This window comes from Thalassobellus sediminis (assembly GCF_044386045.1).
GTDB lineage: Bacteria > Bacteroidota > Bacteroidia > Flavobacteriales > Flavobacteriaceae > Thalassobellus > Thalassobellus sediminis.
This window is the reverse complement of record NZ_JBISCD010000040.1, coordinates 1,787,813-1,903,155: the sequence shown is the minus strand read 5'-3', so window position 1 is coordinate 1,903,155 and position 115,343 is coordinate 1,787,813. Positions and strand designations below refer to the sequence as shown.

Sequence of the window (115,343 nt, the reverse complement as noted above, 5' to 3'; positions counted from 1 at the left end):
GTAGACGTACGTAACTTAGTCATATAATAAAGACCAAGTACCATATCTTGTGAAGGTACGGTTACTGGAGAACCATTTGCAGGATTTAAGATATTGTGAGATGCCAACATTAATAATTGACATTCTAGAATAGCTTCTGGTCCTAATGGTAAGTGTACCGCCATTTGATCTCCATCAAAATCGGCGTTAAATGCTGTACATACTAATGGGTGTAAACGAATTGCTTTCCCCTCGATTAATTGAGGCTGGAATGCTTGTATACCCAAACGGTGTAAAGTAGGCGCACGGTTTAGTAATACTGGATGTCCTTTAAGAACATTTTCCAAGATATCCCAAACCACTGGCTCTCTTTTATCTATAATTTTCTTTGCAGATTTTACAGTTTTTACAATACCTCTTTCAATTAGTTTTCTAATTACGAAAGGTTTGTAAAGTTCTGCTGCCATATTTTTAGGCAATCCACATTCATGTAATCTTAATTCTGGTCCAACAACAATTACCGAACGTGCAGAATAATCAACACGCTTACCAAGTAAGTTTTGACGGAAACGTCCTTGCTTACCTTTAAGTGAATCTGATAATGATTTTAATGGTCTGTTAGAATCTGTTTTTACAGCAGATGATTTACGCGTGTTATCTAATAATGAATCAACAGATTCTTGTAACATACGCTTTTCATTACGTAAAATTACCTCAGGTGCTTTTATCTCAACTAATCTTTTAAGACGGTTGTTACGGATAATTACACGACGATATAAATCATTTAAATCTGAAGTTGCAAAACGTCCACCATCTAAAGGCACTAATGGTCTTAATTCTGGCGGAATAATTGGCACAACTTTCAAGATCATCCATTCAGGACGATTTTCTCTGTTTTCGTTAGATTCACGTAAAGCTTCAACAACTTGTAAACGCTTTAAAGCTTCTGTTTTACGTTGTTTAGATGTTTCTGTATTAGCTTTATGACGTAATTCATACGACAAAGATTCTAAATCTATTCTAGCTAATAAATCAATTAAACACTCAGCCCCCATTTTAGCAAGAAACTTGTTAGGGTCTGTGTCATCTAAGTATTGATTATCTTGAGGAAGCGCTTCAAGAATATTTAAGTATTCTTCTTCCGTAAGGAAATCCATTTTTTGTACTGGCTCGCCTTCTTCATTTTTAGCATTACCTGGTTGAATTACTACATAACGCTCGTAGTAAATAATCATATCTAATTTCTTAGATGGTAATCCTAATAAATAACCAATTTTATTTGGTAAAGAACGGAAGTACCAAATGTGAGCAACAGGAACCACTAAATTAATGTGTCCAACACGATCACGACGTACTTTCTTTTCAGTTACCTCTACACCACAACGGTCACAAACAATACCTTTGTAGCGAATTCTTTTATATTTACCACAAGCACATTCGTAATCCTTTACAGGACCAAAAATACGCTCACAGAACAAACCATCACGTTCTGGTTTGTGAGTTCGATAATTGATAGTTTCTGGTTTTAAAACCTCACCTCTAGACTCTGCTAAAATAGATTCTGGTGATGCTAAACCAATTGAGATTTTATTAAATCTCTTTACTGTATATTTATCTTGTTTTCTTGCCATAATATATGGATGAAATGATTTTTTTAATTAACTACTCCTCTAATCTGATATCCAACGCTAAACCTTTCAATTCGTGCATAAGTACGTTGAAAGATTCTGGTAATCCTGGATCTGGCATTGGTTCACCTTTTACGATTGCTTCGTAAGTTTTAGCTCTACCAATAACATCATCAGATTTTACAGTTAAAATCTCACGTAAGGTACTTGATGCCCCATAAGCCTCAAGTGCCCAAACTTCCATCTCACCAAAACGTTGACCACCAAACTGTGCTTTACCACCTAATGGTTGTTGCGTAATTAATGAGTAAGGTCCTATAGAACGTGCGTGCATTTTATCGTCTACCATGTGTCCTAATTTCAGCATATAAATCACACCAACTGTTGCTGGTTGATCGAAACGCTGTCCTGTTCCACCATCGTATAAATAACTATGTCCGTATCTTGGGACTCCAGCTTCATCTGTAAATCCGTTAATTTGTTCTATTGTAGCTCCATCGAAAATTGGTGTTGCATAAGTACGACCTAATTTTTGACCTGCCCATCCAAGAACAGTTTCATAAATTTGACCAATATTCATACGAGACGGTACACCAAGTGGATTTAATACAATATCAACAGGGGTTCCATCTTCTAAGAATGGCATATCTTCTTGACGAACAATACGAGCAACAATACCTTTGTTACCGTGACGTCCTGCCATTTTATCACCAACTTTAAGTTTACGTTTTTTAGCGATATAAACTTTTGCAAGTTTTATAATACCTGCTGGTAACTCATCACCTACAGAAATTGTAAATTTCTCACGACGTAAAGAACCTTGTAAATCGTTTTCTTTAATCTTGTAGTTGTGAATTAAATCGGCTACTAACTTATTAGTATGGTCATCTGTTGTCCATTTACCTGACACTAAATGCGCATAATCATCAACAGCATTTAACATTTTAAGTGTGAATTTTTTACCTTTTGGTAACACTTCTTCACCTAAATCATTAAAGATACCTTGAGCTGTTTTTCCGTTTACAATATTGAAAAGCTTTTCGATTAAAACATCTTTTAAATCATCAAACTTTCTATCATATTGTGCTTCTAAAGCTAAAATATCATCTTTATCTTGAGCTCTCTTACGTTTATCTTTTACTGCTCTAGCAAATAATTTCTTTTCTATAACAACACCATGTAAAGAAGGAGATGCTTTTAAAGATGCATCTTTTACATCACCTGCTTTATCTCCAAAGATAGCACGTAATAATTTTTCTTCTGGAGTTGGATCTGATTCTCCTTTTGGTGTAATTTTACCAATTAGGATATCGCCAGGTTTTACCTCGGCTCCAATACGAATCATTCCATTTTCATCTAAATCTTTAGTAGCTTCTTCTGAAACGTTAGGAATATCATTAGTTAACTCTTCGTTACCTAATTTAGTATCTCTTACGTCTAAAGAATACTCATCAATATGAATAGATGTGAATATATCTTCACGAACAACTTTTTCAGAAATTACAATCGCATCCTCAAAGTTATACCCTTTCCAAGGCATAAAGGCTACTTTCATATTTCTTCCAAGTGCTAACTCTCCTTTTTGAGTTGCATACCCTTCACATAAAACTTGACCTTTAGAAACTTTATCTCCTTTAACCACAATTGGCTTTAAGTTGATAGAAGTACCTTGATTCGTTTTTCTGAATTTTACTAATTGATATGTTTTAATATCAGAATCAAAACTTACTTTAGCTTCATCTTCAGAGCGTTCGTATTTAATTTTAATTTCATTAGCATCAACATAAAGCACTTCTCCAGTTCCTTCTGCATTAATTAAAACACGAGAATCTGATGCTACTTGACGTTCTAAACCTGTACCTACAATTGGTGCGTCTACTCTTAATAAAGGCACTGCTTGACGCATCATGTTAGATCCCATCAAGGCTCTATTCGCATCATCATGCTCTAAGAAAGGAATTAAAGATGCTGATATAGATGATATTTGATTTGGTGCAACATCTGTATAATGAAGTGAACTTGGTTCAATTACAGGGAAGTCACCTTCCATTCTAGCAATTACCTTATCATGTAAAATTTTACCATCCTCATCAACTTTAACTGTTGCTTGAGCAATTAATTTATCTTCTTCCTCTTCAGCACTTAAATATGTTGGTTTGTTTTCAATATCTACAACACCATCAGTTACTTTTCTATAAGGTGTTTCAATGAATCCCATAGAATTCACTTTCGCATATACAGATAGTGACGATATTAAACCAATATTTGGTCCCTCAGGAGTTTCAATAGGACATAAACGTCCGTAGTGCGTATAGTGAACATCACGAACCTCGAAACCTGCTCTTTCTCTAGAAAGTCCTCCAGGTCCAAGAGCCGATAAACGACGCTTATGAGTAATCTCTGCTAATGGATTGGTTTGATCCATAAATTGAGATAACTGGTTTGTACCAAAGAAAGAATTAATTACAGACGATAAGGTCTTAGCATTAATTAAATCTATTGGTGTAAACACCTCATTATCACGAACGTTCATACGTTCACGAATAGTACGCGCCATACGAGCTAAACCAACACCAAACTGAGAAGATAATTGCTCACCAACTGTACGTACACGACGGTTAGATAAGTGATCAATATCATCAATCTCTGCTTTAGAGTTTATTAACTCAATTAAATATTTTATAATAGTTATGATATCTTCTTTGGTAAGCACTTGCTTATCCATTCCAATATCTAACTGTAATTTTTTATTCATTCTATAACGACCTACCTCTCCTAAAGAGTAACGTTGGTCTGAAAAGAATAATTTATCTATAATACCACGTGCTGTTTCCTCATCTGGCGGCTCAGCATTACGTAATTGTCTATAAATATGTTCAACAGCCTCTTTTTCAGAGTTTGTTGGATCTTTTTGAAGTGTGTTATGAATAATAGCATAATCACCTTGTTCTGCAGTTTCTTTATGTAAAAGAATCGTTTTTACATCTACTTCAAGAATCTCTTCAATGTTTTCTTTATCTAAAATAGTATCACGATCAAGTACAATCTCGTTACGCTCGATTGATACTACTTCACCTGTATCTTCATCAACAAAATCCTCATGCCATGTATTTAAAACACGTGCAGCTAATTTTCTTCCTAAATATTTTTTTAATCCAGATTTTGATACTTTAACCTCTTCAGCTAAATCAAAAATCTCTAATATATCTTTATCACGCTCAAATCCGATTGCACGGAAAAGCGTTGTAACAGGTAGCTTTTTCTTTCTATCAATGTAAGCATACATTACCTGGTTGATATCTGTAGCAAACTCAATCCACGATCCTTTGAATGGTATAACTCTTGCTGAATATAATTTTGTACCATTTGCATGGAAAGATTGACCAAAGAAAACTCCTGGTGAACGATGTAATTGAGATACTACTACACGTTCTGCTCCATTGATACAAAAAGTACCACTTGGCGTCATATAAGGAATAGTTCCTAAATACACATCTTGAACAATGGTCTCGAAATCCTCATGTTCAGGATCTGTACAATATAACTTTAACCTTGCTTTTAGCGGAACGCTGTAAGTAAGACCTCTTTCAATACACTCATCAATAGCATATCTTGGTGGATCTACAAAGTAATCTAAAAATTCTAATACGAATTGATTACGTGAATCTGTAATTGGGAAGTTCTCCATGAAGGTATTATATAAACCTTCATCTCCTCTTTCTTCAGACTTCGTTTCTAATTGGAAAAAATCCTGGAAGGATTTAATCTGAATATCCAAGAAATCTGGATATTCTGTTCTATTTACAATAGAGGAGAAATTTAATCTTTCAGCTTGTGTTGATAACATCAATAGACGGAATTTTGATTAAAAAAATAGTGATAACGCGTATGTAACCATTATATACGCAAAATGGTTTAGGTCTTGAAGAACATTCTTCAGACCTAAACCTTTATGTTTTTTAGATGGTAAGCTTACTTAAGCTCAACCTCAGCTCCAGCTTCTTCTAAAGATGCTTTTAAAGCTTCCGCTTCATCTTTAGACACAGCTTCTTTGATTGCACTTGGTGCATCATCAACTAAACCTTTAGCTTCTTTTAAACCTAAACCAGTTAATTCTTTAACTAATTTTACAACAGCTAATTTAGAACCACCTGCTGCTTTTAAAATAACATCAAATTCAGTTTGAGCTTCTTCAGCTTCTCCACCTCCAGCAGGACCAGCAACAGCAACTGCAGCAGCAGCAGCAGGCTCGATACCATACTCATCTTTTAATATAGTTGCTAACTCATTTACTTCTTTTACAGTAAGGTTAACTAATTGTTCTGCGAAATCTTTTAAATCTGCCATTTTTCTATCGTTTTAATAATTTTGTAATAATAATAATATATTTGTAATAAAGTGCGTACTATTTAATAATACTATTCTGATTTTTCAGAAAGTGTTTTAATAAGTCCAGCAATTGTTCCTCCACCTGATTTAAGTGCAGAAATAACGTTTTTAGCAGGCGATTGTAATAATCCAACAATCTCTCCTATTAACTCTTCTTTAGACTTGATATCTACTAACATGTCTAATTGATCGTCGCCAATATAAACCGACTCCTCAATAAACGCTCCTTTTAATAAAGGCTTGTCTGATTTTTTACGGAAGGTTTTAATTAACTTTGCTGGTACGTTACCTGTTTCAGAATACATCACAGATGTATTTCCTTTTAAAACAGAAGGAAGATCTCCGAACTCTCTGTCTGAAGCTTCCATTGCTTTTTCAAGTAATGTATTTTTTACAACTGCTAACGTTACGTTTGCTTTAAAACAAGCACGACGTAAGTTTGAGGTTGTTACTGCATTTAATCCTGAAATATCAGTTAAATAGATATTTGCATTATTAGCTAATTCTGCAGTTAACTCCTCAATTACTAATGATTTTTCTTCTCTTGTCATAATAAAAGTTTTAACTTAATTAACCAATTTTAGGATCAACAGCAATACTTGGGCTCATTGTAGAAGACATAAATATGCTTTTTACATAAGTACCTTTTGCAGTTGTCGGTTTTAGTTTCATTAATGTTGTTAATAATTCATTTGCATTACCTGCAATTTTATCAGCACTAAATGATGCTTTTCCTATAGCAGCGTGTACAATACCAGTTTTATCAACTTTAAAGTCAATTTTACCAGCTTTTACTTCTGTTACAGCTTTAGCAACATCCATAGTTACTGTACCTGTTTTTGGGTTAGGCATTAAACCACGAGGACCTAATACACGTCCTAAAGGACCTAATTTACCCATTACACTTGGCATAGTAATAATAACATCAACGTCTGTCCATCCGCTCTTGATTTTATCAAGGTATTCGTCTAAACCTACATAATCAGCTCCAGCTTCTTTTGCTTCGGCTTCTTTATCTGGTGTTACTAATGCTAATACTTTCATGTTCTTACCAGTACCGTGTGGTAAAGATACCACGCCTCTTACCATTTGATTTGCCTTACGAGGATCTACTCCTAAACGTACAGCTAAATCAACTGAAGAGTCAAATTTAGTATTGGTAATTTCTTTTATTAATGCTGATGCTTCTTCAACAGAATAAATTCTTCCTTTTTCTATTTTTGCTGCAGCTTCTTTTTGCTTTTTTGTTAATCTTGCCATTTTAAATGTCTATTATAGATTAATTAGGGAATTGCCCTGTTACGGTTATACCCATTGATCTTGCAGTACCAGCTACCATTTTCATTGCAGATTCAATAGTAAATGCATTTAAATCTACCATTTTGTCTTCTGCGATGGTCTTAACCTGATCCCACGAAACTTTAGCTACTTTTTTTCGGTTTGGCTCTCCAGATCCTTTCTTCACCTTTGCTGCTTCTAATAATTGAACTGCTGCTGGTGGAGTCTTGATTACAAAATCAAATGATTTGTCTTTGTAAACAGAGATAACAACTGGTAATACTTTACCTGCTTTATCTTGGGTTCTGGCATTGAATTGCTTACAGAACTCCATGATGTTAACACCTGCAGCTCCTAAAGCGGGTCCAACCGGTGGCGATGGATTCGCAGCACCTCCCCGAACTTGTAACTTAACTACTTTACCTAATTCTTTTGCCATTTTTAATAATTTAATTTTTTGATGTTATCTTTCATTTGGAAGCGAAAGACTCATCTATCTATTGTAACACTATTATACTACTTTTTCTACTTGCATATAACTTAATTCTAATGGTGTTTTTCTTCCGAAAATCTTTACCATTACTTCAAGTTTACGCTTTTCTTCATTTATTTTTTCAATAGTACCATCAAATCCATTGAATGGCCCATCAATAACTTTTACAGTCTCTCCTTTTGTAAAAGGAATTGCAACATTTGCACTTTCTTCAACAGCCAATTCATCAACTTTACCTAACATTCTGTTTACTTCAGATTGTCTTAACGGCACAGGATCTCCTCCTTTTGTTTCTCCTAAAAAACCAATAACATTAGTTACCGATCTTATAATATGAGGCACCTCACCTGTTAAATTAGCTTGTACCATAATGTAACCAGGGAAAAAAGTTTTTTCTTTATGAATTTTTTTCCCGTTACGAATTTGTATTACTCGTTCTGTTGGAACTAGTACTTGATCAACAAAATCTTGAAGACCTAAACGAGCAATTTCATTCTCGATATATGTCTTGATCTTGTTTTCCTGACCACTTACAGCTCTAACAACATACCATTTTTTTTCACTTACTTCAGACATAATTTTTTTTTAACCGATTAGTTAATCCATTCAAAGTAATATGCAATAACCTTGCTAAACACGGTATCTACTCCCCAAATTGCTAAGGAAAAAACAATTGAAAACACAGCAACTAAAACAGTTAAACTTTGTGCTTCTGCCCATGATGGCCAAGTCACATTATTTTTAAGTTCACCAAATGATTCTTTTACGTAATTTACAAATCCAGCCATTTATTATTATTTTGAATGAATTAAAACTTTGTCTTTCAATATTTGAATTAAGCAAAATTTTAATCTTTATATTATTGAAAGTAATTTTAAAATTACTAACTACTTAAGCACGGGTTGAGAGACTCGAACTCCCGACACCTGGTTTTGGAGACCAGTGCTCTACCAACTGAGCTAAACCCGTAAACATAAGTCAAGGTATTCCGAAAAACGAAATACCTCAACTCTATATTAATTAAACTATAATTTAGTCTAAAATTTCAGTTACTTGTCCTGCACCTACTGTTCTACCACCTTCACGGATAGCGAAACGTAAACCTACGTTCATTGCAATAGTGTTAATTAACTCAACAGTAATAGTTAAGTTATCTCCAGGCATTACCATTTCTACTCCATCAGGAAGCGCAATGTTTCCAGTTACGTCAGTTGTACGTACGTAGAACTGTGGACGGTAGTTATTATGGAATGGAGTATGACGTCCACCTTCTTCTTTTTTAAGAATATAAACCTCAGCTTTAAATTTAGCATGTGGAGTTACAGAACCTGGCTTACAGATTACCATCCCTCTTGAGATTTGAGATTTTTCAATACCTCTTAATAAGATACCTGCATTATCTCCAGCTTCACCTCTATCTAATATTTGACGGAACATTTCAATACCTGTAATAGTAGATGTTAATTTCTCAGCACCCATACCAATAATTTCTACAGGATCTCCAGTGTTAGCGATACCAGTTTCTATACGACCAGTTGCAACAGTACCACGACCAGTAATAGAGAATACATCTTCGATAGGCATTAAGAAATCTTTATCAACTTCTCTTAATGGTTCTTCAATCCACTCATCACAAGCAGCCATTAATTCCATTACTGTATCAACCCATTTTTGTTCACCGTTAAGTGCACCTAAAGCAGAACCAGAAATTACAGGACCATTATCACCATCATACTCATAGAACGACAATAAATCTCTAACTTCCATATCTACTAATTCTAAAAGCTCTTCATCATCAACCATATCAACTTTGTTCAAGAAAACAACGATACGAGGAATACCTACTTGACGACCTAATAAGATATGCTCACGAGTTTGTGGCATAGGACCATCAGTAGCAGCTACCACTAAAATAGCACCATCCATTTGCGCAGCACCAGTTACCATGTTCTTTACGTAATCGGCGTGACCTGGACAATCTACGTGTGCATAGTGACGATTTGCTGTTTGATATTCTACGTGTGAAGTATTAATTGTTATACCTCTTTCTTTCTCCTCTGGAGCATTATCGATAGTATCGAAATCTCTAGCTTCTGATAAACCTGCATCAGCTAATACTTTAGTAATAGCAGCAGTTAAAGTTGTTTTACCGTGATCTACGTGTCCAATTGTACCAATATTTAAGTGTGGTTTTGAACGATCGAAAGTTGCCTTTGCCATGTTTTTAAATAATTTTAATCTTAGTTATATAATAATATTAGTGTATTCTATTTTTTACTCTAAATAAATAGAGCCAATGACGAGAATTGAACTCGTGACCTCTTCCTTACCAAGGAAACGCTCTACCCCTGAGCTACACCGGCGTAAAGTTTTTATTTCCTATTCTCTCAAAAACAATTATTTCTAACTGCATTAATATGAAAGAAGAGATTCCTGCCTTCGCAGGAATTTAGAGCGAGAGACCGGGTTCGAACCGGCGACATTCAGCTTGGAAGGCTGACGCTCTACCAACTGAGCTACTCTCGCAATTTTTACAAGCTTATACTTGTAAGGTTTCCAATATTTTAATAAAATTTGAGAAAAGTTTGTGGGGAGAGCAGGATTCGAACCTGCGAAGACGTAGTCAGCAGATTTACAGTCTGCCCTCGTTGGCCGCTTGAGTATCTCCCCAATTAACTTATATCAATATTTTAAAGAACTTGAGCCGATGGAGGGACTCGAACCCACGACCTGCTGATTACAAATCAGCTGCTCTAGCCAGCTGAGCTACATCGGCTTTTTTTCTTATGTTTTTAAAGCATAAAAAAGTCCGCTATTTCTAACGGACTGCAAATGTATAGATTTATTTATTTATTCAAAACATTTTTTGATAAATTTTATCATAAATATGCTCTTAATTTTTCTTTTCGTTTTTTTAATTGTCTTTCCAGCGACGAAACTGCCATATCTGCACCTTCTTCAAAACTTTTACATTGTTTCTTTACAACAAAACTATCTCCAGGCACACTAACTCTTGCTTCAAAAATTTTATTTTCTTTATCACTGGTATTCTCTACTTTCAAAAAAACATCTGATTTAATAACTTTATCGTAAAACAAATCTAACTTATCCATACGTTTTTGGATAAAATCTATCAATTTTTGATCTGCATTAAAATTAACTGATTGCGTGTTTACTTTCATACTAATTCGTTTTGGTTAGACAATAATTTTTACTCCTATTTCTTACTCCTAGGGTGTGTATTTATATGTACCTTTTTTAATTCTGATATACTATTATGAGTATATACTTGCGTTGCTGCTAAACTTGAATGCCCTAGAAGTTCTTTAACAGCATTTAAATCGGCACCTTGGTTTAACAAATGTGTTGCAAAAGAATGCCTTAATATATGTGGGCTCTTTTTAACTTTTGAAGATGCTAAACTAAAATACTCATTTATTATTCTGTAAACAAGTGTTTCATATATTTTAACGCCTTTTTTTGTTAAAAATAAATAATCAGCATCTAATATACATTCTAATTCATTCCTTAATTTTATATATTTAAGCAATGTTTGTGATACTGTTTCTAATAACGGAACAATACGTTCTTTATTTCTTTTACCTAATACCTTTAACGTTTTTTTATCAAAACTAAAACTTGTTAATTTTAATTCTACAAGCTCTATTCTTCTAATACCTGTAGAATAGAATAGCTCTATTATTAATTTGTCGCGTATACCCTCAAAATCTTTTTCGAAATGTAAGTCATCTAAAACTGTAGCTATTTCTTTTTCTGAAAATGGAACTTGAATCTTTTTACTTGTTTTTAATGCTTTATGCTTTGCTAAAGGATTAACATCAATTTCTCCTATTTTTAACAGAAACTTATAATAGGTATTTAAAGCTGACACTTTTCTATTAATACTTCTATTTACTAAACCACTTTCTACTAAAGAAACTATCCAACTTCGTATTTGAGAATAATTAACATTACTAATAGAATTTGTTTCATAATCATTTTTAATAAAATCTAAGAAACTCACTAAATCTTTTTGATACGCTTTTACAGTTAATGCTGAATAGTTTTTTTCTAACAATAAATAGTCTGCAAATGATTTAAAAGTCATATTAATAATTTGGAATAAACGTTATTGATTGATTAAAGCTAAATTTACAACCTTTTATTTAATTATTAAGCAAAAAAAATCCCGCAAAATGCGGGATTTAAATATCTACTTTATAAGAACAGATTAAATATTTTCTGCATCTTTTAAGCCTTGTACATATTGTGCTTTTTGTATTAGCGCTCTACGTTTTACTGAAGGCTTTATAAATTGTTTACGAGTTTGAAGCTGACGTTTAGTTTGAGTTCTATCAAACTTTCTTTTAAAGCGCTTTAATGCTCTATCTATATTTTCTCCTTCTTTAATTGGTATTATTAACATAGTGTCCTAACCTCCTCTCTTTTGAATTTTCAGGATGCAAATATATAAATATTTTTGAATTTCAAATTCTGATTGTAAAAATATTTAAGTTGCTGGTTTATACTCTTTTTTATCTATTATCATTTTTGATAATATTTCACGTAATATTTCTGATGTTCCGCCACCTATAGTCCCTAACCTACTATCTCTTAACAATCTTGCCATAGGGTATTCTTCCATATAACCATAGCCTCCTAAAAACTGCATACATTCATATATAACGTCATCTGCCATTTTAGTAGACTTCAACTTAGATATAGTAGCTTCTTTAACGACGTATTCACCTTTGTTCAATTTATTAGTAACAGAATAATTATACTCTTTACAGATTTCCATATCTGCATACAAATCAACAAACTTATGTCTTAATGCTTGATATTTATTTAATTCTTTACCAAAAGCTGTACGCTCTGACATATAATTTAACGCATACTCTAAAGCATATTCGGCTCTAGCATGTGCATTAACCCCCATAACTAATCTTTCTAAAGAAAAATGCTGCATTATATAAGCAAAACCATGATTTTCCTCTCCTAACAAATTACTAGCAGGAATCTTCACATTATCAAAAGCAATTTCGGCAGTATCTGAAGCTCTCCATCCTAACTTATCTAATTTTGTTGCCGAAATACCTTCTGTATCTCTATCTACAACAAAAATACTCATACCTTTATTACCAAGTTCAGGGCTTGTTTTAGCAGCAACTACTAAATAATCGCTATAAACACCATTTGTTATAAAGGTTTTAGAACCATTTACAACATAATAATCACCTTCTTTAACTGCTCTTGTTCTCATACCAGCTACATCACTTCCTCCAGACGGCTCACTTATACACAAACAGCCTATTTTATCTCCTGCAATACTAGGTACTAAATATTTTTGCTTAATAGCTTCATCACCTTCAGCTTTAAGATGCGTCATTGCTAAATACACATGTGCCCATATTGCAGCTGCAAAACCACCAGAATTTATTTTCTGAAGTTCTTCTTGCAAAATAATAGTATAAAACAAATCTAAGTTTGAACCTCCATAAGTTTCAGGATAGTTGATTCCGAAAAACCCCATATCTCCAAACTTTTTCCAAATAAAACGATCTATAGTTCCTGTTTTTTCCCAAGCATCAATATTTGGAACCACTTCCTTTTTTAAAAAATCTTGAAGACTTTTTCTAAAAAGGTTATGTTCTTCTGTGAAGTACATACTATTCATTTGCATCTTTTTTTTAATCGAGCGACAAATATAATTTAATTATCTCGATTTTATTTAAAGGGAAGTCTTTAACTTTTGTTAATTCATCTAAGGAGTAATATCTTTTCTTTAGTTGACGTTCCTCTATGATTTTATATGCTAAATCATAATCTATATGCTGAATTGTTACCAATTGATTTACAGTTGCCGTATTAAGCTTTATTTTCTGGATTTGCTTTGGCGTTTTTACCGTAAACAATTTTGTTAGTTTTTCTAATACTTCTGGAGTTAATCCGTAAACATCATTTAATTGCACATCATCAATAAAACCTCCAACAAATTTATTTCTAAATTTTACAATACGATTAGAAAGCACTTTTCCAATACCATTTACTTTTTGAAGTTGTTGCGCTGTAGCTATATTTAAATCTTGTTTTTGCTCGAAAGTTTTCTGTTTATTATTAAAACTAGAAATTGAAGCTGTTCTTGACTTAACACTTGTAACCCATTCTGGGAATTTAAAAAATGGAGTTATTGTTTTTAAAAGCGAATCTGATACTTTAGTTACTTCTTGAAATTGTTTAACTGAGTTTATCCACTTATTTTGCTTTCTATAATCTAATAATCTATCAATTTCCTCATTGCTCATACCTAAATTTACGCCTTTATAATCTGTTATATAATTTGGATTGAAAGGATATATTTTAGGCTTCGATTTTTCAATTTGAATTAATTTAAGAGAATCGATTTCTTTGATGTATGTTGATAATTCATCTTTATTTACTTGAACATCTTCTGATGAAAAATCGACATAGAAATAAACACATTGCAATAAAACAATGATGAGTATTAATAAAAAAATCCCATTTCGCTGTTCTTTAGAAAACGTGAAATGGGATTTCATATTAATTTAATTTCTATTATTTATTATTTAGCTGCTTTTATATCCTTGAGATATTTATTCAACTCTTTTCTGACTTTTGGTGCTAGTATTACTAACCCAATCGTGTTTGGTACCATCATAGCAAAAATCATAGCATCAGAAAACCCTATTACAGAACCTAAACTTGCAGCAGAACCAATTACTACAAATACACAAAACAATAACTTATAAGTATATTCCATTTTTTTAGTTCTACCAAATAAATATGCCCAACCTTGAAAACCATAATAAGACCAAGAAATCATCGTACTAAAGGCAAATAATACTACAGCTATTGTTAATACATATGGAAACCATGAAATTGCTGACTCAAAAGCTCCTGATGTTAACAAAATTGCTTGCGCATCATTTAACGAAGCATTTTCTGCTGCTACATTTCCTGTAATAATAAGTACTAAGGCCGTCATTGTACAAACGACTACAGTATCAATAAATGGTTCTAACAAAGCAACCATTCCTTCACTAGCTGGGTATTTTGTCTTTACAGCTGAATGGGCTATTGATGCAGAACCAACACCTGCTTCATTTGAAAAGGCTGCTCTCCTAAATCCTTGCACCAAAACTCCTACGGCTCCACCAGCAATACCTTTAGGATTAAAGGCTCCATCAAATATTTGAACAAATGCATCACCTACCATATCTATATTCACGAAAATAACAAACAAAGAAGCAGCTACATAAATAACTACCATAAAAGGTACAATTTTATCTGTAACCTTAGCAATCTTTTTAATACCTCCAATAATTACAATTCCAACTAAAATAGCCATTACAATACCAAACACCCATCCCTTTCCATTTAAAAAAGAAGTATCTCCACCTGTAATATTTTCTACTAATTGAAACGCTTGGTTTACCTGAAACATATTTCCACCTCCAAAAGAACCACCAATAACAAATATGGCAAATATAGCAGCTAATACTTTTCCTAAACCTCCAAGACCTTTAGATTTCAACCCTTTTGTTAAATAATACATGGGTCCCCCATATACCGTACCATCTTCTCCTATATCTCTATACTTAACACCAAGAGTACATTCTACAAATTTTGATGCCATTCCTAATAAACCAGCAATAATCATCCAAAATGTAGCTCCTGCTCCACCTATTGATACAGCAATTGCAACTCCTGCAATATTTCCTAATCCTACTGTAGCCGATAACGCTGCTGTTAAAGCCTGAAAATGCGACACTTCTCCTTCATGACCTTCTATAGCTATTGTCTCAATGGCATCTCCTCCTGGTGTTGAATCTCCTGCTGCTATTAAAGATTCATGATGATCTAGATCATCATACTTACCTCGTACAATATTTATTGAAGTTAAAAAACCTCTAAAATTTATAAATTTAAAATAAACAGTAAAATATAAAGCTCCTAAAATTAATGGAAATAATACCCAAAAAACTTTTACACCTCCGCCAAAATCTATTTGATAAAAAATCAAATTAACAAACCATCCTGTTGCATCTCCAAATTTCTCATCAATTAGTTGATCAACACCTTTTTCAGAAGTTTCTTGAGCAAATGTTAAAAATGGTAAAATTATAGTAAAAATTGAAAGAAGATGCTTCTTCATAATAATATGATTTTTGTTAGTTTTAATATTAAATTCTTATTAAAAAGCAGCAAGATGCTAAAAAAAATCGGAATTTTAAAGAAATGATTGTTAAAACAGAAACCTACTAATCAATATTGTATTCAGAATTAAGTGCATCTATTTGTTCAGGTCTACCCAAAACAATAATTTTAGAATTGGGAGCTAATTCTAATTCTGCTTCTGGGTTTACAATATATTCACCGTTTTCGTCTTTATAACCTATTACAGTACAACCTGTTTTTCTTCTTAAATCTAAATCTTTGATAGTTTTTATTGATTGTTTGCTATATAATTTTTCTACAGCAACTTCTTCTATATTGATATTAGACTTACCTACAATAGATAAATTATCAATAAATTCCATTAAACCTGGAACCACTACTAAAGACGCCATATGGTCTCCTCCTATTTTGTCTGGTAAAATAACATTATTGGCTCCAGCAAATTTTAGTTTATCATAAGACGACTCATTTGATGCTCGGCTAATAATATTTATATCTTTATTAATTTGTCTTGCAGAAAGTACAACGAACAAATTATCGGCATCATTAGGTAGCGCTGATATAAAATTAGAAGCCCTATCAACTCCTGCTTGAATTAAAACTTCATCTTCATTTGCATTTCCAATAACATAAGGCACATCATCAAACTGTAAACGCTCTTCCATCTCCTTATTCTTTTCTATTATAACAAACGATCGATTGTGAGCCAATAATTTCCGTACTGTTTGTTTTCCATTTCTACCATAACCGCAAACAACAACATGATTTTTAAAACTATCTATCTTTTTTTGCATCTTTTTATGTTTTAATTCTTCAATATGATCTTTACTTAAAATATACTCGGTAATTGTAGAAAGCGCATAACCTACTATAACAACACTTGCAAGTATTAAAAAAATTGTGAAAATTTTTGATTGATCATCAAGCGGAACTACTTCTCCAAAGCCTACAGTAGTTATAGTAATTACCGTCATATAAACAGAATCAACCCAAGAATAATTAGAAATTAATTTATAACCAACAATACCAATTGTTAATATAATAGCCAATAGAAATACAGCCGTATATATTTTTGTTCTAAAAAATCTTATTAAAGGGTTATTCATAAATTATAAATCGAAAACAGATGATCGTTTTGTATAAACTAAATCTTTAATACGCATCCAAAAAGCTAAAAACAGATACAAGGCAAAACCGAAACCTACGGTAACAAAAGTTAGATACATAAAAGTAGTTCTCACTACCTTAGCTCTAATACCAAATCTATCTGCTATACGTTGGCAAACATAATAGCCATGTTTTTGAAAAAACAATAATGGTTTATAAATACTGTTCATGTTGCAATTTAACTATAAAATTTGAAATTCCTTTGTGTTTAAACATTTCTATCAGTTTAATAAATTTTTAAAACTTATTTTAAATATTTGCTTAAATTAAGATGACTCTTAATCTACTTTTTTAAACATTTACTTTTATCTCAATTGAAGAACATATTTTAAATAAGAACAACCTTCCAGAGCTTAAGTCTTAAAAAGGCATAAAAAAAACCTAGAAAATTAAATGTTTCATTAATCTTTCTAGGTTTAAAATATTAAAAAAAGTTTTTTAATTACTTATAAAACATTATTTCTTAATAATCTTTTTAACAAAAACTCCTTCATTATTTACTATTCTAATAAAATATATTCCTGAATTAAATTGAGACAATTTAATTGTATTGTTTTTATTATTTAGTTTTTTATTTAGCATCAATTTACCTGTTGCATTGAAAACTGTTAATAGAGCATCGTTTCTATATTCATTTAACAAATTAATATTAATAATATTATCTGTAAATGTTGGATAAACGCTGTAAATTTCATTTTGAAAAAGAATAGACTCACTAGTCAATGTAGACAAATTAAACTTAAAATGTTGACTGAAATCATTTTCGTCACAGGCACTAAACACAATACTCGCATTATCTAAAATAGAACTATTTTCCACACTCATACAAGAACTTGTATTTCTATTTTTAAGTAAATAATAACCATCACCGACATCTGTTCTTGTAAACATCTCAGACCAATATGTTGGATCATAAGAATATTGAACAACATTATTACTAGAAGCTCTAAAAGACTTTTGGTTTTCTCTGTTTATAATAAAAGAGTAACCACTAGAATTAGTTAAAAACTTAAACTGCTGTAACAAGCTATTAATATTACTTGTTTCCTGAATAATATTTACATTATCTAAACCACTTCCCCCTTCTACTGAAATGCTTTTTCCACTATTTCTATTTTCTATTTGAAAATATGTAGGTTCACATGCATCTCCATAACTCTCATAATTTCCTGGGTTAACTTTTAAACAAATATCTGTTGCACCATCCCAGATATCAATATTCTTATTTGAGTTAGTAACTGTTCCACTGTTTACCCTAACTCCTACAGAAGTTGTAGCACAACTTATTCCTGAATCTGAACAATCATCAATATCAACTTTATCTACTGTAACATCATGACTATCTGTAAGTGTATACAATCCACGCCCGCAATGTCTGGCATTAAGGTATTTACAATGTGTAGTACCATTATTATTTGCTTGTCTAAAACCTGCATAACTACTGCCATAATCGCAATCTGTAGCATAAATTGCATTAATATTACAATTCTCAGAAGTATTTAAAAGAACACCACACCCCTTTTCTGCTGACACATAAACGGTATCTATTTCAACACCTTGAACTAATAAAGTCTCAATAGAATGTCCTATAGTTTTCAAATTAATATTTCCGTTAATTACTAGATTACTAGTTCCAGCATCTGCAACTCGAATTCCATTTCCTCTAGTTGTATTACATGTAATATTAGTTAAAGTCATATTTTTACAACCTTTAGTATACCAAATCACATAACGTGGCGTTCCAGTTACATCAAGATTCTTAACAGTAATATTTGATTTCCCTTGGGCTTTAACAGGAACAACTAAAAGAGGATCTGTACAGTTCATAGTATTACCATGAAAATCAAGTGTTTGGTTACTTTGTATTAAACATGCTTTAATTGAACTATTTCCAGGTCCTGAATCCCCAGAACTTCTAACATTAATTGTACCTGCTCCCATATTTAAACAGCAAGCATTCACCGCATCAAGCATATTTGTTCCAGTATACTTAGTGACACCATTAATTTTTGATGTCCAAGTATCATCTATTTTAGTCACTTCACCTATTGATTGTCCCTCTGCAAAAAAAACACAAAAAAGCATAGTTGTGCTTAATAGTGCTCTATATAATTTAGTCATGAAATTGTAATTTAGTTAATAATTTTTCTTTTTTATTTAATTCCGAAGGTCTATTCTTCATTTTTATTATTAATTTCTTTCAAACAAAGGTTTGTTTTTTAACAAAAATTAATAAATCATAGCGTTTCAAAATTATTAATATTAGTAAGCTTAACTATCCTGTACTTACCTGTTAGAATTAGGTAAATTAATAATTATATATAATTTTTAGACTAATAGAAAATAGTTAATAGTTTTAAACATTTCTAGAAATTAAAGCGTTACCAACAGCACATTTTAAACATTTGTTTTTATTACAATATTCGTTTTTAAGTTGAATAAGTGCTTGTGATTCTAAAGATGATTTTGATATTTTTTTTAAGTTATTATAAGCATCAATAATACTATTCTTTTCTGAAGCTATAGCGGTTGCTATTTTTATAATATCTACATCAACCTCTTCTCCTTTCTGCTTAGCATAACAAAACTTTATAGGAAGTATGGTGTTAATTAATAATAAATCTATAAATGATTTTGAAAGTATCTTTTTTGATGCTTTTGATTCTTTTTGAAAGGTATAATGTGTTTCCCAAAACGCTAAAGTTGTAACTTTAAACAACTCATAAAAATCATCTATTTTATTTGTCTCAATAATTTTAGAAAATAGGTTTTGATGTTTATTATACAAACCTGCTAATTGAGACAATCTAATAGTTGGAAAATTTGATGGTCGCAATCTAAAGAAATGTAAAGGCAATACTTGAGCGTTATCTAAAGTGAATTTCTGTTTCAAAAATTCATACTCCTTAACTAAATTTTGATAATATCCATTTTGAATATCTTTTTCCAACAATCCAGCTTGTCCAAACATTAAAGCCTCCAAACTTTCTTGTTTAGATTGTATTTTTCTAATGATTGAAAAATCTATAGATTGCGACAAACTAAAAAACGATTCTCCGTTTACTTTAAGTCCGAAATTTTTAGTCAGCATTTTAAACAATACTGCTTCCCAATCGTTTTTAGAATCTTTTAAAAGGATATCTATTGTTTTTGCTTTTCGTTCTAAACGCTCAAAATACAAACGTTCCATCCAATTATTTAAAACAAAACTATCTATGGTAGCAAAATCATTTTCACAATTAATCCATTTATCATGCTTACTAAATAGATTTTCATAATTATTTAGAAGATTCAAATCTACTAAATGCTTTAATTCTAAAGTTGATATTACTGTATTATCTTTTCTAAAAACCTCGGTATCATGCTCCCAAACTACATGCAAAATCACATTATCATAAGCTGAGTCTTGCTCATGACTATGCAAAAACCAATCGGATGATTTCACATGAATTTCAACATTTCCTGCCCAAAGTTGATTTCCTATTTTTAATTGAGCATTAAAAAAATCGGGTCCTGCATTAAAATTATGCTGCCCTACCGAAGTTAACAAAATAGGTTCCCCTGCTTCCGTTTTTAAATTGGTAGTTTGAAACTTTTTATGCTTCCATATATAATGTAAGAATTCTTCTTGCATGGTTTAAATATAAGGCATAAAATCATCAAATTCCAAATTGCTATTCTTCAATAATTATCTAACTTAGTGGTTTTGTGTAAAATTCAAATTTAATGGAACAACTTACCCTTACCACACCTGCTCTTTTATTTTCAGCCATCTCATTAATTATGCTAGCTTATACTAATAGATTTTTAGCTTATGCGGCTGTTATTAGAGATTTACACAGTAAATACAAAAAAAACAAAGAGAAAGTATTAATTGCCCAAATACAAAACATAAAACAACGTCTTTACTTAACTAGGTCTATGCAAATTTTTGGGATTTCTAGTTTATTGCTTTGTGTACTAACTATGTTTTTAATTTATATTGAACAGAATACTATAGCTGTTTGGGCATTTGGTTTAGCACTAATTTTATTAATTATTTCGTTAGCTTTATTAATACGTGAAATCCAAATTTCTGTAAAAGCGCTAGAGCATCATATAAGTGATATAGAGAATAGTTAAGGCTTAACAGTATTTTGAATTTGTTACAAAAAAGGTATAACTTCGTTCAGCAACTAACATAAACAATTGATATGTAAATAGTTTATCTATACCACATATCATACCTGCGTTAACTAATATTATGAAATATTTACTCTTTTTTTTAATAACCATTATATCACAAATTGGTTATACTCAAACAGAACTCGTTAATAAAAACGCTACCAAAGAAGCAAAAAACCTATTAAGTTATATCCACGAATTAAAAGATAACATCTTATCGGGGCAACATTGTTATAGTCATGAAACAGATCGATTTTACGATAAAGCATTTGAATTAACTGGGAAATATCCTGCCATTTGGGGTACTGATTTTTATTGGAGTGGCGGAAATACAGATCCTGGATTTAAAATCGTTAACGACGTTATTAAAAAACATAAAGAAGGCGCCATTATTACTTTAATGTGGCATGTTGGAAAACCATCAGACAATGCACCTTTTGGGTGGAAAGAAAGTGTGCAAAGCAAAATATCTGATGCCGATTGGAAAGATTTAATAACTCAAGGAACTGACATACATAACCGCTGGCTAAATCAAGTTGACCAATTAGCTATTCACCTTAAAAAAATTCAACAGGAAAATATCCCAGTACTCTGGAGACCCTATCATGAAATGAATGGTGTTTGGTTTTGGTGGGGCAATAAAAAAGGTGATGAAGGGTTTTCTAAATTATGGCAATTATTATATGATCGATTAACCAATTATCATCAAATAAACAATCTCATTTGGGTATGGAATGCTAATGCTCCAAGAGATATCCCTGAAGACAACGCATTTGACTATAAAGACTTTTACCCTGGACATTCATATGTTGATATATTAGCTACTGATGTGTACCATTTTGATTATGAACAGAAAGATTATAACCAACTTCTAGAATTAGCAGAAGGAAAGCCTATTGCTCTTGGTGAAGTGGGCCAACTTCCTAAACCAAACATACTAAAAGCACAACCCAAATGGTCTTGGTTTATGGTTTGGTCTGGTTGGTTGTTAACTGCAAATACTGAAGAACGTGTTAAATCCATTTACAATTATCCAAATACGATTAGCAAAAAAAACAACGCTACTATTTTTAAATTAGATTTTGAAAAAAATAATATTGGAACATATAATGAAGACAACTTAACAAACGACATAGGAAATGCTAATTGGAGTTCTATTAAAAACAGAGCTTCTATTGAAGAGGATGATGTACATGGTAAAGTATTAAAAGTATTTTACCCAAAAGGTTCCATAGGCCCAGAACAAGGCGGTATACAATTTGACAAACCATTACCTAATGCAGACGAATATTATCTAGACTATTTTTTAAAATTCAAGGACGGATTCGATTTTAAATTAGGAGGTAAATTACCAGGCTTAACAAGTGGAGGCTCTACATTTACAGGCGGCGTTCATCCAACTAAAGGTGAAGGCTGGAGTGCGCGTTACATGTGGAAAAAACAAGGCGAAGCCATTGTTTACTTCTATTATAAGGATATGAAAGGCAAATGGGGAGATGGTATTAAAATGAATACTGTTTTTAATACCGAAAAGTGGTATAGAATCACACAACATATAAAATTAAATAGTGACGATAAAACAAACGGTATTATGGAAGTTTGGGTAGACGGAAACAAAGTAATAACGAATAACAAAGTACGGTATCGCTTAGCGCCTTTAGGACAAATTAATTCATTCTACTTTTCAACTTTTCATGGAGGTAACACACCGGATTGGGCACCAAAAAATGATTCTTATATTTATTTTGATGATTTTAAGGTAACCATAAACAAGCCAGAAGACCTGAATTAACAATAAGACTCTTATCCTATTTTTTTTAGTAAAATCATCAAAAATTATTTTAAAATGAAGCATCTTTTTTTACCTGTTATCACGCTGTTTTTATTTACATATAATAGTGTTTATTCACAACTCGATCCAAAACTTACAGAAGCTTGGTCACCGGTACCTAAAACTGTTACACCAGGAGACAATCAAAAAGCGCCATCAGATGCCATTATTCTTTTTGATGGTTCAAATCTTGATGAATGGAAAAGTGATACAGGAGACAAACCAAGATGGAATATTGAAAACGGTATACTAACCATATTACCAGGAAGCGGCTCTATTAAAACCAAAAGAAAATTTGCCGATTGCCAATTGCATTTGGAATGGCGAACTCCTACCAAAATTAAAGGCGAAGGACAAAACAGAGGAAACAGTGGCGTCTATTTTCAAGAGAGATACGAAGTTCAAATATTAGATAGTTACGATAATACGACTTATTCTAACGGGCAAGCAGGAGCTATTTACAAACAACATATCCCCATGGTTAATGCTTCAAAAAAACCTGGAACATGGCAAACTTACGATATTATATATACAGCGCCTAGATTTAATGTAGACAGTACGTTAAAAACTCCTGCTTACATTACGGTTTTACATAATGGTATTATTATACAAAATCATGTTGAAATAAAAGGAGACGCAGTATATACAGGACAGCCTTTCTATAAAAAACACAACTTTCAATTACCGCTTTTATTACAAGACCATGGATGTCCTGTATCTTTTAGAAATATTTGGATTCGGGAAACGAATGTTATAAAACTTTTTAATCAGGAAAATACAGAAGGTTGGTATACGTATTTAGATTCTATTGGAGTAAACAAAAACCCAAAACATAATTTTACTGTCGAAAATAATTTACTTCGAATAGAAGGCAAACAACTTGGATATATTGGCACAGAAAAATCGTATTCGAATTATTATCTAAAAGCTGTTTTTAAATGGGGAGACAAAAGGTATCCACCACGCGAAAACATGAAACGTGATAATGGTATTCTTTATCATTTTACTGAAGGCGAAAAAGATAAAATATGGCCAAAATCTATTGAGTGCCAGATACAAGAAGGCGATTGTGGTGATTATTGGTGTATTGATGGTACAACGGCAGACTCTCCAAACAAATCTGAAATAGGCTGGAATATGAAACACATTATTAGAACTGAAAATTTTGAAAACCCTAAAGGAGAGTGGAATACTATTGAAGTTATTTGTAACGGTAACGAATCAGAACATTATGTAAACGGACATCTTGTAAATTGGGTTACGAGTCTATCAGTATCAGAAGGAAAAATTCTTTTACAATCTGAATACGCTGAAACTTATTACAAATCAATTGAACTGATTCCTTATTAAAAAACAAGTATTAATTTGATTTTCAGTAATCCAATTAAACCATTTTTATGATAATAAGTCTTATGTTTAAAATTTCATAAATGAAACCTTTTCTTTTAATTACATTAATAATTTCAATATTATCTTGTTCTAAAACAGACAAAATAGAAACAGAACAAGAAACAATAGACTTCTCATCATCTTCGATTGATTATAACTCTCTAAATAATTGGGCATTTCATCCAAATAAAACAACAATTTTATCAAATTATAATTTAGATATTGCTGTTATAGATGAAAATTTACAAATAGAACAAACAATACAAATTCCTAATAATTCTACTACCAATACAGGAATTGATGTGTTTTTTGTTCACCCAACAGTTTTAACACAAAATTCAACACCTGAAAACATTGACATAGAAGACCAATCCTCGCTTTTAATAAATGGCACCATAATAGCTCAGGGAGGTTTGCTTTCTAAATATGGAAGAATGTTTGCTCCAAGATACAGACAGTCTACTGGTAAAACATATAAAGATGATATAAACAAAGAGCTTCAAGCTAATATTATAGCAACATCATATAGCGATGTAAAAGCAGCATTCCTTAATTATCTTAACAACTATAATGAAGGAAATAAAATTATATTAGCAGGACATTCGCAAGGATCCTATTTATTAGCAATGTTATTAAGAGATTTATTTGATAACAATTTAGATTTACGAGAAAAACTGGTGAATGCTGCTTTAGGTGGTATGGCGTATGTTTATGCAAACCAAGAAACATATAAAGGAGGTTGGTGGGAAAACATTCCGTTGTGCACTTCGACAGACGAATGTGGCTGTATAAATAATTGGGCTACCTTTGATGAGCAACAATCAATAATTGATATAAACTATGGCTTACCTGAATTTAATCCTTTCCTAATAAATAGCGGACTTGTTTATAGAATGTTTGATAAAAGTCAAGATTGGTTTGTTCAAGATTTTAGTTATTATGGAGACAGTTTTTCGCCCTTAAAAAATTACATTATGCCAAACGCAAATTATAATCTTGGAAATGGCACTAATTTTATTGCTTTTGATGGTTTGTATAATGTAAGACAGAGAAGAGAGGGTTTACAAAAAGTAGTATTAAGTATAGAACATAATGCGCAAGTAAATGACCAAAGACCTAACGATTTGGAAAATGAAAAAAACAATCCAAATTATCCAAACTGGGGTTATCATGTTAAAGATTATCATATTTATTTATGGGCCTTAATGGAACAAATAGATAAAAAAATAAATACTTGCATAAAATAAAAGTCAATAAAAAAACAATTACTTGTTTTTTTAAACTGTTACCCTACCAAGCTTTATTTTTTTTACAATCTGAATACATTGAACAGATTCCTTATTAAAATTGAAGTTTTATTAGATACAAATGCTATAAAGAAACTAAACACACTTGACTTTGTCAGAAAAAATAGATAACTTCGTTTAACGTATGATATAAATCATTAAAACGATTTCATATCTACGTCATTAAACGAACCTCATCAAAAAAACATTCTACTCCAACCAAGCTTTAAAATCTTTAACACGCTCGCGAGCTACAATAACGTCTTGATTGTTATAGGTTTTTAGTTTTATTTGTAAACGCGAATTGGTATAACTTACCATATCTTTTATAGCATTTATATTTACAAAGAATTTTCGGTTAATACGGAAAAAGGTTTGTGGCTCTAATTCATTTTCTAATAACTCGAGCGTGGTATCTAACAAATAATTCCTGCCTTCTGATGTATACAAATAAGTACCTTTGTTTTCGCTATAAAAACACTCGATATCATCTATATTTATAAGTTTTAGGTGCTGTCCTACTTTTACAGAAAAACGTTTTTTATAAGCACGATCTATTGGGTTTACTAGTAGCTTTTTTATGTCGTTAAAATCTAGAGTAACGGCTTGTTTTTGAGGTGTGCGTGCTTTGTATTTTTCTACAGCGGTTGCTAAATCGTCTTCATCAATTGGTTTTAATAAATAATCGATGCTATTTAATTTAAAGGCTTGAAGCGCATATTCATCGTAAGCTGTGGTGAATATTATGGCGGATTTAATATCTATAGTTTCAAAAATTTCGAACGATAAGCCATCGCTTAATTGAATGTCTAGAAATATTAAATTGGGGTGTTCGTTATTTTGAAACCAATTAATAGATTCTTCAACAGAATGCAGCATAACTTCGGCTTTTAAATCTAAACTTTGAAGCATACGCTGTAACCGGCGTGCTGATGGTTTTTCGTCTTCTATAATTATGACCTTCATTGGTTGCTTTGTTTTTATGATTTACTTTTACTTGGCTGATAGTGCGTTAGGAATTAAACGGTCTGTTTGAGCTCCTCGCAGAGAACGAGTAGTGAAAGCCCGACCAGTTCCTGAACTTAATTCAGGATAAAGGTAACGCCCCAATTATACTATTTATTTTTTCTTTGTTGCTTTTCTATGTGCTCTTTAATTTTTCGTTCTTCCCAACTTTTATTAAAAATTCTTTTTCCTTTAAAAACGTTACGACCATGCAATACTATAAAGATAGTCCATGCTACTAAAAAGAAAATATCTAGCCACACAAAGAAATTTCGATATTCTCCGGCTGCTATATAAATATTATATGAAAGAAGTAGGACCACAATAATATACCCCACCAAGTGAATATAAAAAATTTGAATGCTTTTTACTTTTTCTTTAGCTTTTATATAGCTTTCGTTTTTTTCGTTTAAAGTTTTCATAAGCTATTCAAATTTATGTTTATCGCTTTCTTTTTCGTTTTCCATGAATTCTTGAATCTTTCTGTTTTCCCACGATTTACTAAAAAAAAGGCTTTTACCAAATACCATTATAGCATGAAAACCTAAACCTATTCCCCAAAAAATGGGTGTTGCAAAGACACCAAAATTCCAGATATCCCCTCCAGAATTCTTTACAATCATTACAATAATGAAAATATTTACGACTACATACCAGAAGGCATGCCAATAGAATCCTTTAATATCTTTAAGCCGCTGTTGGGCTCTTAAATAAGCACTTTCTTTATGGTACTGACTTGATTTATTATTATAATCTGAATTTTTCATGATGTGTCAATTTAATTCCAACGCTCTTTTTCTTCTTGATTCATAAACTCTCGCAACTTGCGCTCTTCCCATTTACGGCCTAAAACACCATTGTTTACAAATATGTGGTAGGCATGAATGCTTAATCCTAACCCCCAACCGGCTAACGGAAACCAAAACCATTGAAAGCCCCATGAAGTTTTATAATTAATGAATATTAAAAAAGGGATAACCAAGCAATAGGATGTTAGATTAGAATAAAACCCTTTTAAATCGTCTACCCTTTTACGGGCTCTTATGTATTTTGTATCTGTTTCTGGTAATCTTTCCATAATTTCTAATTCTTTAGTTCCAACGATCTTCTTCCTCGTCCTGCATGAACTCTTTTATCTTTTTTTCTTCCCAGCGTCTTCCAAAAGCTTTATCGTTTACAAAGACTCTAAAACCTTGAATGGTTAAACCAAGTCCCCAACCTGCCATGGGAAACCAAAACCATTGAAAGTCCCATGAGGTTTTATAATTAATGAATATTAAAAACGGAATGACTAAGCAATAAGATATTAAACTATAATAGAAGCCCTTAAGTTCGTCTACATGATTGCGTGCACGCAGATAACTATCATCTATTATTGATTCTGATTCTGGTCTCATAACTGATATTTGTTTGGTTAGCATGGGTATAGCTACAACAAAACTTTTTGCTTCTTTATTTATATCTATTTTTCTATTGGTTAACAAGTTATAACGTTGCATAATATTACTTAAACCTACACCACTACTCTTTTTCACTATTTGTTTGGGTTGCAAATTATTTTCTACAACTAAGCTACCATCATCTTCGTAAATCTTAATATGCAAAGGACTATTTGCTGTTACTATATTATGTTTTACAGCATTTTCTAAAAGTAATTGTAATGATAGTGGCACCACTTTACTTTCTGGGTTTGATGCCCTTTCGGGCATGGTAAACACAATACTATCTTCAAAACGCATTTTAAGCAAAGACATATAAGTTTTTGCAAATTGCAACTCTTCATCTACCGTTACTAATTCCTTACTTTTTTGTTCTAAAACATAACGATACACTTTTGATAATGAGGTTGTAAACCGTTGCGCATTATCTGGGTTTTCTTCTATTAAACTTGTTAGAACGTTTAAACTATTGAATAAGAAATGTGGGTCTAACTGATTTTTTAAAGCATCAAACTTGGCATTTGCTGTTCCAGCTATTACCTTTTGCTCTTTTATTTTATTTTGCTGGTACTTATTATAAAAATAAATAATATGAAAAACAATAACGATAGTTAAGGTTATCCAAACTCCGAATTGATAATTAATAAGTTTTTCTTTAGCGATAAAATCTGTAAATGTGATACCTTCTAACAAGATTGCAGTCAATGATCTTAAAACAAACAACCCCATTAAGGTAACAATGGTGGACCCCAAAACACCTAAAACAATACGTTTAATAGTCTCTTTCTTTTTCCAGCTTATACGTTCCATAAAACCGAAAAAGTACATATTGGAATAACCTAATACAAATGAATATAGTTGATAAAATCCAAAATTGATTAATGCATCGTTGAAACTGTTAAATTGAAACTGATTATAAAAAAAGTTTCCTATTATAAAAACAGCGCAACCTATAAAAAAACTGATTATTATATCTTTAATCCATTTCGTCATAACCTTTTATTTATTTTCCACAAGATTCGAAAACTTGCACAGCACGTTCATTACCCCAATTTGGATAAAATGCTTTTTCTGGTTTAAAGTTAGCAAAAAGTTCTATGGCACGTTCTAAATCTTTACAAAATGGTGTGGTATCTTGTCCAAAATATTTTGCACCTCCCATATCCCACTCTGCTTTACAATACACAACTCTTGGGTTTTCTGGAGCTATCTGTGCTGCTTTAGTGTAAAGCTCAACAACTTTTCCAGATAATGTCATACCATAAGTGGCACCATCATAAGCTACCCATGCAGTATGCAATAAGGCTTGCATCACCATAATCTCTGGGTTATCTTTTGAAATTGCTGTGGCATCGTTAATTAAATCTTGTGCTTTTTTAAGCTTTTCAGATAGTCTTTTTTCATCTTTTTCTCCAAAACTACTCACAATATTAACCTGTGCCGCATAATATGGTGGTAACCAATTATCTGGTTCTGCCTTAGCAATGCGTTCTAATAAATTTGCTGCTTCAATTGGATTGCTTCCCCATAATTCGAAAGCTTTTTGCATTCCTTTTTCATAATTAGTTTGAGCAGTTGTTAATACTGAGACTAATAATGTTGCGATAATAATTACATGTTTCATTTTATTTCTGTTTTAATTATGAAACAAATATCTAACGTAACTACATGTTTATAAAAAGTGAATGACCCAACTGTTATTTTTTTAGGATGAAATGTTACCCTCGTCAAACAAACTTATTTTAAAACACAAAAAAAACCAAGAAAGAGTGGTGCTTCTTGATTTTTTTCGATTTAAAAACTAATTACTAATTACTAAATACTATCCTTCTTGATATTTAAAAAATATGGGCACAGCGTAAGCTACTTTTACTGCTCTACCTCGTTGTTTTCCTGGTTTCATTTTTGGTAATAAACTTATTATACGCTCTGCTTCTTTTTCTAAAATTCTATCTGGTCCTCTAGAACGCACATTAGTAGTAACACCATCTGAACCTATAACAAAAACAACAGACACTCGTCCTTGTATACCTAAATCTAAAGCTGATTGTGGGTAATGAAAATGTTTTACAACATGTTGTTGTATTTTTTTCTGAAAACATTCTTTTGTTGCTACTCTAGACAACCCTTCACAACCAGGATACACTGGTACATTTTCAATAATTGCAAATGCGACTTCTACATCATCATATACTTCTTCAACACTAACATCACTAACTTCAACAACATCTTGAATAGCATCATCTTGATCTGTTTCAGTACTTTCAATTACCGTTTCTACAACCTCTTCTTCATCTTCAACAATTTGTATTGACTCTTGAATTACTGCTGGTGGTGGAGGTGGTGGAGGTGGTGTGTTTATATTAACTATTGGTATATCATCTTCTATTTCTGCTTCTAAATTTAAAACTTCCAATGTTATATCATCCTTCTCATATGTTTTATATTCTAAAGATCTCCAAGATAAAAACAACATTAAATTGAGACCAATAGCGAAATATAAACCACTATTGCGGCCTATTTCCAATTTTGGGTTCTTTTTAACTTCCATGACAATCGAAATTTAATAGGATAAAAATATTTGAATTATCAATATATAAGTATGACAATTATCATATTCTTAAAAAAAATGATTTTCACCTTTTATTCAATAAGTCTTTTTCTGTAAGTCTTTAATTTGCACAAATAAAACATTCGAAGCAATTGCTATAACTATTGTTGCATAAGCAATAAGTTATAACCTTTAGCAAGATTTTTAATTTATATTAGATTTTAAAACCAAAAAGTGTTGTTATCATAGTCATAAACATAAGACTCAAAAAACACTCAAAACAGTTTTAAAAAGAACATAATCACTGGAAAAAATTCCATAAAAACAAAATAGAAGCTCAATATAAAATTTATTTACATTTGAGTTTTTTTTTAGAAAACAACTATAGATGGATATTAATGAAAAGATTTCGTTAAAAGAAAAAATAGGTTACGCACTAGGTGATGGCGCAGCCAATATTGCCTGGAGAGGTGTACAGACTTTTCTATTCATATTTTACACAGATGTATTTGGTTTAAGTCCTGTTACAGTTGGTGTTTTAATGCTTGTTGCTAGATCTAGTGATGGTATTAGCGATATTTTAATGGGAATTATTGGAGACCGTACAAAATCTAAATACGGAAAATTTAGACCTTGGATTTTATGGACAGCCATTCCTCTTGGGGTTATTCTTTCATTATTATTTACAAGTCCAGAACTTGGAGCTAACGGAAAAATAGTTTATGCTTATATAACATATATATTTTTCACATTAATATATACAGCAAACAACATTCCTTATGGCGCCCTAATGGCAGTAATGACTGGCAATGATAAAGAACGAACCAGTATAGGCTCTTTTAGAATGGTTGGTGCTTTTGGCGGTGGTATGCTAGTACAAGGAGCTTTACTTTTTTTAGTAGCATATTTTGGAAATGTAAACCCAACAATTGATGTTACAAAATTAGAAGACGAAAAATTCAAAATCGAAGTGTCATCGGCAAAAGACGTTGAGCATGTTAACATTAAAACCAAAAATGGTATTGCTTTATTTACTTGGGATGCTGCAAATACTAAAATAGATGACAACACATCTACACCTGGCAAAAGTTTTAAAATGATTGAGGATGAGAAATATACTTTCCTTGTTACTGGTGAAAAAAATATAACAGCTAGTAATATTTCAATTATTGATCAAAAACAAGGTTATAGCAAGTCTATGTATATCATGTCGGCTATACTTGCTCTATTAATGCTAGTCACTTTCTCATCAACTAAAGAAAGAGTAAAACCACCTAAAAACCAAAAAACTAATTTAGGTCAAGATTTTAAAGATTTAATTCGCAACAAACCTTGGTTAGTACTACTAGGTATTGGACTTTTATTCAACATATACAACTCCATAAAACAAACTATTGTAATTATATATTTCACCCATTATTTAAATGACCAATTACTCTCAGCATCTTATTTGGTTGGATTAATGATAGCCTCTATTGCAGGTGCTTTTTTTACAGCGCCATTAAGTAGAAAGTTTGGGAAACGTAACTTATTTATTTATGCTTTAATTTTTTCTGGAATAGTAAATGCTTTATTAATGTTTTGCACTGCAAATGATATTGGAGCCATTTTCTCTATTGGTATTATTTCTGAGTTTGCTGCAGCAATTTTCCCAACACTTTTCTTTGTTATGCTAGGCGACGCAGCTGATTTCTCAGAATGGAAAAATAGAAGACGCGCAACAGGGCTTATTTATTCTGCAGGTTCATTTTCCACAAAATTTGGTGGAGGAGTTGCCGGAGCCATAATCGGTTTAACATTAGGTGCTTTTAATTACAACGGGCAAGACCCATCAACAATACAAGGCGCTATTCCAGGTATGATTATGCTAATGAGTTGGATACCTTCAATTATTGCACTTTTTGCTGCAGGTCTTATGTTTCTTTACCCTTTAAACAGAAAAAAAATGAATGAGATTTCTACCGAATTAAGCAGCAGACGCATTCAACTAGAAGACAATTAATATAATTACCAGAAGAAAATAGATTTTTATAAAAATGAATACATTTCCAAAGGACTTTATATGGGGTACAGCCACCTCATCATACCAAATAGAAGGAGCAGCAACAACAAATGGTAAAGGACCATCTATTTGGGATGCTTTTTCAAGCATACCAGGAAAAACACATAACGGAGAAACAGGCGAAATTGCTTGTGACCATTATCATAAATTTAAAGAAGATATTCAATTAATGAAAAACATGGGTGTTAAAGCCTATCGTTTTTCTATTGCTTGGGCAAGAGTTATGCCTACAGGAAAAGGAGACATTAATGAAGCTGGTATTCAATTTTATTCAGATTTAATTGACGAATTAATAAAAGCAGATATTGTACCATGGGTAACTTTATACCACTGGGATTTACCACTTGCTCTACAACTAGAAGATGATGGTTGGTTAGGAAATGCTATCCCAGATTATTTTGCAGCTTATGCCGATTTATGCTTTGAACGTTTTGGAGACCGTGTTAAAAACTGGATTACTTTAAACGAACCTTGGGTCGTTTCAATTTTAGGTTACGGACAAGGTGTTTTTGCTCCTGGTAGACTGTCTGATTCTGAACCTTATTTAGCAGCGCATCAATTAATATTAGCGCATGCTAAGGCATATCATATTTATAAAAACAAATACAGTTATCAAAACGGACAAATAGGTATTACTAATAATTGTGATTGGAGAGAACCGCTTACCAATAGCGATGCTGATAAAGAAGCGGCAGAAAGAGCGCTTCAATTTTTCTTAGCATGGTTTGCAGATCCTGTTTACAAAGGCGACTACCCAGACGTGATGAAAGCTCGCTTAGGAGATAGACTCCCTAAATTTTCTGATGATGAAAAGAAAATGATTATTGGAACCTCTGATTTTTTTGGCTTAAATCATTACACAACCATGTATGCAGCACAAGATGATGGTTCTATTAAAGAACGAAGTGTTTATGGTAACGGCGGTATTTCTGAAGATCAAGCTGTCGATTTATCTCTAGATAAAAACTGGGATCTTACATTCATGAATTGGGCTGTTGTGCCTTGGGGTTGTAAAAAAATGCTAGAATGGATTGATGCCCGTTATAACAGTCCAGAAATTTATATTACTGAAAACGGCTGTGCTTATGACGACCAAATAGTTAACGGAGAAGTAAATGACCAAGAACGTTTAAATTTTTATAAAGGCTACCTACAAGCTTGTCAAGAAGCTATAGAAAACGGTGTTAACCTTAAAGGTTATTTCGCATGGTCTTTCATGGATAATTTTGAATGGGCTTCTGGATACGACAAAAGATTTGGTTTACATTATGTAGATTTTAAAACTCTAAAACGAACTCCAAAAAACTCAGCGCTTTGGTTTAAAGAAGCCATAAAAAACAATAGTGCCGATGTTTAAAAACTATTTATTTCTATGTTCTTGAATACTAGAACATAGAAATAAATAATATTAAACACACATGATGAATTATCTAACTAAACGCCCAGAAGTATTACCATCTAAGATACTGGTTACCTCTCGTACGGTTGCATAATTAACATCGCCCTCATAAGTATGTTTTAAAGCACAAGCAGCACTAGCAAACTCCATAGCTTTATAATCATCAAATTGTTGTAATCCATAAATTAGGCCCGCAGCAAAAGCATCTCCAGTACCAATTCTATCTACCACATGAGTAATATCTAAATCTTGTGTTTCTCTAAACTCTTTACCATTCCACATTCTAGCTCTAATTTTGTGCCAAGAAGAATTTAATGAGGTTCTAATTTTATCAAATACTTTTTCAATAGTTGGAAACGTTTCTATAAGTTGTTTACTCGCTTCAAGGAAATCATCGTTAGAATAATCAAAGTCAGTACCAAGCACTTCATTTATCTCATTAACACCACCAATAAAAATGGTAGAATAATTTAGTAATTCTATTAAAGCTTCTTTAGGATCTTGACCATATTGCCACAAACCACTTCTATAAGTTGGATCTGCAGATATAATCATTCCTTTTTTATGAGCCAATGCCAATCCTTCCTTAAGTGTATCAAAAGCACCTTTAGATAAGGCAGGTGTAATACCAGTCCAATGCATCCAAACGCCTTTTTTAAAGGCTTTTTCCCAATTAACCATAGATGGTTTAATTTCAGAAAATGAAGAATGCGATCTATTATACGAAATTGCACTAGGGCGCATTACAGCTCCAACCTCCAGAAAATATACACCTAACGGACGTTTTGAATAAACGACAGAAGACGTACTTACACCAAATTTATTAATATAAGAAATTGCGGCATCACCAATAAAGTCATCAGAAACACAACTAATGTGCTTTACATTACCTCCAAAATTAGCAATTGAAATACCTACATTTAATTCAGTTCCCCCAAAATAAAATTCAACCATATTAGATTGAATAAACTTTTTATTGCCACGTGGTGAAATACGCATTAAAACCTCTCCGAATGTTATAATCTGGCCCATTATTTTAAAATTTTTAATTTAACAAATTTAACATTTGTATTTGTAATGGCTTATAACAATTAATAAGTTTGTTTTAAGTAATTAACATTTTTACAGAATAATCGATATAATTTAGAAGAAAAGCACCTAATATTAAATAAAAATGATTTCAAAATAAGTAATCTCCTTCAAGCTAAAAAAAAAAAAAAATCGAGCTCAAATTACAACCTAGGCAACCATTTATAAATATTTTTCGTCTTTGTAATTAAAGACATTCAATTTAGAGTTAATAAAATCTTAATAATTATGTTAGAAAACGAAATAAATCAATATCATATAAATTATAATCATGGAATCTTATTGCTCTTCATTCTATTTTATGGTTCAATATTTGCCAACAATTCAACTTCAATTTCAAGTACAATAGATTTAACTAATATTATTGAAGACAAAGTACCTGTCACTATAAATTTAAACAATATTGAAGCAAGATCATTAGTTTATCGATTTCCAAAAGTAATTCAAGGAACATATGCTATTAGTGATTTTGGAAGATTTGTAGAAAACCTACAAGCATTTGATATAAAAGGAAACAAACTACCTATTTTAAGGGTAGACATTAATTCATGGAAAATAAAACATGCTAAAAGATTAAGCAAGATCACATATTTAATTAATGACACGTATGATCTTGACAAAAAAACATACAACAACATTCCTCAATTCCCTGCTGGAACTAATATTGATCCTGAAAATTACGTATTAAACCTCCATGGATTTATTGGTTATTTTGAAGAATTAAATGATAAAAAACATACTCTAAACATAAAAGCTCCAAGTCATTTTTCATATACAACAGGTTTAGAGTTAGAAAATTATAAAACAAATAACGATAATACTAAACACTATACTTTTACTGCACCTAGATACTTTGATTTAATTGACAATCCCGTATTATTTGGAAGATTAGACATTGAAGAATTTACCATTAATGACGTTAAAATTGTGCTAAGTGTATATTCTCCTAACAAGATCTATAATGCCAAAGAAATGAAAGATGTTGTTTTTAAGATGTTAAAGTCTCAACTAACTTATTTAAAAAACTTCAAAACCACTTCTAGATATGATATTCAGATATATTTTGCAGATGGAAAAGAAATAAAACCTAATGATTATGGAGCTCTAGAACATCACTCATCAACAGTAATGGTATTACCAGAATCTATGAAAAAAGACGAACTTTTTTATCACTTTAAGAATTTAGTTGCTCATGAGTTTTTTCATATTGTAACACCATTAAATATCCATTCAGAACACATCCATAATTTTAATTATAATTCACCTAATTTCTCAAAGCATCTATGGTTATACGAAGGCGTTACAGAATATTTTTCTAAGTTATTTCAAATAGATCAAAACTTAATTACAGAAAAGGAATTTTACAATGAAGTATTTAACAAACTAAAAACCTCTAAAAACTATAATGATTCTTTAAGTTTCACTTTAATGAGTGAACACATTCTACAAAAAGAATATCATAAAAATTATGCTAACGTATATCAAAAAGGAGCTTTAATAGCAATGTGTTTAGATATCCTTTTAAGAGAAGAAAGCAATGGTAACAAAGGGTTACTTTCTTTAATGAAGGTACTCTCGCTTAAATATGGCAAAAACACACCTTTTATTGATAACAATCTAATAGATGAAATTTCTTTAATAACATATCCTTCAATTGACAATTTTTTCAAAAAACATGTTATTGGAGAAACACCAATAAATTACCAAGATTTCTTTAGAAAATTAGGGTTAAATTTAACTGACACAAGTTTAACCGCCGTTAAAAACCCATCACCCAAACAAGAAAAACTGAAATCATCTTGGTTAAACTTAAATACTTTTGCTTTTGATAATGTAAATGTTATTCCAATGGATAGAGATACTATCTTAAAGGACCACCGTGTTATTGTTTCTAATGGTAAAATTATTAGTGTTGAACCAAACACTAACAAATCTATCTATAACATTCAAAAAACAATTGATGGTACTGGCAAATATTTAATTCCAGGTCTTTCAGAAATGCATTATCATTGGCGAAATGGGAAAGAAACACCAGAAGATGATTTTAAACTTTTAATTGCTAACGGTGTTACTACAGTTAGAAATATGGCTGAAGAACCAAACCAAAAACAAAAGCAAACAGAAATAAGACATAAAGTTAAAACGGGGGAATATTTAGGCCCTAATTATTACACAACAGGCTCTTATCTTAAATTTGAACACCTTAAAACAAAAGAATTAATATTAAATGAGATAAAAAAACATACCCAAAATGGGTATGACTTTTTAAAATTAGCAGATAATTTACCAAAAGTTTTATATTTATTTTTACTTGAAGAAGCTAATAAAAACAACATTCAAGTAATTGGTCATGCACAACGTAAATTACCTTTAGAATTTTCGTTACGCATGAAATCTATTGAACATCTAGAAGAATTTATATATATATTTAATGGAGAAGAAAATTTTACATACTTAAATGATAATATAAATGAACTGAATTCTATAGCTCAAGAAATTAAAAACAGTGGAATTTACGTAACACCTACCCTCGTTGTGTTTGAAAAAATTCCTCAGTATTTAGATGATAACATGTTTGAAAACATGAAAAAGAGTCATTTAGTTAAATATTTATCACAAAAAGAAAGAGATAAATATTTAACAGATAAAAATAATTCTAGAACCAATTTTAAAGATTTGGTTATTGATGGCATAACAGCTAAAGATTTATTTCAAAGATATATTACCTGGATGCGAAAGTTTACCAAGATATTGAATGATAACGACGTTAAACTATTAACAGGTAGCGATACATTTGGTATGGCGATTGTTGGTTTTTCAATTCATAGAGAAATGGAAATTCTGCAAGAATTAGGAATGAAACCTTTTGATATTTTAAATGCTAGTACTGTTAATGCTTCTCGGTACCTAGATTCATATCCGGTTGATGGAAGTATTACAGAAGGTAAAAACGCAAACTTGGTATTACTAGACAAAAACCCATTTGCTGATATAAAAAACACGCAAAGTATAAATGGAGTTATGCTTCATGGTAAATGGTTTGACAGAAATGAACTCGACAAAATGTTAGTTGAAGTAGAAAACGCTTTTAAATAATACTTTTAAGAACAAAACTCTTCCATAAAGCTTATTAATAAAAACATTCTTTTTTTAAGACATTAAAATCGTTATAAAAAGTTTAAATGAACCTCGTCCTACAAATTATCCAATTGGTTAGTCTTTTTATCGTCGCTAATAGTCCAAAAGAACCCAACAAAAAAGAACTGATCTGCAGCAGGTTGTAATGCACGTCTGTCAAAATGACCATTCATATCTGGAGTATTTGCATATTGATACCCATTAATATTTTTAAAACCTAAAACATTATTAACCGAAGCATATAATATTTTTTGCGGACTTATTAAATACGCCCAATTCAAACTTAAATTGTTATACGGTTTTGTTTTATTATTTAAAAATCCTGGTTGATTAGGATTGGTAAACGTTCTACCAGAAGCCAAAGCATAACTAAATCCAACTTGACTACGCCAATCGTTAATCCAATATTTCCCAACTACCGATAGATTATGAGTATTAGCAAAATTAGGTTGCGCTTTGGTTTCGTAATTTTTATAATCGCGTTCGGTATCTAAAAACGAGTAACTTATCCAATAATCAAAACTCTTGATACTTTTACTATCTCTCCAAAAGAAATCGATGCCTTTTGCAAAACCAGAACCGTTATTATTAAAATTACTTTCGAACGTGGTAAAATCAGAATCATACTTTACTAAATCATCATAGGTTTTATAATAAGCTTCGGCTCTAAAAATTTTTCTATCGGCGTTATACTGATAGTTAAAAATGTAATGCGACGTATTTTGAGCTTTTAAATCCTGATTAAACTTTAAAATATTACTAGATGGATTCTGATAAAAGTTACCATAAGCTAACGACAACTGACTTTTACTGGATGTTTTATAAGCCAAAGACATTCTTGGAGCAACGGTAGCATCTTTAAATAATTCGCTATACTCTCCACGAACACCAGTTTTAAACGCTAACTTTTTAGATATAAAAATATCGGCCTCAGCAAATACGGCTGCTATGTTATTATTGTAACCATACATAGCATCAATAATAGTTTCATCATTATAATTTTCATTAAAATTAGTTGCAAAATATTCAGCACCAAAATAAAGCTTCAAACGATTACTTATTCGGTTTTTAAATTTCCATTTTGTGTGAATAGAGTTTTCTGTACCATCAATAACACTTTCATTAATATTCAAACCATTTATAGCATTAGTATAACTAAATCCACCTTGAATGCTCCAAGTATCGCTTAAAACACCTTGATACGAACCATTAAAATATAAGTTTTTATTATTCAGTTTAAAATACATCCCTTCAGGATCATTTATATCTTCTTGTATTAACTCAAAATTACTAACATCAAAAGCACCGTAAAGTTTAAACAACCCAGAATTAGTTTTCTTTCTATAAACTGCTTCTCCAGAAAGTGTTTCAAAAGGCTTTATCCAATCGTTTCTATTAGAAAAAATAGCATTATACGGTTCTAAATTAATGTAGGATGCATTTACACTTAACGAACTTTTATCCCATTTTTGAGTATTCCCTAAACTTGCAACCACACTCATAATACCAATATCTGTTTTTTCTTGGTCGGGCTCATCAATCGTATTTAATAGCAACACACTCGATAAGGCTTGACCAAACTCTGCAGAATACCCACCCGTTGAAAACGTAATACCATCAAATAGAAATGGAGAGTAACGTCCGCGTGTTGGTGCATTGTTTGTTGTAGGCGTATAAGGTGTAAACACGCGAATACCATCAATAAAAATCTGAGTTTCTTCGGCATCACCTCCACGCACAAACAAACGCCCATCTTCGGCAACCGTTGTTGTACCTGGTAAAGTTTGCAAAGCACCAACAAAATCGCCTAAAGCACTCGCAGTTGTAACCACATCTAATGGTTTTAAAACATTTACTTTACTATTATCGCCTGCTTGAAATGTTCCAGCGGAAAGCACAACAGCATCCAAAGCATTTACATCTTCGCGAAGCTTAACAGTTATATCTTTCATATAAGATATATCGGCATACATCATATATGTTTCATAAGACACATATGAAACCACTAAATTCTGATTTCCGGTTTCTGAAGTTGTAAATAAAAAGGCGCCATTTTCATCCGTTGTACTTCCATCATAAGTACCTTCTAAATAAATATTCGCTCCCATTACAGGTTCTTTTTTCGAATTAAAAACAGTTCCAGAAATAGTTGATTGAGCAGATAACTGCATACTGATTAATGTGATAATAATGATAATTAAGTATCGGTTTTTTAGTAATGGATGTTTCATAATTTAAAATATTCTACAGATCGTTTTCTAATTGATGAAGCAAATTTGCAACAGAAGATTCATTGTAAAAATTCTAAATAACCGAACTGTAAAATATCGATGATGAATTGAATATTTTGTCTCAAAAAGAAAAGAATTGAACCAAAAAATATCAAAAAAAAGAACTTCATTTTTTATAAAAAACAAAACATTTCAAACAGAAAACACGAAACACAAATAGATTGTTTTTACTAATTTTTAATCCTAAATTTCATCTAATTATTTTTTTATATATTAGTAACTCTTAACGCAATAAAAACTCTATTTTCAAAAAAAACCCCCTCATAGATTTTATCTATAATGCACACTTAAATTATTTAAAATCAACTTTCAACAAAAACCACCTAAACCATTAATTTAAACAAAATAAAAACACCTAATAATTCCCAATATTTTCAATTAATGAACAGAAAACCCAATTGTAAAATCATAAAAAACGGCTCACTACCCTACTCTTTTTAAAATTATTTTTCACACATTTGTAACGTTTTAAATATTTAAGCTACTTATAAAGTAACTAACCCATCAACTTGAAAGAAGAACTAAAACATAGTTTTGTAGAATTGCTAGAAAAGCATCAAAATATTGTGCACAAAGTTTGTCGTTTGTACACTAATAATTATGATGCGCATAACGATTTATTTCAAGAAATAACCATTCAACTTTGGAAAGCATATCCTAAATTTAGAGGCGATGCAAAGTTTAGTACTTGGATGTATCGTGTAGGTTTAAATACCGCAATTACACTTTACCGAAAATCTAAAAGAACGATTAACACCCAAGATTTTGAAGGGGTCGCTTTTAAAATAAAAGCAGAAGATTATGACGACACAGAAGAGGAACAATTAAAAGTATTATACAAAGCCGTTCATCAATTAAATGATATAGAAAAGGCCTTGGTGTTTTTATATTTAGAAGACAAAAACTATAAAGAAATAAGTGAAACTTTGGGGATAAGTGAAGTAAATGCCCGCGTGAAAATGAACAGGATTAAAACAAAACTTAAAACCATACTAAATCCGTAACACTATGGATGAATTAGACATATTAAAAAAAAATTGGAATAAATCCAACTCAGACCATAAAAAACTATCGGTAAATGATATTTACCCGATGTTGCTCAAAAAGTCATCTTCTATTGTAAAGATGCTTTTTTACATAAGTATTGCCGAATTTGTTTTTTGGATTTTAGTAAATGCAATCCCCTATTTCACATCAGATAGTTACAGACAAAAATTAGATCAAGTTTACACAAACGATGCTGTTTTTAATGGCCTTACCATATTTAGCTTTGCTGTTATTCTTCTTTTTGTATATCTACTCTACAAGTCGTACAAATCAATATCTATTACAGATAGTGCTAAAAAACTTATGGAGAGTATTCTAAAAACACGTAAAATCATAAAATATTACGTACTCTATAACTTAATAATGATAGTTCTGTCAGTAATCATCGGTTTATATATTAGCGTACACAACGATCCTGAAATGACTCAAAATATAGAAAAACTTGGCGAACATGGCACTATGATTTTCATGGGAATCTCTGTACTTTTCTTAGCTATTGCAACACTAATTATTTGGTTATTTTACAAACTTATTTATGGCATCTTATTAAAACGCCTAAACAAGAATTATAAAGAACTAGAGAAGTTAGATTTATGAAAAAAACATCAAATAAATTTATCTTAATTTTATTTACTCTTTTTTCTCTTTCTTGTCACAAAAAACAAGAAACCCCATTTGAACAGCTCTTTAATAATTCGTTAAAAAACATAAAAACTTATTATATTAAAAATGATGTAATAAATTGGTTTAATATAGAGATTAAAGTTAAAGACTCAATTAAACAATTTAATAGTAATAATGATGTATACAATGCTATCGACTACACTTTGTTTTTGATTAATGATCGGCATAGTTGTTTTTTTAAACCTGAGGATAATATCATTAATAATGATTCTCTCGTTTTACCTGAAGTACAATCAAAAATTATTGGAAACAATATTGGATATATCAAAATCCCTGGATTTGGAGCAAATGAAAGATTATCTAAATTATTCGCATTAAAAATTCGAAAAACGTTAATAGAACTAGACCGATCTTCCTCTCTAAATGGTTGGATTATTGATTTGAAAGATAATAACGGAGGCGCTGGTTTTAGTCAGCCTTTAGGTATTTCTCCACTACTAAAAGACTCAATTATTAGTTATTACAAAGACAATAAAGGGAATTTCAAACCAATAATTTGTTTGAATAACACATTTAAATTTGGTCATGATGATACAGGAGTCTCTTTAAATTATGTAAACACTTTGATTAATAAAGACAAAAAAATAGCTGTCTTGATAAATAACAGAACTGCCAGTTGTGGAGAATTAGTTGCCATGAGTTTAAAGTTTCAAAAACAAACCAAAATCTTTGGATCTAGATCTAATGGATTAACTACTGCTTTAATGCCCATTCATTATTCACCTAGTGGTGCTACTTTACTTTTAAGTTTTTCATATTTATGTGATTTAGATAAAAAAATAGTAAAGGCCATAATTCCAGACGAAAAATGCTCCTCAGAAGAGTCTTTAGAAAAAGCAATTAAATGGATAAAAAACGACATTTAAAAGACAATCCTAAACCAACAACTTATCCACCTCAACCACATCACCAATTTTCATAGGCTTTAAATGAATATCTCCTACCCTAACACGTACTAATCTCAAGGTTGGAAACCCCACTGCCGAAGTCATTTTTCGTACCTGTCTAAACTTCCCTTCGTTTAAAATTATAGAAACCCACGATGTTGGTCCATGCCTATCATCACGTATTTTTCGCGAACGCTCCTCAAAATCTGGATTAGCATCCAACTTAAAAGCGTTGCAAGGTTTTGTTTGATACTTTTTACCATCAAAACCAATTTCTACGCCTGTTTTTAATTGCTCAATAGCTTCTTCCGAAATATTACCATCTACTTGTGCATAGTATTCTTTTTCAACCTTTTTACTATTTACAAAAGCACTCGTTTGTCCATCAGTAGTCAATAACAATAAACCCTCCGATTTCTCATCTAAACGACCAACAGCCATAATACCTTCAGGAAAATCATGAAGTTCGCCCAAAAAATTTTTAGATTGTTGTTTTGAGGCATTACTCATAAACTGACTTAAATACCCGTACGGTTTGTAAATTATAAAATGACGATGTTTTATATCTTCCAAAAGAATTCTAATTAATTACTTCTTTATGTGATTTCTCTCTGCGTTCGAAATGACTCATATCTTGCCGCTCAAGATATCGTGAACCAACTCTTTGGTCGGTGTTTGCCCGTTTATTTTAGTTCTAACGGCATCAAAAGTCATTTTAAAATCACATCCCGATTTATAAGCAGTACACCCATAGGCTGAATTCCCTTTTATAACCGTTCCTTTTTTACATTTCGGACAGATTAACTCATCAGGTTTCGCTTTCGCGGAAGTTTTCTTTGGCTCTAATTTGAGTTTGAAATTTTCATCAAAACGCAATAAACCTTCAACAGTACCTGCATCCGTCTTAAAACCTTTTAAATTAACCGTAGAACCTTTTTGAAGCAATCTAACAAACTGTTTTTCTGATATTTTTTTACCTGAGAAACTAAAAGGCAACACAAAATCGCATCCCGATTTAAAAGCAGAACAGCCATAAGCACTTTTTCCTTTTAGAAGTTGACCTTTTTTACATTTCGGACAAACCTCAGCAGTGATACCCGCTTGTTTTTTTACAGCAGACTTCGCTACTCTAACTCTACTTTTAATAACATTTTCTTGCGAAATATTAGCACGTTTGGTTTCACTTCTCACTTCGTAAACCAAAGCGTCTACCATGCGCTTCATGTTTTTAATAAACGCACCTGCGCTAAACTCACCTTTCTCTATATCTTTTAATTGCTTTTCCCAAGAACCTGTTAATTCTGCTGATTTTAAGATATCGTTTTGAATGGTATCAATTAACTGAATACCCGTAACTGTTGGTAATACTTGTTTTTTATTACGCTTAATATATTTTCGTTTAAAAAGGGTTTCAATTATATTGGCACGTGTAGATGGTCGTCCAATACCATTTTCTTTCATTAAATCACGCAACTCTTCATCATCCACTTGCTTTCCTGCTGTTTCCATAGCACGTAATAAAGTTGCCTCTGTAAACTGATTAGGTGGCTTCGTTTCTTTTTCTAAAAACGATGGTTCGTGAGGGCCTTTTTCACCTTTTTCAAAAGTTGGCAAAATCCCTGATTCTCTTTCTTTAGCATTCGGATTTTCAAATACAACACGCCAACCCTTTTCTAAAATCTCTTTACCAGTTGTTTTAAAAGATACCTCAGCAGCACTACCAATAACCATTGTATTTGCCACAGAACAATCATCATAAAACACCGCAATAAAACGTTTTACAATAATATCGTAAACCTGCTGCTGGTTGTATTGCAGATTAATTTGAATCCCCGTTGGAATAATCGCGTGGTGATCGGTAACTTTTTTATCGTTAAAAACCTTAGTCGATTTTTTTATTTTCTTTCCTAAAAGTGTTTGAGTTAATGTGGAATAATTTGTCAGCTTTTGAAGAATCCCTGCTACTTTAGGGTAGACATCGTTTGGTAAAAACGTAGTATCAACTCTAGGATAGGTTACTACTTTTTGTTCGTATAACTTCTGAACAATCTTTAAAGTTTCATCTGCCGAAAATCCAAACTTCGTATTACAATACACCTGCAAGCCTGTTAAATCGAATAACTTGGGCGCATATTCTTTCCCTTTCTTTTTGGTAATAGATACTATTTCAAAATCACTTTCCTTTACTTTATTTGCTAAAGTTTCTCCATCTTCCTTCTTTAAAAAACGACCTTCTTCGTAACTAAAAAGCGTCTCTCGATACAACGTTTGTAATTCCCAATACGGTTGTGGTTTAAAATTTTCAATTTCTTTAAAACGATTCACAACCATCGCCAAAGTTGGAGTTTGTACACGACCAACTGACAACACTTGCTTATAACCACCATGTTTTACGGTGTATAATCGTGTGGCATTCATACCTAATAACCAATCGCCAATAGCTCTTGAAAACCCTGCGTAATATAAATTATCGTAATCTTCAGCGGGTTTTAATTTTTCAAAACCTTCTTTAATAGCTTCTGTTGTTAATGATGAAATCCATAAACGCTCTACCTTGCCTTTATAATTAGCTTCATTCATCACCCAACGTTGAATGAGTTCTCCTTCTTGCCCCGCATCCCCACAATTTATAACAAGCTCTGCTTTATCAAATAAACTTTTTACAATATTAAATTGCTTTTGTATACCCGAATTCAACACCACTTTGGTTTCAAATTTCTCAGGCAACATGGGAAGATTATTTAAATCCCAACTTTTCCAATGGGGTTTATAATCGTTAGGTTCTTTTAAAGTGCATAAATGCCCAAATGTGTATGTTACCGCATAACCATTACCTTCGTAATAGCCATCGCGCTTAGAATTCGCTCCTAAAACAGATGCAATTTCTCGGGCAACACTTGGTTTTTCGGCTATACAGACTTTCACTCGTTCTTATTTAATTTAGAACTTGCAAAATAGGAATTTTGATATGGTTTATAAAAGAGAATTGTTAGGAGTTATTAACTAATTGGTAAGGTTGAAAAATTGATGTTTTGTGTAACGACGTTGATATGAAATCGTTTTAATACTGAAATAAATTCAGCATAAATATTTTATATCATACGCTAAACGAAGTTAGAAAATTTTCTGACAAACTCAAGTTTACAAACTTAATTAAAAACCTATATTTAACACAAAATTTCTACTGGCATTAATCTAGAGTCACAACACGACCTTCTTCCGCAGATAAATACGCAGAATAGATAACATTCACGCAATCTACAGCGAGATCTATTCCTGAAAATGGATCTCGGTTATCTCGAATAGCATACACGAAATCTTCAATTTCTTGAGCAAAGCCTCGAAACCAATCTTCGTCGCAACTCGGTCTATTCCATCCTGCTTTGGTTTCTAATTTTTCTGTAAAATATTCATCACCAAAAGTCGCAGGATCTACAGCATATGTTTCTATAGCATCGTTAGAAGTCATATTTGCTTTAATAACACCATCCGTCATAAAAGCAGTTACACGTGTATTTAATCCACCAAGCCCAGTATCACTAACAAGTACTGTAGCTCTTGAGCCATCATCAAATCGAATGGTTACATTCGCCCAATCTTCTACATCTACAGGATTTGAACTAATCCAATTATGGGCATTTGCTTTCTTTGCGCGTTCGGAAGCTTCGGTATGAATTAAATCGGCAACATCTGCCATAACAGACACCGGACGAATAGGGCGACCTAGACGTTTTTCGCCTTCCCATTGTTTAATATGCAAACAAGCACCAACGGAATGTGCGCCCATTCGTAATAAGGCACCGCCACCTGTATTTTTCCACTGACGAGAATATAATGAGTTTGACCCCGAATGATTTTCTTCTGCACGTAATTCTAAAATAGAACCTTTAGACGCTGCAATAAGATTACGCATTTTAGCTATGGTTGGCGAATACACCCAGTTTTCGGCATAACAAAACCGAACACCATTTTTTCTAACCGCATCTCTAACAGCCTCTGCATTTTTTCTCGCACCTGCTCTCATTCGAGCACGTGCCACATGAAGACCGATTGGTTCTTGATCTCCTGGCTCACCAAAATAACCAGTAAGCGGTTTTTCCATAATAATATGCTTTCCAGCTTCTGCTGCTCGAATAGCTATTTCATGATGGGTTGCTGGAGGTGTACAAACATCTATAACATCGATATCATCTCGATTAAGAAGTTCGTCAAAATTATTGGTCGCAAAAGAAACACCAATCTCCTTAGCAAAAGCTTCTGCACTTTCTAGAGAACGTGAACAAACCCCTCTAATTTCAATTAAACCTTGAGGTAATTTTTTATAATTTTCATGATGCATGTGCGCACCATATCTTGAACCTACAATACCAATACCAAGTGTTTTCATATCTGTGATTTACGTATTTAATTCCTTTAATAACTTAGTTAATGCATTAAAGGTAGTAAGTTATGAAATTCTTTATTTATAAGAGCAAACTACTCTTTTTCAACAATACTCAATGCCAAACGGATTTTAAAATAATCAATACTTTCGTTAAAATATTCGAAATAAGGTCTCAATGCTTTTGGAGCGCCTAAGGCTTCTTTTGCTTTTCTCACAGCTTCCACATCGCTTTTGGAAACAAAATCGTATAAATTTATTTTTTTTCCGGTGCTATATAATTTAGCAATATGCGAATATATTGTTGTGGTGTTTAATTTGCGTTCAAGCGCTATTTCTTCAATAGACAATCCTGATTTATAAAGCTCGTAAGTAACAGTATAAGTATCTGCTTTTTTAGGTTTATTAACTTTAGAACCCATGAAATTCATGATTTCTGCCATAAACTCATCACCATAAACTTCTAGTTTACGTTGTCCTACACCGCTAATACTTAAAAAATCATCGTCGCTTAATGGACGCTCTCTTTCAATTTCTTTCAAAGTCGCATCACTAAAAATCAAATATGCTGGAATCCCTTCTTCTAAAGCTATTTTATAACGCAACTGGCGGAGACGCTCAAATAAATTATCGGTAACTGATTTCGCTTTAGCTTTCGTTTTTGTTCGTTTTAATCTAGTCTTTCGTTCTTTTACTACAGGCTTAACTTCGGTAACAGCAACAGGTTTTGTTAATGCTACTTTTGCACCTTTAAACAATACATTACTAGAAAATTCTGTAAGTTGTAATGCATTATGTTTATTAAATGCGATTTCACAAAAGCCTTGATTTATAAGCTGAATAACAAAATGTTGCCAATGTTGCCATGAAATATCTTTACCAATCCCGAATGTTGAAACTCCCTGATAGCCTTTTGATACAATAGTAGCGTTTTGCGAACCACGAAGCACATCGATAATAGTCCCCATAGCTTCTTGCTGTTTTAAATGATATACCGTCGACAGGATTTTTTGAGCAATAACAGTACCATCGAAAAACTCTGGCGGATTTTTACAAACATCACAGTTCCCACAATTTGAACCTAACAACTCACCAAAATAGCTCAGCAAAATTTTTCGTCGACAGGTTGTAGACTCTGCAAACTGTTTCATTCTGTCTAATTTCGCTATTTGAACTGCTTCATTAGAAGCGCCACTTGCAAAATTTTGTAGCTGAATAACATCGGCATAACTATGAAACAATAAAGCGTGAGACTTTAAGCCGTCTCGTCCCGCACGACCAATTTCTTGATAATAGCCTTCAATATTTTTAGGCATATTATAATGCACAACCCAGCGTACATTCGATTTATCGATCCCCATACCAAAAGCGACGGTTGCACAAACAATTTGGGTTTTATCATGTATAAACGATTCTTGAACTTTGGAGCGTTTATCAAAATTTAAACCCGCATGATACGCTTCAGCAGGAATACTATTGGCTTTTAATTTACTAGATAATTGCTCTGTAGTTTTTCGGCTTAAACAATAAATAATACCCGATTGATTGGGTCTTGCTTTTATAAACTTAACAACTTGAGAAATCCTGTTATTTGCTGGACGTACTTCTAAACCTATATTTTCTCTATCAAACGATGATATGAATATTTTAGCTTGCTCAATACGTAGTTGCTTTACAATATCTTGTCTTGTAGCCTTATCGGCCGTTGCTGTTAAAGCAATAAAAGGGATATTTGGTAATGTAGTTTTTAAAAAACCTAGTTGCTGATAAGATGGTCTAAAATCGTGCCCCCAAGATGAAATACAATGCGCTTCATCTATGGCTACACAACTTATATATTTTTCGGTTAAAATATTTTGTAATGCTGCTAAACTTTCTGGCGCAACATAAAGTAATTTTATTTCTGCTCGAATTACATTTTCTATAATAGCAAATTGCTCTTCACTACTTTGACTACTATTAAAATAAGATGCAGGAATTCCATTGGCATTTAAACCATCTACCTGATCTTTCATCAAGGCAATTAATGGTGAAATTACAATAGTTACACCTTTAAATGATAATGCTGGAAGCTGAAAGCAAATAGATTTACCTCCACCCGTTGGCATAATAACTAAACAGTCTTTTTTGTTTAGTACAGCCTCGACAATATCTTGTTGATTTGTTCTAAAACTATCGTAACCAAAATAGTTTTTTAAGTTTAAAAACACTTGGTTTTTAACTGCTTTTTCAGGCATTTATGGAAGTCTAAATAGTAAACATTAAAAAACAATCTGTTTTACCATTCACGTTTTTTATTCAATTCTTCAAGTGCAGCAAGTTCTTTTTGAGGAATCACTTTTAAGAATGAAGGATGTTGTTCGATGGCATACTCTATTTTTTTTACGATATCGTCAGTAGATTCGTTATCGTAATCAATTTCTAAAGGTGGTTTTATTTCAAAAGATTGTAAAATATTTTTCTTCTTTATTCGTAAACCTTTTTTATCAAACGATCTTCTAAAACCATCAATAACAATAGGTACTACAATTGGCTTATAGCGTTTTATAATATGAGATGTTCCTTTTCTAATGGGTTTAAATGGTGTCGTGGTTCCTTGAGGAAATGTAATAACCCAACCATCGTCTAAAGCCTTTCCTATACTTGAAATATCACTCATTTTTACTTGCCTTTTCACATCTTGACCTTCCGATCTCCAAGTACGCTCGATACTAACAGAACCCATATAAGCCATGATTTTAGGCAACAAACCTGCTTTCATGGTTTCTTTGGCTGCAACGTAATATATATTCAGTTTCGGATTCCAGATATAACCTATATTTTTTATAGAATCTGTACGACCACTTAAACTTGCATTAAACACATGAAACATAGATACCACATCGGCAAAATAGGTTTGATGATTTGATATAAAAAGCACGTTGGTATCTGGTAAATCTTTAATTATTTCAGAACCCTCTATTTGTAATTCATTAAAGCCTCTAAAACGCCTATGAGTTAGTACTCCAAAAATTCTAATGAGCCATTTTTTTAAAAATAGTATATGCCCGAATGGATTTCGTTTAAATAATCCCATAAATCAAACGTCAAATTGGTTAGTTGCTGCAAATGTAACAAATCTTGCAAACTAGAGTAATTGTTTTAACAAGTCTTTAATTTCACTTAACATCATAGCTGTAGCTCCCCAAACGATGTGTTCGTTCAATTTAAAAGCAGGCACCTCTGTCTCAATACTATATGAGGTTTTTACATTTTTAGTTACCAGATTTTCATCATCTAAAAAATGGCATAAAGACACCTCTATAATAGCCTCAACTTCATCTTCTTGCTTAATAAACAGCGGTTTTACCTTACATGTACCTATAAAAGGATACACATAAAAATTACTTGGCGGAATATAAACTTGAGATAATTGCCGTACTACATCTATAGATTCAATAGGAACACCAACCTCTTCATAAGTCTCCCTAACTGCCGCTGCTTCCATAGAGACATCATCATTTTCCAACTTCCCTCCAGGAAAGGCTACTTGTGCAGAATGCACGCCTTTATATGATTTTCTTAAAATTAAGACAAAATGGGTTTTATTGCTTTCATCTGGATAAAACAAAACCAAAACACCTGCTTTTTTCGCATCTTTTATAGCTTCTTTTTGTTGTTTTAAAAGCGCCTGCCTATACGGAGGCACCATTTTAAAGTGAGAAGCTTCGGCTGGAAGCTGTATATTTTCTATTTTTGATAACGATTTTAAAAATTCATCAAAATTCATTTATATGCGTGTTGTATTGCTTTTATGTTGTTTCTTTTTATTTCTGAATTGTGAAGATAAACATTCTAAGACTAAAAAAACGATTGAAACTACAGTAACAAAATCTGATAAAAAAGAAACAACGAAAGACACTATAAAAACTAAAGAAGAAGTATTTCCAAAGCTAGACACTAAGAATGCTATGTATTTTTTTAAGGAATACGATAAGCATCACAAAGAAAATAAAGTGCGTATTACTACTGATTTTGGTGCTATTGATATTTTACTTTATAATGAAACAAAGTACCATCGTGCTAATTTTATTTATTTAACAAAACAAAAGTATTTTAATGATACCCAGTTTTACAGAGTTATTGATAACTTTATGGTACAAGCAGGAAATAGTGATGATAAAAAAACAGCTAGAAAACGTGGAAAAATTGGAAAATACTTATTACCACCCGATACAAAGCGAGGCTTTAAACATGATAGAGGTGTTATTTCTATGCCTAGTAGCGATATTGATAATCCGCATAAATTAGCATCGCCTTTTGAGTTTTTTATTGTGCAACAAAAAGGAGGCTCACACTTTTTAGATGGCGATTATACTATTTTTGGACGTGTTATTAAAGGTATGGATGTGATTGATAAAATAGCTGCTGTTAAAACCGATGATGCAGATTGGCCTTTACAAAATATTTACATTCGAAATGTTGAGATTATTGAGTAATGAGTGTTAAAAAAAATATTATTACTTCCTTAACTTATAATTAAAATTTTTAGATTTGATACTCTCAGGATAAACGATTCGCACAATTTTTGTAAAAACAAAAACGGGCTCTCTGCTTACATGTCTTGGGTGTAAAAATTATAATCTTTTAAAATAACATCTATAAATTCCATATCGGTTTTTTGTTTTACTTCTTTAATTTGAACAACTTCAATGAGCTTTTTTCTTAATTTTATTAATGTTTGAAAATCTCGTGATGCTCTGGCGACTGTAAATGTATCTTTTATAATTCGGGCATCATTATCAGATAATTTAATAACATTAGGATAGGTTGGTTTATAATCGCTTTTTAAATTTTCTAAAATAGTATGATTAATAGTTACTTTGTCTTTTAATGCAATAACGGCTGTTCCTGCTGCCATATCGCCCAATCTCTGTTGTTTTTTATTGAATAGAATTATGAAAAAACCCAATCCGAAAATATAAATGTCTGCAATTCTAAAAAACCAACGTACCACATAATCTGAAAACGACGCTTGATATCCATCAATTTTAACGACTCTTATATTTAGTGCTTTTTTTCCAATAGTTTGTCCTTCTAATAACGACTCTAAAACCAACGTATAAAACATAACAGGAAAACTTAGCACGGTATTAATACCTATTTGCGACCATTCATCCATATTATCGAACACACCAAACGTCCAACTCAACAGCAGCATATAGCCTATTTTTATAGCCATATCAATGATAAATGCCAATAATCTTTCGCCAGCTCCAACAGCCGAGAATTTTATTTTTACATTTTGGGTCGTGTTAATTTGTAACTCTGACATTTTATATTTTAATTTATCAAATATATGAGAGAAGTTTCATTCATCAAACAAAATAAGGAAAAATGGTTGAGTTTTGAAAAGGCTGTCTTTAATAATGACTTTAAAGATCCTGACGAACTAGCCTCACAATACATCCATTTAATAAACGATTTGGCTTATGCACAAACCTATTACCCTAAAAGTAAGGTTATTGTATATTTAAATCAGTTAGCGGCTAAAGCATTTCAAAAAATTTACAAAACAAAACGGGAAGACACCAATAGAATTATTGGTTTTTGGAAAACCGAAGTGCCTTTAATTTGTTATGAATACCGAAAATTTATTTACATAGCTTTTATCATCTTTTTTGCTTTCACTTTTATTGGTGCAATTTCTGCTGCTAACGATGGTGAGTTTGTGCGTTCTATTTTAGGAGACAATTACGTAAACATGTCTTTAGAAAACATTGAAGCTGGCGACCCTGTGGCTGTTTATAAAAGTGGCAGTAATTGGGGAAGTTTTATTGGCATTACTATAAACAACTTAAAAGTTGGTATTATTGCTTTTGTTCTGGGTGTTTTTCTAGGTATAGGTACACTTTACATTATGTTTAAGAACTGTATTATGCTTGGCTCTTTTCAATATTTCTTTTATGATAAAGGTGTGTTTTGGGAAAGTGTTCGTGGTATTTGGATTCACGGTTCTATGGAAATATTTGCCATTGTTATTGAAGCTGCAGCAGGTTTAATTCTAGGTGCTAGTATTTTATTTCCTGCCACACATTCTAGATACACCTCCTTTAAACAAGGTGCTAAAACAGGAATTAAAGTTTTAATAAGCACCTTTCCGTTTACATTTTCGGCAGGTTTTTTAGAAGGTTTTATTACTAGGTATTCTAACATTATGCCACATTGGCTATCTATAAGTATTATTTTAATTACACTAGGCATTATAAGCTATTACTACCTAATATATCCTTTTAAAATTCAGAAAGAAATTACCCAAAATACTACTTTTAACCTAGAATCTATTTGAAGCTAAAACAATTACATATTATACTCTTTTTGTTTTTGGTAATCGTAAATTACCAAACAGTTTCTTGCTCTACTAGTTTTCAAGAACCTAAACAAATAAGGCATTTTGATGAAGATTTTAAAGACCACTACTCTAGTAATAAATACAATTATGAAGGCAAAAAAGTAGTTAACGAAACACCTAGTGGTTCTGGTAAGTATGAAGATTATAAAAACAAAAAGCCTCGTATAAAAGATGATAATGATTCTGATAGTTTTAGTATAAATCTAGGCCCCTTAAGTTGGCTATTTTATGCTGCTTTGGCTATTGCTGTTGTTTACTTGGTTTATTTTCTATTTAATGAAGGCGGCTCTGGATTATTTTCATCAAAACAACATCAAAAAATTAATAATTACGAAGACATAACGGCAGAAAACATTGAAAACGCCGATATAAATTCATTAATTAAAAATGCTGAAAACAGTGATGATTACAGGTTGGCTATCAGGTATTATTACCTACTTGTATTAAAAAATTTAAGCTTAAAAAATTATATAAAATTTGAAGATGACAAAACCAATGCCGAGTATTTAAACGAAATTAGCAACAAACCTTTTAGTGATAAATTTTCATACACTTCGTATTTGTACAACTATATTTGGTATGGCGAATTTCCGTTAGATATTGATCAGTACAATAATGCTAAAAGTAATTTCGCAACCCTTTTAAAGCAAATTAAATAATGAAAAAAGCTCTTCCTATTGTTTTCGTTATTGCCGCTTTAATTGTTACAGCTGCCATTGCTATTGGTATTAAAAACACAAAAACCGTAGATTGGGAAGAATCTTTTAACGAAAAAAGCAACAAACCATATGGCGTAAGTGTTTTTTACAAAGAATTGCCAAAGCTTTTTAAAGACCATAAAATTAGAACTGTTTATCATCAACCTTCAAGTTATTTAAGAGCAAATTCTGAAGATGGTTATGGCGAACATGTTGCAAAAGGTAGCTTTATTATTATTGGAAATTCTGATTATTTAACTGATGAATCTGTTGATGAGCTTCTCAACTTTGTTGATGCGGGAAACACGCTATTTATTTCAGATTATTATTTCCCACAAAAATTTCATGACACTCTAGATGTTAGTGTTGATTATATTGAAAATGAAAAAGATAGTATTTCTTATGAATCTTTAAAACAGATAAATATTGATGCTATAAAAATTGATAAAAATGCTAGCGATCAATATTTTTCAGATTATGATTCTATACATCATATTGTATTAGGACATTCAAAAATTGACTATAAACACGTTAATTTTTTACAAGTTCCTTTTGGTAAGGGCACCGTTTTTTTACACCTAGAACCTAAAGCCTTTACTAACTATAACCTTTTAAAAGAGGATAGATATAAATATATAGAAGGCGTTATATCATATTTACCTGAAAATAATGTCTATTTTGATTCGTACACAAAAATACAATCAGGCTATGATGGCGATGTTGAAAAAGAATCAAACCTAAGTTGGTTTTTAGAACAACTGTCTTTTAAATGGGCTTGGTACACAGCGCTTATTTTTGGTATTCTATTCATGATTTTTAATGCAAAACGCAGACAACGTATTATTAAAATTATAAAACCATTACAAAACACAACGCTTGCTTTTGTTAAAACTATATCTAATTTATATTTTGAAACTCAAGATCATAAGAACTTAATAGATAAAAAAATAACGTACTTTTTAGAAAAAATAAGAAGCGATTTTAATTTAGATACCACAACTTTAAATGAAGATTTCATTCAGAAGTTAGCATCAAAAACAGGAAAGAAAAAAGAAGAGGTAAAAAAACTTATCGATTTTATAAATTGGTTACGAACCAAAAATGAGTTTTTTGAAGACAACTTAATAAAATTGAACCGACACATAGAAGCATTTTATTCAAAATAATTATGGACGAAAATAAAGAACCACAAAACCAACCTGATGCAACACCAAAAGCCGATGTTGTAGACTCTATTGATAGTAGCGCATTAGAAGACACTAATAATTTACAATTTGAAAACCGATTGGATTTATCTGAACTTCAACAAAGTGTTCAAAAAATAAAAGACGAAGTTGGTAAAGTTATTGTTGGACAAAAAGACATGGTAGACATGCTAATTGCATCGCTTTTAGCAAAAGGACATGCCTTAATTGAAGGTGTTCCTGGAGTTGCAAAAACGGTGACGGCAAAATTATTGGCCAAGTCTTTAAGTGTAGGGTTTAGTCGTATTCAATTTACACCAGATTTAATGCCGAGTGATATTTTAGGAACTTCTGTTTTTAACTTAAAAGATTCTGAATTCGAATTTAAAAAAGGACCTATTTTCTCTAACATGATTCTTATTGATGAAATTAACCGAGCGCCTGCCAAAACACAAGCAGCCTTGTTTGAAGTTATGGAAGAACAGCAAATAACTATTGACGGACACCAATATAAACTTAATGCCCCTTTTATAGTATTAGCAACCCAAAACCCCATAGAACAAGAAGGTACTTACCGTTTACCAGAAGCTCAATTAGACAGGTTCCTGTTTAAAATAGATGTAGATTATCCTAATTTAGAAGAAGAAATTGAAATCATTTCTAGAGAACATGCTCTAAAAGAAAAAGTAAAAACAGACGAAATCACTTCCTTTTTAACAGGAGAACAAGTTGTTAATTATCAAAATTTAGTAAATCAGATTTTAGTAGAACAGCATTTACTTAAATACATTGCAGAACTTATTGTAGCAACTCGTAATAATCAGTTTTTATATTTAGGAGCATCGCCAAGAGCCTCTATTGCCATACTAAAATCTAGTAAAGCTTTTGCAGCCATGAGCGGACGCGATTTTGTAACACCAGAAGATATAAAACGTGCTGCCATTCCTGTTTTACACCATAGAGTTATTGTAACGCCAGAACGTGAAATGGAAGGAGTAACGAGTAAACAAATTATCAAACAAATTATTGAAACGGTAGAGATACCTAGGTAAGTTTCAGTTGGCTGTATGCAATCGTAATTCACAATAAATCATTATATATATTATTTTAACAAATAAAAAAAACATGTTTAAAAACCCATTTTCATTTAAAGGAAGAATTAGAAGAACCGAATACGGACTAAGTTATTTAATATACGCAATATTTACTTCAATAATTAATGGCATAGCAGAATCAATAGAAAACGGCTTTGAAATTGTTATTATATTAATCCTTTTAATACCAATGTTATGGTTTTTATGGGCTCAAGGAGCAAAACGCTGCCATGACAGAGGAAATAGTGGTTGGTATCAAATCATTCCTTTTTATGCGCTTTGGATGCTTTTAGCTAATAGTGAAGTAGGACCTAATGAATATGGAGACAATCCTAAAGGTATTGGTAATGGTAGTGAAATTGATGACATAGGAAAAGCTATTGAAGGTTAAACAATTAAGAACAAATCAACACATAAAAAGCAGCAATGAAATTCTTTAAACCATTCTACATACAACCTCGTTTTTTCTATGCTGGTATTGGCATTGTGGTTTTGTTTGCTTTAAGTTATTTCATTCCTATATTATTTAATGTTGCACAACTTTCTATTTTAGTTTTAATTCTACTTTTTGTTTTAGATTTTCTAATGATATTCATAGGAAAAAATAAAATTGAGGCCTCTAGAATTTTACCTGATAAATTTTCTAATGGCGATAAAAATCAAATAAAATTAAACATTAGAAACAACTTCCCTATTTTAATTCATCTAGAAGTTATTGATGAGGTACCCGAGCAATTTCAAATTCGTGACTTTAAAATTAAAGAATCTATTGCACCTCGTAAAACACGGTCTATTAAATACGATTTAAAACCTAGCGAACGTGGTGAATATCACTTTGGAAACTTAAATATTTACGCCTGTTCTATTTTAAATTTAGTTGCTAAACGCTTTACGTTTAACCATGGCGCTATGGTGCCAACATATCCAAGTTTTAAACAGTTAAAAAAGTTTGAACTTTTAAATATTAATCAGAACTCCTTAGAGTACGGACTTAAAAAAGTACGCCGTTTAGGGCACTCTATGGAATTTGAGCAAATAAAAGATTATGTTTTAGGCGACGACTTACGTACCATAAACTGGAAAGCTACGGCAAAGCGCAACCAATTAATGGTCAACCAGTTTCAAGATGAAAAATCGCAACCTGTTTATTCTATTATAGATAAAGGGCGTATTATGAAAATGCCTTTTGATGGATTAAGCCTTTTAGATTACGCTATAAATGCCGCATTAGTAATAAGTAATATTGTACTTAAAAAGCACGATAAAGCAGGCATGTTTTCTTTTTCTAAACGTATTGATAATATTGTTGTAGCCGAAAGAAGAAGCTCGCAAATGCAATTGATTCTAGAATCACTATATAATGTGAAAACCGATTTTTTTGAAAGTGATTTTAGCCGATTATATGCCAGTATAAAAAGGCATATCACACACAGAAGTCTTATTTTAATGTACACTAATTTTGAAACATTAGACGGGTTAAACAGGCAACTCCCCTATTTAAAAGCCATTTCAAAAAGTCATTTATTAGTTGTTATATTCTTTAAAAACACAGAATTAGATATACTAATTAAAAATAAAGCTGAAACTGTACAACAAGTTTACGACAAAGTGATTGCCGAAAAATTTGATTTTGAAAAACGCCTAATAGTTAACGAACTTAAAAAATATGGCATCTATTCTATTCTAACTACTCCTGAAAACCTTACGATAGATACCATTAATAAATATCTAGAAATTAAGGCTAGAGGTTTATTGTAAAAAAAGACCTTAAAAATTAATTCAAGGTCTTAACTGCTATTAATAAACTCTAAAACTACACAGTTTCACTTAACCATGCTTTCATCATCCAAACCGTTTTTTCTTGCTCAACAATAAAATCGCCCATCATAGAATTGGTTCCTTCATCATTAGCATCTCCCGATTTTTCTAAAATAATACGCTCAATTTTTAATAATGCTGTTAAAGAATCAACAATTAAACTAATTGCTTTTTCATCTTGTGAAATATTTTTTCCAATAGGCACTTGCGCATTTGCTGTATAATCTTCAAACGTATGTAAAGGTGTTTCTCCCAAAGTTAAAATACGCTCTGCTATTAAATCTACTTTCATATTCGCATCGGTATATAACTCTTCAAATTTTACATGTAGATCAAAAAAACGCTTGCCTTTAATGTTCCAATGTATCCCTCTTAAGTTTTGATAATATATTTGAAAATTAGCCAGTAAATTATTCAAATCTCCAGCTATTTCTTTGGTTTTTAAGGTATCTAACCCTATACTATTTAATGTCATAATGATCTCTTTTTTTATCTAAAACAAAATTAATTTATAATTAACAGTTTAAACTATAAATTTTATTGATAGTTTTTATATTTTTATAGTCTAAATTGATAACTCATGACAATTACACAACTATATTATGTTTTAGCTGTTGCTGAAAATCAAAATTTCACTAAAGCTGCCGAAAAATGTTTTGTTACACAACCAACATTAAGTATGCAAATTCAAAAATTAGAAGACGAATTAAGCATTCTTATTTTTGACAGAAGTAAGAAACCTATAGAATTGACTGATGTTGGTAAAAAAATTGTAACTCAGGCAAGAAACATTGTAAATGAATCTTATAGAATACAAGACATTGTAGATCAGCAAAAAGGATTTATTGGAGGTGAATTTAAACTAGGCATTATCCCTACAATTATGCCTACGTTACTTCCTATGTTTTTAAAGGCTTTTATAAAAAAACATCCTAAGGTAAAACTTAAAATTGAAGAGTTAACAACCGAAGAAATAATTACCAGAATTAAAGATGGGCATTTAGATGCTGCTATAGCTGCAACACCTTTAGAAGATGAAAACATTAAAGAACGTGTGCTTTTCTTTGAACCTTTTGTTAGTTATATTCCTAAAGGACATAGACTTCACACCAACCAAAAAATTGATGTATCAGACTTAGATATTAGTGATATGCTTCTTCTTGAAGATGGACACTGCTTTAGAGATGGTGTTATTAACTTATGTAAGGCATTCAAAAATCATGAAGACGACAAATTTCAACTAGAAAGTGGTAGTATTGAAACACTTATAAAACTTTCAAATGAAGGCTTGGGTATGACACTGCTTCCTTATTTACATACATTAGAAATAAACGATAAAGAAAAAGAGAACTTACATTATTTTAATGAACCTTCTCCTGCAAGAGAAGTTAGTATTCTTTATCATAAAAGTGAATTAAAAATGCAAATTGTAGAAGCGTTACAAGATGTTATTGCAGGTATTGTAAGAGGAGCCATTGCTTTTCAGAATGTAAAAATTATTAGTCCGCTACCCAAAAAATAGATTAAAAATAAAAAGCGACCTCTTGGTCGCTTTTTTTATGATTTCAAATAAATTAAACATTGGTTTAATTCTGGGTTTTGCTGTACAATAGAATGAATAAAAATTTTAAGCTCTTCAATCTCATAAGGTAGTAAACGTTCTACTGCCTTTTGTACTTCTTTGCAAAACAACGTAGCATCAAAACTAACTTTATTAAGTACAGTTTTTGTATACTCAAGCATTGCTCTTGCCATATTACTTACTAGGTTTTGGTTTAAATTAAAAGTAGATTTTTTGTATAGGCGTTATCTTTAATTAACATCTAAATTTAGTGAAAAATTAGATTAATTATAGATTTTAAATAAACTTTAACAGTTAAAATCGATTATCGCCATCTAACAAATCGCCTAAACCGCCTAAAACACTTCCCTCTCCTTTACTGCTTCCGCCGCTTCTTGGAGCAGAAGCTAATACTCTACCAGCTAATCTGCTAAATTGTAACGATTGTATATAAACAGTACCTGGACCTTGAAGTTTGGCGAAAAATAGACCTTCACCTCCAAATACGGTGTTTTTTATACCGCCTATAAATTCAATATCATAATCTACGGTTTGGTCGAAACCAACAATACAACCCGTATCAACTCTTAAGGTTTCTCCTGCCTGTAATTCTTTTTTTGCCATGGTACCGCCTGCATGAACAAATGCCATACCATCTCCTTCTAGTTTTTGCATAATAAAGCCTTCGCCTCCAAAAAGTCCGCGTCCTAGTTTTTTAGAAAACTCGATACCAACACTTACCCCCTTTGCTGCACAAAGAAAAGCATCTTTTTGGCAGATAAACTTTCCTCTAAATTGCGCTAAATTAATAGGAATAATTTTTCCAGGATATGGTGAAGCAAAAGATACATTTCGTTTACCAACTAAATCATTATAAAAAGCAGTCATAAACAAGCTCTCACCTGTTAGAATTCGTTTTCCTGCTCCTAATATCTTTCCTAAAAAACCAGAATCTTTTTGAGAACCATCACCAAAAATGGTTTCCATTTTAATGCCATCGTCCATCATCATAAAACTTCCTGCCTCGGCTACAACGCCTTCTTGCAGGTCGAGTTCTATTTCTACATACTGCATTTCTTCGCCGTAAATTCTATAGTCTATTTCGTGTGATGTCATTTTCTAATGTTTTTCTTGTGCTGAATTTATTTCAGCATCTTTATTCGTTTATTAGTTGACTTACTTATAGTTTTGTTACAAAGTTTTAAAAACTTTAATGAATTAATAAAATGATTTTTGAGCAAAGACGCAAAGTATAAATGTATCTCATTTTTCTAATTACTGAATACTGCCTACTGTTTACTTCTAAGTTTAACACTCCACTCGAAACTAAAAGTAGAAACAACAACACCTTCTTCATTAACGCCTACAGATTCCATACAGATGGTTTCCCCCTCGCCTGTCTCAATTGTTTTTTTTAATGCGTCATTTATTAAGTTCCCGTCTTTGCAGGTAAATGTTATTCTTCCGGTTGCCTTTTTAGTGAACACCGATTTATTTGAAGTAACTAACATAGAAATTGGTTTCCCAGATTCTTGAATTTTAGCTATCATTAAAGCGCCTGTTGTAAGTTCGGCAGCCATTCCTTGTACAGCCCAAAACATAGATTTGAATGGATTTTGATTTATCCATCTGTGCTTAACGGTTACTACACAAGTCTCATTATCTATAGATTTTACTCGAACACCTGTAAAATATGCGGCAGGTAACTTAATGATATTGAATGTATTGATTTTACTGGGTGTCATCTTCATGTTAGATATATTTTTATAAAAATATTGAAAATAGTTCAGACTAAATAATGTTAAAATTTTGTTAATTTTTAGTACTATGCGAAACAAAGTACCTGTTTTTAGACATATATTTGCATAGGATATTATTATATACTTTAAAATCATGTTAGATAATCATCAAAAAAACATCGCCACATTTATTCATTTATCGACCTTTAGTAGGTTTATTATTCCGTTTGGAAATTTTATTGGTCCTATAATTTTATGGACTGCCAATAAAGAAAAATCGGAGTTTATAGATAACCATGGTAAGCAAGCCATCAATTTTCAAATGAGTGTTTTATTGTACGCTATTATTATAGGAACACTTACTATTCCGTTTTTTATTTTTAAAATATTTAGTGGTTTGGATTTTATAGATTTTAATGGCTTTCATGATTTTCATATTAATGTTGGCAAACCGTCTCCATTACTTTATATAGGTGGTGGTTTAGGAGCTTTAGCTGTTATAGGCTTTATATTAGAACTTGTTTTTATTGTACTAGCAAGTTTAAAAGCTAGAGATGGTGCGTATTATAAGTATCCGTTTACCATTAACTTTTTAAAGTAAGCTATGACTTTTAAAGAAAACATAAATAGCAAATGGGAGCGCGTTAGGGATTGCAGAGAAAAGCCCACAGCGAGGTACGAGCGAGGACTTGTAACGTAAAGCCCGACCCGATAGGGTAACGCCCAAAAAGGCATAAAAAACAAAAATTTCATCAATAATTAAATCAATCAAAAAATGAACAGTTTCACAATATTAAATCGCTTACGAACATGAAGATAGAAAACACAAAAGCGCAAATGCGAAAAGGGGTTTTAGAATTCTGCATACTCTCGGTCTTGAAAGACGATGATGCTTATGTTGCAGAAATTTTAAACACCTTAAAAGATGCCAAGTTACTTGTAGTAGAAGGTACTATTTACCCGCTACTTACAAGACTTAAAAACGCAGGACTTCTTAATTATAGATGGGAAGAATCGACCTCTGGACCACCAAGAAAATATTACGGTTTAACCGAAACGGGCAAACTATTTTTAGCAGAATTAAACACCACTTGGAGCGAATTACACAACGCAGTAACCATAGTAACAAGCCAAAAAACAACAAAGAAATGAATAAAACAGTCAACATAAATTTAGCAGGTATATTTTTTCATATAGATGAAGATGCGTACTTAAAACTACAACGCTATCTTGAGGCTATAAAACGTTCATTTACAGACTCTCAAGGGAGATCTGAAATTATAGCAGATATTGAAGCGCGTATTTCTGAACTTTTTAATGAGCGTGTAAAAAACGACAAACAAGTTATTGGAATTAAAGAAGTAGACGAAGTAATTTCTATTATGGGACAACCAGAAGATTATTTGGTTGATGATGAGATTTTTGAAGATGAGCCACAGGAAACTTACAAAAGAAAAACATCGACGTCGCCTTCAAGAAAGCTATATAGAGATACCGACAACTCTTATATTGGAGGTGTATCGGCTGGTTTAGCACATTACTTTGGCATTGACTCTATATGGATTCGCTTAGCATGGATACTTTTAATTTTTGGTGCTGGTACTGGTGTATTGCTTTATATTTTACTTTGGATTTTAGTTCCTGAAGCTAAAACAACTGCCGAAAAAATAATGATGACGGGAGATCCTGTTAACATTAGTAACATTGAAAAAAAAATTAAAGACGGATTTGAAACCGTTACTGAAACGGTAAGCGATGTTGCAAAAAATGTATCTGAATCTGTATCGGGTGCTGCAAAAAACGTTTCAGATTCGGCTAAGAATATTGATTTCTCTAAACAAGGAAAGAATATAAAATCATCTTCAAGAACATTTTTTGATACCATTGCAGATATTATTATGTTTTTCTTTAAAGTGTTCGCAAAGTTTATTGGTGTCATTTTAATAATTGTAGGTGCTGCTGCACTTATTGGATTAATCATTGGTCTATTTTCGTTAGGCGTGGCTGATATTGTTCACATTCCAGGATTAGACCTCGTAAATATTGTGAATGCTGGCAACACACCAGTATGGCTAGTATCCTTATTAACATTTTTCACTATTGGTATTCCTTTCTTTTTCTTATTCTACTTAGGTTTAAAGATTCTTATAAATAATTTAAAATCTATTGGAAACATTGCTAAATTCACCTTACTAGGTTTATGGCTTATGTCTATTATTGGACTAACTATTATTGGTATTAGAGAAGCTAGTGAGCATGCTTTTAACGAAAAAGTAGTAGAAAAAACGGAGTTACAAATAACCTCAAATGATACATTGAATATTAAAATGCAGAGTAATGATAAATATAACTCTAATTTCTACAGACGCGGTAACAGCTTTAAATTAGCAAATGATGAGAATGGAGAAAAAACGCTTTATTCATCTGATATAGATATTATTGTTAGGTCTACTACAGATTCAGTCGTAACTATTTCTATAATAAAAAGTGCTGATGGCAGAAATTATGATAAAGCTATTGAGCGTGGGAAAAATATAGATTATAACTTTGAATTACAAAACGGCACACTGCTTTTAAATTCTTATTTAACAACAAGTCCTGAAAATAAATTTAGCGATCAAGAAGTAGATATTATTTTATATCTGCCAGAAAATATGATTGTAAAATTTAACGATAATACTAAATCGTTCTTAAACCATAGAACTCGTAATGGTAATATTGTTTCAAAAAAATATGCAAACCATAACTTAAGAATTCTTGATAATACTATTGAATGCTTAGACTGCCCTGTTGAAGAAGAAGAAGATTTTGTAATTGAAGTAAATACCCCTGAAGTAAAAATTAATGAAAATGGTATAGAAATTAATACAGACGAGAATATTTTAAAAATAAATGAAGATGGTGTTAAAGCCTCTACCGAAGAAGTTGAAGTAAATATAGATTCTAACGGCATAAAAATAAAATCAGAGAATTAACAACTCATCACTAAAAAACAACAATTCAGATATTTAAGTTATTAATCAACACTTATTTAAAAGATATTTGAACCAACAAAAACCATCAATCAAAAAACGAACAATCATGACAACACTAATTAAAATTATAGTAGCCACTATATTAAGTTTAACACTTTTCTCTTGTAATTTCGATATTCATACGAACTCTGGAGTACGAGGAAATGGTAATGTACAAACTGAAGAACGCGCTATAGATGGTGCTTTTTCTACCATAAAAGCAACTGAAGGTTTAGATGTTTACTTAACTCAAAGTAATAATGAAAGTATTAAAGTTGAAGCCGATGAAAATTTACACGAGCTTATTATTACTGAGGTTAAAGATGGTGTTTTAAAAATTCACACTAAAGAAAATATTGGTAGAGCCACTGCAAAAAAAATTATTGTAAACTTTAAAGATATTTCTAGTATTATTTCTACCAGTGGTAGCGATGTGTATTCAACAAACACCATAGATGTAGAAGAATTAGAACTTAAAACTACCAGCGGAAGTGATATGACTTTAGAGGTAAACACCTCGATTTTAAACTGTAAATCTACCAGTGGAAGTGATTTAAGATTATCTGGAAAAACAGAAAGATTAATTGCTGAAGCTACCAGTGGTAGCGATATTAAAGCAGAAAACTTAGTTGCCAAATCTAGCCAAGTAAAAGCAACTAGTGGTGCCGATATTACAGTAAATACCTTAAAAGAATTAATAGCCAAAGCTACTAGCGGAGGTGATATAAAATATTACGGAAACCCTGAAAAAGTTGATAAAAACAATAGTACTTCTGGCAGTATTAAAAAGAAATAAAACCAACCTTATAATCAATCAATTGTATAAACCATCCTAAACGAAATTTTAAGTTTAGGATGGTTTAATTTATACACAAATATCTCATATAATATACAAAGAAGCTACATTGTGACATTTTACAATTAAACGTGTCTAATAAAGTATATAATCAATCTGTAGAATCATGAAAAACAAACAGTTCCTAACATTCCTGTTTTCTATAAGTTTTTGTTTTTTTAATAATGCACAAAATATTGAAAAGGTAAAAGGCAATAGAAACCTAACTATAGAGCAATCTTACATTAATTCTTTTCACACTATAATTGTTGATGAAGATTTTGAAATTGATCTAATTTATAATAACGAACCTTCTGTCGAAATTGAAGCTGATGAAAACCTTCATGAATTTATAGTTTTTGAAGTTCGAGACAGTATTCTTTCTTTTAACAAAACAAGACGAATTACTTCAAAAAAGAAACTGCATATTAAAGTATTTTATGATGATTATCTTTCAACTATTGAAACCCGTGAAGATGCTGAAATCTACAGCATATCAAATATAAATTTAGCAAACGTAAACTTAATAACATCAGGAAGTTCTAAAGCTGAATTAACCATTAAAACTGATAATTTTAATTTTGAAGGCTTAGATAAATCTAAAACTAGACTTAATGTAACTGCCGATAGTACGAAAGTTGTTTTAAATAGTAATAGTAAATTAGAAGCCTTAATTAATTCTCCTATTGTAAAAACCGATTTATACCAAAGAGCACAGGCTACAATTGAAGGTGATTGTGATGATTTATTACTAAGAACAGATAATACTTCTAAGTTTACAGGCAAGAACTTCACAACAAAAAACTGTAATCTTATTTGCGAAATGGATAGCGATGCTATTTTAGAAATTACAGATGCAATTACTTTAGAAGCTTCAGGGTCTAGTGCTGTTTACTTATATAACAATCCGAAAATTATTGTAAATAGATTAACTGAAAATTCTAAAATTCAGAAAAAAGAAAAATAAAAAAAGTCGCATTTAAAAATGCGACTTTTTTGTATCCAATAATATTAATTAGTTATGCTAAGCTTTTAGAAATTCCGTATTCTAAACCTCTTAACTCTGCTAATCCACGTAATCTTCCAATGCCTGAATAGCCTGGGTTTGTTTTTTTATGTAAATCATCTAACATTTGATGACCATGATCTGGACGCATAGGAATAGTAATATCTTTTCTTCCTGCTTCTACCCTTCTTTTTTGCTCTACTAAAACTTCTTTAACAATGCTGTACATATCTACATCTCCTTCTAAATGATTGGCTTCATAGAAATTACCTGCTTCGTCACGTTGTGTACTTCTTAAATGTAAAAAATGAACACGATCTGCAAAATGTTTAAAAATTTGCACCAAATCATTATCAGCTCTCACACCTAACGACCCAGTACAAAATGTGATTCCGTTAGAAATAGATGGTACTTTTTCAAATAAATAAGCATAATCTGCTTCTGTACTTACCACTCTTGGCAAGCCTAAAATAGGATATGGTGGATCATCAGGATGAATACACATTAACACCTCATTATCTGCCGCAATAGGGATTATCTCTTGTAAAAAGGACACTAAATTGTCTCTTAAAACATCTGCTGTAATATCTTTATAAGTATCTAAGATAGTTTGAAACTGTTCTAAAGTATAACCTTCTTCAGCACCTGGTAATCCAGCAATTATATTCTTTACTAGTATTGTTTTTTCTTCTTCGCTAATAGCATCAATATATGCTTTAGCTTGCTTTTGTTGTGCTTCAGAATAACTGTTTTCAGCACCCGGACGTTTTAATAAAAACAACTCGAAAGCAGCAAAAGCAATCACATCAAATCTTAGAGCTTTAGACCCATCTTCAACTTTAAAACCTAAATCGGTACGTGTCCAATCAAGTACAGGCATAAAATTATAACAAACTACATTGATGCCACAACTCGCTAAGTTTAGGATGCTCAACTTATAGTTTTCAATATAGGTTTCAAAATTTCCTGAACGTGTTTTTATATTTTCATGTACCGGAATACTTTCAACAACACTCCAAATAAGTCCTGCTGCTTCAATAACCGCTTTGCGCTTATTAATTTCTTCAATTGTCCAAACCTCTCCGTTTGAAATATGATGTAACGCCGAAACAATTCCTGTTGCTCCTGCTTGTTTTATATCTAATAATGATACGGGATCATTTGGTCCGTACCAACGCCATGTTTGTTCCATTTTCATGTTTTTTTGATTCTTTTTTTCCATTTAAACCCCACTAAAAGCACTAAATCCACCATCAATAGGAATAACAACACCTGTTACAAATGATGATCCTTCACCACATAACCATAAAGTAGTTCCAACTAAGTCTTCTGGCTCACCAAATTTCCCCATAGGAGTTTGTTCTATTATAGTATTACCTCTAGGTGTTAATTCACCTGTTTCAGTTGTTAAAAGTGTTCTATTTTGATCTGTCAAGAAAAAACCTGGAGCTAAAGCATTTACACGAATTCCAACTTTAGAAAAATGTACCGCTAACCACTGTGTGAAATTAGAAACTGCTGCCTTTGCACCACTATATGCAGGTATTTTAGTTAAAGGTGTAAAAGCATTCATTGATGAAATATTTAAAACACTACATCCTTTTTTACCTACCATATCTTTAGCAAAAATTTGTGTTGGCAATAAAGTTCCAATAAAATTTAAGTTAAATACAAATTCAATTCCTTTAGGATCTAAATCAAAAAAAGTTTTAAAACCATCGGCAGTATTTGCAAGATCTTCTTCTAACAAATGTGGGTTTGAAGTGGTTCCTAAAGGATGATTCCCTCCTGCACCATTAATTAATATATCGCAAGCACCTAATGTATCATTCACCACTTTTTTTGCAGCTTCTAATGATGCTTTTTCTAATACATTGGCTTCTACTCCAATTGCAGCTCCTCCACCAGCTGTAATTTCACTAGCTATGGTATCGGCAGCTTCTTTTCGTAAATCTAAAACCGCAATTTTATGTCCTTCTTTTGCTAGTGCCTTTGCTAAAGTGCTACATAAAACACCTCCTGCACCTGTTAAAACGATTACTTTACTCATTATTACTATTACTTTTTATTAGTTGAAAACTTATTTTACATGTGTATATATAGCAAATATATTAAAAAATAGTGTGCGCACACGAAAATTTAAATATTATTACTAACTTGCTCCATATTTATTATTTAATACAGGTTTTATTTTCGATTAAAAATATAATATGATTACAATAAAAGACATCGCTAAAGAAGCAAATGTATCAGAAGGTACAGTAGACAGAGTTTTGCATAATCGTGGTGGTGTTTCAAAAAAAACGGAAGCAAAAATCCAAGAGATTATAAAAAAAAGAAACTTTAGTGTAAATCCAGTAGCTAGTGCACTTGCATTAAAAAACAATTATAAAATCTCTGCATTAATTCCAGATTATAATGACTCCGATTTATTTTGGAAATCTCCTTATCTAGGAATTTTGAAAGCAAGCGAGGATGTTAAAAATGTAGGAACTCAAGTCAATTGTTTTAGATTCAACCAATATGATGCAAGCTCCTATTTGTACACTTTTAAAACCTTAATAAAAACAAAACCGACAGCAGTTTTATTAGTGCCGATTTTTATAAAAGAAACAAAACAAATTGTAAACAAATTAGAAAAACTTAAAATCCCATATATGTTTTTGAACATTGACATAGAAGGATTTAAAAACGACGCTTTTATTGGTCAAGATTCTTATACAGCAGGTTATATTGCTGGTAAATTAATGCATTTAAGTTTACCTGGACAGTCTAATTTTTTAATCATTCAATCCAGATATAAAACAACTAAAAACAATGCTATTTCTAGAAGAATTGAAGGTTTTAACAATTACTTTTCTAAAAACAATATAAAAGAAGAAACATCCATATTAACCATAGACAACCTGAATAATACTATTGAAACTAAAGAAAAAATACATTCGTTTTTAAAACTACATGAAGGTATTAGAGGTATTTTCATTCCTTCAAGTAGAATACATGTTTTTGTTGATTATATAGGAAAAGAATCATTAAAAAAACTTAAACTGATTGGATTTGACAATACACCACAAAATATTGCTTGTCTTAAAAATGATACCGTTTCATTTTTAATATCTCAAAAGCCTTTCGACCAAGGCTATGAATCTATTCGACTTATGGTTAACTATTTAAATAAAAAGACCATACCAAATAATAAAATATACCTTCCCATTGACATTCTTACAAAAGAAAATGTTGTCTATAATGAAAGAAGTGAATTTATGTTTGAAAATGAAAACATTAATAACATTGATTAATTTTATTTAAATTGAAAACAAGCTTTTAATTTAATGAGTACTTTACATCTTTAGTAAGCGTTTCCCATGTATCTGTTCTAAAAGGTGAAGCGGGGAAATGTTCTTTATTATATAAATTACAATCGCCTGCATCATCTGCCCAACCATAACGAATAGTCACTGGGTTTGACACATTTTTATTATAAATAACAACCTTATTATCCTTTATATAAGCCTTGGCAAAATGAAACACTTTATCGGCTCCAGCAATTTCAAAGCCTTTTATATAACCATATTTATCAGGAGTCATTAAACCGCTGCCTAAATTATCAAAAGTTGCTATAATTTTATTTTCTTTTACCTCCATAGACTTGAAAGTTGGTCCGCTAAAAACCACATCTTTAGCATAAACTTTATTTAAAGCAACTGCAGCAAGCCTTTTACCAACATCTTGTTTGTTTATTGGATGAATATCTTTGGCGTTACCAATATCAGTCGTTACAGCCATTCCTGTGTTAGAAACTGTTTGTAACGTATAGGATTGTGCTTCCCTAAGTTCAGCCCATTTACTACCTGTATTACTATCATTACCACCAAATTCGTCATAACTAGATAATTGCACAAAGTAGAAAGGAAAATCTCCTTGATTCCATTTTGTTCTCCAATCTTTAATCATCAAAGGGAATGCTTTTTTATACTGTTCTGATCTATAAACATTGGCTTCACCTTGATACCACAACACCCCTTGAAAAGCATAAGGAATTAATGGACTTATCATAGCATTATAAAGTAATGATGGATAACTATTTGGAGATACTTGACTTCTTATATCAACCACTTTAATTTTCCAATTACCAACTAAAGATAGTACTTCGTTTTGAGTTGTTAGTTTTAAGTCGGAAGCGTCTCCCCAAATACCTCCGCCTCCTGCATAATCAAAAATTCTAATAGCAATAACATTTTTCCCTGCCTTTAAAACATTTGCAGGAACATTATAAGCTCTTTTTTCATCATATCTTCTGGTGGTTCCAACAAAAGTTCCATTTACGTACGTTGAATCTTGATCGTCAATTTTCGCCAATTCAAGATATCCTTCTTTGTTTGCATCCTCTTTAGAAATAGTAATGGTTTTACGCATCCATACGGTACCATCTAAATTAGGAAACTGCTGACTTTCCCAATACTCTGGCGCATGTATTTCTGGCCAATTAGCATCACTATAACCAACATTTTTATAAGTCGATTCGTTTTCAAATGACACTTTCGAACCTTGAACTTTTTCAACTTTATCAGTTATCAATTGCATTTGTTCTTCTAAAAGCGATTCAATATCAATATTAGGCATTTTAGCAATCATACTTTTAAATTCATCACTTCCTTCAAAAGCGTCTCTACTTGTCCAAGTTTCAACATGAGTCCCACCCCATGAAGAATGAATAAGACCCACAGGAATTTTAAGTTCGCTATATATCTTTTTAGCAAAAAAGTATCCAACAGCCGAAAAACCACCTACTGTAGTTTTATCGCAGATTTCCCAATTTCCTGATTTTAACTTTGATTTAGGTATAGACCCCATACCTTTTTCAACTAAAAAGTGACGAATCATAGGGTAATTTGCGTCCTTTAATTCTTCTTTAAAATTCTTAGCTCGATTAACAGTAAATTGCATATTAGACTGTCCACTACAAATCCAAACCTCTCCAACTAAAACATCGTTTATTGTAATAGCATTTTCACCTTTAATAGATAAAACGTAAGGACCACCAGCTATTTCAGGCTTTAAATTCGCTTTCCATTTACCTGATTTATTAGCCTTTGTTTTTACAATTTGATTATTAAAATGAATAACTATTTTCTCGTTAGCACTTGCCCAACCCCAAACTGGAATTGGTTTATTTCGTTGTAAAACCATACCATCAGAAAACAATAATGGTAATTCTACATTAGCATATGAGAATATAGTAAATACAAAAAAAAATAGAGAAAATAAAAGCTTCATGTGTTGTAATTTTTATGATTTTGTTTCAATTTTAATTACAAAAGCTTTATCGCTAATTTCTTGATTAGGTGTTTTCAAGTGTAATCCTTTAACATCTATTAAAAAAGGAACTTCATTTTTATAACCTAATATAGAAACAGTTTTAATTTTTGGGATATAATTTCCTAAAACAGCATTTGTAAAAGCTGTTAAAGTTAAAGGTTTATTATTACCTGACCAACCTAAAACTATAGCATAAATTGTGTTTCCATTTCTGGTATAGCGAATGTCATCAGGTGTATAAGTAATCTTATCTAAAAACATACCCGACTTTTCTTGTTTGGTAGGGCCTTCTCCAAAAACCTTCCATGGTCTAGAACCATAAATAGCTTCTCCATTAGTTTTTAACCAATCTCCAATTTCTAATAAAATATCTTGCTGATTTTGAGGAATCATACCATTTGCCATAGGAGACACATTAAGCATTAACGCACCATTCTTACTTACTACATCAGCTAAAACATGAATAATCTCTTTCGTTTTTTTCAAGACTAAAGTATTCGTGTAACTCCAACTACCAACAGATACGGTTTCGTCTGTTAACCAAAAATCCTTAGTGATTTTATTCATGCGGCCTTTTTCAAAATCTTCTAAACTTACCATTTTTGGAAATTCTCCTTCTTTATGTGTAAATACTACTTGCTTATTTTCTTCATCAGCATTATTAAAATAATACGCAGCAAATTCTTGTTTATAAGACTCAGGTATTTTTTGAGTCTGACTATCGAAATAAATTAAATCTGGACTGTAATTATCAATCACTTCCTTTAGTTGACCTATCCAATCGTTATTGAATTTCTCCTTTGAAATATTACCATACATTTTGGATAAAAGTGGATCTTCAGAAGACGTTGCCAGTTTAGGATTATATGGAAAATAGGATGTATCATTCAACCATTTTTCTGGTTGTTCTTTGTATACTTGAAGATTTCGAGCCATATGAAACGACGCTACAAACTTCATGTTTTTTTTCTTAATAGCTTCACTTAGTTCGCCATAAACATCTCGTTTTGGCCCCATATCAAGGGCATTCCATGGGTTAATTTTACTACCCCAGTTAGACCAACCATCGTGATGTTGAGCAACCAAACCCGCAAACTTAGCACCCGATTTCTCAAAAAGATCTGCCCAGGCATTGGCATCAAATTTTTCAGCTTTAAACATAGGAACATAATCGTGATATCCAAATTTTGAATGCTCACCATAAGTTTCTACATGATGTTTAAATTCATCTGAGCCTTCTATATGCATATTTCTTGCATACCAATCGTTTGCAAAGGCTGGTACGGACATCACGCCCCAGTGGGCATAAATCCCGAATTTAGCATCTTTAAACCATTCGGCAGCTTCATCGTATTTCCCTAAAGATTCCCAATTAGCCTCATATTTAGGTTTTATAGGCTCTTGTAGCTCCTTTTTGTTTTTTGCACAGCTTAGTATGATTAAAGCCATGCATAAAATATAAACCGATTTTCTCATGTTAGTAATTATTCTGTCCAAACCGTTACACCACCAGACTCTACTATTTTTGTACCAATTAATACCTTGGCTTTGTTTGGTAATTCTAACGGATAGGCTTTTGATGAATAATTTACGGCAACCCAGAACCCATCTCGCCATTGTACATACACGCCTTCAGGATAATTTTCAGTAGAAATATTAGCGGTATTATAAACACTTCTTAATACATCTTTTTCAAGTTGTGCATCATCTGTATCTACTCCAATATAGGTTACAGTGCCTTCACCTATTTTGTTGCTTACTACAGCTGATTTTCCTGCGTAGAATTGATTCGTATAAGTTGCTAATACATTTTCTGGCTTGTTAGCATTTACCAAATCTGCCCAATTATTCCAGTAATATTCTTTAGTATTTCCAGAAATAGTGCCTTTCATGTGTGGTAATAAATGATCGAAATAATCAATTTTAGCATCAATGAGTGGATATAATTTTTCTCCGTAAGCTGATTGAAATAAATGCCCGTTTTTATCTTTCACACCTGTTCTAACCGTTAAAACAAGATTTCCACCTTGCTTCACATAATCAGTCCATTTTGTAATAGTAGCATCATCAACCAACTCAAAAGCAGGAATAATAACCACCTTGTAATCATTTAAATTATCATCGTCATAAATAATATCTGAAGGCGCTCCAAACGATTTACTTATTTCTAAATATTTCTGAAAAAATGATAAGGTATTCCATTGGCTTGTTTGCCCTTGACGCGACATGCTCCATAAATTATCGTAATTCCAAAGTAAGGCTGTTTTTCGTTTTTTTAATTCTGAAGGCATTTTAGATTTAGGATTATAGGCATCTCGCAAAATTTTCATTTCTTGAATAGCTTGCTTATAATCTTTTCCGCCTTGCGATAAGGATACTCCGTCTAAAGTTGTAATACCACTATGGTACTGTTCTGCACTGTAATTTATTTGACGATACCGATACGAACAAGCAAACGATAAATCCCCTCCAAAACAATGGTAAAGCCACATGCGTAATGCTCCTGGTTGTAGTAACGGATTTATGTTGCCCCAATTCACAAAACCAGGTTGTAATTCCATAACGCCAGATACTTCATTTTCTGGTTTAAAGAAACTCAATGCAAACGAAATTTCTTTAGAATCTCCCAGTCTGAATCCGTTTTCACCAATATTAGCTTGCCCTTTGTTTGGGTAACTTGTAAAAGCGTTAAAATCTAATTTCTTGGTACGCCTTGGGTCTGCTCCATAAGTTGTTGCTGTATAATTAGTAGTGATGTATTGGTTTTCAGATATTAACGGACGTAATATATCGGCTTGAAAATCTAAAAAATCGGCTTGCATGTCTGCCGAATAGCGTTTAAAATCTAATAACGCATGCGGGTTAGCTCCCCACCAACCTACATGATTGGCATTGTGGATTTTTATTTGATTAAAATCAGCATAGGTTTGGTTCCAAAAAGCTGCTCCCCAAGCATGATTTAAAGCATCAATGGTTTTGTATTTATTTTCTAACCATACTTTAAAGGCTTCTTGTGACGATGGACTATAATCTGCTTTAGCTTCGGGTTCGTTATCTAATTGCCAACCAATAACAGCCGAATTATTCCCATAGCGTTCACCTAGTTTTGTTATTATTTTTTTTGAAAAATCTCTCCAAACTGGATTGCTTAACGATTGCTGCGCTCTTGTACCATGTTCTGCTCTTAAATAATTAGAACCCATGGCATAAATTTCAGGATATTTAATACCCATCCAAACGGGAGAAATGGCTGTTGGTGTTCCTAAAATGACTTTTAAATTGTATTTAGTAGCAAGATTTATAACCTCATCTAACCATTCAAAATCGTAAACACCTTCTTGTGGCTCCATGTTGATCCAAGCAAATTCTGCTAGATGGATAAATTCAAAACCTAATTCTGATATATTTCTAATATCACGTTCCCATTCACTATCATCCCAATGTTCTGGGTAATAGTATATACCCATAGACATTAATTCTTCCTTTTGAAAGAAGTGAGAGCCGTCTTGGGTATAAACGGTTGTTGATAATAGTACAAATAATAATATTACAGAAAGCCTGTTTTTCATCTATCCAATTTACTTTTTCTTAATTGTCACAGAAACCTCTGACACTATATTTCTAGAAGAATTACCTATTTTAAAATTATAAGTTCCTGGTTCTACTAACCAGCTTTTTTTTGCTTCATTATAATAAGCTAATTCTTTAGCAGGCACTTGAATGGTTACATGTTCTGAAGCACCACTTTTTAGAAATACTTTTTTAAAACCTTTTAATTCTTTAGCCGCTTTTTCAACAGATGATTCTGGGTTTGAAACATATAATTGAGTAACTTCTTTCCCATCAACACGTCCTGTGTTTTTGATAGTAAATATTACTTTTATAATGTCATTTTCAGTATAACTTTCTTTATCTGTTTTTAAATCTGAAAATTCAAAATTTGTATATGACAACCCGTATCCAAAAGGATACAAAGGTTCTACATTTTTAGTATCGAACCAACGGTATCCAACTAAAAGACCTTCGGTATAAGTAACCGATTCACCTCCAGGAAAACTGTTAGTAGCATGTGCAGGTGAATCTTCAAGTTTTTTAGGCATGGTCCAAGGTAATTTACCTGAAGGATTAACATTGCCTAAAATCACATCGGCTAAAGCATTTCCACCTTCAGAACCATTAAACCAACTCCAAATTAAGGCAGAAGCTTGTTCTTTTACTTTTCCTAAATCGAAAGGTGCACCACCAATCATTACAACTATGGCATTCGGATTAACCTCCAATACTTTTTCTATGAGTTCTTCTTGTCCGAATGGTAAAAACAAATCAGCCCTATCTGAAGCCTCAGTTTCATAATCTCTATTAGAGCCTGCAAAAATGATTGCTATATCAGAGTTTTTGGCTGCTTCTATAGCTTCTTTTAATTTTGCCTCGTCTAATTCATCAACTGTTGTTGGACCATTGTGAGAAACATCTTCTTTTTGATCGTTATTATTTTCACTATATCTTTCTAAATAACCTTCAGCATAATTAATACTAATACTTTCTGGCAATCTATTTTGAAGCCCCTCCAAAGGTGTTACTTCACGCTTTGTTTTAACTCCTGCACCAAATCCGCCTAAAGCATTTTTCTTTGTAGCATTATTTCCAATAACTGCAATAGACTTTACACCTTCTAATTTTAATGGCAAACTATTCTTTTCATTCTTCAATAACACTATAGACTCTGCTGCAATATCATAAGCATCTTTATAATGAGCTTCTGTAGCAAGACTTCCTTCTACTCTATCTTCACCACCAATGGCTTTAACTTGATATAATACAGTTAATATACGTTTTACATGTTTATCTATTTCCTTTTCTGAAATCTCACCTGCTTTTGCTGCTGCAATTAATTTATCAGCTAAAAAATATTCATTAAATGGCTTTGGAGTGCCCATTTCAATATCCAATCCATTCACTAAAGATTTTACTGTAGTATGCACAGCAGCCCAGTCTGAAACAACGACGCCTTTAAATCCCCACTCTCCTCTTAATATTTCATTTAGCATATAATCATTTTCACATAAATAATCACCTCTAAATCTATTATAAGCCCCCATTAAACTATAAGCATTTGCTTCTATAACGGCAGCTTTATATGCAGGAAGATAAATTTCGCGTAGTGTACGTTCATCAACCAAAACATCTACTGTCCCACGATTGGTTTCTTGATTATTTACAGCAAAATGTTTTACACAAGTCATGACATCATTATCCTGTACACCTACAATAAACGGCACAGATAATTTTTTGTTTAAAAATGGATCTTCGGTAAAATATTCGTAGGTACGACCTCCAAGCGGTGTTCTAATAATATTAATTGCTGGAGAAAGTAACATATCTTTTCCTCTCGCACAGGCTTCTTGTCCAACACTATTACCAAAAACATAGGATAAGTCTGGATCCCAAGTTGCAGCCACAGCACCAGCAGCAGGATAATAGGTTGCAAAATCGTTGTCCCATCCTGCAGGAGCCCAACTATCTCTAGAAATTTCTTCTCTAATTCCTAAAGGACCATCAGCCATTTTTAATTCTGGTATTCCCAATCGTTCAACACCACCTGTAGCAAACATACTCTTACCATGCAACATGCCTATTTTTTCTTCTAAAGTCATTTGGGATACTAAAGAATCAATCTTTGTTTCAAATTTTGAAGCATCAAATTCTTTTGGTTGATAAACCTTTTCTGAAGCGTTTGTTGCTTCAGCTATTGCTGAATCATTTTTTACTTCTTGTTTACAAGATTGAAGCGAAAAAAACAAACCTACTACTGTAACTATTAATATATTTTTCTTCATCTTAATAAATTATATTTTTAATTAATTGTTTACAATTTTACTACTTGCTCACTTCCGTTATAATCAACAGAAATTCCAGTTGCATCGTATTCAAATGCTTTTGGATTCTCTTTATTAACAGCAACGATTATAAATTTTCTATTAGTAAGCATCCCTTTAAATTCACCTTTACGTTCTCTAATTGTTAAGGTCTTATCTGCTTCACTATAATGAAATGGAATTTTAGCAAAATGGCCTTTTTCATAATTGTAGTTTATACTTTCATCTTCATACAATTCAAATGTTCCATCTTGACCTTGGTATACATATAAAACAATTGTGTCGGCGGTTTTTTCATCTGCATACTGAAGTTCAGGTCCAACAGGAATGATAGCTCCCTCTTTAATAAATAATGGTATTTTTTTATAAGGCGCTTCAACACTTAGTTTTTGACCTCCGTTTATTTTTTTACCTGTATAGAAATCATACCAATTAGTCCCTGAAGGAAAATAAACATCTCTGCTTTTTGCGCCATAAGCATAGACAGGATTTACCATGATTGATGGTCCAAACATAAATTGATCGCTTACGTTTTCTACTGTTTTATCACTAGAAAAATCCATTACCAATGGACGCATAATAGTATAATCGTCAAAATATGTTTTACCCGCCAAAGTATATATGTATGGCATTAAACGATATCTTAAATTGGTATAATATAAAATAGACTCGTATGCAGGATGTCCTTTAGGAGCAATATTCCATGCTTCTCTAAAAGGGAACTGTCCGTGCGATCTAAATAATGGAGCAAAGGCACCAAACTGATACCAACGTGCATTTAATTCTCTCCATTCTTTATAATCGGCAGATTCTTTTCCATTTTTATCAAATTGATTTTGTGCTGCTACAAATCTGTCTTCAACACAAAAACCACCAATATCCATAGTCCAATAAGGAATACCACTTACTGCAAAATTTAATCCAGCCGAAATTTGAGCTTTCATATCTTCCCAACGTGTAGCAATATCACCACTCCAAGTTGCTGTAGAATACCGTTGTAAGCCTGCAAAGCCTGATCTTGTTAATAAAAACACACGTTTATTAGGAGCCACATCACGTTGACCATTATAAATTGCTTCGGCATTCATTAAGGCATAGGTATTAAAATACTCTGCAGCTGGCCCTAATGATGTTGGCCCTTGTAATGATTTACGATATTCCATATCTGTACAATCTAGTACATTTGGTTCGCTAGCATCCATCCACCATGCATCAATATTTAATGGGTAATAATGTTCATGTATTTGATTCCAAAATAATTTTCTAGCATCTTTTGAATAGGCATCATAAAAAGACCCTATATATCCTGGACCTACCCAGTCTCTAATACTATCTTTAATGGCTTGTTGGTACATCCACCCTTTCTCATCAAACTCTTTAAAATGCTCTGTGTTTTGGTAGAATTTTGGCCAAACAGAAATCATCATTTTTCCGTTCATAGCATGTATAGAATCAACCATACCTTTGGGATCTGGAAAACGACTTTTGTCAAATTCGTGACTTCCCCATTGGTCTTCTTCCCAGTGATTCCAGTCTAAAACAATATTATCTATAGGGATATTACGATCTCTAAATCCTTTTAATGCTCCTAAAATTTCATCTGATGTTTTATAACGCTCTCTACTTTGCCAGTAACCCATGGCCCATTTTGGCATGATTGGAGATTTACCTGTTAAGGTTCTGTATCCTTTAATAACGTGGTCCATGTTATTACCTGCTACAAAATAATAATTCAGGTTTTTATTCATTTCACTCCACCAAACTTGCTGCCCTTTTTCCTCTTCTAATTCTGGAGTTCTAACACGTAAACCACAGTAAGATTTCCCTCCATTTGGTTTCCATTCTATTCGAATAGGCACGCGTTTTCCTGCTTCTAAATTTACTAGAAACTTGTAGGCATTAGGATTCCATGCTGTACGCCATCTTTCTTTTACAACTAATTTATTATCAACATAGACTTTTATGTATCCTGCATAGTACAAGATGAATTTATGTAATCCTGTTTCAGATGCTTCTATATCACCTTCATATACAATTTCGGCATTTTTAAGCGGAAAGTTTTCAGGTAAATTTAAAATGCTTTTTTGATTTTCGAAGTAAACAGAAGGTTCTTTGCGAACCAGTTTTTTACCGCCTTTTTCTGGAGCTTCATAAGTACCTGTTAAATTACCTAGAACGCCATTTTTATCGTATAATTTAAATACACTATTTAATTGTTGATATGGTCTACTATCTCCAAATCGGCTTAAAGAATAACTATCCCATAATAAACCGTAGTTTTTATTTGAAACTATAAAAGGTACAGAAACCTTGGTGTTATATTGAAATAACTCTTCACTTTTACCTTTATAGTTAAATTCGTCTGCTTGATGTTGACCTAATCCGAAGAAAGCCTCATCATCAGGTGAGTTAAATATTTGACGAATGGAATATGCTTCCGTTTCATCTGCCTTGAATGATGTAAACGTTTTACCTCCACCGTCTTTCTCAGCTAAAATTGTTTTACCATCAGTATCTTTAAATTTAATGCCTCCATTTAATTTAGAAACAAAAACATTCAATTTTGACGTTGCTAAAACAATAGAATCATTTTGTTCATTTACCGTAAAAGGAACAGTCTTTGTTTTAGGCATGATAATTAAACTTGAATCTTTAGCGAATTCATTTTCTGGAGTTGCTGAAACATGAATAATTTCTTCTCCTAAAACTTCCATACGGAGTTTTTTTACTTTACTTTTTTCACTAGTTTTTAAAGATACGACAATGCCATTATCAACTTTTTGAAATTGTTTAGTTTGGCATGATGCTAAGATGAGTAAAGAAAACAGGGTTAAATAGATGTTTTTTAATTTCATTTAAATTTATTTGATGTCTAAAAATTATTTTGTGCGTTATTTAAAAAAGAATATAATGTCATTCTACTTATTTATTTGGCATTAACCCTTAAATAACTTGCAAAAAAGGAGGAGATTATTTGGGTAAAAACCTAATTAAAAATCTAAGATAATTTAAATATTTAGGGATTTTGTTTTACCTAATTAGATTGCAACAAAAGTTATAGAATATGCTTCAAGTGTTTCATTTCTGAAGTAGATATCTTTTGAAGATACAGCTATAAACAGATAAAATTAAACATCAATTTAAATTGATGTTTAATTCAAATATTAAAGTTATAAATAACGAAAGAGGATTTCTCATTAAAAAAAATGGACTATATTTTAATGAGAAATCCTGATTTAACAAATAAAAATTTGAAGATTTAATTATGCCAACGGCACCTATTTATTTCTATTTGCCATTGGACTAATATCTGTTAAATCTTGAATTTTAATTGGATTTCCAGACTCTATACTTTTCCTAGCTGCTATTCCAATTATAGCAGACATAATGCCATCTCTAATTCCTGCAGCTCTTTCATATGGGTCTTCTGTATTTGGAGTTTTAAAAATCTTATCGTGTAAACGTTTGTCTCCACCTCCATGACCTCCTTTTTCATAAGGCACTTTAACAGACTCAAAATCATTCCAAAGTTTATGTACAATTATGGATTCAAAATTAGTTTCCTCTAAAGTATTCTGTTCCATTTCTTTAGCATGCATTTCTGCTTGATCTATATTTACTTTTTTATCATAAGGGATATCTAAAGAAGCTTCAATTCTTCCCTCAGTTCCATTAAATGCAATGCGCCATCCTTCAAAAGGTGAATAGGTTGTTAATGAATAATTAACCGTTACATTATTTGCATATTTTATTTGAGCCGACATTTTATCGTAAATATCAATTTCTTTTCTAAACAGACAATTATCTCTTATGTATCCATCGTGTTTTTCATTATCTACATAAAGATTCATAAGGCGTTTATTCTTTGTGATATCATAATAATAATCACAATTTATTTTATGCTCACAAGATCTACAGCTATCTCCTCTAAAAGGTCCGTTAGCCCCATAATGCTCTAAGCTGCCATAAGCAAAAACTTGCTCTGGGTCTGAATCTAACCACCAGTTTACAAGATCGAAATGATGCGTAGCCTTATGAACCCAGAGTGAGCCTCCTTTATCTTTTATACCATGCCATCTTCTAAAATATGACGCACCATGATACGTATTTAAATACCAATTAAAGTCTACCGAAGTGATTTTACCAATAGTTCCACTGGCTAATAATTCTTTAATTTTTGTACTATAAGGGCTCCATCTGTAATTGAAACCAACAATGAGATTTTTATCAGATTTTCTTTCAGCATCTAAAATTGCTTGCGCTTTATTTTCATCTGTAGTTAATGGTTTTTCAGTAAGCACATCGCAACCAAACTCTAAACCTTTAATAATAAATTCATGGTGTGTCGAATCCATTGTAGTAACAATTACTAAGTCTGGTTTTGTTTCAACCAACATCTTATCAAAATCAATAAATGTTGGACAATTAGTTCCTATATATTTTTTTGCATATTTTAATCTTCCAGGATTAACATCACTCAATCCAACAAATTCTAAAATATCTGAATATTCATCAACTAACCTTTTCCCCCAAAAGCTCGTTCCTCGAATGCCTGTACCTACAAGTACTATTCTAAGTTTTTTTGATGCCCCGAAATTGAAAGCATTAATTGGAAAGGCACTGTAAGCTGCCAACATACTAATTGATGCTAAAAAGGTTCGTCTTGAATTTTCCATGTTTTAAAGTTTAATGGTTATAAATATTATGTGGTTTAGTTGGTAATCTATTTACTTAATTTCTATACTACTAACGTTTTCACTTACTAGCCAAGGCCTAGAATCATTAAATTGACTTGTTATATTACAATTCTCAAATAACACATTATCAGTATGTCTTATAAAAAACCCATGCGCATTGGTGTTACCAAACTTGCTACCTTCTGGGTATTTACCATCATACTCCATAACAGTTTGGTTTGTTGTAGTTACACCTCCTTTTAATTCAAAATTTAGATTTTTAAAAGTTATATTTTGAATATTATGTCCTTCAACACCTGTAATAATTGAAGGATATTGCTGTGTAAAATTAGTTCCGATTATATTTTTAAAGTGAATATTAGAAATAGCGCCTATTCTTGGTTGTCTATTAGGAACAGTACGTTTTCTATCTGCTAATAACATAAAAATAGCTTGACCACAATTTGTAATATTAGAATCTCTAATGTTTATATTATCAATGACTGCCCCATCCATAGATTCTATTACCAAAGCAGAGTTTTGATGTGCATTTTTCATGGTTAATTCTGAAACATCAAAATTCATAAAACTTCCTAAACCATCGGTTCCTAGCTTAAAACAATTACCAGCATTTACATTTAACTTATCTAAAACACATCTTCTAACTACAACATCTTTACAGCCGTATTCGCTACCGCTTTTAAAACAAATGCCATCATCTTCAGATTGAATAAGACTATCTTCTATTAAAACATTATGGCAATCTACAATATCAATACCATCACGGTTTGGTGTTAAATTCCCTGTGTTTACTTTAATATTCTTAATAATTATGTTATCAGACTCAATATATACCTGTGTCCAACATGCTGGTTTAATAAGTTGAACATTTGATACAGTTATATTTTTAGATCCAACAAAAGCAAGAATCGAAGGGCGGTCTTTTTCTGTTCCAATTTCCTTGACATGCATCCAAGGCTCATAATCACCTTGTCCGTTAATGATACCACCACCAGTAATGGTAACATTGTTTACTTTGTTTCCGTAGATTAATCTTCTTTGGCAGTCTTGTAACATTCTATTTGGAAATTTTGTTTCAATAAGATGATGCGGGTAATGCGTTTCCTCATCAGATTTAATTCCTAAAACGGTTGCAGTTGAGTCTATATTTAAAGTTAAATCACTTACTAAAAGAAGTTGTCCTGTTAAAAAAACGCCATCATTTAACAAAACCGTTCCACCGTTAGCAGCACAAGCATCAATTGCCTTTTGTATAGCTTCCTGGTCGTTTGTTACACCATCTCCTTTAGCTCCAAAATCATAAACATTATAAACAGTACTTTCGACTTTAGATTTACAACTTTGTGATATAATTACTAATAATACTATTAAAAAATATTTATGCATATTTGTTGATTTATTTTTTTATCATAAAATATAATTATTTTAAATATAATAAATCTTTATATCTAAAATCAAAAAAAAAGGGAATGCTTCAAATTTTTGTAGCATTCCCGATCTAAAACTAGATTGAATATATTACTTCCTTCAATCTCAACTAAAATAAAACTACTTACTATTTTTAATATCCATCATTTTGAGTTAATTCAGCTTCTGTATTGTTCTGAATCTCTACACTAGGAATAGGGTATAAATTATTATGTGGCGATACACTTGCACTTGAATAATGATTATATTTTTTAGTTCTTTCATAAAGCAAACCAAGCCTATTTAATGTTAATCTTCTAGGTTCCTCTAAAAACAATTCTCTTAAACGTTCATCTAAAATAAAATCAATAGTTACATCTGATCCTGAAATTAACGAAGCATTTGCTCTTCTTCTAATAGTATTAATATCAGCTGCTGATAAATCTAAATTATTAGCCCCTCCTAAATTCATATAAGCCTCTGCTCTTAAAAGTAACGTTTCAGGTAATCTTACTGCATAATGATCTGCAAAATACCTTCTAGCATTTCCATTCATTTTAGGTCCAACACCACCATAACTCGCAATTAAATCTTTATGCGTTTGTGTTGCCAAAGTTTCTTGTTCTGCGCTTAAACTACCATCGGTTAAATCTGTATCAAAATGATTATTTATCTGAACCAGTTTTAAAAATACTGGATATACATATCTATTAGAATCATTTTCAATAGTAGCAGCATTTAAGTAAGTTTCATAAGCTAACTTGCTATCTGTACGCAAATCAATTGTATCTCCATAGTGTGCAGATAATGGGTTATCTATCCACCATTTTCTAAGCACATTGTTATCTGAGTTTCTTATATCATTATCATAGTCAGTTGGATCGACGTTGTTCCAAATACCGTGTGTAACATGAGTGCTTGGTCTAAAAAAAGCTTGACCTCTTCCCCCGTGATAAGTTGACTCATAAATAAAAGTTCTAACCCCTAAGTTTTCATTTTTAGAAGTGAATCTATTATACTCTGGACCTATTAAACGTTCCCAAAAATTTGCATCTCCCGATGCACGACCATAACCTCCTAAAGTTTCATACTCTACTTGATATAGCCATATACCTTCTGTATTTCCTGTACTTCTATTTTGATTACCTAACCTAAACAAATCCCAATATACATCTCCTTGTTCACTTGCTCTAGTACCAAATCTATTTTGCATTAAAGCATAATTTCCACTATCGATAACTTCTGACGCATTTGTAATAGCTTTATCATTATCACCAACAGTAATATAAAGTTCTGCTAAAAAATGTCTAGCAACATCTTTAGTTAACCTACCATCTGCAGCTTCTTCTCCTAAACTTGGCAGATTAGCTTTAGCAAATTCTAAATCATCTATAATGGCAGCTAAAACATCTGCTTTGGGAGCTCTAACAAAATCTCTTCTTGCTGATGGAACTTCTTCTAATACAAGAGGTACATCTCCATATAAATAAACTAAAGCTCGGTATGCCCATGCTCTAAAAAATCGAGCTTCAGTCAATAATCTATTTTTAGCTGATTCATTATCAAAATTAACATCCGCTATTCTACCAATTACTGTATTGGCATTTGAAACCATTTTATATGCATCAGTCCACCTTTGGGCAACATCACTATTATCTGGTCCAAAACCACCATATTGAGAATATACATGCGATTGAAATTCTCTAGCATGCCAACCAGCATCTGTACCAAACCAGACATCCATATCTGTTGCAGAACCTTCAGGATCTCCAAAATATCGTCTTGCTTGATTATACAACTGAGCTACAGCAGCTTCGAAATTACTTGGAGTAATATATGAGTTATCTACAGTCGTAAAATCTAATGGGGTCTCTTCTAATATTTTTTCTTCATCACAGCCAACAAATGCTGTAAATAAAAGAATTAAACAAATATATTTTATATGTTTCATATTCTTATTTTTAAATGTTTATGTATTAAAATGATAGATTGATACCTAAAGTAAAAGAACGAGTTACTGGTCTTTCTCCGTAGCTAATTCGGAAACCTGCTTCTGGATCTATACCTTTCCAATTAGTCCATGTTGCTAAGTTTTTACCACTAAGAACCATAGTAAGATGTTTTAAACCTAATTTTTCAAGTATTTTATCATCAAAAGAATAACTAAGGTTCACATCTTGTAACCTAACAAAACTTCTATCTCTAAAAACTTTAGCTCGTCTAGAACCATCATAAGCATCATATCTAAGTGATGGATATTCTGAATTTGGATTATCAGGCGTCCAATAATCAACTATAACTGGCAGTAAACCATTTACTTTACCTTTACCTCCAGATGTCCATTGGTCTATTTCCCAATAAGAATTATCTCCTAAATAATTATTTTTCCCTCCTTGTATAGAATTTATAAAAACTCCTAACTTAAAATTTTTATACTTAAAGTTATTAGTTAATCCAAAGCGATATGCTGGATCTGTACTTCCTAAAATAACTTTATCATCAACACTTGAAATACCGCCTCCATTCTGATCTACAAGTCTGTAAAAACCAGGCTCTGATCCTGCAGGAATATCGGTATCACCAATTTGATATATTGGATTATCTGGATCTATCTCATAATCAAATATTGCTCCTAATTGCTCTCCTATAAAAAACCCTGAAGACGGTAAATCATCCTCAATTCCATCTCCATTATCATCTTTACCTAAAACTGAAACGACTTCATTCCTATTAGTTGAAAAGTTAACAGTTGATGACCATGAAAAATTATCAGAAATAATGTTTGTAGAATTTATAATAAACTCTAATCCAGAATTGTGTACTTTACCTAAATTTGCACTAGCTTGAGAAAAACCATTAACTGATGGAATATCAATATTAATAAGAATATCTTCTGTATCTGTGTTATAATACTCAATATTTCCAGTTACTCTATTATTTAAAAGAGCAAAATCTAAACCTATATTAATTCCGGTAGTTGTTTCCCATTTTAAATTTGGTGCTGCTACTGTTGAGGTAAATTGACCTCCAATAGTAGGTCCTCCATCTCCAAAAACATATGCGTTATTTTGGTCTACTTTTGCTAATGTTGAATATCTAGGGAGTGCTCTATTTCCACTTTGTCCATAAGACATTCTAAGTTTTAAATTTGAAAAAATCTCATTAAGGTTTTCAAAAAACTTCTCCTTTGAAATACTCCACCCTAACGCTATCGAAGGAAAAACAGCAAATTTATTATCCTTTCCGAATCCAGAAAACCCATCTCGTCTAACAGTACCCGTTATAAAATATTTACCACCATAATTATAATTAAGTCTACCCATTTGATAAAGGCTACTTTCTTCTTCTGCTGCAGACTGCACATCCTGAACACCCGCTAAACTTAAATCATTAAAACCTAAAATCTCGTTACTAAAATTAGAACTACCAATTTCAGTAGATTCAATATAACGCTCTTCTCTACCATAAACAAAAGTTGCACTTACATTATGTAACTCATTAAATGTTCTATTATAAGATAGAATGTTATCAATTGTCCAATCTTTATTAAAAAACAAGTCTTTCCTAGCCTGAGCAACACGATCTGGTGTAGCATATAAAAACTGATTATGCCTCCTTGTTCTTGTACTATTATTATAGTTCATTCTATAAGACAGCCCTTTAACCCAAGGTATATCAATAACCGTATAAAGCGTAGTATTAAGATGTGTACGCTTGTCAACATCTAAATCGTTAGCAGTAAGCAATGTACTATTTCCAAAACGCTCGGTTACTTTTGGTATAGGGTTTCCTTCATCATCATATGCTGCAGCAAAAGGAGAATATGTAATATCAGCCCTGTTAAATTCTATACCAGAATAATCTGCAGAGGTAACAAATGAATTTGTACCAATTTTCAACCAATCATTAAGTTTTAATTCTAAATTAATTCTACCTGTTACTTTACTATAATCATCACCTATTATAATTTCTTCATTCTCTAAAAAAGAACCTGAAACAAAATAAGTTATATTATCAGTGTTTCCTGCAATACTTAAATTATGATTATTAACAAAACCTGTTCTTGTTAATAGGTCTTGCCAATCAACATTAGTACCGTTGTTATAACCTGCAACTTCTTGTGGATCTAAACCTGTTAAGACATCAAAATTTGGATCATAATTTGGTCCTTGTGAAAATGCTGATTTCCAATTAAAAGCTCTAATCTGATCTAAATAATCTTCTCCTGTTCCATATGTTAATCTATTGGCATCTTCCTTAAAACTATAACGAGCAGAATAATTAAAAGTAGGTTTTCCACTTCCTCCACTTTTACCTGATCTTGTAGTTACAATTATTACCCCATTAGATGCTTGTGAACCATATATTGCTGTAGAACTTGCATCTTTTAATACATCAACCGATTGAACATCATCAGGGTTAATATCTTGCAGAGTTCCTCTAAAAATAATACCATCAACAACTATCAATGGTGCATTGGCACTTGCATCTCCTCCAAGATTATTTTGTCCTCTTACAGAAAAACTTACATCTCCACCTGCTTCTGTACTAACACCAACATTTAATCCTGCAACAGAGCCCTGTAAAGACTGTACAATACTTGTGTTACCTTGCTCTCTAAAAGTTTCTAAATCTGCTCTTGCAACAGAACCTGTTACATCAGATTTTTTTTGAGATCCGTAACCAACTATTACCACTTCGTCTAAACCAGCAGCATCCTCTTTTAATACAATTTTTATATTAGTCTGAGTATTGGCTTTAACTTCCTGAGTTACAAAACCAACATAAGACACTACTAAAATAGCATTTTCATCTTTTACTGATAAAGAAAAATTACCATCAAAATCTGATTGCACACCATTTGTAGTACTCTTCTCAAGAATATTAGCACCAGGTAAAGGCTGCCCATATTCATCTGTAATATTACCAGTTACTTTATATTCTTGAATTTCTATGTGAATTACTGGTTCTTTAGCTCCTAATGTGTTAAGAGCAATTTCTTTGTTTTTTAATACAACTTGTGTGTTTTTAATTTTAAAAGATGTATTTGTATTATAAAACAACCTTTCTAAAACTGTTTCAATTTTGACATCTTCTACTTCAATTGAAACTTTTCTTCTTAGATCTACAAATTTTGTATTGTAAACAAATCTATACTCTGAAGAAGCTTCAATTTTATCAATAATTTGTGCTACTGTTTTATTTTCTACATGTAATGTAATTGACTGTGTGTAACCATTATTGGCCAACATACTAAAAAACGAAGCAAAAAGAAAAAGTGTAGTTAGTTTCATTTTTAAATCAAATTTCATAAAAGGCTGGTTAGTACCCCTTTTGTTATGAAGTTTTTTCATATTTTTAAAGTGTTTAATTGGTGAATGACTAATTTTAGTTAATCACTTAAATATTGCCGGGAAATGTTGCAGCATTTTCCGGTTTTTTTTATCCAAATTTCAAGGAATAAAAGTGATTTTTTTAGTATTGATTTTAGTTTTTTTTATTTCATATGCATAAGGGTTTATAAGGATTAATTAATATATATTGTTTCGTTATTAATTTTATAGTTAATCAAAAAGCTTTCTTTAAAATAATCTAAAACATTTTCAATTGGTTCATCTTTAAAATTAGCATTGAATATTTCATTTTCTAATTGCTCATTTGAAATTATTATTTTCTTGTTGTAGTGACGCTCTAATTTTTTAGCTATATTTTTAAATGTCATTTTTCTAAAAAACAAGCCGCCTTCCATCCATGAAGTATAAATAAGAGTGTCTACATTTTCTGAAGAAATATTTTGATCAATTTTATTAAAGGATCCTTTAGTACCTGGTACTAAAATAGTACCTTCTTTTGTTGTTTCATTATTGGCATACATACCAACAGAACCTTCAACTAAAACGACATTTGTTTCTTTATCTTCTGAATAAGAAGACACGTTAAACTTTGTACCAAATACTTTAACATTTAAACCTTCTGCATTAACAATAAAAGGATGTTTAACATCTTTGGTAACTGAAAAATAGGCTTCACCGTTTAAAAACACTATACGATTCTCTCCTTCAATAAAGTTTACTGGATATTTCAAAGAAGACCCTGAGTTTAAGTGAACTATAGTGCCATCAGACAGTTTTACCTCAAATCGTTTACCATAGGGAATCGTTAAAGTATTGTATACCAATACTTCCTTTTTAATATCATTACTATATATTATTCGTTGGCCATTTTGACTTCCAATAATATTTCCATTTTTATCAACAACTTCAGTTGAACCATCTTCTTTTATAACTTTAACGTTTCCATTTTCGAGTTGAAGTGTTATACTATCTATTGGAATATTGATTTCATTGTTGTTTTGAAAAAAATTGCTTTGATATAAATAGCCAATTCCTAAAAACAAAACAGCAATGGCTGCGTATTTAAAGACAGAATAGGTTAATTTAATTGTCTGTTTTTTACTTGAAGCTTTTTTATTTGTTTTAGAATTTATAAGATTCCAAGCAACATCTTTGTCAACTTTTTTAATAAAATTTAATCTTCTAGATTTCTTGTATAGTAATAAATAATCTGAAAATATTTTTTCATTTTCAGGGCTTTTATTAATCCAGTCATTTAATTCTTTAAATTCCTTTTCATTTATTTCTTTAGAAATATAAGCAGCAATAAGACTTATTATATGGAGATTATCATCAATCATTATTTATGTGTTCTATATTAACAATAAAGTGTGTTATATTAATAATAAAAAAACATTGAAAATGGGTGACAAAAAAATAAAATATTTTTAAATAAAGAAGAAAAGGATAATTATTTCAATAGTATTTCTAAGTTGTTTTAACGCTCTCGAATAATGCGTTTTTACTGTATTCACGGTGATTCCAAACTCTAAAGCTGCTTCTTTATATTTAAGATTATCTAAAACAATTGCTTTAAAAACTTCTTTACTCTTTTTAGGAAGCGCCTCAATTTGTGTATATAATAGGTTTCTTTTTTCGTCTATGTGTTCAGTATCAATATTCTCTTCTACTAATAATTTATTTACCAAACCTTCAATGCTTTCAAAAACATATTTCGATTTTATTTGTTGTAACGTATTATTTTTAACTGCTTTAAAAAGATAAGGCCCTATTTTTTTATCAAAATTCAAGTATAACTTATCATTCCATAATTTAATAAATAAATCTTGTACGATATCTTCGGCTAAAGAAAAAGAATCACAGTACTTTAAAGAATAAGTACTCAGAGGTAAATAATATAAATCAAATAATTCTTTAAAAGCATGTGAATCTCCATTTTTGAGCTTCTCAAGTATTTTAAAGTCATTATTCTTCATAAGAATTAAAAGCTATATTGTTTAAAAAACACTGTATTATTTTAAAATTACTCATATCAAGTAATTTAAAAAAAAAGGGAATAAGCAAAATATTATTTTGTATCCCCTGTTTTTTAAAGGAAAAAAGAATTACATAATAATTCAAATCTCACTAAATACTAAAACTAATTAACTATAAAAAATAAACTTAATCGCAATTAGGTAACTAAGCTAATTACTGATTTATTTCCTATATCAATTTTAATAAAATTTATCATTTAAACTATCCTGTACTGTCCTGAAATTCGAAAAAAAAAGAAAAATAACGAAAATTAACGAAACACAAAGCTATTGTTTTTTGTGCTTAGTAATAAATTGCCAATTTAGATATGCTTCGCTAGGAATATTATAATCAGTATTCGGACTATACTTTTTTATCATCTCTGAAGGTAACTTAGGAAAATCTTTAATTTGTTCCCATAACTTAATTCCTAAACCTGAAACAAGTGCTGCTCCCCATCCAGAGACATCTGTAATACCCATATTTACAATAGGTGTTTTTAGTAAATCTGCAATAAACTGCATTAAAAAGCCATTAGCTGTAATACCTCCGTTAACTTTTAATTCTTTTAAAGCCGTATTCGTTTCTTGTTCTATAGAATGAATAACATCTTTTAACTGAAATGCTATAGACTCTAGAGCTGCTCTTACAAGATGTTCTTTTGTTGTACCAAAAGTAAGACCATGAATTGAGGCTTTCCAATCTTTTTGCCAATAAGGTGCTCCCATACCACTAAAGGCAGGAATAAGATATACACCCTCATTTGTTTTTAAAGATGTTGCCATAGACTCTATGTCATTATGAGATGTAAAAATATCCAATTGATTTTTTAACCACTCTAAAGTAGATCCACAACTAACAATTACGCCCTCAATAGCATAATTTACTTGTCCTTCAATGCTCCAACCAATAGTGGTCAACATACCATTATTGGCCTGCTTATCTATATTTTCAGCATTCCACAAAATAGAAGAACCCGTTCCTAAAGTTGCTTTTGCCATACCATTAACAAAACACTCTTCACCAAAAAAAGCTGCTTGCGAATCTCCAATCATACCTGTTATAGGAAGCGGTTTATTAAAAACGCCTTCAAAAGTAGAATCTCCAAAATTATCTGAAGAAAAAGTAACTTCAGGCAGGTTTATATTTTCAATTTTAAATGCTTTTAAAAGAGACGCATCCCATTCTAAATCATAAATATTATAAAACAACGTACGAGAAGCATTGGTGTAATCAGTTTTATAACTTTTTCCTCCAGTAAGTTTATAAAGTAACCAAGTATCAACAGTTCCGAAAAACGCATTACCAGTATCTATTGCTTCTTTGACAACATCGTTGTTTTCGTATAACCAAGTTACCTTTGTAGCTGAAAAATAAGGATCTATTGTTAACCCTGTACTAGTATTTATCTCCCTTTCTAAGTTATTTTCTTTTAAACGCTCACATACTTCCACAGAACGTTTGCATTGCCAAACCACAGCATTATGAATAGGTTTTCCGTTATTATCCCATAACACAAACGTTTCCCTTTGATTAGAAATACCACAAGACACAATACTATTTTCTTGTCCAGGAAACTGCTCTTTAAATTGATTTATACAATTTGTAACAGCATTTATAACCGATTGATAAATTTCTTGTGGATCTTGTTCTACAAAACTAGATTCAGGGTAATAAGACTTTAAAGGTTCAGTTGTTTTAATAACCACCTTTCCAAATTCATCAAAAATGATTGCTTTTGTTCCGCTAGTTCCTTGATCAATTGATAAAATATATGATTTTGACATGTATAATTTTACTTTAAAAAGGTAATTGTTTTTTAATCTTCGCTTGGGTGATTCAATCTATCCATAATAACAGCTACTAAAATCACTAAACCTTTAATTATTTGTTGCCAAAAAGGCGATACGTTAAGCAATACTAAACCACTATTTAGCACACCAATAATAAGCGCTCCTTGAACAGTTCCCATAATTGAACCTCTACCTCCGGATAATGATGTACCTCCAATAACAACTGCGGCAATTGAGTCTAACTCATAACTCATACCCGCATTTGGTTGTGCAGAATCTAAACGAGAAGTTAGAATAATTCCACCAACCGCAGCTAAAATACCTGCTATGGCATACACCCATATTTTTACTTTATTAATATTTATGCCAGATAATCTTGCTGCACTTTCATTGCCTCCAATAGCATAAATATGTCTACCAAACTTTGTTTTCTTAGTCAATATAACAGCTACAATAACCACTACCACAGTAATCCAAACAGGCATTGGTATTCCTAAAAACCAACCAGTTCCTATAAAAGCAAAATTTTCTCCTAAGCCTGTTATTGGAAATCCACCTGTCCACAACATCGTTGCACCACGCGCAATTGTTAACATAGCCAATGTAGCTACAAATGGTGGCACTTTAAACTTCGTTATCATCCAACCGTTAAAAACACCTAGTATTCCACCAATACTAATACCTGCTAAAATAGCTCCAAAAACAGTAAATCCAATATAAGTATCGGTGGCAGGAAATTCTAACCCATATTTTAAAAGTCCAGCAGTTACCGCACCACTAAAAGCTAACATAGAACCTACTGAAAGATCGATACCTTTAGTAAGTATAATTAGAGTCATCCCTACAGAAATACAAACATTAATAGATATTTGCCTTGCAATATTCCACCCGTTTTCTAAAGTGAAAAACTTATCAGATAAGACAGTTAAAACAATACACAACGCTAATAGCGCTATAATTGATTGAAATTTTACTAAAGTAGATTTTACATCTGTCATTTTATGATCGTCTTATTTAGTTATTGTTTATATATTTTTTTACAAAAAAGCTATGAAGTAGCTGCTTTCATAATAACCTGTTCGTTTGCATTTTCTTGATTAAATTCTCCTGAAATTCTTGAATTACTCAAAACTAATATTCTATCTGAAATAGCCATGATTTCTGGAAGTTCAGAAGACACAACTATAATTCCCAATCCGTCCTTTGCTAAATTATTTATGAGGTGATAAATTTCATTCTTAGCATTTACATCAATACCACGTGTTGGTTCATCTAAAAACAAAACTTTAGGTGTAGTAGCAAGCCATTTAGATAAAACAACCTTTTGCTGATTCCCGCCACTCAAATTTTTAGAAAGCTGTTTTTCTGAAGGCGTTTTAATTTTAAGAGATTCTATATATTTTTTAGAAAGAAGTGCCTCTAATCTAGTATTTAAAAATCCGTTTTTTACAACCTCATCAATGTTAGCCATACTAACATTTTTACTAATCTCCATCTGTAAAACCAAACCATCTTCTTTTCTATCTTCAGGAACCAGTCCTAAACCATTTTCAATGGCATCCATTACCGATTTTATTTTTACAGCTTTATTATCAACAAAAACAGATCCAGACATAACTTTTGAGTGTAACCCAAACAACGTTTCAAGCAACTCTGTTCTTCCAGCTCCCATTAATCCAAAAACCCCTAAAACCTCTCCTTTTTTAACAGTGAAATTGATGTCCTTTATTAAAAAATTAGATTTATTATTTGGGTTTGGAAGTGAAATATTTTCTACCCTAAGAATTTCATCTCCAAACGGAACATCATCTTTCTTATATAGATTTTTTATATCTCTACCAACCATTAAACGAATAAGATCGTCTTTATTAGCATCTTTTGCATTCTCAATAGTTCCAACCGTTTTACCATCTCTTAAACCAATAAATCTATCAGCAATTACAAAAAGCTCATCTAGTTTATGAGAAATGTATAAAATGGAAACATTGTCTTTTTTAAGTGATGCTATAATTTTAAAAAGGGACTCCACTTCGGTATCTGAAATCGCCGAAGTAGGCTCATCCATAATAACTATTTTAGCTTCCTCTAAAAGTGCTTTAGCAATTTCTATAAGTTGTTGTTCTCCTACTCGTAACTCAGAAACTAAGGTTTTCGGATTTAAGTTACAATCTAAACGCGTTAACAGTTCTTTGGTTTTCTGATTCATTTGTTTAGAATCAATGATTCCAAACGCATTTTGTATTTCTCTTCCTAAAAAAATATTTTCGGCAATGCTTAAATAAGGAATTAAATTTAATTCTTGATGAATTATAGCTATCCCTTTTTGCATAGCTTCTTTTGGGTTATTAAAGTTAACTTGCTCATTATTTAAAAGCAGTTTCCCTTCATAGTCAGGATATACACCAGATAAAATTTTCATCAAGGTCGATTTTCCTGCACCATTTTCACCAACTATAACATTTACTTTTCCTGTATGTACATCAAGATTTACATCGTTTAACGCAACAACACCTCCAAATTTTTTAGTAATACTTTTGGCTTGCAATAATATGTTAGGTTGATTTTCCAAAGTCTTAATTATTAAGTTTTAAAATAAGTGGAATCACTCTTAACTCTTTTAAATCAGGATTTTTTATATTGATTTTAGTAGCGCCTTTAAAATATATGGCATCACCTTCTTTTACTGTTTTTAAAAAAGAAGGCACAATAGTCTCTCTCACAATATTGTTTAATTCAACTGAAATAGTATTAAAATCCATCGTGTTTTGAAAAGTCCCAATATCAGCTAAAGCACTTCCATCTCTAATGGCATTACCAAAAATAAAATCGGTAGCAATCTTTATATTTTGTTCGTTATTCTCATTAAGTTGAACAATAACATTTTCTTCTTCAATAGAAATAACTGTAGCATTTCCTTCCAAAATAAAATTATAATCATTACTAATCCCAAGCTTTTTACCATTTTGCTCAGCATAGCTTTTAACATCTTTTACTGCCTCTAATAAAAATTCACTTGCATCTATAGCTAGCAAAGCTTCTTTTTTATTAGTCATGAAATCACTTGCATATTCTTTGGCATCAAACACTAATGCTTCTTGTCCTTTTTTAACTTTATCTAATGATTCGAAATAAACAGAATTATAAAGAGACACAATTACAATAACTGCTATAATAATGTATTTAATAATTTTCTTCATTTATATGTAAATTATATAAATTAATGCTTTATTTATGAAGGTTTAAAATCTTACTGAATATCCTGTTTCAGATTAATTCTTTGAACCGTAAGCACCAAAATCGTTAATATTTTCTTGAGTAACTACTTCTACCTGAAGCGGTGTTTTTGCGCTGAAATCTCTTTTACCTTTTATGTATTCATCAGCTAGTTCTGCAGCAGTTCTAGCCATATTTTTAGGAGATTGCATAACAGTAGCCATAATTCTTTTATCGGCAATAGCATTCATAACATCATCTTCTCCATCAAAGCCAAAAATCATAACTTCTTTTTCTTTTCCAGCTGCTACTAACGCTTGATAAGCTCCCATAGCCATAGCGTCATTTCCGCAAAAAACGGCATTGATATCTGGATTGGATTGCATCACCGATTCCAATTTATCCATAGCTATACTTCTATCAAAATCGGCACTTTGTTGCGACACCATTTCCAACTCAGGAAAATGATCTACTACACTATGAAACCCTTTTGATCGGTTCCAAGTATTATTATCGCCTACTAATCCTAATAATTCAACATACTTACCTTTCTTATTCAGTTTTCTAACAAAATACGCTCCCAACTCAACACAGCCTGAAAAACTATCTGAAATAATTTGAGATGTAGCCGCGTCTAAAGAATTAACTTCTCTATCCATACAAAAAACAGGAACACCTGCTGTTTTTGCTCGTTTTACGTTAGAAACAGACCCTTCTGAATCGGTAGGATTAAACAAAACCGCACTGTAACCTGCTGCTATTAAATTTTCGAAATGTTCTGCTTCTTTAGATGTATTATTTTGAGAATCGAAGATAGTAGCTTCATAACCTAATTCTCTGGCGCGTTCTGCAGCAGATTCTCCCAACACAACAAACCATGGATTGTTTAAGGTTGAAATAACTACTGCTACTTTTTTAAGCTCATCATTCTTTTTATTATTACAACTAGGTAATGTAAATAATGCAAGTAATAATATGATTAGATTTTGTGGTGTAAATAGTTTAGTTGGTATGTTGGTCATAAAAATCTAATTTTTAAATAACTAATAGTTCTTTACAGGTATTATATAATCCTTCTTGTGAAATACCATAGTGATTAAAAATTTCTACTTGAGAACCTGTAACCGTATACTCGTCTGGTATTCCTACTATTTTAAACTTATTTTTGAATCCGCTTTGAAATAAATAAGATGCACAAGCCTCACCTAAACCACCATTAACCATATGTTCTTCAACAGTAATAATTGGTCTACCATTAGAAGCTAACTCTTTTAATAAACTAACATCTAAAGGTTTAATGGTATGCATACTTACAACCGTTGCTTTTACACCGTGTTTATCTTCAAGCATTTTAGCTGCTAACCAAGCTGGATAAACAGTTTCGCCCGTTGCTATAATTACTATATCATCACCTTCTTTAACAACACGACCTTTTCCAAACTCGAACGTTTTATTGTCTTCATTTAAAAATGGCATGGCTTTTTTTCCATAACGCATGTAAATAGGTTTATCTGATTCTGCTGCTAAACGAACCGCTTGTTCTGTTTCAAAGTTATCTGCAGGCGCTACAATAATTAAGTTATTTATAGCACGAAGTACTGCATAATCATGCAAACTATGGTGTGTTGTTCCTAAAGCACCATAACTAACTCCAGAACTAATACCGACTAATGTTACAGGGTTATCTGAATAACACACATCGTTCTTAATTTGTTCTAGCGCACGTGCACTCAAAAAACAAGCTGGAGATATTGCAAATGTTTTTTTACCTGCCGAAGCTAATCCTGCTGCAACACCTACTAAGTTTTGCTCTGCAATACCTACTTCAACTATTTGATTAGGATATTTTTGTCCGAAAGGCACTAATTTCCCTGATCCACGAGAATCACTAGTTACGGTAATAATATTTTTATCATTTTCAGCTAAAGCTTGCATGGTTTCAGAAAAAACCACCTGATTAGCTTTACCCATTTTCAAATCTTTCTCTTCTATTTTATCTAACTCCATAACTTTAGATTAATGCTTCCGCTTCATTTAATTCCGACAAGGCTAATTCGTATTCTTCTGGCGTTGGTACACCATGATGCCATTTTAAATTGCCCTCCATATAACTAACTCCTTTTCCTTTAATAGTATGCGCTATAATAAAACTTGGTTTCCCAGGTTCTAAAGGCCCGTTATTTAAAGCTTCCTCTATTTCTTCAAGATTATGACCATCTACTTCTTTAACTGCCCAACCGAAAGCTTCTAGCTTTTCGCGAACCGAATCGGTATTCATCACTTCAGTATTACTGCCTGTTATTTGTTGCTTATTGTAATCTAGAATGGCATATAAATTATCTAATTTATAATGTGATGCCGATAAAAAAGCTTCCCAGTTAGAACCTTCTGGTAATTCACCATCGCCTAACAAAGTAAATACACGATGTGTTTTATTATCTAATTTTGCAGCAATAGCTTCACCAACACATATTGGTAATCCATGACCAAGTGCTCCTGTATTTTGTTCAACACCATTCACTTTTTTAGTTGGATGTCCTATGTAATGTGATTGGTATTTACAAAGCGTATCTAAATCGGACTCTGGAAAAAAACCTCTATCTGCCATCGTAACAAAAAGTGCTTCAACGCAATGACCTTTACTTTGAATATATCGATCTCTATTTGGATTTTTAGAATCTGCTGGATCTACATTTAAAACTCTATTATACAAAACATTTAGCGTGTCTACACATGATAAACTTCCACCAGTGTGTCCTGCTTTAGCTTTATAAATGTATTTAAGAAGGTTTCTTCTTAAGAAAACAGATTTTAATTTTAGTTCTTTATTCGTCATTCTTTCTAATTTATGAGAATTCTAATCAGTTATCCTTTATGATTATAAATATCCCAACCCATATAATTTCCTAGAGCTTCTTCTAGAATTTTTCCTGTTTTTGAAGCATTCATTACTACATGGTGTTCAAAACCATTAGTACATACATGATTCATTAAACCTTGCAAGTCTCCAATTTTTGCAACGGCTCTATTACCAAAAGTTTTTAGAGGATCGTCTGTTAATTCTCCTTCACCTATATATGCTTTTATAATTCCTTTAGGATCATCTGTACTAATCCTTCCATAAGTAAGCGGCATTGCTGGTGTACGACCATCTAAAGCACCATAGGTGTTTTCAACACCAACACTAGTTCCTAAAATAGGCGCATTACTTATTTCAATATCTGGTAAAAATGATTTTGCCCAGTTTCCACAATGGAATAGCACACATTTTTCTGGATCGTCTGCATAATTATTATTCCAATCTACTAAAGCACTTGGAGACCCCGATGCTAATTGCATAGCATACATACTTAGAGTTCCTGTAACATCTACTTCACAAGCCGATGGCATCATATTTTCTGACATGATACTCATACTTGTACACACGTTACAACCAAAATTTTGTTGTAAAGATGTCCAACACTGAATAGCTGTAGCGTCTAACTCATATTCCTCTACATATCCATTTAAAACCACATCTAACTTTGCTATTTGCAACATCGCTTCATTAGGCGTTTTTCCTTTTGAAGCATATGCATTAATACTTTCTAAATGTCTTTTTACAGAAGCATCATCTTTAGTTAATTTATTTGCTTTTCCTAGTATTTCTGATAAATCTACCGTAGTAACAGTAATACCATTTCTTTGTAATATTTTTTCTGAATAGCGCACCGTATTAAAAGCACCTGGTCTTGCTCCAACAGCACCAATTCTAACATTTCTTAAACCTTTTACAACACGACAAACAGCAACAAAATCGCTTAAATCTTTTTGAAAAACAGGATCTGTTGGATGACAAACGTGTTGGCTAGTTAATGAATATTTTATACCATATTGATATAAGTTATTACATACCGATATTTTACCACACCAAGAATCGCGACGATTAACCACATTCATTTTAGATAATTCATCTGGATAAGCCTGCACTAATACAGGTACGTTTAGGTTTGCTAATTTTAAAGTATCTGCAACACCTCTTTCATCTCCAAAATTTGGCAAAAGCACTAAAAATCCTGCTAACTCAGCACTATGTTTTTTAAATAGATTTGCACATTTTTGTGAATCCTTATAAGTTTCAACACCACCTAGTTTAGTATCTGTTGTTTCTAATAAAATAGGCTTTATGTTTAGTTTTGAAAAAACTTCTAGAATTTCTGTTCTTGCTTTTTCTACTAAACTATCAGGAAAAAAATCACGATTCCCTATTATTATCCCTATACTTAATACTGACTTTGACATTTTATTTTTATAAATTTTAATATTCTTTTTATTAAGCTATAATGACTTCAATTTCATGACGCTTAAATATCTCTTTATCTTTTTCTCCTATTCCAGGATCAGTAATTATATAGTCAATCAACGAAAGCGCCCCTAAACTAGCTAATGCACTTTTTCCTATTTTAGAGCTATCAGCAACTAAATAAGTAATATCTGCAGCATCAATCATCGATTTTTTAACAACTAAATCACTAATACTAGGATAAGTTAAACCAGATTTAAGGGAAATTCCTGCTGTTGCTAAAAATAACTTTTGCACATTCAACCCTTTAAAAAAGTCGGCAGCTTTTTGACCTGTCAAAGACAATGTTGGCGGCTTAAATTCACCTCCAGTCATTATCACTTCTATTCCAGGTTCTGTACCTAACATTAAAGCAATATTTAAAGCATTCGTTATAACAGTAAGATCTTTATAACCTATTAACTTCTTAGCTATTTCAGTAGTTGTGCTACCTGAATCTAAAATAATAGTATCTCCACTTTCAATAAAATCAAGACATTTAAGAGCAATCACTTCTTTTTCTCCCAAATTATCTTGCTGTACTAAAGAAAAGTTTTTAACATTATCTTCAATATTCTTTAAATAAGCACCTCCATGCTCTCTAATAATTAAATCTTGTTTTTCTAATTTTTCTAAATCCTGTCTTATTGTTACTTCTGTAACTTTAAACAATTTTGCTAAATCTACTACTTTAGCAGACCCATCTTCTTGGAGAAATTCGATAATTTTTTCACGACGCTTGTTCGGTAATATAGCCATAATACAAATAAAAGAAAATAATCATAAACAAACGAAGGTTTTATAGTAAAAAAAGTAAAAACAATTACTCTCTACCACTTAATACGTTTACTTATGCTGATTAATAAAAAATTTTCGTAAAAGTTACAATAAAATGTTAACCTATTATATAAACATATGAAGTAATAAAAAGGCATTAATTATTTTACAGAATTTCTACTAAATCTACTTCGCTTTGTTTTCTCTTCGCTTACGCCAATAATTTGCCAACAAAGAACCCGAAATATTCATCCATGGGCTAAACACAGCAGCGGCTAAACCTAAAGTTGCTAATTTCCCCATAGAACCTGCTAGACCAGAAGCCATTCCTCCATTTTGCAAGCCAACTTCGAAAGCTATGGTTTGACTTTTCACTTTGTCCAAGCCCCCTAATCTACTTAACCAATACCCAAAAAAGTAACCTGCGCTATTATGAAGTATGGCTGCAACAAAAAGCAAAACACCTATTTGAATTAAATTATCTCTGCCTGCAGCCGTAGTAACTAAAGTAAAATAAACGATACCAAACATAGAAAAATAGGGCATAAATTTATCTATATTAGAATACGCTTTATATAATAAATGATATAAACTCCCAACAACAAAAGCAGCTGCTAAAAAGCTGACAATTTCCAATGCATTACTTGTTGTGCTAGTTCCTGATAATGCTAAATGATTTCTAAAGAAAAAGACTCCAACCAACCAAATACCAGATAGTATAGACAGGATGTTGATTTTTTTTCTTATTCCTGATCCATATATTTTTAAAGCATCATGAATCATAGCTGCCAAAAGAGGCACCAATACAATTTTCACAATATTCATCATCATACTGAAAAAATCAATTTCAATAAAAGTACCTGCAAACATTTTCATAAGCAAGGTTGTCATTATTGGTGCTGTTAAAGTTGAAATAGCTGTAACAGTAACCGATAAAACCAAATCGCCTTTGGCTATATATGTCATTACATTAGACGCCAAACCACTACTACAAGAACCTATTAAAACAATGCCCGCCGCTATTTCTGGTTCAAAACCAAAGATTTTTGCCATAGTAAAACCAATAATTGGCATGATGGTAAATTGCGCTAATAAACCAATAAGTACTGCTTTACCAGATTTTCTAATCCCTGTAAAATCTTTTATACTCATTTGAGTACCCATACCAAACATAACCAATTGTATAATTATGAGAATAAGCCATTTATTACGCAAATCGAAACCTCCAATATTTAAGAAAAAATCTGGAAACAATAACCCCGCAAATACAGCAGCTATAATCCAAAAGGTATATTGGTAATCTTTTAAAGCTTTCAATGAACCAACACCAATGGCAAAACTTGAAATCATTGAAAGCAACCCTACTTTCCAAACCAATTCATTGTCTTGAATAAATCCGAAAAGAAAAACGACTAATAATATAGGGGCTAACCAAAGAAAATATTTACGCATTGTGGTGGTGGTTTTAAATTAGTTTAGTTATTGGTACTTTTTTTAAAAGTATACCTCAGCCAATTTCTTCATAGCAATAGCTGGACTTGCTAAAATAGGCACTAACTTTTCATCTGCACTTAAACCATCAACCACACGCGCCATAGATGCTTGGGCTAAAACAATAACATCAACCTCTTTCATTAATTCTTTTAATCCGCTAGCAACCATTTCGTCATGCTTTGCGCCATCTCCACTCATTAATGCTTCAAATGCACCTTCACATAATTTTGAAGTAATGGTCGCATTCTTACCTGCAACCTCAGCTCTTCTTTTAACCAAATCGCTTGTTGGTTCTAAAGTTGTTGGTAATGTAGCAATAACACCAATTTTGTTACTAATTTGAACCGCTTCATCAGCCATAGCTTGATCGACTCTAATAACAGGAACATTACATAAAGTTGCTGCGGTTTCAATAGCAGATCCTATTGACGAACAAGTTGCTAAAATAACATCGGCTCCAGCAGCTTCTGCTGCTTGAATATGGCTTACAACTCTTGCCGCTGTATTTGGTGTTAATTCATTCTTATTTATTACATCTTTAATCACACTATCATCAACAATATTAAAAGTATCAGCACCTGATATAAACTCATTTGTTAATTGCTGAAATATTGGTACTAATGTTGCCGATGTGTGTACAAAACCTAATGTTTTTCCCTTCATAACTTTTCTCCTTTTAAAACTTTTATAAAATAATTATCGGTTCCTACTTGACCGCCTTTAAAATTTAATTCTAATCCGTTTACAAATTCATCATCTGAAATTGCTTTACACAATGGAGCTCCTGGAGCTAATGGCGCAATCATTTCAAGCGCAGAAATATTTAATTCTGAAGCCGCATAACTTGAGGTATCGCCTCCTGCAAAAACTATGCGTTTTATGTTAATTTCTGAAACGATCTTTTTAGTAATTTGACCAATAAGACCTCCATAAATTTTACTACATTGTTTTTGAATCGCTTCTTCTGCTAAGCCTTGAGTTTTAAAATACTGCTCTGTTTCATCAATACGAGGATCATTTGGTCCTATACTTGTATGTATGACTGTACTTTTTCCTTGTTTGAAATTTTCAACAACTGTAGCTACTGATTTCTGAATGATTTCTGAATGATTCTGAACATCTACCGCATTACTTCCTAGAGCAACTTCTTCAAACCCGCTATCTAATGCGTATTCAATTTGTTTTGCTGAAACAGGCGAACAACTACCTGATAATACCAATATAGGACCAACGTTCCCTAAAGGATTGAATACTTTAGAATCACCTATAATATTTTGTTGTTTCCAAGCAAGCCCTAATGACATTTCTATTCCAGATGATCCTACAGAAAACACAGTTTCATTATTAGCTAATTGATGAAACACCGTTCCTATAGTTTGTAAATGATCTTTATTAAAGCCATCGAAAAACAAAATATCTTCTGTATTATCTTCTATTTCATCAAACACTGCTTCTGCTCCTTTTTCTATCGTGTTTAAATTTACAAGTCCTATAGTTTTAGAGGTTTGTTTTGCTAAATGAACGGTTAAATTAGCTTCTGTAGCCGGTGTTACAGGATGCTTACTCATAGATGGATGTTTATCAATCCTATAAATCTCACCATTTCCGAAAGTCCCCATTTTTGCAAATAAATTTCCAAACACACAATAACGTCCTAAATGTGGGGCTGATGGTGATACCATCACAGTTTTTTGATTAAAAACGTCACTTCCAATTTCTATTGCTTTTCCAATATTTCCAACATGTGGTGCAGAATCGAACGTCGAACATACTTTATAATGAAAATGCGCAGGCTTAAAGCTATTTAAATTTTTAAATGCTGGTATTAATTCTTGTTCCATTTCATCAGGTGATAGCGATCTGCTTTTTCCTGCTAACCCGATGGCTTGAATACCTTCAAACTTATCTAAGTCTTTTTGCCCTGGTATTTTTAGGAATAAAACTGTTTTCACACCTGCTAATGTTAAAAACTCTAAAGCATCTGTAGAACCCGTGAAATCATCACCGTAAAATGCTAATAGTATTTTATTTTCCTGACCCATTATTTAGAAAATTTCTTAACCGATGCTGCAAATTCTTTATGTTGACTTGCTGTTTCTTCAATAGACAAGCCATTTACTGCGCCTTCCCATGCTTGTTGTAATGCATTAACACCTGCTTTTGGCCCCATTGGATGTGCCAAAATGCCGCCACCAGCCATATACAATAAATCTGTTGTTTGTGTTCTTCTGTAAGTTTCCATAGCTTGTCCGCCCCATTGCCCTGAAGATACTACTGGTAAAATTTCATGTCCGCCTAAAAAAGGTTTTAAACAAGCATTTATTGATGTTACTACAGAATCATCAGACTCCCAAAACTTATTGTGAATACCGTTTACATGTAACTGATCGACACCGGCTAAACGTTGTATTTTTTGATAGGCTGGAAACTCTATGCCCAACATAGGATGTCTGTTTAACATGCCCCATCCATTTCTATGTCCGTGAATAACTAACTGACCATTATCACAAAGTTTCTTTGTACCTGCCAAACCAACACTATTTATGCTAATCATGGCACAACTACCACCTTCTTTAACTATGAGGTCATATTTGCGTTGCATAGCGTCAATTTCATCAGAAATATTAAACGCATACATCACTTTTTTTCCTGTTTTCTGCTCATTATTTCTAATTACTTTCATAATCGCTTTCACGCGCTCATCAAAAGGAGAATTAGCAGCAGATCCCATTAACTCATCATCTTTAATAAAATCGATACCTGCATCAATTAATGTTTGTACCAATGTTGCCGTTTCTTCAACCGACATGCCAATACTTGGTTTTATAATGGTTCCAATCATAGGGCGTTCACTACCTACACCACAAGAAGCTTTTGATCCTTTTATGCCAAACTGCGGCCCTTTATAATGATTTTTAAACGTATCTGGTAATTCTAAATCCATCAACTTTAAGCCCGTAAACTGGGTGATTTCATAAAGATTCCCCTGTAAAGTACTAATTAAGACAGGCAAGTTATAGCCAAAATTCTCAATAGACCAGCTTACTTTTACTTTTGCTTTTTGATATTTTTTACCAGGAATCATACCACCTGGAATAGAAGGCGCATCAACCACCTCCAACAATTCAATATCTTCCACTCGAGCTGCAAAACGCTGTTTTAACGCTTCTGTTTCACCTGGTACAGAAACAAAAGTTCCCGAAGATTGTTCGCCTGCTAATACCGCAGCTGCTTGTTCTACATCGTATGGTGTTTCTATAAGATATTCAGCAAAAATTCTCTCCATTGTATTTAGACTTTCTCTTTTATTGAAATTCAAACGATTCTATTCGTAATCCTTTCATATTATTTGATTCTAATGTGATTTTATACGTTCCTGCATTAATAAATCCGCCAGAAGTGGTATTTAAAATTTTCCATTTTTTATTCTTTATAGGAAATTCTATATCATCATTTCGCAATAAAATACCGTTGGCATCTTCAATTTTTAAACGCACTTTTACAGGCTTATCATTCATATTCATAAATCGGTAACGCATCAAATAAATGTTAGCGACTCCTGGATTTACTATAAATGTAATACTGTTTTCTGTGTTTTCGGTAAACTCAACATAATCACTTTTCTTAAAAAACGCTTTTTTAATGCCTTTCCCTTTGGTTTTTGCATCTTCAGCTTCTAACTTAAGAATGGTTCGATTATCCTGTTCTTCCATCGAATATGTTGGAACAACTGCTATGGAATACATAGCATTATCAAGCTTTCCAAAGGCTACTTGTTCACCTTTTTTAACCTCTTTTTTAAACACGTTAAATTTTGTTCCTGTCGAATTTACAACCGTATCATTTGTTTTTTCGAAATCATTATACCATAAAGATGTGTTCTTTGTTTTTGAATCTACCATTGCATAAACATTGGCATTCTCTTTAGAAGTAAAGGTTCCTGAAACATCATTTTTATCTGAATTTGAAAACCGAATATAATCAGCTCCATGCAATTCTGAAGGTAATTTTGTGAAGCTAATATTTGAATCTTGATATTGTTTTTGGTTTTCACTTAACCATGAACCCATTTGAAACGGCACATTAGCATCTACTTCTAAAATATTTTTTGATGATGCTTTTGCTGGCTTCATATTTTCATCTTTTGTAGCAACAGCTATTGCCGAAATAACCGCTTGCCCAGACCCTATATTTGGAAATGAAATTGTTATTTTTCCGTTTTTACTCTTTGCTTTAAAGGTCTTTTTTATTGCTGAATCATGCCCTACTTCTTTCCAAACATCAAAATCTTTTAAAACCACTTCGTCATTTATAGCAACATCAAAAACGCGCCAATCTTTGCAATTCATACCGCCACCAGTTCCATACCAGGGCTCTATAAAATAGAGTTCGACTTGATAATCGCCTTCCGCTGCTGGAAATTCATATTTCAGTTTATCTGCACCATATCTGAAACTTTGAAACAAACTCCAATCTTTAGTGTTTTTTATAGGATCGTATGTTTGACGCTGACTCGCATAAAAGGCAGGTAAATCATTAAAATCATCTGTCCATGATAAAGATCCCCAAGTATTAACATCTGTTTTATGTACATCGGCTAACCATGTGTTTCCATAAGAATCTTTATAATCATCACCGCCACTATTAACACGATACAAGTAATTTAAATTTTCTTCTGACTTTAAAACATCATCAGTTTCTTCTATTAAATCATTAAAATGAGGTGCTTTTGGCAAGTTGTTTAAAACAATATAATCTTTAGCAACTTGTTCCCCATTAACATAACCAACAGCATACAGTACATTATATTTTATATCGACATTATTCCATTGAAAATGATGTCCTAAACCTGGATTTTTAAGTTTCCCTAACGATTGATGATTCACATCATTAAAGAGCTCGACTTCATCGCAATTTGAATATACATCGATACCACTTTTCTCTCCAATAGAATTCCAACGATTTGGCCAAGAATGAGACACAATATACACCATAGGACTTTCTTCCTTTGACACATAATTTGCTCTGTACATATAAAAGGCATCCAAAGGTTCTCCCCAAATTGTAAAAACACCTTTGTAATTTACAGGACCTACTTTGTCTATATCTCTATAACCTTCACCATTTTGTGTGCGCCCTGGGTTTTCATGAGAATATAATAACCAATGGTATTGCCCGACAACACTATCTTTAACCGATTCGGCTTCTCGCACTTTTATCTCCATAAGTTGTGAAAATCGATTTTCACTTAATGCGCCTTTTTGATTAAATTCACCTTCGGTATGTAAATCTGCCGAACGCCATGCGCCGTATTCGCCATTCAACAATTTTTCAGAAAGCTCAACATCATAATTAAAAGGATCGCCTCCATAGGTTCCTGACCAATTTTGTATCACATTCCAATCTGTGCCTTCTCCTCCATTACAAGTGGTTACAGGACGTTGTTTCGCTGATGTTGGATCGAGTTCTCGTATAATTTGCGTGCATTCTTCTGCAAAGGCTTTTGGAATCGTACTTTCGTTTTGTAACCCCCACATAATGACTGATGGATTATTTCTACGCTCTTTAATCCATTCTCTTAATAAGTTTTTAAAATTGGCTTTAAATTCGGGCGTATCATACCAAATATGAGCAGAAAACTGACTCCAAAATAAAATACCTGCTTCATCTAAATGCTCTAGATATTTTAAATTATGTGGCTGATGTCCTTCTCGAAACGCATTATATCCAGCAGCTTTAACTTGTGCTACTCTTGTTTTTATTTCGGTATCTGAAAAAGAATGACTTTTCCCAATTAAATGCTCATACTCACATGTTCCGTTTATAAATACAGGTTCGTCATTTACAAAAAAGCGTTTATCATTTCCTGTTCTGTTAATTGGCCAACTTACCCAACGAATACCGTAAGGCGTTGTTAATTCGTCTATAAGCTTCCCGTTTTCGTAAATCTTAGTAGAAAGCTGATATAAATATGGCTGCTCTGGCGACCATAATTTCGGATTCAAAACCTCTGGTAATATTTGTTTTATTTCTTTTGAATTAGAAACATTTTGAATCTCTGTTTTTACTGAAATAACTTCTGTACCTGCTTCATCTAATAAAGCATTTTCAACCGTGATGTTTTTAGGTGATTGGCTATAATTTTTTACTTCGGTAGTAATATTAAGAATGGCTTTTTCTTTGTTTGTTGAGTTATCGTTCCAAATATGAACACCAAAGGGTTCTATTCTCAATTTATCTGTAACAACTAACGATACCGGTCTAAAAATGCCCATAGGTTGTGAGCCTTCAGAAAAACCCCACTCTCCAGAACAACCACCACAAACCCAAGGTAAATCGGCAATAAAAGCAGGATGATACGCTTTTACAACAATAGTATTTTCAGTATTAAAACTTATAGCTTCAGTGATATCTAAAGTAAAAGTTGTTCTACCACCTTTAAGCTCGCCTACTTGCTTGCCATTCACCCAAACCGTTGCATAAGAACCAACACCTTCAAAAAACAAAAAGTGTTGTTTTTCGGTATCAGTTTTATCTAATTTTAAAGTTTTATAATACCAAGCTGTACCGTGTAAATTACCATGTTTCATTCGGCGAAAGCCATAATATTGATCCCAATTATGTGGTACGGAAACTGGTTTCCAATCTTTACTAATTTCTAGATTTTCAACAAAATCACTTTCAGATTGATTTAAACTATCCAACATAATAGTTTGCCAATCTTTATTTAAAGATATTGTTTTACGCACCGCGTATTCACTTTCACTTCCGCATGAAAGCAAAGCGACAAACACTAGAACAATTATGTAATTTATGTACTTCATTAATATAAATAACCTAAAACAAATTTTATTCTTTTTCTACTCGCCTTTAAACACTTTTTTAAGATACGCCGCATTAGCACTGTAATTTGCTTTTACATTATGCACTTGTGTGGTATCTCTAGAACGCTCAACAATAAGCCAGCCTTTCCAATGCATTTTATCTAAGGTTTCTTTAATTTTTGGTAAATCGATAGCCTTATCATTTTCAATCCAAACGCCATCGGTATTTGTGGCATGAATTTCTCCAATATTATCCCGCCCTAATGTTTTTAATTCTTTAGAAATATCGCGACCATTTTTAATTGCATTGGCGAAATTGAATGAAATTTTTATATTCTTATTTCTAATTTCTTCTAACAACTTTTTCTCTTCGGCTGCCGATAAGGATGTCTCAATAGCTATGACACCATTCACTTTTTCGACTTCTTTAGCCGCCCAACGTAAACGCTCTACAATAGCAGGTCTTAATTCAGGATTTTTAACCAAGTCGCCTTGCGTTCCTAAAGGTAAATAAGCCACTTGCACATTGAATGTTTTCATGACTTCAATACAATCTGAAACCATTTTTTTATAGGTTTCACGTTTAGCAAAAGACTGTGCATAAAATCCAGACATGGCAATAGAACTAATACCAACACCTGTTTCGGCTGATTTTTGTTTAAAAACTCTCACGCTTGCTGTATCGCCATTTACAAATTTACTATCGAATGTTTCACGATTTCCTAAACCGCCCATATCCATTTCAATACCATCGGCACCAACTTCTTTGGCACGTTCAAAAGATCCTAATTTCTGACGTTTTAAAATCATCCAATCGCAAACCGCCACTTTATAACGTTCTTTAGTTGGCCCTGGCCAAACGCCATCTTTTATTGGAAAAGACACCAATTTAGATGGATCTATTTTTACGTACTTAATTTTTTGTCTGCGCCACGTATATACACAATGTAACATACCGTCGGATCCTTGAATAATAGCTGGATATGAGTATTGGCTAATTTTTGAATCTTCTAACACTAATGATGCCTCCCAATTAACACCATCGTTTGATATGGCAATATTCAACGGGCTTCTATAACTTTTTGTAGTGCCTTCTGCAGGCCAAACATGATTATAAATTAATACGTGCTGTCCGTTTTTCATAGTAACAGCATCTGTTCCTGAACTGTTATTAGGCATGTTTAGTAATTCTAAATCTGACCATGTTTTACCATGATTTTCAGACCAAGTAGTAAACAATTTTCTATTTCTAGTCCTTCCTATTTGCTGTAGTTTTCCGTTTTCATGAAAAAGAATACTTGGCTGAATGGCATTTATTTTATTTTCCCCTTTAGGAATTGTATCTGCTACATGCCAAGTTTTACCAAAATCTGGTGTAGATTCTAAACGTAAGTTCCAACCATTTCCTTCTACACTCGATGGCAATAAAAGGGTTTCATCTTCTAACAAAACAGGTTTGTTTTTTATAGGCCCTAAATAACCTTCTGGTAATCTTTCTGGTGTAGACCATGTTTCGCCATCATCAGACGATCGCATTAACATACCCCACCAAGTAGCTGGATGTGGTCCTACTTTATAAAACAATAATAAATCGCCATGCGGAATTTGATACAACACAGGATTCCATGTTGGGTATCTTAATGTATCATTTTGTACGCCATTTACAACTTCTTTTGCTTCTGTCCATTTTCCGTTTTTAAGTTTACTAACCCAAATACCTACATCTGGATTACGTTCTTTTGTGCCTCCAAACCATGATGCTACCAATTCGCCATTAGTTGTTTCAACTATTGTAGCGGCATGACACGATGGATATGGCGCATTATTATTAATAAACTCATCAACCAAAACACCTTCTCTCCATGTTTTGTCTTGTAATGCTATTTTCTTTTCCTCAGGTTGTTTACAGCTTCCTAAAAGGACACTAATAAAAAGTATTAATACAACTTGAATGGTTCTTAATTTCATATGTTTTATAATTAATTTTATAAATTTAGTTTACGTTTATGGTATAATTTCCTGATTTTAACTCAACAACTAATTTACCATCTTCTATTTTTATTGTTTTAGAAGTAGTCTCTAACTTTTCTTTATTCACTTTTACTTTTGAAGCAACTTCCGTTGGTAAATAAACAAGTGCACTCGTATTAGCAGGCACTGTGATGTTCCATTCTAATTTGTTTTTCTTTTTCTTCCAATGGCTTTTTATTAATCCGTGACTAGATTTATATGACGCATTCACATAGGTTAAACCTGCATCAAAATCTGGTTTCATTATGATTTGTTTAAATCCTGGATATTTGGAACTACTTTTTATTCCAGCCATATTCTCGTAATACCAAATCATTAAATCACCTAAAAGCATCACATGATTTTGAGAATTCATTTTAGGATTTGCTGTATTACCATTCCATAACTCCCAAATAGTTGTAGCACCATTTTCAACCATATAACCCCAACTTGGATAGGTTTTATTTGATGCTAGTTTATACGCTAAATCGCCTCTACCAAACTCCGTTAACGTTCGCATTAAAAACTGAATCCCAACAACACCTGTACTTACATGACCTTCTTTAACAACCTCAACTTGATGCACCATGTTTTGAAATACTTTATCCTGAAGATTATCTGGCACCATATTAAACGCCAAAGGCAACACATTGGCTGTTACAGTATTGTTTGCATAACTATACGTTTCTGAATGAAAATATTTAGCATTAAATGCTTTTTTAATACGATTAGCTAAATCATTATAGTAAATAGCATCTGATTTATCTGCTCCTGAGATCGTTGCAAATTTTTTCATGATTTGCAATAAATGATAATAAAATGCACTTGATAATACTTCCCCATCCGTTAAACGGGTTGGGTCTTTAGAACGAATAATTTCTAATGATTCTGGTGGCACGCACCAATCGCCATATTTATCCTTAGTCATTAAATCATTCTTCAAATAGCTCTTCTCCATATACAGTACCCATTTTTTCATAAACGGATAATGATCTTTTATAACTTTTTCATCACCAAATTGTTGATATAACATTTCAGCAACTTTAATGTAAGCCCCTTGCCAAGTTACACCATCACCATAATAACGCCAAAAAGCTGGTGCTACATCTGGAATACCACCATCTAAAGTTTGAGAAAACTTAATATCGTCTAGCCATTTTGCATACAACGTTTGGTTATCGAATAGAAAACTTTCGCCATAAGCACCAGTTGTTCTATCTCCTAACCATGGTTGACGCTCGTTACGTTGCGGACAATCAATTGGCATGCCCTTATAATTTCCTCGAATACCCCAAAAGGCATTCTTAAAAATTTGATTCATTGTTGGGTTTGAACATTCAAATGAACCCGTCGTTTTTATATTATCGTAAACTACTTTTCCTAAAAAATTATCTAATGTCGGTTTATAGTTAAAACCTGATATTTCAACAAATCGGAAACCATGGTATACAAATTTAGGCTCCCAAATTTCTTCAGCTTCACCTTTTAAAATATAAGTGTCGGTAACGCGAGCATCTCTTAAATTAGCAATATAAAGCGATCCGTCCTCTTTTAAAGATTCGGCAAACTTCATAGTAATTTTGTCTCCACTATTTCCTTTAACCTTAAGCTGTAACCATCCAACCATATTCTGTCCCATATCTAAAATATAAGTCCCGTTTTTAGTTGGCGTTATAGATATTGGCTTTACCTCATCCATCACCTTCATGTTAGGTGTCATTTGTGCTTCAGGAAAACCACCTGGTTCTTGTACCCAGATTAAGTTCTTCCAATCGCTATCATCAAAACCAACCTTATTCCAATTTGGTATTTCTTTACGAGCATCGTATGTTTCACCATCGTATTCATTATTAGCTCTAATAGGACCATTTGGAGAAAACTTCCATGATTGGTCTGTTTTTATGGTTTGTTTGGTGCCATCTTCATATTCAACAACTAATTGCATTGCCATTTTTGGCAAGCCGAAACTTTTAATTTTATAAGGCTTATATTCTTGTCGCATGGCAAAAAAGCGTCCGTTTCCTAAAATAGTTCCTATAACATTTTCGCCTTGTTGTAATTGAGAGGTAACATCAAATACATTGTACTTTACGTTTTTTGTATAATCGGTAGGTACTGGTGCTAAAACTTGATTACCAATTTTTTCGCCATTGATATATAGTTCATATAAGCCCATGCCCATAATATATACTTTGGCTTTTTTTACTTTTTTTTCTAAATCAATTTGCTTTCTAATATATCGTGCCGATAATTTTGAAAACTGGCTTATACTGTCTCCAGGAAAAAGTTCGTTATACCCAATCCATCGTGTAGATTTCCACTCAGAATAGGTTAAAACACCTAAGCTCCAATGTGCTGATTCACTCCAATTAGCATCTCCTTTATTAGTCCAAATTTTCACCTTCCAGAATGCTTCATCTCTACTATCTAATGCTTTTCCTGAATACAAAATATTGATAGACGCGTCACTTTGCACCTTTCCGCTATCCCATAAATCGGCATCATTATTTTCTAATTTTTCTAGTGTTGATGCTACTAAAATTTGATACGCTGTTTGTTCAACCTCAGTATTATCCGTTTGAAACTGCCAACTCAATCTAGGTTGTAAAACATCTATTCCTAAAGGATTGGTTAACATTTCACATTGAAGATCATGCAACTTTATGTCATTTTGAGCTATTGCAGAAAATGAAAAAAGAAGTATAACTAAATATTGTAACGTTTTTTTCATTGAATTTTACACCTACAAGGTTTCAAACCCTTGCAGGATTTTTATAGTTTATTCTGAAATTAATCGTTCTAGTTTTTCCGAAGCAGCTATTTCTTGTCCGTTTCTAAAAATCTTGAATCCTTTTCCTTTGTTATATTTTTCACCTGTTTTATCCCAAATAATAGTTACTATATCTCCGTGATACAAGACATTATCTAAACAAAACCAATCCCATGTATCTTGAGGAATTAACGGATTTACTTCTATTTTATCATCTGCTCTAGGACGTAACCCTACCAAACCAGTAATCATTAAATCGTTGAATGTAGAATGGTTATAATACCTACTACGCTCTCGATCGCCCATAAGCCAATAGCCTGTAGTTTCATCTAAATATTCTCCTATATATGGACGTC

The 115,343-nt window shown here is 32.0% G+C and carries 93 protein-coding genes and 5 tRNA genes (2 of these 98 running past the window's edge); 24 read left to right on the top strand and 74 right to left on the bottom strand.

Translation table 11 applies throughout. From position 1 onward, the window contains the following. The 24 genes from rpoC to ACH5TW_RS14755 all read right to left on the bottom strand — a co-directional run. On the bottom strand, nucleotides 1–1,610 hold the 5' portion of the coding sequence (gene rpoC / locus ACH5TW_RS14870; protein WP_439337289.1) for a DNA-directed RNA polymerase subunit beta'. 2,692 nt of this gene lie to the left of the window's left edge; only the first 1,610 of its 4,302 coding nucleotides appear in the window; it begins with the start codon at nucleotides 1,608–1,610; its stop codon lies off the left edge, out of view. 31 nt (nucleotides 1,611–1,641) lie between these two features. After that, nucleotides 1,642–5,454 (bottom strand): DNA-directed RNA polymerase subunit beta, encoded by a 3,813-nt coding sequence (rpoB, locus tag ACH5TW_RS14865; protein WP_439337520.1) that lies wholly within the window; start codon nucleotides 5,452–5,454, stop codon nucleotides 1,642–1,644. A 125-nt stretch (nucleotides 5,455–5,579) separates the two neighbouring features. Continuing rightward, nucleotides 5,580–5,954 (bottom strand): 50S ribosomal protein L7/L12, encoded by a 375-nt coding sequence (rplL, locus tag ACH5TW_RS14860; protein WP_439337288.1) that lies wholly within the window; start codon nucleotides 5,952–5,954, stop codon nucleotides 5,580–5,582. A gap of 71 nt (nucleotides 5,955–6,025) precedes the next feature. After that, the gene (gene rplJ, locus ACH5TW_RS14855; protein WP_439337287.1) at nucleotides 6,026–6,547 is read right to left on the bottom strand and encodes a 50S ribosomal protein L10; all 522 of its coding nucleotides are present in this window, start codon (nucleotides 6,545–6,547) and stop codon (nucleotides 6,026–6,028) included. Between the two features lie 19 nt (nucleotides 6,548–6,566). Next, nucleotides 6,567–7,256 carry a 50S ribosomal protein L1 gene (gene rplA / locus ACH5TW_RS14850; RefSeq protein ID WP_439337286.1) on the bottom strand — a complete coding sequence of 230 codons (690 nt, stop codon included), beginning with the start codon at nucleotides 7,254–7,256 and terminating at the stop codon, nucleotides 6,567–6,569. A 19-nt stretch (nucleotides 7,257–7,275) separates the two neighbouring features. Further along, complete coding sequence (gene rplK, locus ACH5TW_RS14845) at nucleotides 7,276–7,713, bottom strand: 50S ribosomal protein L11 (protein WP_147769300.1); 438 nt, start codon at nucleotides 7,711–7,713, stop codon at nucleotides 7,276–7,278. Between the two features lie 72 nt (nucleotides 7,714–7,785). Then, nucleotides 7,786–8,343, bottom strand: a complete 558-nt coding sequence (gene nusG / locus ACH5TW_RS14840) for a transcription termination/antitermination protein NusG (RefSeq protein ID WP_439337285.1) — start codon at nucleotides 8,341–8,343, stop codon at nucleotides 7,786–7,788. A 17-nt stretch (nucleotides 8,344–8,360) separates the two neighbouring features. Beyond that, the gene (gene secE, locus ACH5TW_RS14835) at nucleotides 8,361–8,555 is read right to left on the bottom strand and encodes a preprotein translocase subunit SecE (protein ID WP_439337284.1); all 195 of its coding nucleotides are present in this window, start codon (nucleotides 8,553–8,555) and stop codon (nucleotides 8,361–8,363) included. A gap of 108 nt (nucleotides 8,556–8,663) precedes the next feature. Further along, nucleotides 8,664–8,736, bottom strand: a tRNA-Trp gene (locus ACH5TW_RS14830). A gap of 63 nt (nucleotides 8,737–8,799) precedes the next feature. Beyond that, nucleotides 8,800–9,987, bottom strand: a complete 1,188-nt coding sequence (tuf, locus tag ACH5TW_RS14825; RefSeq protein ID WP_439337283.1) for an elongation factor Tu — start codon at nucleotides 9,985–9,987, stop codon at nucleotides 8,800–8,802. A gap of 71 nt (nucleotides 9,988–10,058) precedes the next feature. Further along, nucleotides 10,059–10,130: transfer RNA gene (locus ACH5TW_RS14820), tRNA-Thr, on the bottom strand. A gap of 90 nt (nucleotides 10,131–10,220) precedes the next feature. Further along, nucleotides 10,221–10,293: transfer RNA gene (locus tag ACH5TW_RS14815), tRNA-Gly, on the bottom strand. Nucleotides 10,294–10,355: 62 nt separating this feature from the next. After that, a tRNA-Tyr gene (locus tag ACH5TW_RS14810) sits at nucleotides 10,356–10,437 on the bottom strand. Between the two features lie 32 nt (nucleotides 10,438–10,469). Next, nucleotides 10,470–10,543, bottom strand: a tRNA-Thr gene (locus tag ACH5TW_RS14805). A 103-nt stretch (nucleotides 10,544–10,646) separates the two neighbouring features. Then, nucleotides 10,647–10,949, bottom strand: a complete 303-nt coding sequence (hpf, locus tag ACH5TW_RS14800) for a ribosome hibernation-promoting factor, HPF/YfiA family (protein ID WP_439337282.1) — start codon at nucleotides 10,947–10,949, stop codon at nucleotides 10,647–10,649. A gap of 35 nt (nucleotides 10,950–10,984) precedes the next feature. Next, complete coding sequence (locus ACH5TW_RS14795; protein ID WP_439337281.1) at nucleotides 10,985–11,875, bottom strand: tyrosine-type recombinase/integrase; 891 nt, start codon at nucleotides 11,873–11,875, stop codon at nucleotides 10,985–10,987. 123 nt (nucleotides 11,876–11,998) lie between these two features. After that, nucleotides 11,999–12,193 carry a 30S ribosomal protein S21 gene (rpsU, locus tag ACH5TW_RS14790; RefSeq protein WP_439337280.1) on the bottom strand — a complete coding sequence of 65 codons (195 nt, stop codon included), beginning with the start codon at nucleotides 12,191–12,193 and terminating at the stop codon, nucleotides 11,999–12,001. Nucleotides 12,194–12,277: 84 nt separating this feature from the next. Next, entirely contained in the window at nucleotides 12,278–13,444 is a 1,167-nt protein-coding gene (locus ACH5TW_RS14785; protein WP_439337279.1) for an acyl-CoA dehydrogenase family protein, read from the bottom strand. 13 nt (nucleotides 13,445–13,457) lie between these two features. Further along, a complete protein-coding gene (locus ACH5TW_RS14780) occupies nucleotides 13,458–14,327 on the bottom strand; it encodes a ComEA family DNA-binding protein (RefSeq protein ID WP_439337278.1) in 870 nt (289 codons plus the stop codon). A 23-nt stretch (nucleotides 14,328–14,350) separates the two neighbouring features. Next, entirely contained in the window at nucleotides 14,351–15,943 is a 1,593-nt protein-coding gene (locus tag ACH5TW_RS14775; protein ID WP_439337277.1) for an alanine/glycine:cation symporter family protein, read from the bottom strand. A gap of 106 nt (nucleotides 15,944–16,049) precedes the next feature. After that, a complete protein-coding gene (locus ACH5TW_RS14770; protein WP_439337276.1) occupies nucleotides 16,050–17,072 on the bottom strand; it encodes a potassium channel family protein in 1,023 nt (340 codons plus the stop codon). Between the two features lie 3 nt (nucleotides 17,073–17,075). Next, nucleotides 17,076–17,303 carry a PspC domain-containing protein gene (locus ACH5TW_RS14765; protein ID WP_439337275.1) on the bottom strand — a complete coding sequence of 76 codons (228 nt, stop codon included), beginning with the start codon at nucleotides 17,301–17,303 and terminating at the stop codon, nucleotides 17,076–17,078. A 286-nt stretch (nucleotides 17,304–17,589) separates the two neighbouring features. Then, a complete protein-coding gene (locus ACH5TW_RS14760) occupies nucleotides 17,590–19,254 on the bottom strand; it encodes a T9SS type A sorting domain-containing protein (protein ID WP_439337274.1) in 1,665 nt (554 codons plus the stop codon). 235 nt (nucleotides 19,255–19,489) lie between these two features. After that, a complete protein-coding gene (locus ACH5TW_RS14755) occupies nucleotides 19,490–20,767 on the bottom strand; it encodes a DUF2851 family protein (RefSeq protein ID WP_439337273.1) in 1,278 nt (425 codons plus the stop codon). A gap of 92 nt (nucleotides 20,768–20,859) precedes the next feature. Between ACH5TW_RS14755 and ACH5TW_RS14750 the strand changes: the two genes are divergently transcribed. From ACH5TW_RS14750 to ACH5TW_RS14735, 4 genes are all read left to right on the top strand, one after another. Next, a complete protein-coding gene (locus tag ACH5TW_RS14750) occupies nucleotides 20,860–21,255 on the top strand; it encodes a DUF2721 domain-containing protein (protein ID WP_439337272.1) in 396 nt (131 codons plus the stop codon). A 121-nt stretch (nucleotides 21,256–21,376) separates the two neighbouring features. Further along, entirely contained in the window at nucleotides 21,377–23,089 is a 1,713-nt protein-coding gene (locus ACH5TW_RS14745) for a glycosyl hydrolase (protein WP_439337271.1), read from the top strand. A gap of 54 nt (nucleotides 23,090–23,143) precedes the next feature. Then, nucleotides 23,144–24,478, top strand: a complete 1,335-nt coding sequence (locus ACH5TW_RS14740) for a 3-keto-disaccharide hydrolase (protein ID WP_439337270.1) — start codon at nucleotides 23,144–23,146, stop codon at nucleotides 24,476–24,478. 80 nt (nucleotides 24,479–24,558) lie between these two features. Continuing rightward, complete coding sequence (locus ACH5TW_RS14735; protein ID WP_439337269.1) at nucleotides 24,559–25,764, top strand: DUF3089 domain-containing protein; 1,206 nt, start codon at nucleotides 24,559–24,561, stop codon at nucleotides 25,762–25,764. A gap of 249 nt (nucleotides 25,765–26,013) precedes the next feature. Here ACH5TW_RS14735 and ACH5TW_RS14730 read toward each other — a convergent pair whose 3' ends face one another. The 7 genes from ACH5TW_RS14730 to ACH5TW_RS14700 form a co-directional block, all read right to left on the bottom strand. Continuing rightward, nucleotides 26,014–26,769 carry a LytR/AlgR family response regulator transcription factor gene (locus ACH5TW_RS14730; RefSeq protein ID WP_439337268.1) on the bottom strand — a complete coding sequence of 252 codons (756 nt, stop codon included), beginning with the start codon at nucleotides 26,767–26,769 and terminating at the stop codon, nucleotides 26,014–26,016. Between the two features lie 149 nt (nucleotides 26,770–26,918). Continuing rightward, nucleotides 26,919–27,230 carry a 2TM domain-containing protein gene (locus ACH5TW_RS14725; protein ID WP_439337267.1) on the bottom strand — a complete coding sequence of 104 codons (312 nt, stop codon included), beginning with the start codon at nucleotides 27,228–27,230 and terminating at the stop codon, nucleotides 26,919–26,921. A 3-nt stretch (nucleotides 27,231–27,233) separates the two neighbouring features. Then, entirely contained in the window at nucleotides 27,234–27,575 is a 342-nt protein-coding gene (locus ACH5TW_RS14720; RefSeq protein ID WP_439337266.1) for a 2TM domain-containing protein, read from the bottom strand. 11 nt (nucleotides 27,576–27,586) lie between these two features. Then, nucleotides 27,587–27,886, bottom strand: a complete 300-nt coding sequence (locus ACH5TW_RS14715; protein ID WP_439337265.1) for a 2TM domain-containing protein — start codon at nucleotides 27,884–27,886, stop codon at nucleotides 27,587–27,589. 13 nt (nucleotides 27,887–27,899) lie between these two features. Further along, nucleotides 27,900–29,240: a 2TM domain-containing protein gene (locus tag ACH5TW_RS14710; RefSeq protein WP_439337264.1), complete on the bottom strand. Its 1,341-nt coding sequence runs from the start codon at nucleotides 29,238–29,240 to the stop codon at nucleotides 27,900–27,902. Between the two features lie 10 nt (nucleotides 29,241–29,250). Beyond that, nucleotides 29,251–29,871: a hypothetical protein gene (locus ACH5TW_RS14705; RefSeq protein WP_439337263.1), complete on the bottom strand. Its 621-nt coding sequence runs from the start codon at nucleotides 29,869–29,871 to the stop codon at nucleotides 29,251–29,253. Between the two features lie 198 nt (nucleotides 29,872–30,069). Next, nucleotides 30,070–30,798 carry an energy transducer TonB gene (locus ACH5TW_RS14700; protein WP_439337262.1) on the bottom strand — a complete coding sequence of 243 codons (729 nt, stop codon included), beginning with the start codon at nucleotides 30,796–30,798 and terminating at the stop codon, nucleotides 30,070–30,072. A 388-nt stretch (nucleotides 30,799–31,186) separates the two neighbouring features. Between ACH5TW_RS14700 and ACH5TW_RS14695 the strand changes: the two genes are divergently transcribed. Next, the gene (locus ACH5TW_RS14695; protein ID WP_439337261.1) at nucleotides 31,187–32,800 is read left to right on the top strand and encodes an MFS transporter; all 1,614 of its coding nucleotides are present in this window, start codon (nucleotides 31,187–31,189) and stop codon (nucleotides 32,798–32,800) included. Between the two features lie 34 nt (nucleotides 32,801–32,834). Then, complete coding sequence (locus ACH5TW_RS14690; RefSeq protein WP_439337260.1) at nucleotides 32,835–34,217, top strand: GH1 family beta-glucosidase; 1,383 nt, start codon at nucleotides 32,835–32,837, stop codon at nucleotides 34,215–34,217. 69 nt (nucleotides 34,218–34,286) lie between these two features. Here ACH5TW_RS14690 and ACH5TW_RS14685 read toward each other — a convergent pair whose 3' ends face one another. Then, nucleotides 34,287–35,291, bottom strand: coding sequence for a sugar kinase (locus ACH5TW_RS14685; RefSeq protein WP_439337259.1), 1,005 nt, complete (start codon nucleotides 35,289–35,291; stop codon nucleotides 34,287–34,289). Between the two features lie 285 nt (nucleotides 35,292–35,576). On the opposite strand from ACH5TW_RS14685, the gene ACH5TW_RS14680 reads away from it, so the two are divergent. Next, the gene (locus ACH5TW_RS14680; RefSeq protein ID WP_439337258.1) at nucleotides 35,577–38,444 is read left to right on the top strand and encodes a M61 family metallopeptidase; all 2,868 of its coding nucleotides are present in this window, start codon (nucleotides 35,577–35,579) and stop codon (nucleotides 38,442–38,444) included. A gap of 98 nt (nucleotides 38,445–38,542) precedes the next feature. Here the strand turns inward: ACH5TW_RS14680 and ACH5TW_RS14675 are convergent, their stop codons facing one another. Continuing rightward, nucleotides 38,543–40,717: a TonB-dependent receptor gene (locus ACH5TW_RS14675; protein ID WP_439337257.1), complete on the bottom strand. Its 2,175-nt coding sequence runs from the start codon at nucleotides 40,715–40,717 to the stop codon at nucleotides 38,543–38,545. Nucleotides 40,718–41,286: 569 nt separating this feature from the next. On the opposite strand from ACH5TW_RS14675, the gene ACH5TW_RS14670 reads away from it, so the two are divergent. Genes ACH5TW_RS14670 through ACH5TW_RS14660 form a run of 3 tightly spaced genes read left to right on the top strand, consistent with a single transcriptional unit; the run spans nucleotide 41,287 to nucleotide 43,374 of the window. After that, nucleotides 41,287–41,781, top strand: coding sequence for an RNA polymerase sigma factor (locus ACH5TW_RS14670; protein WP_439337256.1), 495 nt, complete (start codon nucleotides 41,287–41,289; stop codon nucleotides 41,779–41,781). Between the two features lie 4 nt (nucleotides 41,782–41,785). Then, a complete protein-coding gene (locus tag ACH5TW_RS14665) occupies nucleotides 41,786–42,421 on the top strand; it encodes a DUF8845 family protein (protein WP_439337255.1) in 636 nt (211 codons plus the stop codon). After that, nucleotides 42,418–43,374, top strand: a complete 957-nt coding sequence (locus ACH5TW_RS14660) for a S41 family peptidase (protein ID WP_439337254.1) — start codon at nucleotides 42,418–42,420, stop codon at nucleotides 43,372–43,374. The genes ACH5TW_RS14665 and ACH5TW_RS14660 overlap by 4 nt, the downstream gene beginning before the upstream one ends. A gap of 9 nt (nucleotides 43,375–43,383) precedes the next feature. Here the strand turns inward: ACH5TW_RS14660 and ACH5TW_RS14655 are convergent, their stop codons facing one another. The 6 genes from ACH5TW_RS14655 to ACH5TW_RS14630 form a co-directional block, all read right to left on the bottom strand. After that, on the bottom strand, nucleotides 43,384–43,974 hold the full coding sequence (locus ACH5TW_RS14655; RefSeq protein WP_439337519.1) for a pseudouridine synthase: 591 nt from the start codon (nucleotides 43,972–43,974) through the stop codon (nucleotides 43,384–43,386). 48 nt (nucleotides 43,975–44,022) lie between these two features. Next, entirely contained in the window at nucleotides 44,023–46,320 is a 2,298-nt protein-coding gene (locus ACH5TW_RS14650) for a DNA topoisomerase 3 (protein ID WP_439337253.1), read from the bottom strand. 265 nt (nucleotides 46,321–46,585) lie between these two features. Beyond that, on the bottom strand, nucleotides 46,586–47,782 hold the full coding sequence (locus ACH5TW_RS14645) for a Gfo/Idh/MocA family protein (RefSeq protein WP_439337252.1): 1,197 nt from the start codon (nucleotides 47,780–47,782) through the stop codon (nucleotides 46,586–46,588). An 89-nt stretch (nucleotides 47,783–47,871) separates the two neighbouring features. Beyond that, on the bottom strand, nucleotides 47,872–50,013 hold the full coding sequence (gene recQ, locus ACH5TW_RS14640; protein ID WP_439337251.1) for a DNA helicase RecQ: 2,142 nt from the start codon (nucleotides 50,011–50,013) through the stop codon (nucleotides 47,872–47,874). 41 nt (nucleotides 50,014–50,054) lie between these two features. Beyond that, nucleotides 50,055–50,852: a lysophospholipid acyltransferase family protein gene (locus ACH5TW_RS14635; protein ID WP_439337250.1), complete on the bottom strand. Its 798-nt coding sequence runs from the start codon at nucleotides 50,850–50,852 to the stop codon at nucleotides 50,055–50,057. 51 nt (nucleotides 50,853–50,903) lie between these two features. Continuing rightward, nucleotides 50,904–51,545: an NUDIX hydrolase gene (locus ACH5TW_RS14630; protein ID WP_439337249.1), complete on the bottom strand. Its 642-nt coding sequence runs from the start codon at nucleotides 51,543–51,545 to the stop codon at nucleotides 50,904–50,906. 4 nt (nucleotides 51,546–51,549) lie between these two features. On the opposite strand from ACH5TW_RS14630, the gene ACH5TW_RS14625 reads away from it, so the two are divergent. Next, nucleotides 51,550–52,254: a peptidylprolyl isomerase gene (locus tag ACH5TW_RS14625; RefSeq protein WP_439337248.1), complete on the top strand. Its 705-nt coding sequence runs from the start codon at nucleotides 51,550–51,552 to the stop codon at nucleotides 52,252–52,254. Nucleotides 52,255–52,370: 116 nt separating this feature from the next. Here the strand turns inward: ACH5TW_RS14625 and ACH5TW_RS14620 are convergent, their stop codons facing one another. Further along, a complete protein-coding gene (locus tag ACH5TW_RS14620; protein ID WP_439337247.1) occupies nucleotides 52,371–53,090 on the bottom strand; it encodes an RDD family protein in 720 nt (239 codons plus the stop codon). A gap of 24 nt (nucleotides 53,091–53,114) precedes the next feature. Between ACH5TW_RS14620 and ACH5TW_RS14615 the strand changes: the two genes are divergently transcribed. The 6 genes from ACH5TW_RS14615 to ACH5TW_RS14590 all read left to right on the top strand — a co-directional run bounded on the left by ACH5TW_RS14615 (nucleotide 53,115) and on the right by ACH5TW_RS14590 (nucleotide 58,901). Continuing rightward, the gene (locus ACH5TW_RS14615) at nucleotides 53,115–54,104 is read left to right on the top strand and encodes a stage II sporulation protein M (RefSeq protein WP_439337246.1); all 990 of its coding nucleotides are present in this window, start codon (nucleotides 53,115–53,117) and stop codon (nucleotides 54,102–54,104) included. After that, the gene (locus ACH5TW_RS14610; protein WP_439337245.1) at nucleotides 54,101–54,826 is read left to right on the top strand and encodes a hypothetical protein; all 726 of its coding nucleotides are present in this window, start codon (nucleotides 54,101–54,103) and stop codon (nucleotides 54,824–54,826) included. The genes ACH5TW_RS14615 and ACH5TW_RS14610 overlap by 4 nt, the downstream gene beginning before the upstream one ends. Then, nucleotides 54,826–56,031 carry a DUF4350 domain-containing protein gene (locus ACH5TW_RS14605; protein ID WP_439337244.1) on the top strand — a complete coding sequence of 402 codons (1,206 nt, stop codon included), beginning with the start codon at nucleotides 54,826–54,828 and terminating at the stop codon, nucleotides 56,029–56,031. The genes ACH5TW_RS14610 and ACH5TW_RS14605 overlap by 1 nt, the downstream gene beginning before the upstream one ends. 2 nt (nucleotides 56,032–56,033) lie before the next feature. Continuing rightward, complete coding sequence (locus ACH5TW_RS14600; protein WP_439337243.1) at nucleotides 56,034–57,101, top strand: AAA family ATPase; 1,068 nt, start codon at nucleotides 56,034–56,036, stop codon at nucleotides 57,099–57,101. A 73-nt stretch (nucleotides 57,102–57,174) separates the two neighbouring features. Further along, on the top strand, nucleotides 57,175–57,534 hold the full coding sequence (locus ACH5TW_RS14595; RefSeq protein ID WP_439337242.1) for a DUF805 domain-containing protein: 360 nt from the start codon (nucleotides 57,175–57,177) through the stop codon (nucleotides 57,532–57,534). Between the two features lie 35 nt (nucleotides 57,535–57,569). Further along, nucleotides 57,570–58,901, top strand: a complete 1,332-nt coding sequence (locus tag ACH5TW_RS14590; protein ID WP_439337241.1) for a DUF58 domain-containing protein — start codon at nucleotides 57,570–57,572, stop codon at nucleotides 58,899–58,901. A gap of 55 nt (nucleotides 58,902–58,956) precedes the next feature. Here ACH5TW_RS14590 and ACH5TW_RS14585 read toward each other — a convergent pair whose 3' ends face one another. Continuing rightward, nucleotides 58,957–59,436, bottom strand: a complete 480-nt coding sequence (locus ACH5TW_RS14585; RefSeq protein WP_439337240.1) for a Dps family protein — start codon at nucleotides 59,434–59,436, stop codon at nucleotides 58,957–58,959. 105 nt (nucleotides 59,437–59,541) lie between these two features. Between ACH5TW_RS14585 and ACH5TW_RS14580 the strand changes: the two genes are divergently transcribed. After that, on the top strand, nucleotides 59,542–60,483 hold the full coding sequence (locus ACH5TW_RS14580) for a LysR substrate-binding domain-containing protein (RefSeq protein WP_439337239.1): 942 nt from the start codon (nucleotides 59,542–59,544) through the stop codon (nucleotides 60,481–60,483). Between the two features lie 35 nt (nucleotides 60,484–60,518). Here ACH5TW_RS14580 and ACH5TW_RS14575 read toward each other — a convergent pair whose 3' ends face one another. From ACH5TW_RS14575 to ACH5TW_RS14565, 3 genes are all read right to left on the bottom strand, one after another. Then, nucleotides 60,519–60,716, bottom strand: coding sequence for a hypothetical protein (locus tag ACH5TW_RS14575; protein WP_439337238.1), 198 nt, complete (start codon nucleotides 60,714–60,716; stop codon nucleotides 60,519–60,521). A gap of 121 nt (nucleotides 60,717–60,837) precedes the next feature. Continuing rightward, nucleotides 60,838–61,638: a TIGR00266 family protein gene (locus ACH5TW_RS14570; RefSeq protein ID WP_439337237.1), complete on the bottom strand. Its 801-nt coding sequence runs from the start codon at nucleotides 61,636–61,638 to the stop codon at nucleotides 60,838–60,840. A gap of 173 nt (nucleotides 61,639–61,811) precedes the next feature. After that, on the bottom strand, nucleotides 61,812–62,273 hold the full coding sequence (locus ACH5TW_RS14565; RefSeq protein WP_439337236.1) for a DUF4442 domain-containing protein: 462 nt from the start codon (nucleotides 62,271–62,273) through the stop codon (nucleotides 61,812–61,814). A gap of 142 nt (nucleotides 62,274–62,415) precedes the next feature. Between ACH5TW_RS14565 and ACH5TW_RS14560 the strand changes: the two genes are divergently transcribed. The 5 genes from ACH5TW_RS14560 (at nucleotide 62,416) to ACH5TW_RS14540 (ending at nucleotide 67,077) form a co-directional block, all read left to right on the top strand. Further along, nucleotides 62,416–62,862, top strand: a complete 447-nt coding sequence (locus tag ACH5TW_RS14560; RefSeq protein ID WP_439337235.1) for a DUF4870 domain-containing protein — start codon at nucleotides 62,416–62,418, stop codon at nucleotides 62,860–62,862. A 209-nt stretch (nucleotides 62,863–63,071) separates the two neighbouring features. Next, entirely contained in the window at nucleotides 63,072–63,413 is a 342-nt protein-coding gene (locus ACH5TW_RS14555) for a PadR family transcriptional regulator (RefSeq protein ID WP_439337234.1), read from the top strand. Further along, nucleotides 63,410–65,236 carry a PspC domain-containing protein gene (locus tag ACH5TW_RS14550; protein ID WP_439337233.1) on the top strand — a complete coding sequence of 609 codons (1,827 nt, stop codon included), beginning with the start codon at nucleotides 63,410–63,412 and terminating at the stop codon, nucleotides 65,234–65,236. The genes ACH5TW_RS14555 and ACH5TW_RS14550 overlap by 4 nt, the downstream gene beginning before the upstream one ends. Before the next feature lie 106 nt (nucleotides 65,237–65,342). After that, the gene (locus ACH5TW_RS14545) at nucleotides 65,343–66,071 is read left to right on the top strand and encodes a head GIN domain-containing protein (RefSeq protein ID WP_439337232.1); all 729 of its coding nucleotides are present in this window, start codon (nucleotides 65,343–65,345) and stop codon (nucleotides 66,069–66,071) included. 166 nt (nucleotides 66,072–66,237) lie between these two features. Further along, the gene (locus tag ACH5TW_RS14540) at nucleotides 66,238–67,077 is read left to right on the top strand and encodes a GIN domain-containing protein (RefSeq protein ID WP_439337231.1); all 840 of its coding nucleotides are present in this window, start codon (nucleotides 66,238–66,240) and stop codon (nucleotides 67,075–67,077) included. 52 nt (nucleotides 67,078–67,129) lie between these two features. Here the strand turns inward: ACH5TW_RS14540 and uxuA are convergent, their stop codons facing one another. Both uxuA and ACH5TW_RS14530 read right to left on the bottom strand, forming a co-directional pair. After that, the gene (uxuA, locus tag ACH5TW_RS14535) at nucleotides 67,130–68,308 is read right to left on the bottom strand and encodes a mannonate dehydratase (RefSeq protein WP_439337518.1); all 1,179 of its coding nucleotides are present in this window, start codon (nucleotides 68,306–68,308) and stop codon (nucleotides 67,130–67,132) included. 30 nt (nucleotides 68,309–68,338) lie between these two features. Continuing rightward, the gene (locus tag ACH5TW_RS14530; protein WP_439337230.1) at nucleotides 68,339–69,166 is read right to left on the bottom strand and encodes an SDR family oxidoreductase; all 828 of its coding nucleotides are present in this window, start codon (nucleotides 69,164–69,166) and stop codon (nucleotides 68,339–68,341) included. 160 nt (nucleotides 69,167–69,326) lie between these two features. On the opposite strand from ACH5TW_RS14530, the gene ACH5TW_RS14525 reads away from it, so the two are divergent. Beyond that, the gene (locus ACH5TW_RS14525; RefSeq protein ID WP_439337229.1) at nucleotides 69,327–70,415 is read left to right on the top strand and encodes a substrate-binding domain-containing protein; all 1,089 of its coding nucleotides are present in this window, start codon (nucleotides 69,327–69,329) and stop codon (nucleotides 70,413–70,415) included. A gap of 25 nt (nucleotides 70,416–70,440) precedes the next feature. On the opposite strand, the gene ACH5TW_RS14520 is transcribed toward ACH5TW_RS14525, so the two are convergent. From ACH5TW_RS14520 to ACH5TW_RS14385, 28 genes are all read right to left on the bottom strand, one after another. After that, entirely contained in the window at nucleotides 70,441–72,393 is a 1,953-nt protein-coding gene (locus tag ACH5TW_RS14520) for a sialate O-acetylesterase (protein WP_439337228.1), read from the bottom strand. 12 nt (nucleotides 72,394–72,405) lie between these two features. After that, entirely contained in the window at nucleotides 72,406–73,884 is a 1,479-nt protein-coding gene (locus ACH5TW_RS14515) for an alpha-L-fucosidase (RefSeq protein WP_439337227.1), read from the bottom strand. Between the two features lie 35 nt (nucleotides 73,885–73,919). After that, a complete protein-coding gene (locus tag ACH5TW_RS14510) occupies nucleotides 73,920–76,004 on the bottom strand; it encodes a beta-galactosidase (RefSeq protein ID WP_439337226.1) in 2,085 nt (694 codons plus the stop codon). A 9-nt stretch (nucleotides 76,005–76,013) separates the two neighbouring features. Then, entirely contained in the window at nucleotides 76,014–78,272 is a 2,259-nt protein-coding gene (locus tag ACH5TW_RS14505; RefSeq protein WP_439337225.1) for a glycoside hydrolase family 3 C-terminal domain-containing protein, read from the bottom strand. A gap of 29 nt (nucleotides 78,273–78,301) precedes the next feature. Next, nucleotides 78,302–81,166: a TIM-barrel domain-containing protein gene (locus tag ACH5TW_RS14500; protein ID WP_439337224.1), complete on the bottom strand. Its 2,865-nt coding sequence runs from the start codon at nucleotides 81,164–81,166 to the stop codon at nucleotides 78,302–78,304. Nucleotides 81,167–81,589: 423 nt separating this feature from the next. Further along, complete coding sequence (locus ACH5TW_RS14495) at nucleotides 81,590–82,987, bottom strand: Gfo/Idh/MocA family oxidoreductase (protein ID WP_439337223.1); 1,398 nt, start codon at nucleotides 82,985–82,987, stop codon at nucleotides 81,590–81,592. Between the two features lie 51 nt (nucleotides 82,988–83,038). Next, nucleotides 83,039–84,394, bottom strand: coding sequence for a glycoside hydrolase family 28 protein (locus tag ACH5TW_RS14490; RefSeq protein ID WP_439337222.1), 1,356 nt, complete (start codon nucleotides 84,392–84,394; stop codon nucleotides 83,039–83,041). Between the two features lie 175 nt (nucleotides 84,395–84,569). Next, the gene (locus tag ACH5TW_RS14485) at nucleotides 84,570–86,366 is read right to left on the bottom strand and encodes a RagB/SusD family nutrient uptake outer membrane protein (RefSeq protein ID WP_439337221.1); all 1,797 of its coding nucleotides are present in this window, start codon (nucleotides 86,364–86,366) and stop codon (nucleotides 84,570–84,572) included. A gap of 25 nt (nucleotides 86,367–86,391) precedes the next feature. Then, the gene (locus ACH5TW_RS14480) at nucleotides 86,392–89,769 is read right to left on the bottom strand and encodes a TonB-dependent receptor (RefSeq protein WP_439337220.1); all 3,378 of its coding nucleotides are present in this window, start codon (nucleotides 89,767–89,769) and stop codon (nucleotides 86,392–86,394) included. Between the two features lie 173 nt (nucleotides 89,770–89,942). Next, the gene (locus ACH5TW_RS14475) at nucleotides 89,943–91,109 is read right to left on the bottom strand and encodes a FecR family protein (RefSeq protein WP_439337219.1); all 1,167 of its coding nucleotides are present in this window, start codon (nucleotides 91,107–91,109) and stop codon (nucleotides 89,943–89,945) included. Between the two features lie 87 nt (nucleotides 91,110–91,196). After that, complete coding sequence (locus ACH5TW_RS14470) at nucleotides 91,197–91,745, bottom strand: RNA polymerase sigma factor (RefSeq protein WP_439337218.1); 549 nt, start codon at nucleotides 91,743–91,745, stop codon at nucleotides 91,197–91,199. A 327-nt stretch (nucleotides 91,746–92,072) separates the two neighbouring features. Then, the gene (locus tag ACH5TW_RS14465) at nucleotides 92,073–93,572 is read right to left on the bottom strand and encodes an FGGY family carbohydrate kinase (protein WP_439337217.1); all 1,500 of its coding nucleotides are present in this window, start codon (nucleotides 93,570–93,572) and stop codon (nucleotides 92,073–92,075) included. A gap of 32 nt (nucleotides 93,573–93,604) precedes the next feature. After that, the gene (locus tag ACH5TW_RS14460) at nucleotides 93,605–94,576 is read right to left on the bottom strand and encodes an ABC transporter permease (RefSeq protein WP_439337216.1); all 972 of its coding nucleotides are present in this window, start codon (nucleotides 94,574–94,576) and stop codon (nucleotides 93,605–93,607) included. A gap of 50 nt (nucleotides 94,577–94,626) precedes the next feature. Next, nucleotides 94,627–96,147 (bottom strand): sugar ABC transporter ATP-binding protein, encoded by a 1,521-nt coding sequence (locus ACH5TW_RS14455; protein ID WP_439337215.1) that lies wholly within the window; start codon nucleotides 96,145–96,147, stop codon nucleotides 94,627–94,629. Between the two features lie 4 nt (nucleotides 96,148–96,151). Beyond that, on the bottom strand, nucleotides 96,152–96,775 hold the full coding sequence (locus ACH5TW_RS14450) for a DUF2291 family protein (RefSeq protein ID WP_439337214.1): 624 nt from the start codon (nucleotides 96,773–96,775) through the stop codon (nucleotides 96,152–96,154). Between the two features lie 72 nt (nucleotides 96,776–96,847). Further along, nucleotides 96,848–97,813 (bottom strand): D-ribose ABC transporter substrate-binding protein, encoded by a 966-nt coding sequence (locus tag ACH5TW_RS14445; RefSeq protein WP_439337213.1) that lies wholly within the window; start codon nucleotides 97,811–97,813, stop codon nucleotides 96,848–96,850. Nucleotides 97,814–97,826: 13 nt separating this feature from the next. Next, nucleotides 97,827–98,798 (bottom strand): transketolase family protein, encoded by a 972-nt coding sequence (locus tag ACH5TW_RS14440; protein ID WP_439337212.1) that lies wholly within the window; start codon nucleotides 98,796–98,798, stop codon nucleotides 97,827–97,829. 4 nt (nucleotides 98,799–98,802) lie between these two features. Next, nucleotides 98,803–99,627 carry a transketolase gene (locus ACH5TW_RS14435; RefSeq protein WP_439337211.1) on the bottom strand — a complete coding sequence of 275 codons (825 nt, stop codon included), beginning with the start codon at nucleotides 99,625–99,627 and terminating at the stop codon, nucleotides 98,803–98,805. 29 nt (nucleotides 99,628–99,656) lie between these two features. Next, complete coding sequence (locus tag ACH5TW_RS14430) at nucleotides 99,657–101,072, bottom strand: L-fucose/L-arabinose isomerase family protein (protein WP_439337210.1); 1,416 nt, start codon at nucleotides 101,070–101,072, stop codon at nucleotides 99,657–99,659. 31 nt (nucleotides 101,073–101,103) lie between these two features. Further along, a complete protein-coding gene (locus ACH5TW_RS14425) occupies nucleotides 101,104–101,871 on the bottom strand; it encodes a DeoR/GlpR family DNA-binding transcription regulator (protein ID WP_439337209.1) in 768 nt (255 codons plus the stop codon). A gap of 204 nt (nucleotides 101,872–102,075) precedes the next feature. Further along, nucleotides 102,076–103,341, bottom strand: a complete 1,266-nt coding sequence (locus tag ACH5TW_RS14420; RefSeq protein ID WP_439337208.1) for a bile acid:sodium symporter family protein — start codon at nucleotides 103,339–103,341, stop codon at nucleotides 102,076–102,078. A gap of 42 nt (nucleotides 103,342–103,383) precedes the next feature. After that, nucleotides 103,384–104,046, bottom strand: coding sequence for an aspartate/glutamate racemase family protein (locus ACH5TW_RS14415; protein ID WP_439337207.1), 663 nt, complete (start codon nucleotides 104,044–104,046; stop codon nucleotides 103,384–103,386). Then, the gene (locus ACH5TW_RS14410) at nucleotides 104,043–105,425 is read right to left on the bottom strand and encodes a four-carbon acid sugar kinase family protein (protein WP_439337206.1); all 1,383 of its coding nucleotides are present in this window, start codon (nucleotides 105,423–105,425) and stop codon (nucleotides 104,043–104,045) included. Before ACH5TW_RS14410 ends, ACH5TW_RS14415 begins: the two co-directional genes overlap by 4 nt. After that, nucleotides 105,425–106,669: a ribulose-bisphosphate carboxylase large subunit family protein gene (locus tag ACH5TW_RS14405; RefSeq protein WP_439337205.1), complete on the bottom strand. Its 1,245-nt coding sequence runs from the start codon at nucleotides 106,667–106,669 to the stop codon at nucleotides 105,425–105,427. The genes ACH5TW_RS14410 and ACH5TW_RS14405 overlap by 1 nt, the downstream gene beginning before the upstream one ends. A 19-nt stretch (nucleotides 106,670–106,688) precedes the next feature. Further along, a complete protein-coding gene (locus tag ACH5TW_RS14400; protein ID WP_439337204.1) occupies nucleotides 106,689–110,207 on the bottom strand; it encodes a malectin domain-containing carbohydrate-binding protein in 3,519 nt (1,172 codons plus the stop codon). A 36-nt stretch (nucleotides 110,208–110,243) separates the two neighbouring features. After that, complete coding sequence (locus tag ACH5TW_RS14395; protein ID WP_439337203.1) at nucleotides 110,244–112,175, bottom strand: exo-alpha-sialidase; 1,932 nt, start codon at nucleotides 112,173–112,175, stop codon at nucleotides 110,244–110,246. A 25-nt stretch (nucleotides 112,176–112,200) separates the two neighbouring features. Further along, entirely contained in the window at nucleotides 112,201–114,948 is a 2,748-nt protein-coding gene (locus ACH5TW_RS14390; RefSeq protein ID WP_439337202.1) for an alpha-L-rhamnosidase, read from the bottom strand. 48 nt (nucleotides 114,949–114,996) lie between these two features. Continuing rightward, nucleotides 114,997–115,343 carry the 3' end of an MGH1-like glycoside hydrolase domain-containing protein gene (locus ACH5TW_RS14385; protein ID WP_439337201.1) on the bottom strand. It continues 1,198 nt past the right edge of the window, so 347 of the gene's 1,545 nt are visible here — the last part of the coding sequence; its start codon lies off the right edge, out of view; the stop codon is at nucleotides 114,997–114,999.

Coding starts and splice junctions, on each gene's coding strand:
- ACH5TW_RS14780 (WP_439337278.1), bottom strand. CDS start 14,327: ATGAAATCCCATTTCACGTTTTCTAAAGAACAGCGAAATGGGATTTTT.
- ACH5TW_RS14425 (WP_439337209.1), bottom strand. CDS start 101,871: ATGGCTATATTACCGAACAAGCGTCGTGAAAAAATTATCGAATTTCTC.
- ACH5TW_RS14490 (WP_439337222.1), bottom strand. CDS start 84,394: ATGCATAAATATTTTTTAATAGTATTATTAGTAATTATATCACAAAGT.
- ACH5TW_RS14695 (WP_439337261.1), top strand. CDS start 31,187: ATGGATATTAATGAAAAGATTTCGTTAAAAGAAAAAATAGGTTACGCA.
- ACH5TW_RS14505 (WP_439337225.1), bottom strand. CDS start 78,272: ATGAAGAAAAATATATTAATAGTTACAGTAGTAGGTTTGTTTTTTTCG.
- ACH5TW_RS14705 (WP_439337263.1), bottom strand. CDS start 29,871: ATGAAACATGTAATTATTATCGCAACATTATTAGTCTCAGTATTAACA.
- ACH5TW_RS14675 (WP_439337257.1), bottom strand. CDS start 40,717: ATGAAACATCCATTACTAAAAAACCGATACTTAATTATCATTATTATC.
- ACH5TW_RS14480 (WP_439337220.1), bottom strand. CDS start 89,769: ATGAAAAAACTTCATAACAAAAGGGGTACTAACCAGCCTTTTATGAAA.
- ACH5TW_RS14575 (WP_439337238.1), bottom strand. CDS start 60,716: ATGGCAAGAGCAATGCTTGAGTATACAAAAACTGTACTTAATAAAGTT.
- ACH5TW_RS14460 (WP_439337216.1), bottom strand. CDS start 94,576: ATGACAGATGTAAAATCTACTTTAGTAAAATTTCAATCAATTATAGCG.
- ACH5TW_RS14445 (WP_439337213.1), bottom strand. CDS start 97,813: ATGACCAACATACCAACTAAACTATTTACACCACAAAATCTAATCATA.
- ACH5TW_RS14475 (WP_439337219.1), bottom strand. CDS start 91,109: ATGATTGATGATAATCTCCATATAATAAGTCTTATTGCTGCTTATATT.
- ACH5TW_RS14545 (WP_439337232.1), top strand. CDS start 65,343: ATGACAACACTAATTAAAATTATAGTAGCCACTATATTAAGTTTAACA.
- ACH5TW_RS14750 (WP_439337272.1), top strand. CDS start 20,860: ATGGAACAACTTACCCTTACCACACCTGCTCTTTTATTTTCAGCCATC.
- ACH5TW_RS14600 (WP_439337243.1), top strand. CDS start 56,034: ATGGACGAAAATAAAGAACCACAAAACCAACCTGATGCAACACCAAAA.
- ACH5TW_RS14770 (WP_439337276.1), bottom strand. CDS start 17,072: ATGAATAACCCTTTAATAAGATTTTTTAGAACAAAAATATATACGGCT.
- uxuA (WP_439337518.1), bottom strand. CDS start 68,308: ATGGAACAAACATGGCGTTGGTACGGACCAAATGATCCCGTATCATTA.
- ACH5TW_RS14390 (WP_439337202.1), bottom strand. CDS start 114,948: ATGAAAAAAACGTTACAATATTTAGTTATACTTCTTTTTTCATTTTCT.
- ACH5TW_RS14595 (WP_439337242.1), top strand. CDS start 57,175: ATGTTTAAAAACCCATTTTCATTTAAAGGAAGAATTAGAAGAACCGAA.
- ACH5TW_RS14635 (WP_439337250.1), bottom strand. CDS start 50,852: ATGGGATTATTTAAACGAAATCCATTCGGGCATATACTATTTTTAAAA.
- ACH5TW_RS14760 (WP_439337274.1), bottom strand. CDS start 19,254: ATGACTAAATTATATAGAGCACTATTAAGCACAACTATGCTTTTTTGT.
- ACH5TW_RS14515 (WP_439337227.1), bottom strand. CDS start 73,884: ATGGCTTTAATCATACTAAGCTGTGCAAAAAACAAAAAGGAGCTACAA.
- ACH5TW_RS14555 (WP_439337234.1), top strand. CDS start 63,072: ATGAAGATAGAAAACACAAAAGCGCAAATGCGAAAAGGGGTTTTAGAA.
- ACH5TW_RS14570 (WP_439337237.1), bottom strand. CDS start 61,638: ATGACATCACACGAAATAGACTATAGAATTTACGGCGAAGAAATGCAG.
- ACH5TW_RS14550 (WP_439337233.1), top strand. CDS start 63,410: ATGAATAAAACAGTCAACATAAATTTAGCAGGTATATTTTTTCATATA.
- rpoB (WP_439337520.1), bottom strand. CDS start 5,454: ATGTTATCAACACAAGCTGAAAGATTAAATTTCTCCTCTATTGTAAAT.
- ACH5TW_RS14775 (WP_439337277.1), bottom strand. CDS start 15,943: ATGAAGAAGCATCTTCTTTCAATTTTTACTATAATTTTACCATTTTTA.
- ACH5TW_RS14410 (WP_439337206.1), bottom strand. CDS start 105,425: ATGGGTCAGGAAAATAAAATACTATTAGCATTTTACGGTGATGATTTC.
- ACH5TW_RS14495 (WP_439337223.1), bottom strand. CDS start 82,987: ATGGAAAATTCAAGACGAACCTTTTTAGCATCAATTAGTATGTTGGCA.
- ACH5TW_RS14630 (WP_439337249.1), bottom strand. CDS start 51,545: ATGAATTTTGATGAATTTTTAAAATCGTTATCAAAAATAGAAAATATA.
- ACH5TW_RS14795 (WP_439337281.1), bottom strand. CDS start 11,875: ATGACTTTTAAATCATTTGCAGACTATTTATTGTTAGAAAAAAACTAT.
- ACH5TW_RS14440 (WP_439337212.1), bottom strand. CDS start 98,798: ATGGAGTTAGATAAAATAGAAGAGAAAGATTTGAAAATGGGTAAAGCT.
- recQ (WP_439337251.1), bottom strand. CDS start 50,013: ATGCCTGAAAAAGCAGTTAAAAACCAAGTGTTTTTAAACTTAAAAAAC.
- ACH5TW_RS14755 (WP_439337273.1), bottom strand. CDS start 20,767: ATGCAAGAAGAATTCTTACATTATATATGGAAGCATAAAAAGTTTCAA.
- ACH5TW_RS14765 (WP_439337275.1), bottom strand. CDS start 17,303: ATGAACAGTATTTATAAACCATTATTGTTTTTTCAAAAACATGGCTAT.
- ACH5TW_RS14730 (WP_439337268.1), bottom strand. CDS start 26,769: ATGAAGGTCATAATTATAGAAGACGAAAAACCATCAGCACGCCGGTTA.
- tuf (WP_439337283.1), bottom strand. CDS start 9,987: ATGGCAAAGGCAACTTTCGATCGTTCAAAACCACACTTAAATATTGGT.
- ACH5TW_RS14420 (WP_439337208.1), bottom strand. CDS start 103,341: ATGCGTAAATATTTTCTTTGGTTAGCCCCTATATTATTAGTCGTTTTT.
- ACH5TW_RS14430 (WP_439337210.1), bottom strand. CDS start 101,072: ATGTCAAAGTCAGTATTAAGTATAGGGATAATAATAGGGAATCGTGAT.
- ACH5TW_RS14510 (WP_439337226.1), bottom strand. CDS start 76,004: ATGAAAAACAGGCTTTCTGTAATATTATTATTTGTACTATTATCAACA.
- ACH5TW_RS14585 (WP_439337240.1), bottom strand. CDS start 59,436: ATGACATTAAATAGTATAGGGTTAGATACCTTAAAAACCAAAGAAATA.
- ACH5TW_RS14660 (WP_439337254.1), top strand. CDS start 42,418: ATGAAAAAAACATCAAATAAATTTATCTTAATTTTATTTACTCTTTTT.
- ACH5TW_RS14615 (WP_439337246.1), top strand. CDS start 53,115: ATGAGAGAAGTTTCATTCATCAAACAAAATAAGGAAAAATGGTTGAGT.
- hpf (WP_439337282.1), bottom strand. CDS start 10,949: ATGAAAGTAAACACGCAATCAGTTAATTTTAATGCAGATCAAAAATTG.
- ACH5TW_RS14735 (WP_439337269.1), top strand. CDS start 24,559: ATGAAACCTTTTCTTTTAATTACATTAATAATTTCAATATTATCTTGT.
- ACH5TW_RS14400 (WP_439337204.1), bottom strand. CDS start 110,207: ATGAAGTACATAAATTACATAATTGTTCTAGTGTTTGTCGCTTTGCTT.
- ACH5TW_RS14395 (WP_439337203.1), bottom strand. CDS start 112,175: ATGAAATTAAGAACCATTCAAGTTGTATTAATACTTTTTATTAGTGTC.
- ACH5TW_RS14725 (WP_439337267.1), bottom strand. CDS start 27,230: ATGAAAACTTTAAACGAAAAAAACGAAAGCTATATAAAAGCTAAAGAA.
- ACH5TW_RS14405 (WP_439337205.1), bottom strand. CDS start 106,669: ATGGAGAGAATTTTTGCTGAATATCTTATAGAAACACCATACGATGTA.
- ACH5TW_RS14485 (WP_439337221.1), bottom strand. CDS start 86,366: ATGAAACATATAAAATATATTTGTTTAATTCTTTTATTTACAGCATTT.
- secE (WP_439337284.1), bottom strand. CDS start 8,555: ATGGCTGGATTTGTAAATTACGTAAAAGAATCATTTGGTGAACTTAAA.
- ACH5TW_RS14710 (WP_439337264.1), bottom strand. CDS start 29,240: ATGACGAAATGGATTAAAGATATAATAATCAGTTTTTTTATAGGTTGC.
- ACH5TW_RS14580 (WP_439337239.1), top strand. CDS start 59,542: ATGACAATTACACAACTATATTATGTTTTAGCTGTTGCTGAAAATCAA.
- rpsU (WP_439337280.1), bottom strand. CDS start 12,193: ATGTTAATAATACCAATTAAAGAAGGAGAAAATATAGATAGAGCATTA.
- rplL (WP_439337288.1), bottom strand. CDS start 5,954: ATGGCAGATTTAAAAGATTTCGCAGAACAATTAGTTAACCTTACTGTA.
- ACH5TW_RS14685 (WP_439337259.1), bottom strand. CDS start 35,291: ATGGGCCAGATTATAACATTCGGAGAGGTTTTAATGCGTATTTCACCA.
- ACH5TW_RS14520 (WP_439337228.1), bottom strand. CDS start 72,393: ATGAAGCTTTTATTTTCTCTATTTTTTTTTGTATTTACTATATTCTCA.
- ACH5TW_RS14530 (WP_439337230.1), bottom strand. CDS start 69,166: ATGAGTAAAGTAATCGTTTTAACAGGTGCAGGAGGTGTTTTATGTAGC.
- ACH5TW_RS14540 (WP_439337231.1), top strand. CDS start 66,238: ATGAAAAACAAACAGTTCCTAACATTCCTGTTTTCTATAAGTTTTTGT.
- ACH5TW_RS14740 (WP_439337270.1), top strand. CDS start 23,144: ATGAAGCATCTTTTTTTACCTGTTATCACGCTGTTTTTATTTACATAT.
- ACH5TW_RS14500 (WP_439337224.1), bottom strand. CDS start 81,166: ATGAAATTAAAAAACATCTATTTAACCCTGTTTTCTTTACTCATCTTA.
- ACH5TW_RS14605 (WP_439337244.1), top strand. CDS start 54,826: ATGAAAAAAGCTCTTCCTATTGTTTTCGTTATTGCCGCTTTAATTGTT.
- ACH5TW_RS14415 (WP_439337207.1), bottom strand. CDS start 104,046: ATGAAGGGAAAAACATTAGGTTTTGTACACACATCGGCAACATTAGTA.
- ACH5TW_RS14720 (WP_439337266.1), bottom strand. CDS start 27,575: ATGAAAAATTCAGATTATAATAATAAATCAAGTCAGTACCATAAAGAA.
- ACH5TW_RS14785 (WP_439337279.1), bottom strand. CDS start 13,444: ATGAATAGTATGTACTTCACAGAAGAACATAACCTTTTTAGAAAAAGT.
- ACH5TW_RS14645 (WP_439337252.1), bottom strand. CDS start 47,782: ATGAAAACACTTGGTATTGGTATTGTAGGTTCAAGATATGGTGCGCAC.
- ACH5TW_RS14525 (WP_439337229.1), top strand. CDS start 69,327: ATGATTACAATAAAAGACATCGCTAAAGAAGCAAATGTATCAGAAGGT.
- rplK (WP_147769300.1), bottom strand. CDS start 7,713: ATGGCAAAAGAATTAGGTAAAGTAGTTAAGTTACAAGTTCGGGGAGGT.
- ACH5TW_RS14465 (WP_439337217.1), bottom strand. CDS start 93,572: ATGTCAAAATCATATATTTTATCAATTGATCAAGGAACTAGCGGAACA.
- nusG (WP_439337285.1), bottom strand. CDS start 8,343: ATGTCTGAAGTAAGTGAAAAAAAATGGTATGTTGTTAGAGCTGTAAGT.
- ACH5TW_RS14450 (WP_439337214.1), bottom strand. CDS start 96,775: ATGAAGAAAATTATTAAATACATTATTATAGCAGTTATTGTAATTGTG.
- rplJ (WP_439337287.1), bottom strand. CDS start 6,547: ATGACAAGAGAAGAAAAATCATTAGTAATTGAGGAGTTAACTGCAGAA.
- ACH5TW_RS14680 (WP_439337258.1), top strand. CDS start 35,577: ATGTTAGAAAACGAAATAAATCAATATCATATAAATTATAATCATGGA.
- ACH5TW_RS14620 (WP_439337247.1), bottom strand. CDS start 53,090: ATGTCAGAGTTACAAATTAACACGACCCAAAATGTAAAAATAAAATTC.
- ACH5TW_RS14625 (WP_439337248.1), top strand. CDS start 51,550: ATGCGTGTTGTATTGCTTTTATGTTGTTTCTTTTTATTTCTGAATTGT.
- ACH5TW_RS14435 (WP_439337211.1), bottom strand. CDS start 99,627: ATGACGAATAAAGAACTAAAATTAAAATCTGTTTTCTTAAGAAGAAAC.
- ACH5TW_RS14665 (WP_439337255.1), top strand. CDS start 41,786: ATGGATGAATTAGACATATTAAAAAAAAATTGGAATAAATCCAACTCA.
- ACH5TW_RS14470 (WP_439337218.1), bottom strand. CDS start 91,745: ATGAAGAATAATGACTTTAAAATACTTGAGAAGCTCAAAAATGGAGAT.
- ACH5TW_RS14565 (WP_439337236.1), bottom strand. CDS start 62,273: ATGAAGATGACACCCAGTAAAATCAATACATTCAATATCATTAAGTTA.
- ACH5TW_RS14745 (WP_439337271.1), top strand. CDS start 21,377: ATGAAATATTTACTCTTTTTTTTAATAACCATTATATCACAAATTGGT.
- ACH5TW_RS14700 (WP_439337262.1), bottom strand. CDS start 30,798: ATGGAAGTTAAAAAGAACCCAAAATTGGAAATAGGCCGCAATAGTGGT.
- ACH5TW_RS14590 (WP_439337241.1), top strand. CDS start 57,570: ATGAAATTCTTTAAACCATTCTACATACAACCTCGTTTTTTCTATGCT.
- ACH5TW_RS14690 (WP_439337260.1), top strand. CDS start 32,835: ATGAATACATTTCCAAAGGACTTTATATGGGGTACAGCCACCTCATCA.
- rplA (WP_439337286.1), bottom strand. CDS start 7,256: ATGGCAAGATTAACAAAAAAGCAAAAAGAAGCTGCAGCAAAAATAGAA.
- ACH5TW_RS14715 (WP_439337265.1), bottom strand. CDS start 27,886: ATGGAAAGATTACCAGAAACAGATACAAAATACATAAGAGCCCGTAAA.
- ACH5TW_RS14560 (WP_439337235.1), top strand. CDS start 62,416: ATGTTAGATAATCATCAAAAAAACATCGCCACATTTATTCATTTATCG.